A 113798-nucleotide genomic window follows, 5' to 3' on the forward strand; every position below is an offset into this window, starting at 1 on the left:
CTCCCAGCTGAGCTATGGCCCCGTATTTCTACAGGTATTCCCACACAAAATTGGTGGGTCTGGGCAGATTCGAACTGCCGACCTCACCCTTATCAGGGGTGCGCTCTAACCAACTGAGCTACAGACCCAATTTCGGGCTGCTTCGTATCGTCTTCTTCAATGAATCAAGCAATTCGTGTGGGAACTTATGGAGCAGCTGATGTCGTCGATTAAGGAGGTGATCCAGCCGCAGGTTCCCCTACGGCTACCTTGTTACGACTTCACCCCAGTCATGAATCACACCGTGGTAACCGTCCCCCCGAAGGTTAGACTAGCTACTTCTGGTGCAACCCACTCCCATGGTGTGACGGGCGGTGTGTACAAGGCCCGGGAACGTATTCACCGCGACATTCTGATTCGCGATTACTAGCGATTCCGACTTCACGCAGTCGAGTTGCAGACTGCGATCCGGACTACGATCGGTTTTATGGGATTAGCTCCACCTCGCGGCTTGGCAACCCTCTGTACCGACCATTGTAGCACGTGTGTAGCCCAGGCCGTAAGGGCCATGATGACTTGACGTCATCCCCACCTTCCTCCGGTTTGTCACCGGCAGTCTCCTTAGAGTGCCCACCATTACGTGCTGGTAACTAAGGACAAGGGTTGCGCTCGTTACGGGACTTAACCCAACATCTCACGACACGAGCTGACGACAGCCATGCAGCACCTGTCTCAATGTTCCCGAAGGCACCAATCCATCTCTGGAAAGTTCATTGGATGTCAAGGCCTGGTAAGGTTCTTCGCGTTGCTTCGAATTAAACCACATGCTCCACCGCTTGTGCGGGCCCCCGTCAATTCATTTGAGTTTTAACCTTGCGGCCGTACTCCCCAGGCGGTCAACTTAATGCGTTAGCTGCGCCACTAAGAGCTCAAGGCTCCCAACGGCTAGTTGACATCGTTTACGGCGTGGACTACCAGGGTATCTAATCCTGTTTGCTCCCCACGCTTTCGCACCTCAGTGTCAGTATCAGTCCAGGTGGTCGCCTTCGCCACTGGTGTTCCTTCCTATATCTACGCATTTCACCGCTACACAGGAAATTCCACCACCCTCTACCATACTCTAGCTCGACAGTTTTGAATGCAGTTCCCAGGTTGAGCCCGGGGATTTCACATCCAACTTAACGAACCACCTACGCGCGCTTTACGCCCAGTAATTCCGATTAACGCTTGCACCCTCTGTATTACCGCGGCTGCTGGCACAGAGTTAGCCGGTGCTTATTCTGTCGGTAACGTCAAAACAATTACGTATTAGGTAACTGCCCTTCCTCCCAACTTAAAGTGCTTTACAATCCGAAGACCTTCTTCACACACGCGGCATGGCTGGATCAGGCTTTCGCCCATTGTCCAATATTCCCCACTGCTGCCTCCCGTAGGAGTCTGGACCGTGTCTCAGTTCCAGTGTGACTGATCATCCTCTCAGACCAGTTACGGATCGTCGCCTTGGTGAGCCATTACCTCACCAACTAGCTAATCCGACCTAGGCTCATCTGATAGCGCAAGGCCCGAAGGTCCCCTGCTTTCTCCCGTAGGACGTATGCGGTATTAGCGTTCGTTTCCGAACGTTATCCCCCACTACCAGGCAGATTCCTAGGCATTACTCACCCGTCCGCCGCTCGCCACCAGGTACAAGTACCCGTGCTGCCGCTCGACTTGCATGTGTTAGGCCTGCCGCCAGCGTTCAATCTGAGCCATGATCAAACTCTTCAGTTCAAACATCTTTGGGTTTTTAAGAAACCCTAAACTTGGCTCAGCAATCGTTGGTTACATCTTTGATTTCTCGCGGAGTAACTTGTGATGCTGATAATCTTGTTGACTATCAGTCTGACTCCACAAGCACCCACACGAATTGCTTGATTCAGTTGTTAAAGAGCGGTTGGTTAAGATCTTTCGTCTCAACCGAGGCGCGCATTCTACAGCAGCCTCTGTTGCTGTCAAGCAGTAAATTTCAAATTTTCTTCATGAAATTCAACTACTTGCCGCCAACTCAGTTTCAAACTCCTCGTTAGCGGGAGGCGAATAATACAGTGTTTTATTTGGTGGTCAACCACCTGTTGTAATTATTTTTACCTAATCCATGCGGCTTAGGCGCAGTACCGACTTCTGCCTCATGAGCAGTCCAGGCTTTGCTTGCATTACCCGTCGACAAACCCGCCCTCTTTACCAGCTGCGCTATGATCGCGCCCCTCTGCGCCAGGATTCTTGAACGGGATGTCCATGTCTTTGCCACTAGCTGACGCTCATCAATCACTACCACCCGTACTCGTCGGCCCGTTATTGCGGCGCCTGGAACCTGCGCGGCTGGTGCTCTGGCTGGTCGGGTCGCGTGCGCTGGCGCTGACGCTGCGCCTGCAAGGCATCGATATCCGCCTCAATGCGGATCAATGCACGATCATTCCCGTCGGCACTCATGCCTTTATTCATCTAATCGATGTACCGCTGAACACCGCCCTGCCCTGCGACACGCTAATCGAGTACGACCTGCTGATCACCGAGGCGGATGGCGCTCCGTCGGGCATCGCCGAATGGGCACCTCACCTACTATATGGCGAAGCGCGCTGCCCGAACTTTGTGTTGCGCTCACAGATCGATCAGTTGCTGCATGGCTCCTGCCGTAAACCTCACCATCCGGCGGCCGATGGCTTGCTGTGTGTCGACCGGTTGCTCGCGTCAGAGCCGGACGCAAGCAAGCGTCCGGCTCTATTAATGATGAGCGGCGATCAGGTGTATGCGGATGATGTCGCGGGGCCAATGCTGCGTGCAATTCATGCCTTGATCGAACGCCTGGGGTTGTTCGACGAACACCTCGACGGCGCAGTGGTCAGCGACAGCGCCAAACTCTACGAACATCCGGCCAGTTACTACCATCGTGCGGATTTGTTACCAGCGCTTGAGAGCAACGAAACCCTGCGCGAGCGATTTTTCGGTGGCGTGCGTAAGCCGATTTTCACCAGCAGCAGCGCCGACAATCATTTGGTGACCTTCGCCGAAGTCATGGCCATGTACCTGCTGGTGTGGTCGCCAACGCCCTGGACGTTGATCGCGCCGCAACCACCGACACTGACGCCCGAACGACGCAAGCGTTATGCCCTGGAGCAGACGCGCATCGATGGGTTCAAGGCGGGGCTGGGTGGCGTCGCGCGAGCGATGGCGCATTTGCCATGCCTGATGATTTTCGATGACCACGATATTACCGATGACTGGAATCTTTCTGCGCAATGGGAGGAAACGGCCTACAACCATCCGTTCTCCAAGCGCATCATCGGCAACGCGCTGCTTGCTTATATGTTGTGTCAGGGTTGGGGCAACAACCCGGATGCGTTTGGCAACGTACTGGAAAAAACCCGCTTATTGAGCGTCACGGGGCAAGACCATCACCTCGACAGCGAGATCCAGGACGAATTGATCGATGAACTGCTGAGTTTTCAGCAGTGGCATTACGTGCTGCCCACCCGCCCGGCGCTGGTGGTGCTCGACACCCGCACCCGGCGCTGGCGTAGCGAGATGAATCTCAAGCAGCCGTCGGGCCTGCTGGACTGGGAAGCGCTCAGTGAGCTGCAACAGGAATTGCTCGATCATTCTTCGGCGATCATCGTCTCACCGGCGCCGATCTTCGGCGTCAAATTGATCGAAACCGTACAGCGCGTGTTCAGTTGGTGCGGTTACCCACTGCTGGTGGACGCCGAAAACTGGATGGCTCATCGCGGCGCGGCTCAGGTGATCCTGAACATTTTCCGACACTCCCGCACACCCGGTAACTACGTGGTGCTGTCCGGTGATGTGCATTATTCCTTCGTCTATGAAGTATTGATCCGACACCGCAAGGCCGGCCCGCGTATCTGGCAGATCACCAGCAGCGGCATCAAAAACGAATTCCCACCCGCCCTGCTCGAATGGTTCGACCGCCTCAACCGTTGGCTCTACTCGCCCCGCTCGCCCCTTAACTGGCTGACCAAACGCCGACGCATGCGCATTGTTCCGCACATCCCCGAACGCGCCGAAGCAGGGGAACGGTTGTGGAACTCGGCAGGAATTGGCCAAGTGTTCTTCAATGAAAAGGGCCAGCCACAGGATATTTATCAATTCAATGCGGATGGATCGCCGAAGACGCGAATGATCGCGCCAGAAATGTCCGAAACAGCCGACTGACTTCGCACGAATGACCATGAGTAATCATTACCCGGCCACCCTAAACCTCACTCGAACCCTGATCATCGGCAATTCCGGCTCGGGCAAGAGCTGGCTGGCCAAACGACTGGCCGAGCATCTGCAAGTGCCTTGTACCGATCTCGACCTGATTCACTGGGTATCCGATGAACACAGCATCGCCCGTCCCCGCAACGAAGCACTGGGAATGGCGCGGGTGGCGGCGAGTGAAGAGCGTTGGGTTATCGAGGGTGTTTACGGCTGGATGGTCAGCGAACTTGTGGAGCAGGCCACTGCGCTGATCTGGCTGTGTCTGGAGGACGAAGATTGCGTGAACAACATACGCCAGCGAGAAGCGAGGCGGGACGAGAAGGAAGAGTTGCTGATTGCGTTACTCGATTGGGCCGGCAGCTACCGTACTCGCCAAGGGTCCAGTGGATTTGCCGCCCATCAGCGTTTGTTTGACCGGTTTAGCGGGTCGAAACGCCAACTGATGAATCAGGCTGAAGTCTCGGCTTTCGTCAGTGCGGTGCAACCAACCGACTGATCGTCCCTGCCGTTTTCTGCGTGCGAATCGGACTCCTACATTGGACACGACTAGCTGGCGAGATTGTCAGAATGGGATTACATCGTTCGCAGAAACGTCTTGAAGAAGCTTCAGCGATACTTTAACCCAGCGTGGATATGTCGTCTGCGTAATGACCACTCGTAGGTGTCGCCTTGTCATCATGTACTCATTTCTGTACGTTCTTTGCATTGAGCGAGGACTACAACATGCAAACCATCAACTACACCACCGCACGTGCACATCTGGCCGAAACCATGGATCGGGTCAACGAAGACCGTGCCCCATTGCTGGTTACCCGCCAGAAAGGCGAACCTGTGGTGATGATGTCTCTGGCGGAGTACAACGCTCTCGAAGAGACAGCCTATCTGCTCCGTTCTCCAGCCAATGCCGAGCGACTGATCAAATCAATCGGCAACCTACGAGCAGGGAAAACCAAAGTCAGGCAACTCATCGAAGAATGAATATCGAGTTCACTCCTGAAGGCTGGGACGACTATTTGTGGTTTCAGCAAAACGATAAGGCCGGGCTCAAACGAATCAACCTGCTGATCAAGGCGATCCTGCGTGAGCCCTTCGAAGGATTGGGCAAACCTGAACCGCTCAAACACAATCTGAGCGGCCTCTGGTCACGCCGAATCACCTCCGAGCATCGCCTGGTTTATGCAATCGAGAATGGTGAGGTGCGCATCGTGCTTTGCAGGTATCACTACTGAGCACATTCAGGCCGCTTTCACCGCCCGCCCCACTCCTCTGACAATCATTTCCACTTCCCGCTCATCGATCGTCAGCGGTGGCAGCAGGCGAATGGTCTTGCCCCGTGTCACGTTGATCAGCAAACCGTGATCCCGTGCGGCGATCAGGGTCAGGTCGCGGATTGGTTGGGCGAGTTCGATGCCGATCATCAATCCCTGGCCACGGATCACCAGGACGTTCGGATCGTCGGCCAGTTCGACGCGCAATCTGGCAAGCAGGCGTTCGCCCTGAAGTCTGGCGTTTTCCAGCAGGCCTTGTTCCTCGATGATCTCCAGCACGGTGCAACCCACCCGACACGCCAGCGGATTGCCGCCGAACGTGCTGCCGTGGCTGCCCGGCGTGAACAAATCCGCAGCCCTGCCCCGAGCCAGGCAAGCACCGATGGGCACTCCGTTACCCAGGCCTTTGGCCAAGGTCATGACGTCCGGGATGATGCCTTCGTGCTGAAACGCAAACCACTGGCCGGTACGGCCGATGCCGGTCTGGATTTCGTCGAGCATCATTAACCAGGCGCGTCGGTCACAGAGCTCGCGCACTGCTTTGAGATAACCAGGCGGCGCCACTTGCACACCACTTTCGCCCTGAATCGGCTCCATCAGAATCGCCACAATGCGTGGGCCGTGGGCTTTCTGCGCCTTCTCCAGGGCAGCGAGGTCGCCGAATGGCACTTTAATGAAGTCCCCCGGCAACTTGTTATACCCCAGGCGCACCGCCGGGCCGTCACTGGCCGACAAGGTGCCGAGGGTCCGTCCGTGGAAAGCGTTCTCCATGACCACTACCAGCGGCTGCTCGATGCCTTTGTGCCAGCCGTAAAGCCGCGCAAGTTTCAGCGCAGTTTCGTTGGCTTCGGCACCGGAGTTATTGAAGAACGCCCGCTCCATGCCCGACAGCCGAACCAGTTTCTGCGCCAGCCGCTGTTGCCAGTCGATGCTGTACAGGTTGGATGTGTGCAATAGCAACCCGGCCTGTTCGCTGATGGCCGACACGATTCGCGGATGGGAATGGCCGACGTTGGTCACCGCCACGCCCGCCACCGCGTCCAGGTATTCACGACCGGCCTGATCCCACAGGCGCGTGCCCAGGCCTTTGCTGAAACTCAGGGCCAAAGGTTGGTAAGTGCTCATCAGGCAGGTGGCAGTCATGACATCAAGCTCCATCAATAGTCGGTGTTTTTGCAGTATGGTTAGCCACCTGAGCTGGATAAATACCGCAACACTTCAATCATTTTAAAGCTGAGCTTGATAATGGATTTATTCCAGGCAATGACCGTTTACGTAAGAGTGGTGGAAGCCGGCAGCATGACCGCCGCCGCTTTGCAGTGCGAAATGTCCACGACCATGGTCGGTAATCATCTGCGGGCTCTGGAGCAACGCCTGGGTGTGCGCTTGCTCAACCGTACGACACGGCGTCAGCGTTTGACGGAATTCGGCACGGCGTACTATCAGCGGTGTCTCGAAGTGCTGGGGCTGGTGGCTGACTCCGAACGCCTGGCCGAACAAACCCTCGACGAGCCGAGCGGCACTCTGCGCATCACCGCACCGCTGACCTTCGGCACCGAACGGCTCGCACCGGCCCTGAGCGAATTCACCCTGCGCTGCCCGCAAGTCAAACTCGATGTCGTTTTGACCAACCAGCGCCTGGACTTGCTCGACAACGGTTTCGACGTGGCGATTCGTCTGGGCACGACCGAGCTGTCCAACATGATTTCTCGCCCGCTCATCGACTACACGATGACCCTGTGCGCATCGAAGGATTATCTGGAGCGTCGAGGCACACCGCAGAAACCCGCCGACCTGCAACACCATGACTGTTTGGCCTTCGCCTACCCGGCCGGAGATGACTGGCACTCGGTAGCAAAACAATGGCGCCTGAAGGGGCCCGAAGGTGAAGTCATGGTGGCGGTCAGCGGGCCGATGTTGATCAACAGCTCGGCGGGGCTGCATCAAGCGGCGCGAACCGGCATGGGCATCGTGATGGTGCCCGATGCGCTGGTGGAGCAAGACCTTCGGGACGGAAAACTGGTGGCCTTGATGCAGGACTACCAACTGCCAAGTCGGCCGATGAACCTGGTGTATGCCCAGGACCGCTACCGTTTGCCGAAATTGCGCAGCTTCGTTGACTTTGCACTGCAGTGGTGGGGCAAGCACTAGCCGGGGCAATACGCCATGAACTAATCTCCTCGACTGACGAGTCACGTTAATATCAGGACGGCAGGGAGACCGATGATGGGTGAGGCATCGAAAATCGAGCCGTTGAAGTTCGATCTGTCAGATTTTAACGAAGACATGCTGCACACCATTCTGGAACTGGTCAGCGATGGTATCTGGGACTGGAACGCCAACACCGGGTTCGTCTATCGCAACCCCGGGTGGTACGAGATGCTCGGCTATACGCCTCATTCCCTGGACAACAATGTGTTGACCTGGGAAAACGTGATCCACCCCGACGATTATTCGCGGGTCATGGCGTTGTTTGATGACTACCTGGATCAGCGCGCTCCCGCTTATCAGGCCGAGTATCGCTGCCGCATGCGCGATGGCACTTACACCTGGATCGAGGATCGCGGCTACGTGCTGGCACGTAATGCCGACGGCTCGGTGGCGCGAATGATCGGCGCGCACCGCAGCATCGAAGACAAGAAACGCCTGATCGAAGAAATGGAGCGGCGTAATCAATCCCTGGAAGCCATCGTCAAGGAACGCACTCGGGAGTTGTCCCGGGTCAATCAGCAGTTACAGATTCAACTCGAAGAAAATCGTAAATTGGCAGAAACCGATGTGCTGACCGGCATCGCCAATCGCTATCGACTGGAGAAAACCCTGCCCAAGGAATGCGACCGCGCCCAACGCTTCCGCGAACCCCTGTCGCTGATCGCCATGGACCTCGATGACTTCAAAAATATCAACGATCACTACGGTCACGCCCTGGGAGATGCAGCGTTGGTGCAAGTGATCGAGAGTGTGAAGCACTGCGTGCGCAAAGGCGATCTGTTGGCGCGCTGGGGCGGTGACGAATTCATCCTGATTTTGCCCAATACCTTGTTGGCCGACGCCAGGTCACTCGCTGAAAGAATCCGTCATGGCCTGGCGAGCCTGCTGCCGGTCGGGGACTATCAAGTGACCATGAGTTTTGGCGTGGTGCAGCGCTTTGAAGAAGAACAACAGACCGGGTTGCTGGCCAGGGCCGATCAGGCGCTGTATCGGTCGAAAATCGCGGGCAAGAATCTGATTTCTGGGTGAGGCGACTCCGTCCTGTCAGCCGCCCTGCATGCCCGCTTTCACCAATACTGGTTTTTCCTGATACCGATTCGGAAACAGTTGCTTCAACTGCGCCACTTTCGGCAGGTCATTGATCACGATGTAGGGGTAGGTCGGATGCTCGGTCAGGAAGTCCTGATGCTCCTCTTCCGCCGGGTAGAAACCGTTGTAGCTTTCCAGCTTGGTGACAATCGGTTTATTGAACGAATGGGCAGCGTCGAGCTGGGTGATGTAAGCCTGGGCGACGCGTTGCTGTTCGGTGCTTTTCGGGAATAGCGCCGACCGATACTGAGTGCCTCGGTCCGGGCCCTGGCGGTTGAGTTCGGTGGGGTTGTGGACCACCGAGAAATAGATCTGCAGCAGGCTTCCGTAACTGACCTGAGCGGGATCGAAGGTCACTTCGACGGCCTCCGCATGGCCGGTGTCACCCTCGCTGACCCGCTCGTATTGAGCGGTATTGGCTGCGCCACCGGCATAACCGGAAACCGCATTTTTCACCCCTTTGACATGCTGGAACACGCCTTGGACGCCCCAGAAGCAACCGCCGGCAAAAACCGCCGTTTCGCTGTGCGCCTGGGTGGTTTCATCAAGCGTCGGCGCCGGGATGAGGACCGCCTCTTCGGCGCCTGCGAACGAGAATGCAGAGCACTGACCGATAACGCTGGCGGCGGCCAAACCCAGAAATGTGCGACGCCAGTTGAATGGGGTTTTCATGGGCTGTCTCCTGAATGAATGGGGGCTATCAACCAAAGGTAAACGCATACGCCGACACACCCGGATCGAGAAACTCGATGCTGAAGGTCCGGTCTTTTACGCCTGTGCTCTGGCGTACCAGTTGATACAACCGCTGCTCGGTGACGCTGCCGCGGCCATCAGGCGCGACGTCGATACCGTGGGCATCACCTGGGGGCTTGCCATCGATCAACACTTTGAAACGCACCGGTTTGCCGTCAGCACCGGGGCCCAACACCAAGTGCAAGTCGCGAGCGTGAAACCGATAGACGATACGACTGGCCGCAGCGTTTGAAACGGCCCGCTCCGGACCGACAGCCCATTGACCGTCCAGGCTCCAGTCATTGAGGGCCAGTTGTGACGGTGGCTTATAGGCAGTCGCCTTGTCCGGCACCAGGCTGGTTTCAGAGGCGAAATGCTCCATCCGCCGGTAGCCGACATAGGTTTCGGGGGATTGCACTTCATTCATGTCCGGGGCGAGTTGAACACCCTGGGCGTTGGCATTGATCAGCCCCTGCGCGACTTTCGCCGCTCCCGCCTCACGCAACAGTTGCTGAATCACTTGCTCGGACTCGGCGTACTTGCCTTCACCAAAATGGTGATAACGAATGCGTCCCTGAGCATCGGCAAAGTAATGGGCCGGCCAGTATTCGTTGTTGAAAGCACGCCAGATCTTGTAGTCATTATCGATGGCCACCGGGTAGGTGATGCCCAGGTCCTTCATGGCTTTGGTGACATTGCCCACATCCCGTTCGAAGGCAAACTCGGGCGCATGGACACCGATCACCACCAAACCCTGATCGCGATACTTCTCAGCCCAGGCCTTCACATACGGCAGGGTGCGCAGGCAGTTGATGCAGGAGTAAGTCCAGAAATCCACCAGCACGACCTTGCCCTTCAACGCCTGAGCGGTGAGTGGGGGCGAGTTGAGCCATTGCACGGCGCCGTCCAGGGATGGAAGGCTGCCCTCAATCGGCAGCGCGTTCGGCGCCTTCGCGGTCACTTTCATCGCATCTCCAGCGGCCATCATGCCGCCGGCGGGTTGATCGCCGGCCCGTGGAATCTGCGCCATCATCGCCCCGCTGTTGGCCGGAGTCTTACTGGCCAACCGGTTGACCAGCGCCTGTTCGATACCGCCGGTGGACGCCGTTGAAAACCGCGCCAGAATCCCGGTGTCCAGTCCCAGGGCTATCGCCACCACACCAACCAGCATCGCAGCGCCCAGGCCTCGACGCAGCCACTCGCCCGCGCCTATCGAGCGCTTCATTGCGGCGAAGACCTTACCGCCCAGCAGTAGTGCCGCAGCGAGAGAAGTGGCGGCACCGGCCGCGTAAGCCAGCAGCAACACCGTGGTTGCGATGCTTGCCCCTTGCAGCGCCGCGCCGGTCAGCAGCAAACCCAGAATCGGCCCGGCGCAGGGTGCCCAGAGCAGGCCCGTGGCGACGCCGATCAGGAATGAAGCGCCGGGACGCGGCCGGGCATCGGCGCCCGCGGCTTGCGACAGCCGACCGCCGGCTGCCACCAGTGGACGCGTCAGGCGTTCGGCCAACCGCGGCAGCAACAGCGTCAACCCGAACAGTGCAACGAACAGCAACGCGAGCCAGCGACCGTATTGATTGACTTGCACCACCCAACCGCCGCCCACCGCCGCCAACGAGGCGACGAGCGCGAAGGTCAGCGCCATCCCCGCCAGCAGCGGCAAGCCACTTTTCATAAATGGCTGCCCGGTGCGAGCGAAGACAAAGGGCAATACCGGCAGAATGCACGGGCTGACAATCGTCAGCACACCACCGAGATAAGCGAGGACCAGAAGCCACATAACGTCGACCTGCATGAAGTGAGTGAAAGGAAGTGCCCATGGATCACGCCTGTGGCTTGAAGGTCAGCGCCAGGCCGTTCATGCAGTAGCGCAGCCCGGTGGGCTTTGGCCCATCCTCGAAGACATGCCCCAGATGACCGCCGCAACGACGACAGTGCACCTCTTCGCGCAATACACCGAAGGAGCGGTCCTGTCGGGTGGCCACCGCGTTGTCCAGGGGAGCCCAGAAACTCGGCCAGCCAGTACGACTGTCGAACTTGGTGTCGGAAGAAAACAACGGCAGATCACAACCGGCGCAGGCAAAAACGCCTTTGCGGTGCTCGTTGTTCAGCGGGCTGCTGTAGGCCCGTTCGGTGCCCTCTTCGCGCAGTATTTCGTACTGCTCGGCGCTGAGCCGGGCATGCCATTCGCTGTCGCTGTGGGTCACCTCGAAAACCTCCTGCGCGCGGGCTTCATCGACCAGCGCAACGCTTGTGGAAAATTTTGGCAATACACCGATCACCAGGGCTGCAGCCCCCAGCCCGCCGCTCGCTACAAGAAACTGTCGCCGTGAAAACATGGCCTTCTCCAAAATTCCAGGTGCCTTGCATGGAACACAGCCTAGGCTTGAGTTGATCGCCAAATCCTCACGATGAGTTAAATAATTCGTGATAACTCAACCTCAGGAAAACCCGCACAATGTGTTCATTGCGTCACAAAGGATCGAGCTCCATGGAACAGACCAAACGCGTCCTGGTGGTCGAGGACGACCTGCACATCGCCGACCTTATCTGCCTGCATCTGCGCGATGAGCAGTTCGAGGTGGTGCACTGCGCCGACGGCGACGAGGGCATGCGTCTGTTGCAGCAAGGAAGCTGGGACGCACTGATCCTCGACCTGATGCTGCCCGGCGTCGATGGCCTGGAAATCTGCCGCCGCGCCCGGGCCATGGCCCGTTACACACCGATCATCATCACCAGTGCGCGCTCCAGCGAAGTGCATCGGATTCTGGGACTGGAGCTGGGTGCCGACGATTACCTGGCCAAACCCTTTTCCATGCTCGAGCTGGTGGCACGGGTCAAGGCACTGCTGCGACGGGTCGACGCCATGGCCCGCAATCTGAAAATGGATGCTGGCAGTCTGATCAGCGATGGCCTGTCCATCGACCCGATCACCCGTGAAGTCTCCCTCGACGGCCGGCGTCTTGACCTCACGCCACGGGAATTCGACCTGCTGTACTTCTTTGTCCGTCAGCCTGGCAAAGTCTTCTCGCGCATGGACCTGCTCAATGCGGTGTGGGGCTACAGCCACGAAGGCTATGAACACACGGTCAACACTCATATCAACCGCCTGCGGGCAAAGATCGAGGCCGATCCGGCGCAACCGGCGCGCATCCTCACGGTGTGGGGCCGTGGCTACAAATTCGCAGCAAGCGGAGAGCAGCCATGAGGCTGACCCTGACTCAACGCCTGTCCCTGGTGTTCGCCGTGCTGTTGCTGGTGTGCTGCGGTACCTCGGCGTGGATGCAGGTGCGCTCCAGTCAGATGCATGAACTGGAAGTGGTGCAAGGCTTGTCGCGGGATCTGGCGCAACACATTGCCCACGACACCGTGCTGATGGACCGCAATGGCCCGATGCCCAATGCGGTGCGCGAACTGTTCAGCCAGCTGATGCTGGTCAATCCCAGTGTCGAGGTCTATCTGCTGGACACAGGAGGCCGGATTGTCGGCAGCGCCGCGCCCGAAGGCCGGATACACAGGGAGCAGGTCGATCTGCTGCCAATCCAGCGCTTGCTCAAGGGCGAGGCATTGCCGATTCTCGGCGACGATCCGCGCAGCGTCGATGGCCGCAAGGTGTTCAGCGCCGCGCCTTTACGGGTCAACGGTCAGCCGGCCGGTTATTTGTATGTGGTGTTGCTCAGCGAAGCGCATGACCGCTTCGCCGAGCGCGGAGCCACCAGCGCCGCACTCAATACCGCGTTGTTGTCCATCGGACTGGTGGCGTTGCTGTGCCTGATTGCCGGCCTCACGGCATTCGCCCTGATCACCCGGCCATTGCGGCGCTTGACCGAGAAAGTCAGTCAGTTCGATATCAACGGCGTTCCGACCGCTTCGCCCGAACCTGAGCCGGAGCCCATGGAAAAGGCCGCCAGCCACGATGAAATAGCCGTACTCGACGCAGCCTTCCGACAGATGCAAGCGCGCCTCGGTGAACAATGGCGCTCGCTGACCCGTCAGGATCAGGAGCGTCGCGAACTGGTGGCCAACATCTCCCACGACCTGCGCACACCGCTGGCCTCGCTGCACGGTTACCTGGAAACCCTTTCGCTCAAGGACGCCACCTTGTCCCCCGCCGATCGCCGTCGCTATCTGGGAATCGCCCTGGATCAAAGCCGCAAGGTCGGCGGCCTGGCGCAATCGTTGCTGGAACTGGTGCGGCTGGAACACGGTTTCGTGCAACCGGTGCTGGAGCGTTTCTCCCTGACTGATCTGGTGCAGGACATTTTTCAGAAGTTCGAACTCAGCGCCGAAGCGCGCCAGATTGAACTCAAGGCCACCTTCGCCCCCAACGTCGCCGTGGCCTGCGCCGACCTGGGGCTGATCGAGCGGGTGCTGACCAATTTGTTCGATAACGCCCTGCGCCACACGCCCCAAGGGGGAGAAATCGAACTCAGCCTCCGCCCCCAAGGGGCTTTTATCGAAGTGACCGTCAGCGACACCGGTCCTGGCATCGCCCCCCAACTGCGTGAAGGTCTGTTCCTGCGGCCATTCAACATTGGCGGCGCACGGCGCGATGGCGGGCTGGGGCTGCGGATCGTGCACCGGATCCTGCAATTGCACGGTCGCGAGATCGAGCTGATTGATGTGCCGGGACGCGGCGCGACTTTTCGCTTCTCCTTGCCGGTGGATGAGCAAACGGCGGAGCAATGGATGACTCGTTCGATGAATATGAATTCGACGGGGAAATAGTCGATAGCCTCGGCCATGGCAGCAGCTATTATCCGGACTCTTCATTCCCGGCACGGATGCTACGTAATGCTCAATACCCTGCAAAACACCCCGCTATGGGTTTATGCGATCTTTCTGCTGCTCTGTTACTACGGCGTCAAAGCCTTATCCCCAACCCATGAAAGCAAAACGTCGTTGCTTGTCACTCCACCGCTTTTGCTCGGCTGGTCGTTGTACTCGCTGAACCTGACGCTGAACCCTCAACTATCGATTGGCTGCTGGTTGGCCGCCGTCATTCTGGGCAGCCTCACGGCACTGGTTGTATTTGCGCACAAGGGTATTGAGCTGGATGATCCGGAAACCGGGCTGATCGTGCCGGGCACGGTTAAAACACCGGTGCTCTACCTGCTGTTTTTTGCCGTGAACTATTACTTTGGCTATCAGGATGAGGTGCATCCGGAGTTCGCCGTCACGGTTGAGATGTTGCTGCTCAAGGCCACGGCGTCAGGTTTTGTCTGCGGATTGATCAGCGGGCGGGCGCTGAAACTTTATCGGGTGCTGCTGACACTCCAGGCAAAACGCCCGCAGATGTCAGTCAGCTAAAAGCGCTCTCACCAAAAATGCAGACCAGCCACCGGTTCATCCGTGACAACGCAGCGCTGGTCCAATAGATTAGGCGGCCTGAAAAAGCCCCGTGCTTTCTCGCCTCTATCCAAGTTAAAGAAGTAGTGAAATTTCAATGTCCGATTCCAATACCGCTGAATCCGTAGTCACCTTGTCGTCCAAAGCGGAATACGAAAACTCCATCAATCTTTCACAACACGTGCCTCAGGCCAAGACCATCAGCGAGATGGTTCTGGACGCTTTTCAATCCACCCGGGAAAGCGACCAGATCCGCGAACTGCGCGCCGCGATTCGCCAGGCTCACGACAGCTTCGATGACGATAAAGCCTACGAATTGATGGGCGAACTCAAGCAATTGAAAGACGCCGAAGCGGCCGATATTGCCGCCCTGGAAGACCTGAGCAGCAAATTCCCGATCAGCCGCATTCTGTCCAGCTTCAAGGACGACCCGGCGTTCCAGGAAATCGTTTATGGCCTGGCGCTGAAAGTGCTGAACCAGACTCACCAAGCCATCAGCAACCCGAGCAGCGGCAAGAGCAAAGCGGCTCGCGCCAAAAAAGAAGTCGAAGTGTTCACCATCAGCAAGGACGGCATCAGCGTCACCCTGCCCCTGCGCACCCCGCGCTCGCGCCTGAACGTTGACCGTGAAGCGCTGGAATTCCTGGGCTTCACTTTCGTCGGCGAAGGTGAAGAAGCGGAGCTGGAAAGCGAGACGTTCCTGGACAATGCCGGGGCCGAACAACCGGTCAACCGAAAAAACATCATCACCGCGCTGCAGCAGCAGACCGCGTTCGACGGTTACAGCATCGCCGCGCAGTAACGCTAAACGCTGCACACAAAAATCCCCGCCATCGAGCGGGGATTTTTATTGCCTGTACACCAATCGTGATTAAACGAAAAAGCCCCGCCATTCTCTCGAAAGGCGGGGCTTTTCTTTACAGCATCCGACGCTTAAGGCGCGTACGTCAGCAACAACTCGCCCGGCACTTTGAAGTCCAGGGACATCATCACGCTCAACGCGGTAATGGTGAAGATCGAGAACACGAACAGCTTGCGTGCCCAGACCGTGTCATCCACTGCCTTGTAGCCGGTCCAGGCCATGTACAGCCAGTACATGCCCATAGCCGCGGCGACGGCGAGGTAGCTCATGCCGGCGTAGCCGCTGAAGGTCAGCATCAAGGTCGCCACGAGGAAGGCCAGGATGTAGAGCAGGATGTGTTTCTTGGCCACTTCAATGCCGCGCTTCACTGGCAGCACCGGAATCGATGCGGCCAGGTAATCGTTGAAGCGGAAGATTGCGATGGCGTAGGAATGCGGCATCTGCCACAGGCTGAACATCACCAGCAACGTCAGTGCGGCCATGTCGAAGTTATTGCTGACTGCGACGTAACCGATCACCGGCGGCATCGCCCCCGACAGACTGCCCACCAGCGTGCCGTGAACCGACTTGCGCTTGAGGTACAGGCTGTAGAAGCCGACGTAGATGACAAAACCGATCACCGCGAACAACGCGGCCAACGGGTTGGCCACCTTGTACAACAACGCAACGCCGGCGACACCCAGGACGGTCGCATAAGCCAGGGCCAGTTTCAGGGAGATCAAGCCCTGGACCAGCACCCGGTTCTTGGTGCGTTCCATCTTCAGGTCGATGTCGCGGTCGATGCAGTTGTTGAACACGCAACCGGAAGCCACGACCAGGGACGTGCCGATCATCGCGGCCAGGAAAATGGCCAGATCGACATGCCCTTTGGAGGCCAGGAAAAATCCGCCTGCCACAGAAAGCACGTTACCGAAAATGATCCCCGGTTTGGTGATTTGGATAAAGTGCTTAAAGGACATCCGGACTTACCTCACTTCGCCATCATGTTGGTGTGGATGCTGAACATGATCCACAGCGACAGGCCAACCAGCAGGACAATCACGATCGCGGCGAAAACAAACGCAATCACGTTGTTACGCTGCGCAGCGGAACGGTCCAGGTGGAGGAAGTACACCAGGTGCACCAGCACCTGGATAACGGCGAAAGCCAGTACGATCCACAGAGTCAGTGACTTCGGCAGCGACGGGTACATCACCAGACCGAACGGGATCAGGGTCAGGATCACCGACAGGACGAAGCCAATGACGTAGGACTTGACGCTGCCGTGACCGGCGTCGTCATGAGAGTGCGCGTTAGCCATTTACATAGTCCCCATCAGATAAACAACGGTGAATACGCAGATCCACACCACGTCCAGGAAGTGCCAGAACAGGCTCAGGCAGCTCAGACGGGTCTTGTTGGTCGCCGTCAGGCCGTTTTTCTGCACCTGGTACATCATGATCGCCATCCAGATCAGACCGCTGGTCACGTGCAGACCGTGGGTGCCGACCAGGGTGAAGAACCCGGACAGGAAGCCCGAACGGTTAGGGCCGTAGCCCTCGGAGATCAACATGTGGAACTCGTTGATCTCCATGCCGATGAAGCCGGCACCGAACAGGAAGGTCAGGGCCAGCCAGCCCAGGACCTGCTTCTTGTTGCCACGGAAGAACGCCAGCATGGCGAAGCCGTAGGTGATCGAACTGAACAGCAGCAGAGCGGTTTCGCCCAGTACGTATGGCAGTTCGAAGATGTCGTGGCCCGACGGGCCACCCGCTACGTTGTTAACCAGTACCGCGTACGCTGCGAAGATCGACGCAAACAGAATGCAGTCGGTCATCAGGTAGAGCCAGAAACCGAATACGGTCATCTCGCCCGAGTCGTGGTGATGGTCATCATGCCCATGTCCATCGACATGGGTGTGTCCAGCATTGGTCACTAAGTTCGACATGGTTTAAGCCTGTTCCAACGAGGTTTCAACACGGGTGGTGGTGGCTGGGACTTTCCCGGCTGCTACCAGACGCTTGTGCTGCTCGGCTTCGATGCGCTCGATCACGTCGACCGGCACGTAGTAGCCTTGATCATCACGGGCCGCGTGGATCGCGAAGTAGATCACGGTGCCTGCCAGGCTGGCGATTGCCAACCACCAGATGTGCCAGATCATCGCGAAACCGAATACGGTCAACAGTGCGCCCATGACCACACCGGTCGCGGTGTTGTTTGGCATGTGGATCGGCTCGTACTTGGTCGGAGCCTTGTACGCGGTGCCGTTTTCCTTGGCTTCGGTGAACGGGTCGACAACGTCGGCTTTTGGCAGCACGGCGAAGTTGTAGAACGGAGGTGGCGAGGAGGTCGACCATTCCAGGGTGTGGGCATTCCATGGGTCGCCGTGCTCGCACATGTTCTGCGGCAGCTTGCGGTCACGGATACTCACGTACAGCTGGATCAGCTGGCAGGCGATACCGGCTGCGATCATCACCGCACCGAACATGGCAACGTACAGGTACGGCACCCACTCAGGGTTGGTGGTGGCGTTCAGGCGACGGGTCATACCCATGAAGCCCAGTACATAGAGCGGCATGAACGCGACGAAGAAGCCGGAGATCCAGAACCAGAATGCTGCCTTGCCCCAGCCTTCGTGCAGCTTGAAGCCGAACGCTTTCGGGAAGTAGAAGGCGAAACCTGCGATGTAACCGAATACCGCGCCGCCGATGATCACGTTGTGGAAGTGCGCGATCACGAACAGGCTGTTGTGCAGTACGAAGTCAGCACCCGGGATGGCCAGCAGTACGCCGGTCATGCCGCCGATGGCGAAGGTCACCATGAAGCCCAGGGTCCACATCACCTGGCTGGTGAAGCGCAGACGGCCCTGGTAGATGGTGAACAGCCAGTTGAACAGTTTCACACCCGTCGGGATGGAAATCAGCATCGTCGCCAGACCGAAGAAGGCGTTGACGCTGGCACCTGAACCCATGGTGAAGAAGTGGTGCAGCCAAACCATGAAGCCCAGGATCGAGATCGCGCCCGAAGCGTAGATCATCGAATGGTGGCCGAACAGCTTCTTGCCGGTGAAGGTCGAGATGACTTCGGAGAAGATACCGAACGCCGGCAGGATCAGGATGTAAACCTCAGGGTGACCCCAAGCCCAGAACAGGTTGACGTACATCATCGGATTACCACCAAGTTCATTGGTGAAAATGTGGAAATCCATGTAACGGTCAAGCGTCAGCAAAGCCAGGGTAGCGGTCAGGATCGGGAACGAAGCCACGATCAGGACGTTGGCCCAGGTGCAGGTCCAGGTGAAGATCGGCATGTCCATCAGCTTCATGCCAGGGGTACGCATTTTCAGCACGGTGGCCAGGAAGTTGACCCCCGTCAGCGTCGTACCTAGCCCGGATAGCTGCAGCGCCCAGATGTAGTAATCCATCCCCACGCCCGGGCTGTATTGCAGGCCCGACAGCGGCGGATAGGCAACCCAACCAGTCTTGGCGAATTCGCCAACGCCCAGGGACAGGTTGATCAGCACCACGCCGGAAACCAGCAGCCAGAAGCTCAGGGAGTTCAGGAACGGGAAGGCAACGTCACGCGCGCCGATCTGCAACGGCACTGCAAGGTTCATCAGGCCGGTGAAGAATGGCATCGCCATGAAAATGATCATGATCACACCGTGGGCGGTGAAGATCTGGTCATAGTGTTCAGGTGGCAGGTAGCCAGGCGAACCCTCGGTGGCCATGGCCAATTGGGTACGCATCATGATGGCGTCGGCAAAACCACGCAGCAGCATGACCATGGCGACGACGATGTACATCACGCCGATTTTCTTGTGGTCGACCGAGGTCAACCACTCGGTCCACAAATAGGTCCACTTCTTGAAGTAGGTGATTGCAGCGAACAGTGCCAGACCACCGAGCGCGATCATGGCGATGGTCACCATTACGATCGGTTCGTGGAACGGGACCGCTTCCCAACTTAATTTACCAAACATCGTTTACTCCTCTGCCCCGGCAGCTGAATGCGAACTCATGTCCATTCCTTCCATGGCGGCCACTTCGTGCTCTTTCTTCTCGTGGTGCACTGGCTTGCCCGGTTTCATGCCTTCGTACTTGTCGACGATGATCTGGAACAGGTTCGGCGTGACCGAGGAGTAAAGCTCGACTGGGTTGTTCTGGCTTTGTTTGGACAGGGCTGCGTATTCAGCTTGTTCAAGCTGTTTAGGTGCCTTTTTGACTTCGCTTACCCAGGCGTCGAAATCTTCCTGAGAAGTGGCGATAGCTTTGAATTTCATGCCGGTGAAACCCGCGCCGCTGTAGTTGGCGGAGATACCGTCCATTTCAGCGTTCTGGTTGGCGATCAGGTGCAGTTTGGTCTGCATGCCCGCCATCGCGTAGATCTGACCGCCCAGAGCAGGGATGAAGAACGAGTTCATCACGGCGTCGGAAGTGATCTTGAAGTTGATCGGGGTGTGCGCCGGGAACACGATCTTGTTGACCGTGGCGATGCCTTGTTCCGGGTAGATGAACAGCCACTTCCAGTCCAGCGCGACCACTTCAATGGTGACCGGCTTGACGTCGGATTCCAGCGGCTTGTAAGGATCCAGTGCGTGGGTCGACTTGTAGGTGACGTAACCCAGGGCAATGATGATCAGTACCGGAATAGTCCACACCGCGATTTCGATCTTGGTGGAGTGGGACCATTTTGGCGTGTAGACGGCGTCCTGGTTGGAAGCGCGGTATTTCCAGGCGAACAGGAACGTCATGACGATGACCGGCACGACGACCAACAGCATCAGCAGCGTTGCGGTGATGATCAGGTTTCGCTCATCCAGGCCGACCTGGCCCTTGGGATCGAGCAAGGTCATGTTGCAGCCTCCCAGCAACAACGTGCCGAGCAGCGGCAATAAGCCTAGTAGTCTGGGGTACCTGTTTTTACTCATCTCACGACCTCTAAAGCAGCTTGCGCAATGCAGTTGGGTTTTGATCGCCAACACTTCACCCTGCCAAGGGTTGGCATTTTTCTTGGATTGAATAAGGGCCTGCCCGTCGCGCGTCAGACGCGGCTCGACAATTGCTGGGCCTGCGGTGTGTTCTTATTCGAATTCGTGGTCAAGGGCCTTGTTACAGACCAATTCCATTTGGTGCGGATCGTCGGAAGGCACCGACAATGGGGGGTCGCATGAAGCCATCAGGCTTCTCGACGCCCTGTTCTACTCATAAGCCTGAGTCAGGATGAGCAGTGCCGGGAATTCAGTGCGGGCGATTGTAGATATGTAGCGATTCATAAACCATGTCTCATCCCGAAATAATTTTTATCCGTTCCAGCAACAATCATTCACGGTTTTTGCAAAAGTGGGCCATGGTATCGAAATTAATTCTCAACAAAAACACCAAAAAATGTAGGTGTACCGCGCGAAGTTCAGACAGCTTCCTGGGCTCTGCGCTCGCCTCAGACCCTGCTCTACCCCCTATGTGACAAGGGCTTTGGCCATTCGCCAGCCCCTGTTAAAACTGCCTGTTTCGGCTGATTGGCACTGAAAGCGGTAGTGGCTTGCAGAGCCTGTTTTGGGTACCTTGAGGTGTCCCGATTCCATGTCTTGAAATGACTTGCGACACTCGAGCTGTGACAACATGTCGCACACATGCCGCATCCATAATTGTCGCGCATCAAGGTCTTTTCATTTGAGCTTTGAACATGCAAAACGCCCTGGCCTCTGAACGAGGACCGGGGCGTTTTTTGTTTCCTGCAACGGTGTGGCGGACGGTCTCAGCGCAGGGCTTTGCGGTTACGCCAAGTGAGCAGCGGCACCAGCACCACGACCAGCACGAACGCCGTCAGCGCCCACTGTGCCAGGGACAAACCAAGGATCGGCGGGTACGGCGTGGAGCAGAAACCGTCGACCTGGAAGCCCAGCGGGAAGATCTTCGCCAGCGGCAGGCCGTCGACGATCGGTTGCAGCACATCGATGCCGCAGCTGACTTCCGGGTACAGCTGGGTATAGACGTGATGCCCGGCCACCCCGACGCCTGCGATGGCGCTGATCACCACCAACGCCTCGAACAGCGTGATGCTGCGGCGGGTGCGCATCGCTGCGCCGATAAACGCGAAGAGCGCGATCAGCAACAATGCGTAGCGCTGCAAGATGCACAGCGGGCACGGCGCCTCGCCCAGCACCACTTGCATGTACAGCGCGCCACCGATCAGCGCCAGGCAGATGATGCCCAGCAACACCAGATAGCGCCGTTCACGTCCCAACCGCATTGTTTCCTCGCTCATCGCGTTTCCCTTCTGTGTCCGTGGATCAGCTCGCCGGCGGCTGCGCTTGCAGCTGCTGCATCAGGCTGATGTTGTCTTCGATATGCCAATTGGCCGCGATGCGACCGTTGTCGATCTGATAGATATCGGTTGCCCGGAAGTCTACACGCTGACCCTGACCTTTGAGAGCCTTGAACGGGCCGGTGAAGTGCCCGCGAAAGTGCAAATGCACCACCACCCGATCACCGGCAATGATCATTTGTTCGATCTCGCAGCTCAGGTCCGGCACCGCCGTGCGAAAGAACTTCGACGCCAGCAGCGGCCCGGTCGGCCCCTGAACCCGGCCTTCGGGCGGGGTCTTGTCGACGAACTGCTCTGACAACGCAGCCTTGGCCAACCCCTCCTCCCCGGTGTTCCAGAAGCTGCCATAACGCCGGGCGGCCAATTCCATGGAATCGCGCTGCGCCTTGGGCAGGCTCTGATCGACAATCAGGCTCTTGGGCTGGAGCAAGGTCGGTTCGGCAGAGGCAAACGGACTCGCCAGCAGCGCAGCGGTCAGGCTGAAGCCGGCCAGGGTTAAACGGCGGGAGATAGTGATGTGAGTCATGGGGCGATCCTGATCATGTAAACGAACGAGCGCCTATCATCAGCATCGGGGAATAAACGATAAACCGGTTAAGAACGGATTAACCTTTAAGCGTTTTTTACGAATCGGGACCGAGGTGAAGCTTGCCCGTGAAGAAAGCGACTCGGTCCCCCGACCGAGTCGCCGCACTGCTTACTCCAACGCCGCAGCCGGCCCGAAGAACTCGTAACGGCTTTGCTTCTCCGGCACACCCAAGGCCTTGAGGTGACGCTTGATCGCCGCCATGAAGCCTTTAGGCCCCAGGAAGTAAGCATCCACATCGCGTTGCTGCGGCAACCACTCGCCGAGTTGCTCCTGGCTCAGCAGGCCAACCTTGTCCGCCGCCGGGCTGACGCCATCGTCTTCGGCGTAGCAATAGAAACGCTTGAGCTGCGGATGACGCTCGGCCAGCCCGTCGATCCAGTCGCGGAAGGCATGCACGCTGCCGTTGCGCGCACAGTGAATAAAATGCACCGGCCGCTCGGTCGCCAGCGCCGCTTCGAGCATTGCCAGCGTCGGGGTGATGCCGACACCGCCACTGATCAGCACCAATGGTTTGTCGCTGGCGGTCAGGGTGAAGTCGCCCGCTGGCGGGAACAGCATGATGCTCGCGCCGACGTGCAGTTGATCGTGCAAATGGTTGGAGGCGCGGCCACCGGTTTCGCGCTTGACGCTGATGCGGTACTGGCCCTTGTTGGCCAGCGCCGACAGCGAATAATTACGCCGGATTTCTTCGCCGTCGAGGATCAGTTTCATGCCGATGTACTGGCCGGGCTCGGCCGCGAGAATCGGCCCTTTATCCGCCGGTTCGAAGTAGAACGAAGTGATTTCCGAGCTTTCCTCGACCTTGGCCGCCACGATGAATTCCCGCGCGCCGCGCCAGCCGCCCGGTGCCTGAGCTTTCTGGTCGTAGATACTGGCTTCGGCACCGATCAGGATTTCGGCCAGTTGGTTGTAGGCCGCGCCCCAGGCGCTCATCACTTCAGGCGTGGCAATTTCGTCGCCCAGTACTTCAGAGATGGCTCGCAACAGGCAGCTGCCCACGATTGGGTAATGTTCCGGGAGGATTTGCAGGGCCACGTGCTTGTTGATGATCTTGGCCACCAGGTCGCCCAACTGATCGAGCTGGTCGATGTGCCGCGCGTACATCAATACACCGTTGGCCAAGGCGCGAGGCTGATCGCCGCTGGCCTGGTGGGCCTGGTTGAACAGCGGGCGGACTTCCGGGTATTCGGAGAGCATCATGCGGTAGAAGTGAGTGATCAATGCCTCGCCACCGCTTTCCAGCAGCGGTACGGTGGACTTGACGATGGCACGGTCTTGAACGCTAAGCATAAGAGCAACTCCTGGGCTTTATATGAATACCCTTTGCTTATCAGTTTTCATGCCAACAATTAAAACCTTATAAATCAAACAATTAAAAACAATGTAGTCATATCGACACTCATCGTTTTATAGTCATAGCGACTACACGGAGTCATTATGACTGCAAAATTACTGCTCACGACCCTGCTGCCCCTGGTCTCCGACCTGTCCCGCGAGCTGCCCGAAGGCGAGCGCTATCGGCGCCTGCTCGAAGCCATGCGCGCCCTGCTCCCTTGCGATGCCGCCGCCCTGCTGCGACTCGACGGCGAATGGCTGGTGCCGCTGGCTGTGGACGGGTTGAGCACCGACACCCTCGGCCGCCGCTTCAAGGTCAGCGAACACCCGCGCTTCGAAGCGCTGCTCAGCAGCCCCGGCCCGACCCGCTTCGCCGCCGACAGCGACTTGCCCGATCCTTATGACGGCCTGGTCGATGGCCTGCACGAGCATTTGGAAGTCCACGACTGCATGGGCTGCCCGCTGTTTATCGACGAGCGCCCGTGGGGCCTGCTGACCCTCGACGCCCTCGACCCTGAGCGCTTCGAGCCGATCGAACTGGATGCCCTGCAAGCCTTCGCCAGCCTCGCCGCCGCCACCGTAAACGCCGCCGAGCGCATCGAACGGCTGGCCAATCGCGCCGAAGACGAACATCAGCGCGCCGAGGTTTACCGCCAGGCCAGCGGCCAGCAGAACCGTGAAATGATCGGCCAGAGCAAGACTTACAAGCGCCTGATGGAAGAGATCAATCTGGTGGGCGGCAGCGATCTCACTGTGTTGATCACCGGGGAAACCGGGGTCGGTAAAGAGCTGGTGGCCCAGGCTATCCACGCCGCGTCGCCACGGGCCGACAAACCGATCATCAGCCTCAACTGCGCCGCCCTACCGGACACCCTGGTGGAGAGCGAACTGTTCGGCCATGTGCGTGGCGCCTTCACCGGCGCGATGAACGATCGTCGCGGCAAGTTCGAACTGGCCAATGGCGGCACGTTGTTCCTCGATGAAGTGGGCGAACTGTCGCTGGCGGTGCAGGCCAAATTGCTCAGGGTGCTGCAGAGCGGGCAATTGCAGCGGCTGGGGTCGGACAAGGAACATCAGGTCGACGTGCGGCTGATCGCAGCGACCAACCGCGACCTGGCCGAGGAAGTACGCAGCGGCCGCTACCGCGCCGACTTCTATCATCGCCTGAGCGTTTACCCGTTGCTGGTGCCCGCATTGCGGGATCGCGGTCGGGATGTGCTGTTGCTCAGCGGCTACTTCCTGGAACAAAACCGCTCACGCATGGGCCTCAACAGCCTGCGTCTGACCAGCGATGCCCAAGCGGCGTTGTTGGGGTATGGTTGGCCGGGGAACGTGCGGGAACTGGAGCACTTGATTGGCCGCAGCGCGTTGAAGGCGCTGGGTAATTGCACGCAACGGCCGAAGATTCTCAGCTTGAGCGCGGCGGATCTGGATTTGCCCAATAGCGGCGTAGAACAGGCAGCGGAACCCGTGGTCGCTGCGCCGGTAGCTGAGTTGATTCCAGGGGATTTGCGTGAAGCCACTGAGCACTATCAGCGCCAACTGATCAGCGCTTGCCTGGAACGGCACCACCACAACTGGGCCAGCGCGGCGCGGGAGTTGGGCCTGGATCGGGCGAACCTGGGGCGAATGGCCAAGCGGTTGGGCATGAAATAGTTTCACCAGAATGAAGTAATACCCTTGTGGCGAGGGAGCTTGCTCCCGTTCGGCCGCGAAGCGGTCGTGAATTCAGCGATGGAGTTCTATCTGGAAAAATCAGGGACCGCTTCGCGCTCCAACGGGGGCAAGCCCCCTCGCCACAGGTAAGCTCCCTCCCACAGGGGTCACCGTTTGGCTGGCAATAGGCATTTCCCCTAAAGCCAGCCCCCAACAAGTCGATAACCCGGCATCGATAGCTGTTGGCGATGCTCATAATCGCCTCACCTTTTCCACAGAAGGTTTTTATGTCTTCCAACAAAGCCCGCGCAGATTCACTTTCGCTTCTGCTGTTTACCTTGCGCAGCGGCAAGCTGATGGCGATCAACCTGCTGAAAGTCAGCGAAATCATCCCCTGCCCGCCGCTGACCAAGCTGCCGGAGTCGCATCCCCACGTCAAAGGCATCGCCACCCTGCGCGGCGCGTCGTTGTCGGTGATCGACCTGAGCCGCGCCATCGGCGAACGACCGCTGGAAGACCCGAACGGTGGCTGTCTGATCGTCACCGACGTCAGCCGCTCCAAGCAGGGCCTGCACGTTCAGGCGGTGAGCAAGATCGTCCACTGCCTGACCACCGACATCCGTCCACCCCCCTTCGGCTCTGGCGGCGTGCGCTCGTACATCACCGGCGTGACGTCGGTCGACGGTACGCTGGTGCAGGTGCTGGACATCGAAAAGGTCATCCACGGCATTGCGCCGGCGCAGATCGAAATGGCCCCGACCGAACTGAGCATGGAAGAGGCTGAAGTACTGGGCAATGCGCGAATTCTGGTGGTCGATGACAGCCAGGTCGCACTGCAACAATCGGTGCACACCCTGCGCAACCTCGGCCTGCAATGCCACACCGCCCGCAGCGCCAAGGAAGCCATCGACTGCCTGCTGGACCTGCAAGGCACCGCCCAGCAGATCAACCTGATCGTCTCGGACATCGAAATGTCGGAGATGGACGGCTATGCCTTCACCCGCACCTTGCGCGAAACCCCGGACTTCTCGCACCTCTACGTGTTGCTGCACACTTCGCTGGACAGCGCGATGAACAGCGAGAAGGCTCGACTGGCCGGGGCCAACGGGGTGCTGACCAAGTTCTCCTCGCCAGAACTGACCAAGTGCCTGATCGAGGCGGCCAGGGTCGTCGCCGAACAAGGTCACTGAGTGTGGCCGAGGACTTTTGTTTTCTGATGCGGCGCAACCTCGCCGAGGGTGTGCCGTCTTTCACTTGGCCAAACGACATTGAGTTGACCGAGTACCGTCCCGAACTCGCCGAAGCCGTTCATCACTTGATGGAACTGGGTTATCGGGAAGGCGGCGGTCGCGTGCCGGCGCTGGAAGTCTGGCAACAGCGTTTCGAAACCGATCCTGAATACGATCCTACCCTGTGCTTCATCGCTCTGGATGCCGAAGGCATCGTCGGCGTCGCCCAGTGCTGGACCAGTGCCTACATCAAGGACTTGGTGGTGCACCCGCGTGCTCGAGGCCTCGGACTTGGCCGTGCGCTGCTGCTCCATGCTTTCAAGGTGTTTGCGCAGCGCCGCGAAGGTTTTGTGGATTTGAAGGTGCGGGAAGACAACCTTCGGGCGCGGGGTTTGTATGAAAGTGCCGGGATGTATGTGGTCCGCCGGGAGCCTGTGCCTGTCTGACAGACCGCTTTCGCGAGCAAGCCATCAGGCATACTCCGACCTTGACCACTACACGCCAAGGATGCCTGATCATGAAAGCCACCACCCTGACCTTCCTCTGTCTCACCACCCTCGCCGCCCATGCCCACGCCTCCAGCCCCGATGCCTGGGCCGCCTTCGACAGAGCCGTGCTCGCCAGTTGCACCAAGGCCAGCGGCCTGAAAAAACCCCAACCCGTCGGCAACGCCGCGCAGTTCGATGACCGGGTCGGTTATACCGCGCTCCTGCTGCAAGGCCAGTACCCGCAAAAACACATGAAAGGCCAGCAAGGCACCGAGCTGTGCCTCTACAACAAGAAAAGCAAAACCGCCTACGTCACCGAATGGGACTCCATCCGTCCAACGGCAAAAGCGCAGTGACTGGCGCATAACTTGCTTTGGCACAGGCCTTTGCGGTGGCTTTCTGTCGCCGTTTCATGCCCTCACAGGTCACTGGCCGTTCAATGAATACACCGTTTTCCTGCGTCGGTTGTGGCAAATGCTGCACCGACCATCATGTTCCCCTGACACTGGCCGAAGCCCGCATGTGGGCGGCCGATGGCGGCCAGGTGATCGTGCTGGTGGAAGCCTTTCTCGCCAATGGCCTGGGCCTGCCAGCACAACAACGCGAACACGCCGAACGCCGTTCGGCGCTGGTTCGCAGTGGCACTTGCGAAGCGCATGTGGCGATCACCTTTGCCGCCTACAACGTCGGCCCCTGCCGGAATCTTGACGAAGACAACCTCTGCCGCATCTACGAACGCCGCCCGCTGGTGTGCCGCATCTATCCGATGGAAATCAACCCACACATCCCGCTCAACCCGGCAGCAAAGGATTGCCCGCCCGAGTCATGGGAAAAAGGCCCGGATCTGATTGTTGGCGGTGAACTGGTCGATCAGGAACTGGCGGGATTGATCCAGCGCTCCCGCCAGGCGGATCGCGACGAGATTCAGGCCAAGGATGCGATTTGCGCGCTATTGGGGATTCGAACGACAGCGCTGAAGGGCGATGGGTTTACCGCTTATCTGCCGGACATGACCGCGTTTGCCATGGTGATCGATCAGCTGGCGCAGCAATCGCAGGCCGGGTCGGGCGGAGAATGGCTGTTTCATGTGTCTGGCGATGATATCGCCGGGCAAGTGCTAGCGGCCGGGGCGCAGGTGGTGACTGAAGCGCCGCTGAACTATGCGTTTATTTCGCTGCGGGCGGCCTGAGCCCGAGGGTGTGTTGCATTTAATGGCCCTCATCGCGAGCAGGCTCGCGATGACGGCAGATCACGCACCGCGCAGGTAAAAACTCAGCGCTTGCCCATCGAACGACGAGTGCCGGGGGGCGCTGCGCCCGGGGTCTTGGTGTGGCCGTTCTTGGCGCCATTCTTGTACCAAGGCTGGCTGGCGCTCTTCGCGCCGGCCAGTTCCCCCGGCTTGAACGGAAACTTGAACGCCGGGATCGCCGCTTTGGTTTCGCTGTCGACGCTGTCGGGCAGGTCTGCCTGGTCGTCGCGCAAAGCGTCGGCAACCGGCGGTTGTGTCGGGGAAGTCATGAAAGCTCCGGGTGATGCTAAAGAGTCGGGCCCGGTAGGCGAGCCGCGAAAGGCGGCAGTATACCTGTGTCGGAGGCCGCAAGCTTCAAGCCGCGAGCGAGTCCGTCGGGTTTTGTGCTGACGGACCTGCCGCCTTCGCGGGCAAGCCTCGCTCCTACAGGTCATGTGTCGATCACATCGAATTCTGTAGGAGCGAGGCTGCCCGCGAAGAACGATAACGCGGTCAATCTGACTGAACGCCTGCCTACGTCTGCGGATCGACGTTATCCAGCGCCCGGTTCACCGCCAGCTCCGCCAGCATGATGCTCTGTTGAATCGCCAGCGCCATTTAGCGCTGCGGGCCGGTCAGGTCGTTGGCGAAATCGCTGGCCAGGACACTCGCCGTGGCTAACGATTCGTAGGCGTGGGCCAAGAGGCTTTCGGTATCCATATTCGGGGCGACGATGAACATGGTGCTGGGGCGGCGTTTTTTTTCGGTGTAGGGCGTTGGGGGATCGAGGTAGTAGTCGAGCGCGCGTTTTATGGCTTCGCGGTCTTTGAGTAACTCTTCGGCGCGCGAGGCTTCGGCGTTGGGGGTGGTGGTGTTGAAGGGTGGATCGGGAATTAACTTGTTGCTCATTGAAACATCCTCTAATCAATTGGAGCCATCACTCATCGTTTCTCACGCGACGGAGTGGTGGCAGCTATGTGCGGAGTGAGAAACCGGTAGAGGATCAAACCCGGCCGGACCGAAGTCCGCCCGCACACAGCCGCCATAGAGCATTGCAGGCAGCGGATAAGCTGGCGGCGATTATGGTGGTACTGGCGATGGATTAAAACCTCTTCCGGGCTCTCACACCCGATCGCTGAATTGTCAGCGACAGCCAAAGACTAGAGAGCCCGCTTCCGACGAACAACCTGAAAGATACGTGGGAAAGGTCTGCGTTCAGGCACATCGATTAAACATTCAAAAGCGGAACGCGGAGCGTCCCTGGCGGCGTTCCCACGCGGGAGCGTGGGAACGATCATTCGGGTACAGACGAAAGAAATTGGTCGGCTGTCAGGCCGCCTTCACGAACAAGCCCCCCCACCATTGAACGGTGCACACCCGCCCCTCGCCACTCAACAGGCCGAGCGTTAGCTCGCCTGCCGCTTTTGATCTTGATTCACCCGCCCCTTCGGGAGGCCTCGTTCCGGTGTTCATCTGGGGATTGGCGCGCAGCGCCGTTCGACGCAGTCGAACCCATCGCATGTAGGTCGTAGCGAAGCAGACCGTAGGGCGATGCCCCCAGATGGATACCGGAGCGAAGGAACGCCGAGCCTTAGCGAGGGGCCGTACGTTCGGGGCGAGACCTTTTGGTTACTTTTGGGGCGTTTGCCAAAAGTGACCCGCTGTAAGAGCGGAACCATAAGTGGCCGTTACCGCAGAAATGGATATGTACTCAGTCAGCAAGAACCTGGTCGGCTATAAGGCCGCCAAGATCAAAACAAGATCCCGGTCCAAACTGACAGAGCCGTCAGTTACCAGTCACGCTCCTGACCGGCGAACAGGTTTATAAAGGAAGGTATAAACCTGACAAAACCAGACCACTCAGCCCGGCGCCCCACTCGCATGCGAATTCAGAAAAAAACCGCCCTGCTCGCCGCCCTTCTGATCGCCCTGGCAGCGACGGGCGTTTGGTACGCCACCAAACCCGCCACCACCAAACTGGCCGCCCCCACCGCCATTCCCGTGCGGGTGGTCAGCGTCGTCGAAAAAGATGTGCCCCGCTACGTCAGCGGCATCGGCTCGGTGTTGTCCTTGCACAGCGTGGTCGTGCGCCCGCAAATCGACGGCATCCTCACCAAACTGCTGGTCAAGGAAGGCCAACTGGTGAACCAGGGCGACCTGCTGGCCACCCTCGATGACCGCTCGATCCGCGCCAGCCTCGACCAGGCCCGGGCGCAACTGGGCGAAAGCCAGGCGCAACTGCAAGTGGCCCAGGTCAACCTCAAGCGCTACAAATTGCTGAGGGTCGACGACGGCGTGTCCAAGCAGACCTACGACCAGCAACAAGCCCTGGTCAACCAACTCAAAGCCACCGCCCAAGGCAATCAGGCATCCATCGACGCCGCTCTGGTGCAGCTTTCCTACACACAGATTCGCTCGCCAGTCACCGGTCGCGTTGGTATTCGCACAGTCGATGAAGGCAACTTCCTGCGCATGACCGACACCCAAGGTCTGTTCACGGTGACCCAGATCGACCCGATCGCCGTGGAGTTTTCCCTGCCGCAGCAAATGCTGCCGACCCTGCAAGGCCTGATCAACGATCCACAGCAAGCACCGGTCAAGGCTTACATCGGCGCCGACACTGACGGTGAAACCGGCAACCTGCTGGGCGAAGGTCACCTGACCCTGATCGACAACCAGATCAACGCCAACACCGGCACCATCCGCGCCAAGGCCGAATTCGCCAACCCCGCACAGAAACTCTGGCCGGGCCTGCTGGTGACGGTAAAGATTCAGACAGCGCTGGATAAAAATGCGCTGGTGGTGCCGCCCACGGTCGTACAACGCGGGCTCGATCAACATTTCGTGTACAGGGTCAACGGCGACAAGGTCGAAGCCGTGCAGGTGCAAATGGTCTATCAAGGCAGCGGCCAGGACATTATCAAAGGCGTTAAACCGGGCGACGTGCTGGTCAGCGACGGCCAATCGAGGCTCAAACCCGGCTCGACGGTTCAGGTACTGAGCGAGCCACCGCAAGTGGTCCAATCGGAGCCAAAACCATGAAGGGCCACGGTTCCATTTCCGCGTGGTGCATCGATCATCCGGTGGCGACGGTCCTGCTGACCTTTGCCCTTATATTGCTCGGCGTCATCGCCTTCCCGCGACTGTCGATTGCGCCACTGCCGGAAGCGGAATTCCCGACCATTCAGGTGGCCGCGCAACTGCCCGGCGCCAACCCGGAGACCATGGCCTCATCGGTGGCCACGCCGCTTGAAGTGCAATTCAGCGCCATCCCCGGCGTGACCCAGATGACCTCGAGCAGCGCCCTGGGCTCGACCATCCTGACCCTGCAATTCACCCTCGACAAAAGCATCGACACCGCCGCCCAGGAGGTCCAGGCCGCGATCAACACCGCCGCCGGCAAACTGCCCAAAGATATGCCCAACCTGCCAACCTGGCGCAAGGTCAACCCGGCTGACAGTCCGGTGCTGATTCTCAGCATCAATTCACCGCAAATGCCCGGCACCGAACTCAGCGATCTGGTAGAAACCCTACTCGCCCGTCAGATCAGTCAGATCGACGGTGTAGGCCAAGTGAACATCACCGGTCAGCAACGTCCGGCGATTCGCGTGCAGGCCTCGGCGGACAAACTCGCCGCCATTGGCCTGACCCTGGCGGACATTCGCCTGGCGATCCAGAAAACCAGCCTCAACCAGGCCAAAGGTGCGTTGTACGGCGAGTCGAGCATCTCGACCCTGTCCACCAACGACCAGTTGTTCCACCCCGAGGATTACAGCCAACTCATCGTTTCCTACAAGAACGGTGCCCCAGTTCATCTCAAGGACGTGGCCAAAGTGGTCAACGGTTCAGAAGATGCCTACATCCAGGCCTGGGCTGACGGCCAGCCGGGGGTGAACCTGGTGATTTTCCGGCAACCGAGCGCCAACATCGTCGAGACCGTTGATCGAATTCAAGCGGCCCTGCCGACACTGAATGCCATGTTGCCGGCTTCGGTGCAGGTCAAGGTGTTGATCGACCGCACCCAGACCATCCGCGCCTCGCTGCATGAAGTGGAAGTCACCCTGCTGATCGCGATCCTGCTGGTGGTGGCGGTGATGGCGCTGTTCCTGCGGCAACTGTCGGCGACCCTGATCGTGACAGCGGTGCTCGGTGTGTCGCTGACTGCCAGTTTCGCCCTGATGTACATCATGGGCTTCAGCCTGAATAACCTGACGCTGGTGGCGATCGTGGTGTCCGTCGGGTTTGTGGTCGACGATGCGATTGTGGTGGTGGAAAACATTCACCGGCACCTGGAGGCCGGCGACGGCATGCGCGAGGCGGCGATCAAAGGCGCCGGCGAGATCGGTTTTACCGTGGTCTCGATCAGTTTCTCGCTGGTGGCGGCGTTCATCCCGCTGCTGTTCATGGGCGGCGTGGTCGGGCGGCTGTTCAAGGAGTTCGCCTTGACCGCGACCTCGACCATCCTGATTTCGGTGGTGGTGTCCCTGACCCTGGCACCGACGCTGGCCGCGCTGTTCATGCGCGCACCGGCGCATCATGCCCACAGCAAACCAGGTTTCGGCGAGCGCTTGCTGGCGCTGTACGACAAAGGCCTGCGCCGCGCCCTCGCCCATCAGACATTGATGATCGGTGTGTTCGGCCTGTCGCTGGGGCTGGCCATTGCCGGTTACATTTTCATCCCCAAAGGCTTCTTCCCGGTACAGGACACCGGATTCGTCCTCGGCACCACCGAAGCAGCTGCAGATATTTCCTACGGCGACATGGTGAAAAAACACTTGGCGATGGCCGAAATCGTCGCCGCCGACCCCGCCGTCGAGACGTTCTCGCACTCGGTCGGTGTTTCGGGCAGCAACCAGACCATCGCCAACGGCCGCTTCTGGATTTCGCTGAAAAAGCGTGGCGACCGCGATGTGTCCGCCAGCCAGTTCATCGACCGGATTCGCCCGCAATTGATGAAAGTCCCGGGCATCGTGTTGTACCTGCGCGCCGGGCAAGACATCAACCTCAGTTCCGGCCCGAGCCGCGCCCAGTACCAATATGTGCTCAAGAGCAACGACGGTGCCCTCCTGAGTACCTGGACCCAGCGCCTGACGGAAAAACTGCGCAGCAACCCGGCGTTCCGCGACATTTCCAACGACTTGCAACTGGGCGGCAGCATCACCCACATCAGCATTGACCGCAGCGCGGCGGCACGTTTTGGCCTGACCGCCAGCGATGTCGACGAAGCGCTGTACGACGCCTTCGGCCAGCGGCAGATCAATGAATTCCAGACCCAGACCAACCAGTACAACGTGATTCTGGAACTGGACACCAAACAGCGCGGCAAGGCCGAAAGCCTCAACTATTTCTACCTGCGCTCGCCGCTGAGTGGGGAAATGGTGCCGCTGTCGGCCCTGGCGAAATTCGATGCACCGACCATCGGCCCGTTGTCCATCGCTCACGACGGAATGTTCCCGGCGGCCAACCTGTCATTCAACCTGGCTTCCGGCGTGGCGTTGGGTGATGCGGTGATCATGCTCAACCAGGCCAAGGCTGACATCGGTATGCCGGCCGCCATCAGCGGTAACTTCCAGGGCGCGGCCCAGGCGTTCCAGAGTTCGCTGGCCAGCCAGCCGTGGTTGATTCTGGCGGCGTTGGTGGCGGTGTACATCATTCTCGGCGTGCTGTACGAAAGCTTCGTGCATCCACTGACGATCATTTCGACCCTGCCTTCGGCGGGGCTCGGGGCGGTGATCATGCTGTGGATCTGCGGCCAGGACTTTTCGATCATGGCGCTGATCGGGCTGGTGCTGCTGATCGGTATCGTCAAGAAGAACGGTATCCTGATGATCGACTTCGCGCTGGATGCCCAGCGCAACCGTGGCCTGCCACCGCTGGAGGCAATCCATGAGGCCTGCCTCACACGGTTCCGGCCGATCATCATGACCACGCTTGCCGCCCTGCTCGGCGCCTTGCCGTTGATGATCGGCTACGGCACCGGCGCCGAACTGCGCCAGCCATTGGGCATCGCGGTGGTCGGCGGTTTGCTGGTGAGTCAGGCGCTGACGCTGTTCACTACGCCGGTCATATACTTGTGGCTTGAGCGGATATTCCATAGACCCACACCAGCACAGCAGCCGGTGCTGGCGACCACAGACTGAGGCGGGGTCATGCGCGTTCTGATTATCGAAGACGAGGAAAAAACCGCGGATTATCTGCACCGCGGTCTGACGGAACAGGGTTACACCGTGGACGTGGCCCGCGATGGCGTCGAAGGCCTGCACCTGGCGCTGGAAAATGACTACGCGGTGATTGTCCTCGACGTCATGCTGCCGGGCCTCGACGGTTTCGGCGTGCTGCGCGCATTGCGTGCGCGCAAGCAAACCCCGGTGATCATGCTCACCGCCCGCGAGCGGGTGGAAGACCGCATCAAAGGTCTGCGCGATGGCGCCGACGATTACCTCGGCAAACCGTTTTCCTTCCTCGAACTGGTGGCGCGCCTGCAAGCGCTGACCCGTCGCAGCGGTGGCCACGAGCCGGTGCAGGTGAGCATCGCCGACCTGTGGATAGATTTGATCAGCCGCAAAGCCACCCGCGCCGGCACCCGCCTGGACCTGACCGCCAAGGAGTTCTCACTGTTGAGTGTGTTGGCGCGCAGACAGGGTGAAATCCTCTCAAAAACCGCCATCGCCGAGATGGTCTGGGACATCAATTTCGACAGCGACGCCAACGTGGTCGAAGTCGCGATCAAACGCCTGCGGGCCAAGCTCGACGGGCCGTTCGACGAGAAATTGCTGCACACCATTCGTGGCATGGGTTATGTGCTGGAGAGCCGTGGTGTCCAGTAACTCCATCGCGCTGCGCCTGAGCGGGATGTTTACGCTGGTGGCGCTGCTGGTGTTTCTGTTGATCGGCGGTGCGCTGTATCAACAGGTCGACAAGGGCTTGGGCCTGCTGCCCGAAGCCGAGCTCGATGCCCGCTACAGCGTGCTCGAATCGGCGCTCAACCGTTACGGCACGCCCGAGCATTGGGTGAAGATCAACGCCAAGCTCAAGCTGCTGAGCGAAGAAGACAAGCGCATTCGCTTTTGGGTGGTCAGCGGTAATCCCGGTTATGAATACGGCCAACCCGACGCGTCGATCCGCGCGTTCGCCCAAGGCCCATTGGGCATGCGCGACATGGAATTACCCGACCATCCGTACCCGCTGAAAGTGCTGCTAACCGAGTTGCCAGCCAAGGACCAGCGCCCACCGCTGCGCTTCATGATCGGCATCGACACCGAAACCTTTTACGAGACGCAGCACCACTTGCTGATCGCCCTGATCAGCCTGGCGATCATTGGGGTATTGCTGGCCTCGCTACTCGGTTACTGGGTGGCGCGGATCGGCCTCAAACCACTGATCAAGTTGTCGCAGGAAGCCCAGCGCCTGGCACCACCGAGGCTGTCCGGGCGCCTGCAATTATCGCCATTGCCCCCGGAGCTCGATCAGTTCGTCAGTTCGTTCAACGCCACGCTGGAACGGGTGGAACAGGCCTACTCGCGGCTGGAATCGTTCAATGCCGACGTGGCCCATGAACTGCGCTCGCCGCTGACCAACCTGATCGGCCAGACCCAGGTTGCACTGACACGCGGGCGCTCCGCCGAACACTATTTCGAAGTGCTGCAATCGAACCTCGAAGAGCTGGAGCGGCTGCGCTCAATCATCAATGACATGCTGTTCCTCGCCAGCGCCGACCAAGGCAGCAAGGCCACCCAACTGACGTCCACCTCACTGGCCGACGAAGTGGCGACGACGCTGGAATATCTGGATTTCATTCTTGAGGATGCGCAGGTTCAGGTCGAGGTCAGTGGCGATGCGCAGGTGCGAATCGAGATCGCACATCTGCGCCGGGCGTTGATCAACTTGCTGAGCAACGCGGTGCAGCACACCGCGCCTGGGCAAGTGATTCAGGTGCGGATCGAAGTCGAGGAGCACCAAGTAAGCATCGGCGTCGCCAACCCGGGGTCGCCGATTGCCAATGAGCATCTGCCGCGCCTGTTCGAACGTTTCTACCGGGTTGATGCGTCACGCAGTAACAGCGGCAACAACCATGGCCTGGGGTTGGCGATCGTCAAGGCGATTGCGCTGATGCATGGCGGGGATGTGTTTGTGCGCAGTGATCATGGGATGAATACCTTCGGCATTCATCTTCCAGTCTGATAGGACGGAATCCTGTGGCGAGGGGGCAAGCCCCTCGCCACAGGATGTCCTTCTGCAGGACTGTTACTTTTAGCGCAACAGTCCTTTATGCAATCCACTCTTTTTCCCCTCGCCCAAGCCCCTTATCGTTGCCCCATCAAACAGCACTTGCCAAGCAAGAAGGTTCAAAAGATGTCCAACAGTATGGGTATTGCCAGCGCTTTCGTTTTGTCGTCCCTGTTCCTGTCTCCGTTCGCCATGGCTGAAGAGTCGCAGACATTCGTCGCACAAAATGCCGAACGCGCCAAGGCCTACGAACAGTATCAAAACGAACTGACAGCCAAGGCCCAAGAGGCTGCGCAAACCCCTCAAGCGTCGAGCACTCAAGCCCTGCCACGGGTTGAGAAAGACAGCTGATCCATACGTATCGCTCTGTTTCCCTCGACACTTTTCATCGGCTCTTCCCTTTGAAAAGTTGTCTTCAAAGCCGCTGCTATCAGCGGCTTTTTTTCGTGGTGGTTTTAAACCCCTTCAGTTCATCTTCCCTGACAACAAACATCCGCACTTCAAAACAATGAAGTACTTAGTTGACCCAAGGAGCTTTACCGCACGTGCGTTTCCCTCTCAGATTCAGTCCGCTGTTCATTGCAATCACTGCAACGATGGCCAACAACGCGCAGGCCGACGACGAATCCAGCCGCGAAGGCTTTGTCGATGGGGCGAGCCTCAACCTCAATGCCCGCAACTACTACATGAACCGCAATCGCCTGCAAAAGGCCGATGACAACATCGAGTGGGGTCAGGGCTTTCTCGGTCGCTTCGAATCGGGATTCAGCCAGGGCACCATCGGTTTCGGCGTTGATGCCCATGCGATGCTCGGGCTCAAGCTCGACGGCGGTGGTGGCACCGACGGGTCGAGCATCCTGCCGATCAGCGATGGCAACGGCAAGGCACCGGGCTCGTTTTCCACCGCTGGCGGCACCCTGAAAATGCGTGCCTTCGATACCGAATTGAAGGCCGGCGACCTGTTCCTTGCCAACCCGGTGATCGCCGGTGGCGAAACCCGCATGCTGCCGCAGACCTTTCGCGGCGTCAGCCTGACCAACCACAGTGTCGACGGGTTGATGATCGAGGGCGGTCAGGCCAGCTTCACCAAACTCTACAACCAGAGCGGCCACACCCGCATCGGCACGTCCTATGGCAGCCTGGCCGATGGCGATGAAAGCCGGCATTTGAATTGGGCCGGTGTGGCCTGGAGCGGCCTGCCGGGCCTGACCAGCAGCCTGTATGCGGCCGAACTCAAGGACATCTGGAACCAGTACTACTACGACCTGGACTACACCTATTCGCTGAATGACTTGGTCAGCCTCAACCCGGGCCTGCACTTCTATCACACGCAAGACACCGGCGATGCACTGCTGGGCAACATCGACAACAACACCTACAGCCTGCATTTCACCGTCGACGTGGGCCATCACAGCGTCACCGCCGCCTACCAGCGGGTCAACGGCAACACGCCGTTCGATTACATCAGCCAGGGCGACAGCATTTATCTCGACAACTCCCAGCAGTATTCGGACTTCAACGGTCCGAATGAGCGCTCGTGGAAACTCAAGTACGCCTACGACTTTGCTGGCCTCGACATGCCCGGCCTGACCTCGGCGGTGTCCTACTCACGGGGTGAACTGGACCTGACCAAGGTCGATCCGGACAGCCGCGGTTACGCCTCGTGGTACAGCGCCGACGGCAGAAACGCCAGGCATCGGGAACGAGACATCGAGCTCAAGTACGTGGTCCAGGGTGGCAAGGCCAAAGACCTGGCGATGCGTCTGCAATGGGCGTCTAACCGTGGCGGCAATGGTTACGGTGCGCTGGATCAGGACACGGATGAATACCGGGTAATTGTCGACTACCCGGTGAATGTCTTCTAAGCTTCAATTAGCAAAAGGCCAGCATGTTTTGCTGGCCTTTTTTTTATCCGGGATTTATATAGGCGCGCAGGACGCAACCGGTTTCTGGGACTCTGCCCGATTCTTGTAAAAGCACTTTCATAACGCCTTATTTGCAGAAGTCAGAACCATGAGTGTGAACAGTGCGAAATCCGGTGATCCGATCCGTTCGACACGCTCGGAGCGGCTTCTGGTTCTCAGTAGTGTGTTGTTGGTGATCGCAATACTGAGCATCGTCGCGTTCCTGCTGATCCGCGAACACGCCAATGCCAAATTGTCCGCCGCTCGCGCCGCCAACAATATCGTGCAATTGATCGACGCCGACGTGCTGCGCAATGTCGAACTCTATGACGTGTCCCTGCTGGGTTTGATCGCTGCCTCCCAGCGGGAAGACCTCAAGAGCGTTTCCCCAGCCATTCGTCACCTGGCCTATTTCGACCGCGCCACTGCCGCGCCGTACAAGGGCAACATCTTGTTGCTCGACAACAAGGGCTATGTGATCGCCGACTCGGCCTCGGTGGAGCCCAGAAAGGGCAACTTTGCCGATCGCGAATACTTCCAGGCCCACATCAACAATCCGGACCCGGGCATGTTCATCAGTCGCCCTTTCAAGGCCCGGCCGCCGGAACAGGATTGGCGGATCAGTTTCAGCCGCCGGGTGAACGGCACCCAGGGTGAGTTCCTCGGCGTGGCCGAGGCCGCCATGCATTTGAGCTACTTCGATCAGTTGTTCAACAGCTTGAGCATCGGCCGCGACAGTACGGTCAGCCTGATCAGCAAGGACGGGATTCTCCTGGCCCACCAACCCCACCTGGCCGAAGAGCTGATCGGCAAGGATTTCAGCAACCGCCCCAATTTCCAGCGCATCGTCAAAGAAGGCAACGGCAGCTTCACCGGCATGTCCAGTCGATACAACGATGAGCGCTTGTACACCTTCTCCAAGGTCGGGAATTTGCCGTTGATCGTCATCGTTGCGCTGTCCAGCGATGAAGTCTTTGCGGCCTGGAAGCGCACCGCGGTGGTAGTCACTTCTGCGACCGTTGCCCTGTGCGTGAGCCTGCTGTGGCTGACCTGGTTGCTCTGCCGGGAGCTGCGTCGACGCCAAAGCGCCGAGCAGGAACTGGCACAACTGGCCGCCACCGACCCCTTGACCGGTCTGGCCAATCGCCGAAGCCTGGATCAGGCTCTGCACCATGAATGGTTTCGTGCCCAGCGTTCCGGTCAGCCGTTGTCGCTGTTGATGATCGATATCGATCACTTCAAGGCGTTCAATGATCGCCACGGCCACCGAGGGGGCGACGATGCCTTGCGCTCGGTGGCCAAGGTGATCGACACCCATGTTCGACGGCCGGCGGACCTGGTCGCCCGGTATGGTGGCGAGGAGTTTTCAGTGATCCTGGCTGAAACCGACAGCGCCGGAGCCCAACAGATTGCCGAAAAAATCCGTATGGCGGTGGAGCAATTGCCGTTGGTGGGAGGTGATGTGTCACCGATTACTGTCAGTATTGGTATCAGTACCTGGACGACAGCAACCGACATCAGTCTGGAACAGTTGCTGTTTGCAGCGGACAAGGCGCTGTATCAGGCCAAGGAAAACGGGCGGAACCGGGTGGTCGCTGTGGATTGATCGTTCCCGCTGGCATAAAAAAAGGCCACCCGAAGGTAGCCTTTAAAAAACTAGAGAGGTTTTTTGCTTACACGGCCGCAACAGGACGCATGTAAGAGATCGGTGCGGTGCTGGCGTCTTCGAACGTCACGACTTCCCAAGCATCTGTCTGCTCAATCAACTTGCGCAGCAGCTGGTTGTTCAATGCGTGTCCGGACTTGAAGCCCTTGAACTCACCAATCAGGCTATTGCCCAGCAGGTAGAGGTCACCAATCGCATCGAGGATTTTGTGCTTCACGAATTCGTCTTCATAGCGAAGGCCGTCTTCGTTCAGTACACCATCCGCGTCGACCACAATTGCGTTTTCAACGCTGCCGCCGAGTGCGAGGTTGTGCTTGCGCAGGTACTCGATATCACTCATGAAACCAAAGGTACGCGCGCGGCTGACTTCTTTTACGAACGAAGTGCTGGAAAAATCCACGCTTGCACTTTGTGTGCGGTCACGGAAAACCGGGTGATCGAAATCGATCTCGAAGCTCACTTTGAAACCTTCGAAAGGGACGAAAGTGGCGCGCTTGTCGCCGTCTTCCACTGTCACTTCCCGCAGGATCCGGATGAACTTCTTGGCGGCGTCCTGCTCTTCCAGGCCGGCCGATTGAATCAGGAATACGAAGGGTCCAGCGCTACCATCCATGATCGGGACTTCGGACGCGGAGAGCTCGACGTAGGCGTTATCGATGCCCAGGCCAGCCATGGCCGAGAGCAGGTGCTCCACCGTGTCCACTTTGACGTCACCGTTAACAAGCGTGGTCGACATAGTGGTTTCGCCAACGTTTTCCGCGCGGGCAGGAATCTGCACCACAGGGTCGAGGTCAGCACGACAAAACACAATGCCGGTGTCGACAGGCGCTGGCTTGAGGGTCAGGTAGACCTTCTCCCCGGAGTGCAGGCCGACACCTGTGGCACGGATAATATTCTTCAGGGTGCGTTGTTTAATCATGGCATGGGCCGCTTCAGCGCAAATTGCGAACTGGTATCAACAAAGGCTGGCGATGATAGCAGACCAGACCTTTGCTGAACACCAATCACCCTAATACCCCTGATACATTTCATCAATCGGCCTGACGACGCAGGAAAGCCGGGATGTCCAGGTAGTCCAGATCATCTTGCGGGTTCATCTTCGCGGCAGTCGCAGCACCGGCCTGAGCCTGGTTGCGCATGACGGTCGGACGGTCCAGGTCACGGTAGTTCACCGCAGGCTGTTCCTGACGAACAGGGGCTTGTTGTTGTGGCTGGGAAGCCATCGAGGTGTGAACGGTGTTGTCGATGACCTTCACAGGCTTCTCGATTTTAGCGCCCAGACCTGTGGCAACCACAGTCACGTGCAGCTCGTCGCGCATGTCCGGATCGATAACGGTACCGACCTTGACCATTGCGTGCTCGGATGCGAAGGCTTCGATGATGCTACCCACGTCGGAGTACTCACCCAGGGACAGGTCAGGACCGGCGGTGATGTTCACCAGGATGCCGCGTGCACCTTGCAGGTTCACGTCTTCGAGCAGCGGGTTGCGAATGGCCGCTTCGGTCGCTTCACGTGCACGGTTCGGACCGCTGGCGCAGCCAGTGCCCATCATCGCCATGCCCATTTCGCTCATCACGGTACGTACGTCGGCGAAGTCGACGTTGATCATGCCCGGACGCTTGATGATGTCGGAGATACCGCGAACGGCACCGGCCAGTACATCGTCGGCCTTGGCGAAAGCCGACAAGAGGCTTGCGTCTTTACCGAGGATGGTCAGCAGCTTCTCGTTGGGAATGGTGATCAACGAGTCGACGCTTTCAGACAGCAGACGGATACCTTCGTCGGCGAGCTGCATGCGCTTGCGGCCTTCGAACGGGAACGGACGGGTCACCACCGCAACGGTGAGGATCCCCATTTCCTTGGCCACTTCAGCAATGATTGGCGCTGCACCGGTACCGGTACCGCCGCCCATGCCGGTCGTGATGAACACCATGTTGGTGCCCTGCAGGACTTCGGCAATGCGCTCACGGTCTTCGAGAGCGGCCTGACGACCTACTTCAGGGTTGGCGCCGGCGCCCAGACCTTTGGTCACGCTGGTGCCCAGTTGCAGAATGGTGCGCGCGCTGATGCTTTTCAGCGCTTGGGCATCAGTGTTGGCGCAGATGAATTCAACGCCTTCAATGTTGCTCTTGACCATGTGATTGACAGCGTTGCCGCCGCCTCCGCCAACACCGATAACTTTAATAACCGGGCTTGCGGGGATGTTGTCTACGAGTTCGAACATTTTCCCTCTCCTTACATTCTCTAGTTTTTTCGCCTACTGCTTTTGAAGCGGTGTTGCGGTAAAGCTTTAGAAATTGCCTTGTACCCAGCTCTTGATGCGATCGAGCAGAGCGGCTTTCGGTTCGTCATTGCTGTAGCTGTCGCGGCTGCCGATGCCCGAGAACGAAATCCCGTCGGACTGCTTCTGCAGGCCGTACATCAACAGGCCAACGCCGGTGGAATAGATCGGGTTGCGGACCACGTCGTCCAGACCCTTGACGCCATGGGGCACGCCCAGGCGAACCGGCATGTGGAAGATCTCTTCGGCCAGTTCGACCGCGCCTTCCATCTTCGACGTACCGCCGGTCAGCACGATGCCGGCCGGGATCAGGTCTTCATAGCCGCTGCGACGCAGTTCGGCCTGGATCAGGGTGAACAGCTCGTCGTAACGCGGCTCGACCACTTCGGCCAGGGCCTGGCGGGACAGTTCGCGCGGTGGACGGTCGCCGACACTCGGTACCTTGATGGTTTCGCCGGCACCGGCCAGTTTGGCCAGGGCGCAGGCATAGCGAATCTTGATTTCTTCGGCGTACTGGGTCGGGGTGCGCAACGCCATCGCGATGTCGTTGGTCACCTGGTCGCCCGCAATCGGGATCACTGCGGTGTGGCGGATCGCGCCTTCGGTGAAGATCGCGATGTCGGTGGTACCGCCGCCGATGTCCACCAGGCACACGCCCAGTTCTTTCTCGTCGTCGGTCAGCACCGAATACGCCGAAGCCAGTTGCTCGAGAATGATGTCGTCGATTTCCAGGCCGCAGCGACGCACGCACTTTTCAATGTTCTGTGCGGCGTTGACGGCGCAGGTGACCACGTGAACCTTGGCTTCCAGACGCACGCCGGACATGCCCAGCGGCTCGCGCACGCCTTCCTGGTTATCGATCACATAATCCTGCGGCAGGGTGTGCAGCACGCGCTGGTCAGCCGGGATTGCCACAGCCTGGGCGGCGTCGAGGACGCGTTCAAGGTCGGCGGAGCTGACTTCGCGATCACGAATCGCCACGATACCGTGGGAGTTCAGGCTGCGGATGTGATTGCCGGCCACGCCGACGAACGCCGAGTGGATCCGGCAACCGGCCATCAGCTGCGCTTCTTCGATAGCGCGCTGGATCGACTGGACGGTGGACTCGATGTTCACCACTACGCCTTTTTTCAGGCCGCGGGACGGATGTGTACCGATCCCGACGATTTCGAGCGTGCCGTCGTCCGCGACCTCGCCGACCAGCGCCACCACCTTGGAGGTGCCGATATCGAGACCGACGATCATTTTGCCGCTTTGCACGTTTGCCATGGGTCCTGCCTCTTCTTAATTCTTTGCGACAGCGGGTTGGGCTGTCGTCGGCGCTACAGGTTCCCGCCAGCCAACGGCAAGGCCGTTGGCGTAGCGCAGATCGATGCGCGCAATGTTCGTAATCTGCTCTTTGAGCGTCTTGTCATAGATGGCAATGAAGCGGCGCATCTTTTCCACCAGGTTGCCGCGTCCCAGCAGCAGTTCGATTCCGGGACCGGCGCTGCCTGCGCCGGTGGTCAGGAACCAGCTGCCTCGTTCACGCAACTCCAGGCGTGCAATCGAGAAGCCCAATGGCCTGAGCATCTGGCTCAGCACCTGGTATTGCTGCATCACTTGTTGCTGGGCCCGCTGCGGGCCGAACAGCTGTGGCAAGTGTTCGTAGTTCGCCAGCTCGCGCGGGGTGAACGCCTGTCCCTGGTTGTTCAACAGCGACTCATCGCCCCAACGGGCCACCGGCAGTTGTTCTTCCAGGCGAATCACTACCTGATCCGGCCACACCCGACGCACTTCGGCGTGGGCAATCCATGGCATCTGTTCAAGCTCGGTGCGCATGCTCGCCAGGTCGATGGTGAAGAAGCTCGACGCCACGTACGGGGCGATCCGCTGCTGCACCGCTTGCTGGCTGATGTAACTCAAGTCGCCCTGCACGGCGATTTTGGTGATCGGCCGGTCGGCGTACGGCAGCAAACGCTGTGCGCCTTCGTAAGTACCGAACCCCAACGCCACCAGCAGCACGGGCCAGAACAGGCTTTTCAGAAAACCGAAGTTGGCTTTCGGCAGGCGCACGGACATCGGCTCTTTGGCCACCATTCGGCTGGCACCCCGCGGCACCGGCTTGCGGCCGGGTGGTGCGGAGGGCTGATGTCTCAGCTGTGCGCCTTGCATGGTCTTACCCTCGTGGCTCAATGCTTGCGGCCAGAATCGCCAGAACCAGTTGCTGGAAATCCAGGCCAGCGGCACGTGCCGCCATTGGCACCAGACTGTGATCGGTCATGCCCGGTGCGGTGTTGACTTCCAGGAACCAGAACTGCCCGTCGGCGTCCTGCATCACGTCCGCCCTGCCCCAACCGGCGATACCCAGCGCCTCACAGGCTTTGGCCGTGAGGTCCATGAGTTCCTTTTCTTTGTCGCTGTCCAGGCCGCACGGAATGCGGTACTGGGTATCGTTGGCGATGTACTTGGCGTCGTAGTCGTAGAAACTGTGCGTCGTGCCCAAGGCAATCGGTGGCAACACCTGGTCACGCAGGGTGGCGATGGTGAACTCCGGACCATGAATCCATTGCTCGACCAACACTTGCGAATCGTAGGTACTGGCCGCTTTCCACGCCTCGATCAACTCGGGCGCGGTCGTCACTTTGGCCATCCCGATACTGGAACCTTCATGGGCCGGTTTGACGATCAACGGGAAGCCCAGTTCCTTGGCCGCCGAAATACAATCGGCCTCGCAGCGCAGTACCGCGTGGCGTGGCGTCGGAATGCCGAGGCTGTGCCAGACTTGCTTGGTGCGCAGTTTGTCCATGGCCAGGGCCGAGGCCAGAATGCCGCTGCCGGTGTACGGAATCCCTGCGCATTCGAGCAGGCCCTGCATGCTGCCGTCTTCACCGCCACGACCGTGGAGGATGATGAAGGCGCGGTCGATTTTTTCGTTCAGCAAGCGTTGCAGCAGGTCATCGCCCACATCAATACCGAACGCGTCCACGCCGGCGCTTTGCAGTGCTTCGAGCACCGCGTTACCCGACTTCAGGGACACTTCACGCTCGGCACTCTTGCCGCCGAACAGCACGGCAACGCGACCGAAATCCTTCGGCGCTACAGTGGAGACGAGGTTGGCGTAAGCAGCAGTCATTTCAACTTCCCCTCTACCGGTGCGGCAACGGCCCCGGCGAACAACGGACTGTTCAACAGTTTGGGTGCGAGACCGCCGATATCACCGGCGCCCTGGCACAGCAGAATGTCGCCGGCACGCAGCAGCGGCTTGACGATCGGCGCGAGATCGATGCCGCGCTCGATGTAGATCGGGTCGAGCTGACCGCGCTGACGAATGCTGTTGCACAGTTTGCGGCTGTCGGCGCCCGGAATCGGCTCTTCGCCGGCCGGATAGACTTCCATCAGCAGCAGCACGTTGGCGTCGGCCAGCACATTGACGAAGTCGTCGTACAGGTCGCGGGTGCGGCTGTAACGGTGCGGCTGGTAGACCATCACCAGACGGCGCTCCGGCCAGCCACCGCGCACGGCTTTGATCACGGCCGCGACTTCGGTCGGGTGGTGACCGTAGTCGTCCACCAGCATCACGTTGCCGCCTTCGACCGGCAGTTCGCCGTACACCTGGAAGCGACGGCCAACACCCTGGAACCCGGACAGGCCCTGGACGATGGCTTCATCGCTGACGCCTTCGTCGGTGGCGATGCAAATGGTCGCCAGCGCGTTCAGCACGTTGTGGTTGCCCGGCATGTTCACCGAGACATCCAGCGGCTCGCGATCAGGGCGCAGCACGGTGAAGAAAGTCTGCATGCCTTGTTGGCGTACGTTGATGGCGCGTACGTCGGCGTCATCGCCGAAGCCGTAAGTGACCGTCGGACGCTTCACCAGCGGGAGGATTTCACGCACCACCGGATCGTCCAGGCACACCACCGCCAAACCGTAGAACGGCAGGTTGTGCAGGAACTCGACGAAGGTTTTCTTCAGCTTGTTGAAGTCACCGTCGTAGGTCGCCATGTGGTCGGCGTCGATGTTGGTGACCACGGCCACCAGCGGCTGCAAGTGCAGGAAGCTGGCATCGCTTTCGTCGGCTTCGGCGATCAGGTAGCGGCTGGTGCCGAGCTGGGCATTGGTGCCCGCGGCATTCAGACGGCCACCGATGACGAACGTCGGGTCCAGGCCACCGGCGGCGAACACCGAAGCGATCAGGCTGGTGGTGGTGGTTTTGCCGTGGGTACCGGCGACGGCGATGCCGTGGCGGTAGCGCATCAGCTCGGCGAGCATCTCGGCACGCGGCACCACCGGAATCCGGCGTTCCAGCGCGGTCGCGACTTCCGGGTTGGACGTGTTGACGGCGCTCGACACCACCAGCACGTCGGCGGCTGCGGCGTTCTCGGCACGGTGGCCGATGAAAATATGCGCACCAAAAGATTCCAGGCGCTCGGTCACCGGCGAAGCTTTCAGGTCGGAACCGGACACTTGATAGCCCAGGTTCAGCAACACTTCGGCGATACCGCACATACCCACGCCGCCAATTCCGACGAAGTGGATACGACGGATGCGGCGCATTTCCGGTTGTGGCATGGCTTTCTTGTTCTCAACCATGGGCCACCTCAAGGCAAGTATCGACCACGTTACGAGTGGCATCGGGTTTGGCCAGGCGGCGTGCCGCGCTGGCCATGTCGTTGAGTCGTTGCGGTTGCATCAAGACCTCTGTCAGGCGAGCGGCAAGGTCCGCTGCGCCAGTCGTTCTTTGCGGCATCAGGAAGGCAGCGCCTTCACGGGCCAAATAATCGGCGTTGCGGGTCTGGTGATCGTCGATCGCGTGGGGCAAAGGCACCAGCATCGAGGGCAGACCGGCGGCCGCCAGTTCACTGATGGTCAGCGCTCCTGCGCGGCACACCACCAGGTCGGCCCAGCCATAGGCTTGGGCCATGTCTTTGATGAAAGGCTGCACTTGCGCCTCGACGCCAGCCGCGCGATAGCGCTCTGCAGTCACTTCATCGTGGTTTTTGCCGGCCTGATGGAACACGTCCGGGCGCAGGTCGGGGGCGACTTGCGACAGGGCTTCAGGCAGCAACTTGTTCAACGGCTCTGCGCCCAGGCTTCCGCCCAGGATCAGCAAACGCGCCTTGCGACCGGCCAGGGCAGGTCGCGGTGTTTCGAGGAACAGCTCGGTGCGCACCGGGTTACCGGTGGTCCGACGGCTGTCCGACAGGGTAAAGGTGTCGGGGAACGCTTCACAGACTCGGGCGGCCAACGGCACCAGCAACCGATTGGCGGTACCGGCCACGGCGTTCTGCTCGTGAACGATGACCGGCACGCCGGCCAGTCTGGCTGCAACGCCGCCAGGACCAGTCACAAAACCACCAAAGCCGACCACACAGACTGGCCGCAGCTGACGAATGATCGCCCGCGCCTGCCAGATCGACTTGAGCAACATGACCGGCGCCTTGAGCAGGGACAATTTGCCCTTGCCGCGCAAACCGCTGGCGTGGATCCGATGCAATTCAATACCGGCCGCCGGCACCAGATCGTTTTCGATCCCGCGGGGCGTGCCGAGCCAGTGCACGGTGTAGCCGCGGGCCTGGAACTCACGCGCACAGGAAAGTGCCGGGAACACATGGCCCCCGGTGCCGCCAGCCATGATCAGTACGTTAGCGCCCATGGTTCGGCTCCTCGGCGAAGTCGCTCTCATGGAATTCCATTTCTTCGCTGCCCAAATGGGTTCGACTCTCCCACTCGATGCGCAGCAACAAGCCAAGACAGGCACAGCAGATCACCAACGAACTGCCGCCATAACTGAGGAATGGCAGGGTCAGACCTTTGGTCGGCAACAGGCCGACGTTCACGCCGATGTTGATCAGGAACTGGCCGATCCACAGGAACGACAAGCCGTAAGCAACGTAGGCGGCAAAAAACTGTTTGGCTTTCTCGGCCCACAGGCCGATGTACATGCCACGAATACACACGAAGACGAACAGCGCCACCGTGCACAAGGAACCCACGGCACCCAGCTCTTCAGCCAGCACCGAAAACACGAAGTCGGTATGGGCTTCCGGCAGGTAGAACTGTTTCTGCACGCTGTTGCCCAGGCCGACGCCCAGCCATTCGCCGCGACCGAAAGCGATCAAGGCCTGGGAGAGCTGATAGCCGGCACCGAACTGGTCGGCCCACGGATCGGCAAAGTTGGTCAGACGCGCCATTCGATACGGCTGCATTTGAATCAACAACACCACCGCCGCGACAGCCAGGACCACCATCAGGGAAAACCGGAACAGGCCGACTCCGCCGAGGAACAGCATTGCCGCCGCCGCCCCCATCATCACGACGGTGGCACCGAAGTCCGGCTCCATCAGCAACAGACCCGCCATTGGCAACAGCACGATGAACGGCTTGAAGAAGCCCATCCAGCTTTCACGCACTTCTTTCTGGCGACGCACCAAATAACCGGCGAGGTAGATCACCACGAACACCTTGGCGATCTCGGAAGGCTGAACGTTGAAGAAACTGAAGCCGATCCAGCGCATCGAACCGTTCACTTCCCGGCCGATCCCCGGGATGATCACCATCACCAGCAAGCCGAACGCACCGATCAGCATCAGCCAGCCCAGGCGTTGCCAGGTGGCAATCGGAATCATCATGGTGACGATGCAGGCACCCAGGCCCAGCACAACGTAGATCAGGTGGCGAATCATGTAGTACAGGGCGCTGCCCGACTGCACCGCCCCCACCTCGGTCGATGCCGAGGCAATCATGATCAGCCCCAGACCGAGCAGTGCCAGGCAACCGGCGAGCATCGGGAAATCGAGGTCGATACCGCGCCCGGTGATCAGCGGCGATGGATACGGCTTGATGATGTTTCTCAAGCTCATGCCAGATCCTCCACGGCGCGGACGAACTGGTGACCACGGTCTTCATAGTTCTTGAACATGTCGAAGCTGGCGCAAGCCGGCGACAGCAGCACCGCGTCGCCCTTTTCGGCGATGGCGCGGCATTGCTCGACTGCTTCGATCAGCGAGCCGACGCGAATCAGTGGCACGGCATCGCCGATGGCCTCACCGATCTTGTCGGAATCACGGCCCATCAAAATGACGGCGCGGCAGTTGGCCGCCACCGGATCACGCAAATCCTTGAATTCGGCGCCCTTGCCATCGCCACCGGCGATCAGCACAAGTTTGCCGTCGATGTCCGCCCCCAGGCCCTCGATGGCCGCCAATGCGGCGCCGACGTTGGTGGCTTTGGAATCGTTGTAGTAGCTCACGCCATCAAGGTCGCGGACCCACTGGCAGCGATGCTCGAGCCCGGCGAAATTGCGCAGGGCTGAAAGCATGGCGTCGAACGGCAGGCCGACGGCGTGGCCGAGCGCCAATGCCGCGAGGGCGTTGGACTGGTTATGCGCACCACGAACTTTCAGCTCGCGTACCGGCATCAGGTTCTGGAACTCGAAGGCCAGGTATTTCTCGCCGTTCTCTTCTCGAATGCCGAAGGCCTTGAAGTCGGGTTTGTTCAAACCGAAGGTCCAGCACGGCTGACCTTCACCCATCAGCGGACGGCTCAGGGCGTCCTGACGGTTGACCACAAACTGCCTGGCGCCCCGGAAGATCCGGTGCTTGGCCAAGTGATAGGCCGGCAGACCGCTGTAGCGGTCCATGTGGTCTTCACTGATGTTGAGCACGGTCGCCACTTCGGCGTTGAGCTGATCGGTGGTTTCGAGCTGGAAGCTCGACAGTTCCATCACGTACAGCTCGATGTCGTCGCTGAGCAAATCCAGCGCCGGCGTGCCGAGGTTGCCACCAACGGCAACACGCTTGCCGGCCGCAGCCGCCATCTCGCCGACCAGGGTGGTGACGGTACTTTTGGCGTTGGAACCGGTAATGGCGACAATCGGCGCTTTCGCGTTACGCGCGAACAGCTCGATGTCTCCGGACATTTTCACGCCACGGGCGGCGGCAGCCTGCAGGGCCGGGGTCGCCAGCGCCAGGCCGGGGCTCACGTAGAGCTCGTCGGCACGGCACAGGAATTCGACGTCCAGCTCGCCACAACGCACTTCCACGTGCGGATAGTCACGCTTGAGCGTGGCCAGTTCCGGTGGATTTTCCCGCGTATCGGCGACAGCAAACGACACGCCCCGGTTCGCCAGGAAGCGAACCAGGGACATGCCGCTCTTGCCGAGGCCGACAACGATGCGGAAGTGGTCAGAAGCGATCAGAGACACTCGTTCTACCTCAGCTTCAGGGTGGCAAGGCCGATCAACACGAGAATCACGGTGATGATCCAGAAACGGACGATCACGCGCGGCTCGGGCCAGCCCTTGAGTTCAAAGTGGTGGTGAATCGGTGCCATGCGGAACACACGGCGACCGGTCAGCTTAAAGGAGGCAACCTGAATGACGACTGACAGGGTCTCCATCACGAACACACCGCCCATGATGAACAGGACGATTTCCTGACGGACGATCACTGCGATGGTGCCCAGGGCCGCACCCAGCGCCAGCGCGCCAACGTCGCCCATGAAGACTTGTGCCGGATAGGTGTTGAACCAGAGGAAGCCCAGGCCCGCACCGATCAAGGCGCCGCAGAACACAATCAGCTCGCCCGCGCCCGGTACGTAAGGAATCAGCAGGTATTCGGCGAACTTCACGTTACCCGACAGGTAGCAGAAGATCCCCAGGCCGCCGCCGACCATCACGGTGGGCATGATCGCCAGACCGTCGAGGCCGTCGGTCAGGTTGACCGCGTTGCTCGAGCCGACAATCACGAAATAGGTCAGGACGATGAAGCCTGCGCCCAGCGGAATGCTGTAGTCCTTGAGCATCGGCAGGATCAGGGTGGTTTCCACCGGCGTCGCGGCAGTCATATAAAGGAAGATCGCCGCGCCCAGGCCGAACACCGACTGCCAGAAATACTTCCAGCGGCTCGGAAGGCCGCGGGAGTTTTTCTCGATGACTTTGCGATAGTCGTCAACCCAGCCGATGGCGCCGAATAGCAGGGTCACCAACAACACGACCCAAACGTAACGGTTGGTCAGGTCAGCCCAAAGCAAGGTGCTGACGCCGATGGAGGAAAGAATCAGCGCGCCGCCCATGGTCGGGGTGCCCGACTTCGACAGGTGCGATTGCGGGCCGTCGTTGCGAACGGATTGACCGATCTGACGGTTCTGCAGAGTGCGGATCATCCACGGGCCATAGCACAGCGACAAGACCAGCGCGGTCAGTACACCGAGAATCCCGCGCAGGGTCAGGTACTGAAAGACCGCGAAGCCTTTGTAGAACTGTTGCAGATACTCCGCTAGCAGCAGCAGCATTAATGTTTCTCCAGACTGGTCCCGCACAAAGCGGCAACGATGTTTTCCATCGCAGCGCTGCGCGAGCCCTTGATCAAAAAGGTGGTGTTTGTGTCCTGCTCGGCTTCCAGGGCCTTGATCAGTTCAGCCTGTGTGCTGAAGTGAAAGGCCTGCTCGCCGAAAGCGTTCACGGCGTGAGCCATCATTGGCCCGACGGCGTAAAGCGCGGAAACCTTGCCGCGGGCGTAATCGCCCACATCGCGGTGCCCCTGCTCTGCCCACGCGCCCAACTCGCCGATATCCCCGAGCACCAAAACGGTGCGACCGGAAAAGCCGGCGAGTATATCAACGGCGGCGCACATAGAGGTGGGGTTCGCGTTGTATGTGTCATCGATTACGCGCATGCCGTTAGGCGCCAGTTGCGCGACGGTGCGGCCCTTGACCGGTTGCACCGCGCCAAGGCCGGTGGCGATGCCGAACAGCGACACACCCAAAGCATGCGCGGCAGCGGCAGCGGCCAAGGCATTGGCGACGTTGTGGGTGCCGAGCAGATTCAGCTGAACCCGCTCCACACCTTCAGGGCTGTGCAGGTTGAACGCCGGGCAACCGCGGGCATCGCGGTCCAGATCGCTGGCATGGAAATCAGCGTTGACGTTGCTCAGGGCAAAAGTCAGCACTTTTCGACCGGCAGCACGGGTCTTCCAGATGTCGAAGGCCTTGTCGTCGAGATTCAGCACGGCGATGCCATCGGCATCCAGCCCTTCGAGAATCTCGCCCTTGGCTTCGACGATTTTTTCCGGCCCGCCGAACTCACCAACGTGGGCGGTCCCGGCGTTGTTGATGATGGCCACGTGGGGCTTGGTCATGGCGACGGTGTAGGCAATCTCGCCGATTCGCGAAGCGCCGAGTTCGATCACGGCGGCGGTGTGTTCCGGTGCCAGTTCGAGCAGGGTCAGCGGAGCACCGAGGTCATTGTTCAGGTTGCCACGGGTCGCCAGCACCGGACCGCGCGTGCGCAGGATGCTCGCCAGCATTTCCTTGACCGTGGTCTTGCCGCTGGAGCCGGTAACGGCCGCGACCGGCTGAGTGAACGCGGCACGGTTGATCGCACCCAACTGGCCGAGGGCCTGGCGGGTGTCCTTGACCAGCAGTTGCGGCAGCGAGCTGTCGGCCACTTCGCGCTCGACCAGGGCACCCACGGCGCCTTTGGCGGCGACGTCATTCAGGTAGTCATGGCCATCGAAACGCGGACCGGCCAGAGCAATAAACAGCTGGCCGGGCTTGATCGCGCGGCTGTCGATGCTGACACCATCGAAGCTGGCATCGACGGAGATCAGACGGGCATTCAGTGCGCCGGTCAGTTCGCTCAGTTTCAAGGCTTTAAGCATGGGCCACCTCCCACGCGGTCAGGGCATGATCGGCCTCGACCAGATCGGAGAAAGCGAGACGCTCACCGTTGATTTCCTGATAGTCCTCATGACCTTTACCGGCCAGGACAATCACGTCATCCGCCGAAGCGCTGGCGATCAACTGGGCAATCGCCTGGCCACGACCGGCGACGAAGGTGACTTTATCCACAGCGGTGAAACCGGCGCGGATGTCGTCGAAAATAGCGGCGGGGTCTTCGGTGCGCGGGTTGTCGTCGGTGACCAGCACACCATCGGCCAGACGCTCGACCACTTCAGCCATCAGCGGACGCTTGCCGCGATCGCGATCACCGCCGCAACCGAACAGGCACAGCAACCGGCCTTTGGCGTGAGGACGCAGGGCCATCAAGACTTTTTCCAGCGCATCCGGTGTGTGGGCGTAATCGACCACCACCAACGGCTGAGTGCCGCCGCCCAGACGCTGCATGCGACCGGCCGGGCCTTCGAGTTTCGGCAGCACGTTGAGGATTTCGTCCAGCGCGTAGTCCAGACCGAGCAAGGCACCGACCGCGGCCAACACGTTGCTCAGGTTGAAACGGCCGAGCAAGGTGCTGCGCAAATGGTGTTCGCCCTGCGGCGTAACCAGCGTGGCGCGCACGCCTTCGTCACTGAACTGCGCTTCGCGGCAATACAGGTAAGCGCGGGAGTCTTCCAGGCTGTAAGTGATCAGCCGCGACTCACCCTCATCAGCCGCCAGTTGCCGGCCAAAATCGTCGTCGAGGTTGACCACCCGGCACTTCAGATCATTCCAGGCAAACAACTTGGCCTTGGTTTCGCCATAGGCCTGCATGGTGCCGTGGTAATCCAGATGATCGCGCGACAGGTTGGTCATCACCGCCACATCGAAGGCCAGCGCGGTTACGCGGCCCTGATCCAGCCCATGGGAAGAGACTTCCATGGCCACGGCTTTGGCACCGGCCTTTTTCAGGTCGGCGAGGGTTGCTTGCAGCGCAATCGGGTTCGGCGTGGTGTGCAAGCCGCTTTCCAGCGCGCCATGGAAACCGGAGCCCAAAGTGCCAACGATACCGCAGTGTTGACCGAGCAAATCCAAGGCTTGCGCGACCAACTGGGTCACGCTGGTTTTACCGTTGGTGCCGGTCACGCCGATCAGGTTCATGTGACGGCTCGGGTCGCCGTAAAAGCGCCCGGCGATATCCGACAGCTGCGCCGCCAGGCCTTTGACCGGAATCAGCGGCACGTCGGTAATCGGCAGCACGGTCGCGCCTTCGACTTCATAAGCCACGGCGGCAGCACCGCGCTGCAAGGCGTCGGCGATGTGCGCACGACCGTCGAACTTGCCACCAGGGACCGCAAGGAACAAATCACCTGCCCGTACGTTACGGCTGTCCAGCGCCAATTCGCGGATCAATAGATCATGGCCGGCGTGGGCGAAAATCTTGTTCAGGCTCAGCGACATCAGCCGCGCCCTCCATTAGCTTTCAGCGGAACGACCGGTGCGGCGTTCGCTTGTTGAGTGGCTGGCAGGTTGTCCGGGGTGATGTTCATCAGGCGCAAGGTCCCGGACATCACTTTGCTGAACACCGGCGCCGATACCAGACCACCGAAGTAACCGGCCTTGGTCGGTTCGTCGATCACCACCACGATCGCGTAACGCGGGTCGCTCATCGGGCCGAAACCGGCGAACAGCGAGCGGTAGGAGTTCTCGGCGTAGCCTTTGGTTCCGACCGACGTCTTACGCGCAGTACCCGACTTGCCGCCCACGTGATACGCCGGCACCTGCGCACGGAATACGCCGCGCGGGGCTTCGATCACTTGTTGCAGCATGCCTTGCATGGTTTTCGCGACGGCTTCCGGCAGCACCTGAGTGGTTTGCGGCGCCTTGTCGGTTTTGATCAGGGTCAACGGCGCGAGGCGACCATTGTTAGCCAGGGCCGAGAAGGCGTGGACCAACTGGATCGCGGTCACGGAAATACCGTAGCCGTAGGACAGCGTGGCGGTTTCAGCCTTGCGCCATTCGCGGTAGTTCGGCAGGTTGCCGACGCGCTCACCCGGGAAACCCAAGCCAGTGTCCTGGCCGAGGCCAACTTTCTGTGCCAGACGGAAAATCGTTTCGCCGCCGATATCGAACGCGACCTTACTCATGCCGACGTTACTGGAATTGATCAGGATACCGGTCAGGTCGAGCACCGGACCTTCGGTCTTGGATACGTCCTTGATGGTGTATTTACCAATCTGCAAACTGCCCGGGTACACCTCGACGGTGTCGCTCGGTTTCCAGCGCCCGGTTTCGATCGCGGCGCTCATGGAGATCGCTTTCATGGTCGAACCCGGCTCGAACACGTCGATCATCGCGCGGTTGCGCATCATCGCCGGTTGCAGGTTGCGACGGTTGTTCGGGTTGTAGGTCGGCTGGTTGACCATGGCGAGAATCTCGCCGGTCTTCACGTCCATGATCACCAGGCTACCGGCCTTGGCGCCGTTCTCGATGATCGCGTTGCGCAGTTCGCGGTTGGCCAGGTATTGCAGGCGCAGGTCAATGGACAACGCCAAGGGCTTGCCGGCCTTGGCGTTTTTGGTGACCTGGACATCTTTGATCAGCCGGCCGCGCCGGTCCTTGATGACCTGTCGCTTGCCGGGCACCCCGGCCAGCCATTCGTCGTAGGCCAGCTCGACGCCTTCGCGTCCGTGATCGTCGATGTCGGTAAAGCCGACCATGTGGGCGGTGACTTCACCCGCCGGGTAGAAACGCCGGAACTCTTCGATGCCATAAACGCCCGGCACTTTCAGATCGAGCACAGCCTGGCCCTGCTCAGGGGTCAGCCCGCGCACCAGGTAGATGAATTCTTTGTTGGCCTGGGCTTCGAGACGTTCGGCCAGGGCTTTGGGATCCTGCCCCAAGGCAGCCGCCAGTGCCGGCCATTTCTCTTTGGCCAGCTGCATTTCCTTGGCGTTGGCCCACAGGGTGGTGACCGGGGTACTCACGGCCAACGGCTCGCCGTTACGGTCGGTGATCAGACCACGGTGAGCCGGGATTGGAATATGACGAACACTGCGCGCGTCGCCCTGACCTTTAAGGAAGTCACGGTCGACCACTTGCAGATCAATGATGCGCCAGGAAATCGCCACCACCATGATGCCGAGCAAGCCCAGCACCAGACGGAATCGCCACGGGAAGAGTGCGCCTTCGAGTTTCATCATGGCGCCACCATCTGCACTTCAGCAGCACCAGGAATGCGCATCTTCAGTTGCTCGGTCGCCAACACTTCAATACGGCTGTGGGCGGTCCAGGTGCTTTGTTCGAGAATCAACCGGCCCCACTCCGCCTGCGCCTTGTCGCGCACGCTCAATTCGTTGTACAGCGTATTCAACAGCTGACGGTTCCAGTGGGCGCTATAGGACACGCCGATGGCCGACACGAGCACACCGATAAACAGCAGCAGCATGAAAAAGCTTCCGCCGGGAAGTGGTTTGGCGAAAAGCTTGCTCACCGCAGTTTCTCCGCGACGCGCATGATGGCGCTACGGGAACGTGGGTTGGCTTTGAGTTCGGCCTCGGAGGCGGACTGCGCTTTGCCATGGACTTTGATTTTCGGTTCGAAGGCGACGTGACGGACCGGCAAGTTGCGCGGCAGGTTGTCGGCTTCGCCTTTCACCAGTTTACGCATGAACAGTTTGACGATGCGGTCTTCCAGCGAGTGGAAGCTGATCACCACCAGGCGACCGCCGACTTCCAGGCACTCCAGAGCGGCTTCGAGACCGGCTTCCAGATCGCCCAGCTCGTTGTTGACGTGAATACGCAGCCCCTGGAATGCACGGGTGGCCGGGTTCTTGCCCTTTTCCCATGCAGGGTTGGCGACTTTCAGCACTTCTGCCAGATCGGCAGTGCGCTCGAACGGCTTGATGTCGCGACGTTCGGCCACGGCACGCGCCATGCGGCCGGAGAAACGCTCTTCGCCGTATTCCTTGAACACCCGGGCGATTTCCTCCACCGGCGCGGTATTGACGAACTCGGCGGCGCTGATCCCGCGGGACGGGTCCATTCGCATGTCCAACGGGCCGTCGTTGAGAAAACTGAAGCCGCGCTCAGGGTCGTCGAGCTGAGGCGAAGACACGCCCAGGTCAAGCAGAACACCGCTGACCTTGCCGGCCAGACCGCGTTCGGCGACTTCCGAACCGAGCTCGGCAAAGCTGCGCTGTACAACGACAAAGCGGCCGTCTTCGGCCGCTAGCGTTTGCCCGGTGGCAATCGCTTGAGGATCTTTGTCGAACCCGAGCAACCGACCATCGGGCCCGAGCTTGCTGAGAATCAACCGGCTATGTCCGCCGCGTCCGAACGTGCCGTCCAGATAGCAGCCATCAGGACGTACGGCGAGAGCCTCGACGGCTTCGTCAAGCAGTACGGTGATGTGGTTAAAGCCGCTATCAATAGTCACAGGATCAAATCACGCAGTTCATCAGGCATGGCGCCCGGTTGTTGAATAGCAGCCAGGTCAGCGGCAGAAACCGCATTCCAGGCATCCTCGTCCCACAATTGGAACTTGTTCAGTTGGCCTACCAACATTGCGCGCTTATCCAACTTGGCATATTCGCGAAGACGCGGCGGGACCAGAAAACGACCACTGCCATCGAGCTCGAGGTCGACGGCATTACCAATCAGTAAACGTTGCAGGCGGCGGTTTTCTTCGCGAAGCGAAGGCAGTGCACGCAGTTTGGTTTCGATAATTTCCCACTCATCGAGGGGATAAACACACAAACACGGATCAACGGCATCGATGGTGACGATTAATTGACCGGAACTACGCGAAACGAGCTCGTCACGGTACCGGCTCGGCATGGCGAGACGGCCCTTTGCATCGAGACTGATAGCGTTAGCTCCGCGAAACACGTCAGCGTTTCTCCAAATATTAGCGTTTTGCGCTCAAAAAACCCACTTCATGCCACTTTCCGCCACTTGCGCACACTATAGGAATGCGCCCACCACACCGTCAAGGCGCGGATAGAAGGAAAAGCCTTACAGAACGGAGATTTAGGAGTGTAAAAGGAGGGGAAACGAGAATCTGGCGGATGAATTCGTTCAATAACTTGAATCAGCACAGAAGGCTGCGTTCAGAAGTTAAAGTAGTTTGTTAAGAGTAAGATTTTTTCGGTATTACAAAAGCGCTTCTGCTATTGATTCAGCAGGGAGGGAAACTGCCATTACGCATATCGCTGCCAATGATTGAAGCAGAGAGAAAAAAAGGTGGAGAGTCGATCTGTAAGCCGGGTTCTGTCTTGAACAGTCATTCGTCTACGATGGCCATCACTGGACATCTTTAGCAACCTACCCGGTCCCAGCGCGGGCCACGCCTTGGGACCCTATTTGGTCTTGCTCCAAGTGGGGTTTACCTAGCCACGAACTGTTGCCAGACGTGCGGTGCGCTCTTACCGCACCTTTTCACCCTTACCGGCGCCGAAGCGCTTAGGCGGTTATTTTCTGTGGCACTTTCCGTAGGCTCACGCCTCCCAGGCATTACCTGGCACTTCGCCCTATGGAGCCCGGACTTTCCTCCCCCCCCTAATTTTCATAGAGGGCAGCGACTGTCCGATCGACTCTCCGCCGCGAAGATTAACGGCAGAGCGGTCGAAGAACAAGCTCTAAAAGCCTCTGGCCGGCGCTGCGCGTCGCTTTTTTACTCGCCCTTCTGCTTATCCAGCGCAACCTGATAGAGCACATTCTTGCGCTCGCCAGTAATTTGCGCCGCCAATGCCGCCGCACGCTTGAGCGGCATTTCTTCAAGCAGCAGATTGAGAATACGCATGGCTTCGCTGCTGACAGCGTCCTCAGTCTCGGGAGCAGACCAGCCAGCGACCAGCACTACGCACTCGCCGCGCTGCTGGTTGCTGTCCGATTCGACGAACTCGCGCAGCTCGGCCAGCGGCAAGCCTTTAAGGGTTTCGAAGGTCTTGGTCAACTCGCGCGCCAGCAATGCCGGACGATCGGCGCCGAATACCAGCTCCATGTCTTGCAGGCATTCAAGGATGCGGTGTGGAGCTTCATAAAAGATCAGCGTGCGCGGCTCTTCTTTTATCAGTTCCAGGCGAGCGCGTCGGCCGACAGCCTTGGCCGGTAGAAACCCTTCGAAGATGAAACGGTCCGATGGCAACCCCGCCGCCGAGAGCGCCGCAATCAATGCACAGGCCCCCGGAACCGGCACCACATTGATCCCTGCGGCACGGGCCTGACGCACCAGGTGATAACCCGGATCGGAAATCAGCGGTGTCCCGGCATCGGAGATCAATGCCACATCGTCGCCAGCGAGCAAGCGAGTGATAAAGCGACTGCCTTCATCCCTCTCGTTGTGTTCATGGCAGGCCGCCAGCGGCGTGGGGATACCGAAGTGCTGCATCAATCGCTGGGAATGGCGAGTGTCTTCGGCAGCAATCAACGAAACCTCGCGCAGGATCTTCAGCGCACGCGCACTGATGTCGTCCAGGTTGCCGATGGGCGTCGCCACCACATAAAGCGAGCCAGCAGCGGAATTCAAAGCACCTGGAGCAGTCAAAGCGCACACCTCATGATCGGTAAAAGCCGCCATTGTAGCGCGTAGCGACATTCGCGATACCTGCAAGCAACCCTCGGTTTTCCAGCCTTTTGTGCAGTGTCGCAACATTTGCATGAGCTAAATTGATCGATTCACGCCAGTAACATCGCGCCCCGGCCAGCGCTTGGGTACAATTCCACGCTTATTTGATCGAGTATCAGGAACACTTACATGATCGCTTGCCTGCGGCTGTTCTCTGCCCTCTGCCTCGCTGCCTTGCTGGCGGCTTGCGCCAGCTCGCCCTCCTCCAGCCTTGGCGAACTTCCACGGACCCCGGATGCCAGTGTCGAGCAACTGCTCGAACAGGCCACTCAAAGTAAAACGCCGGACAAGGCAGCCTTGCTGCGCTTGAGCGCGGCAGACCTGGCTTATCGTCAGGGCAATGCCGGCCAATCCGCGCAAATTCTGCAACAAGTACCGATGGAACAACTCAAGCCTGGCCAACAGGTCTTCGCCAGCACCCTGGCGGCTGAATTGGCCATGGTGCGCAATCAGCCCAAAGCGGCGCTGACGGCCCTGAGCCATCCGAGCCTGCAACGCCTGAGCGAACTGCCAGCCGAACAACAGGTTCGCACCGGCACCGTCCATGCCCGCGCCCTTGAGGCCGACGGCCAGACCCTGGCCGCCGCACGGGAGCGCATTTTCATCGCCCCCATGCTGAGCGATCAAGCTGCGAGCAAAAACCACGAAGCGATCTGGACCCTGATCGCTTCACTGCCGACCGATCAATTGCAGCCGACCACCGACGACGACCTCGGCGGCTGGTTGAGCCTGGCCCGGGCAGTGAAAACAGCCGGCACCCTGGAACAGCAGCAAGCCGCGATCGACAACTGGCGCGCGAACAATCCAAAGCACCCGGCCGCCATCCAGCTGCCGCTGCCATTGACCAAACTCAAGGATCTGGCCAGCCAGCCCCTGAGCAAGATTGCCCTGCTGCTGCCGCAAGACGGCCCGCTGGCCTCGGTCGGCAAAGCATTGCGCGAAGGTTTCATGGCCGCACACTACCAGGCGCAACAAGCCGGGCAGAAGCCGCCAGCCATCGAGTTCTATGACAGCTCGCGCCTGACCTCCCTTGACGAGTTCTATCGCAAGGCCCAGGCCGACGGCGTGCAATTGGTGGTCGGGCCGCTGGAAAAACCGCTGGTCAAACAGCTCAGCGCTCGCCCGCAACTACCGATCACCACCCTGGCGCTGAACTACAGCGAAGGCGAACAAGGTCCGGCCCAGCTGTTCCAATTCGGCCTTGCCGCTGAAGACGAAGCCCGCGAAGTATCCCGTCGTGCGCGCGCCGATGGCCTGCATCGCGCCGCCATCATGGTGCCGAAAGGCGAATGGGGTGACCGCGTACTCAGAGCATTCAGCCAGGATTGGCAAGCCAACGGCGGCAGCATTGTCGCGACCGAGCGCGTCGACCAACCGGTGCAACTGGCCCAGCAAATTGCCGACATGTTCCAGCTGCGTCAGAGCGAAGGCCGCGCCAAGAGCCTGCAAAACACCGTTGGCTCACAGGTAGCTGCCCAGCCTTCGCGTCGTCAGGACATCGAGTTCATCTTCCTGGCCGCGACGCCGCAACAGGCTCAACAGATCAAACCGACCCTGAACTTCCAGTACGCGGGTGACGTGCCGGTTTACGCCACCTCCCACGTGTTCAGCGCCAGCGGCGACCAGAACCAGTACAACGACATGAACGGTATTCGCTTCTGCGAAACCCCATGGCTGCTGGATGCCAACGACCCGCTGCGCAAACAGGTCACCGCACAATGGCCACAAGCCGCTGGCAGCCTGGGCCGTCTATACGCGATGGGCGTTGACGCCTATCGCCTGGCACCACGCCTGGGGCAACTCAAGGCCTTGCCGGACAGCCGCATCGAAGGTCAATCGGGCAGCCTGGGCATGACTCAGAATCAACGGGTCGTGCGTCAGTTGCCATGGGCAGAGTTCGTCAACGGTCAGGTTCAACGCCTGCCGGACACCTCGCACTGATGCCCGACAGGTCACGCCAGCAAAGCGGTAAGGATGCCGAGCGCCATGCGCTCGAGCATCTTCAGCAACAAGGTCTGCGCCTGCTGGCGCAGAACTGGTTATGCAAACGCGGCGAGCTTGATCTGGTCATGCTTGATGGCGATACAGTAGTATTCGTCGAAGTCCGCTACAGAAAAAACACCCAATGGGGTGGCGCGCTCGATAGCATCGATGGGCGCAAACGGCAGAAACTGATTTTCGCCGCGCAGTATTTTCTTCAGCGCGAGTCGCGTTGGGCCGATTCCCCCTGCCGCTTCGACGTGGTTGCCATCGACAGCAGCCTCGATCAGTTGAACTGGATGCAAAATGCCTTCGACTGCTGATCGCTTGCGCCCCGAACCGGACACCTACACCCAACACTTTTGCTCTTTGCTTTGCGGGCTGCACATTCATGTGCCAAGTAGCCGCGCTAATTAAGGTCACACAGATGGACATGCAATCCCGAATTCGCCAGCTTTTTCAGGCCAGTATCGACACCAAGCAAATGGCGATGGACGTACTTGCACCGCACATCGAGCAAGCCAGCCAGGTGATGGTCAACGCCCTGCTCAACGAGGGCAAAATGCTTTCGTGCGGCAACGGTGGCTCCGCCGGCGATGCACAGCACTTTTCGTCCGAGCTGCTCAATCGCTTCGAGCGTGAACGTCCGAGCCTGCCAGCCATTGCGCTGACCACCGACAGCTCGACGATCACCTCGATTGCCAACGATTACAGCTACAACGAAATCTTCTCCAAACAGATCCGCGCCCTCGGCCAGCCGGGCGACGTATTGCTGGCGATTTCCACCAGCGGCAACTCGGCGAACATTATTCAAGCGATCCAGGCCGCACATGATCGTGAAATGATTGTCGTAGCATTGACGGGTCGCGATGGCGGCGGCATGGCATCGCTGCTATTGCCTGAAGACGTCGAGATTCGCGTACCGGCCAATGTCACTGCACGTATTCAGGAAGTCCACCTGCTGGCGATCCATTGCCTTTGCGATCTGATCGACAGCCAACTGTTCGGGAGTGAAGAATGACCCCTAATCGCCTAAGCCTTCTGGCCTTGACCCTGTGCCTCGGCATCAGCGGCTGCACATCAGTGGTTAACGCCAGCCGTGAAGCGCCGATCGAAGATGACCGCGGTACGCGCACCTTCGGCAGCAAGATCGACGACTCTCTGATCGACACCAAGGTCGGCGTGAACATCGCCAAGGCCGATCCGGCCCTGGACAACGATTCGCACATCGTCGTAACCAGCTTCAACGGTGTTGTGTTGCTCGCCGGGCAAACCCCGCGCGCCGACCTCAAGGCCAAGGCCGAACAGGTCGCCGCCTCCGTTCAGCGCGTGAAGAAGGTGCACAACGAACTGCAAGTGCTGCAGCCCTCCTCGCTGCTGGCACGCCAGAACGACACTTGGCTGACCACCAAGATCAAGACTCAGATGCTCACCGACCCCTCCATCCCGGGCTCGCGCATCAAGGTTGTGACCGAGAACGGCATCGTTTATCTGCTCGGCCTGCTGACCAAGCAGGAAGCGGCGCAGGCGACCAATCTGGTGCAAGGCGTTTCTGGCGTGCAGAAGATTGTGAAGCTGTTTGAGTACATCGACTGATACTTGCTTACGCGATGGCATCCTTGAGATCGCCTTCGCCGGCAAGCCTGGCTCCAACAGTAATAAAAAAGGCGATCCTTGCGGATCGCCTTTTTTATTACTTCACCACCTTCAAACTGGGTCGACCGCTGGGACGCGGTGGCTCGCTGTCGGGTGGCGGAACATCATCATCCGGCTCGATGTCTTCCTCGTCCTCTAGCGGCGATTCCATATCGAACACCATGCCCTGGCCGTTCTCCCGAGCGTAAATGCCCAGGATCGACGCGATAGGCACGTACAGGGTGTGCGGCACGCCACCGAAGCGCCCTTCGAAACTGACCGCCTCGTTATCCATGTGCAAATGACGCACGGCTGCCGGGGATACGTTCAGGACAATCTGCCCGTCACTGGCAAAACCCTGAGGCACCTGTACCGACGGATACTCGGAATTGACCAGCATGTGCGGGGTGCAATCGTTGTCCACAATCCACTCGTAGAGCGCGCGGACCAGATAAGGTCGACTGGAGTTCATAGCGGCTCCTTAAGCCTTAGCGCATGTCGCGTTCGACACCAGACAGACTCGCCTGGAAAGCCTCACGCGCAAACTGGCGCTCCATGTAATCAAGCAGCGGCTTGGCAGGCCGCGGCAGTTCTATACCCAAAATCGGCAATCGCCAGAGTATTGGTAGTAGGCAGCAATCCACCAGACTTTGTTCCTCACTGAGGAAAAACGGCTTGTCGGCGAATAGTGGCGACACGCCTGTCAGGCTTTCGCGCAGCTCTTTACGAGCCACCACGCGAGCTGCTTCCTTGGTCCGCGAATCCAGAATCAGATCCACCAGGCCACACCAATCACGCTGAATTCGATGAATCAGCAGGCGACTGTTGGCACGCGCCACAGGATAAACCGGCAGTAGTGGCGGATGCGGGTAACGCTCATCCAGATATTCCATCACCACGGTCGACTCCCACAACGCCAGGTCACGATCGACCAGGGTGGGCAGGCTTCCGTAAGGGTTCACTTCAATCAGTTTAGGCGGCTGACGACCAGCCTCCACGTAAATGATCTCGGCGCTGACACCCTTCTCTGCAAGTACGATGCGCACTCGGTGGGAATAGTGGTCGGCGGGGTCGGAGTAACAGGCCAACCGATTGGTCACGCCCATGGCGGTCCTCCTCGCTTGTTGAAATTATCGAAAACGGAAAAACACGCGCGCCCAGAGGGCGCCTCCCGTAACGCCTGGATCACCAGACTCGTTACACCTTCAGAGACGCCCCTGGGCGCGTGCGATTAACAGCAATGGCTTACAACGTTATCAATGGACGTCTTTCCAGTATTCACGCTTGAGCAAGTAAGCGAATACGAAGAAGAACGCCAGGTACAGCAACACATAGGTACCGATGCGCTGATGCTGCAGCTTCACCGGGTTGGCCGAGTAGGCCAGGAAGGTCACCAGATTCTTGACCTTCTCGTTGAACTGCTCTTCGGTCAGCGTGCCGGTTTTCGGCAATACGGTCAGTTGATCGCAGGCTTCATGAGTCAAAGCGGTGCCGGTCAGCGGATCGAACTGCTTCTTGCCGTCATCGACGACTTGAACCTGTTTACAGCCTACCACCTGGCGACCCTGCAAGCCGACCAGAACGTTAGGCATGCCGACGTTCGGGAACACCTTGTTGTTCACGCCCCATGGACGCGACGGGTCTTCATAGAACGAACGCAGGTAGCCATAGAGCCAATCCGTGCCACGAACGCGAGCCACCAGTGTCAGGTCGGGTGGCGCCGCACCAAACCAGGTCTTGGCGTCAGCCGGCTGCATGCCGATGCTCATGTGGTCGCCGATCTTGGCGCCAGTGAACACCAGCTTCTCGAGCATCAGCTCGTGAGGAATGCCCAGGTCATCGGCGACACGCTCGTAGCGCTGGAACTTGGCACTGTGGCAGCCCATGCAATAGTTGGCGAACGTACGTGCGCCATCCTGCATGGCAGCCTTGTCGGAAACGTCGATGTCGACTTTTTCCAGCTCTGGGCCGCCGTGTTCGGCCGCGAAGGACAGTGCTGGCAGAGCAGCAAGAATCAGTACAGCAAATAGTTTTTTCATCAGCCAGTCACCCTTTCCGGAACCGGTTTGGTCTTCTCGAGCCTGGTGTAGAACGGCATCAGAATGAAGTAGGCGAAGTACAGGAAGGTACAAACCTGCGACAGCAACGTACGTTCCGGGGTAGGCGCCATTACGCCCAGCCAGCCAAGAATCACGAAGGAGATGCAGAATACCCAGAGCCAGATCTTGCTCAGCCAGCCCTTGTAGCGCATGGACTTGACCGGGCTACGGTCAAGCCAGGGCAGGACGAACAGCAAGGCAATCGAAGCACCCATGGCAACAACACCCAGGAGCTTGTCCGGAACTGCCCGCAGAATCGCGTAGAACGGCGTGAAGTACCAGACCGGAGCGATGTGCTCAGGGGTCTTGAAGGCGTTCGCCACTTCAAAGTTCGGCTTCTCGAGGAAGTAGCCGCCCATTTCCGGGAAGAAGAACACGATCGCGCAGAAGATGAACAGGAACACCACCACGCCGACGATATCTTTCACGGTGTAGTACGGATGGAAGGCAATACCGTCCAGCGGTACGCCGTTTTCGTCTTTGTGTTTCTTGATGTCCACGCCGTCCGGGTTGTTCGAACCCACTTCGTGCAACGCCAGAATGTGCAGCACCACCAGGCCAAGGATCACGATCGGCAAGGCAACCACATGCAAGGCGAAGAAACGGTTCAGGGTAATACCGGAAATCAGGTAGTCACCACGGATCCACTGGGTCAGGTCGTTTCCGATGACCGGGATCGCACCGAACAGCGAGATGATCACCTGGGCGCCCCAGTAGGACATCTGGCCCCACGGCAGCAGGTAACCCATGAAGGCTTCAGCCATCAGCGCCAGGTAGATCAGCATGCCGAACACCCACACCAGCTCACGCGGCTTCTGGTACGAACCGTAGAGCAGGCCACGGAACATGTGCAGATAAACCACGATGAAGAACGCCGAAGCGCCAGTGGAGTGCAGCAGACGCAGGATCGAGCCGTACTCGACGTCGCGCATGATGTATTCGACGGAAGCGAATGCTTCTTCCGCCGACGGGGTATAGCTCATGGTCAGCCAGACACCGGTAACGATCTGGTTGACCAGAACGAGCAGCGCCAGGGAGCCAAAGAAATAGAAGAAGTTGAAGTTCTTCGGGGCGTAATACTTGCTGAGATGGTCTTCCCACATTTTGGTCGCGGGGAAGCGCGCATCAACCCAATCCATGAACTTGCTCATCACGCTTTCTCCGTATCGACGCCAACGACAATGATGTCATCGGTCTCATAGGAATGCGGGGGAACTGGCAGGTTCAAAGGCGCGGGTTGCGACTTGTAGACGCGGCCAGCCAAATCGTAGTGGGAACCGTGGCAAGGGCAGAAGTAGCCCCCGACCCAATCCTTGCCCAGATCGGCAGGTGCCACTTCTGGACGGAAGGTCGGCGAGCACCCCAGGTGAGTGCAGATACCGATCAGCAGCAGGACTTCTGGCTTGATCGAACGCGTCTGCGGGTCGACATAGGTCGGTTGCGTCGAGTTCTTGGAGGCGGGGTCAGACAGCTGGCCCTCAATCTTTTTCAGATTCCCCAGGATTTCCTCGGTACGGCGGACGATGAACACCGGCTGGCCGCGCCACTCAGCAATCATTTGCTGGCCTGGCTCGATTTTGCTGACATTCACTTTCACCGGTGCACCTGCGGCTTTCGCCTTGGCACTGGGAAACCATGACCCCACGAACGGGACCGCAGCCCCCACCGCTCCTGCAGCACCCACCACGGATGTGGCTGCTACCAAGAAGCGACGCCGGCCTGCATTCACGCCGTCATTGCTCATTCAGTCCTCTCCCATCAGCTTTGTGGCCTGTTAAATCAGGCGTCTACTAAGTAAAAATCTGAACTTATAAAAATTTTGCCGAATGGTAATGAAAAGCCCCAATTCTGACAAGGTAATTACCGAAGGGCTCCACTGCCAAGCCTTGTAGTATAGGGCCTCTGCGGATGTGGCAAGTTGTCACAGCGCAATTCGTTGATAAATAGCGCCCATAAAAAAACGCCCAGCTTCGCAAGGAAACTGGGCGTTCTTTTTGAACGTGAAAGCGAATTAACGCTTCGAGTACTGCGGACGCTTACGCGCTTTACGCAGACCGACTTTCTTACGTTCAACTTCACGTGCATCGCGGGTTACGAAGCCAGCTTTGCGCAGAGCAGAGCGCAGAGTTTCGTCGTAGTCCATCAGAGCGCGAGTGATACCGTGGCGGATTGCGCCAGCTTGACCACTTACACCACCGCCGATCACGGTGACGTAGATGTCGAACTTCTCGACAGTCTCAGTCAATTCCAGCGGCTGACGAACTACCATGCGGGCAGTTTCGCGGCCGAAGAAATTATCCAGCGAACGGTTGTTGATGGAGATGTTACCAGTGCCCGGACGCAGGAAAACGCGTGCGGTTGCAGTCTTGCGACGGCCAGTGCCGTAATTTTGAGTCGCCGACATAATGAACTATTCCGTTAAAACTTCAGTTCTTGGGGCTGCTGAGCAGTATGAGGGTGAGCAGCGCCCGCATAGACTTTCAGCTTACGATACATGTCGCGACCCAGCGGGTTCTTAGGCAGCATGCCTTTGACCGCGGTCTCGATCACGCGCTCAGGGGCTTTAGCGATCAGCTTTTCGAAGTTGATCGACTTGATGCCGCCCGGGAAACCGGAGTGGGAGTAGTACATTTTGTCAGTGGTTTTAGCGCCAGTAACACGTACTTGCTCAGCGTTGATTACGACGATGTAGTCGCCGGTATCAACGTGAGGAGTGTACTCAGCCTTGTGCTTGCCACGCAGACGGCTCGCGATTTCAGTGGCCAGACGACCCAGGGTCTGACCAGCAGCGTCGACGACAAACCAGTCGCGCTTTACTGTTTCCGGTTTAGCAGTAAAAGTTTTCATTCTTTATAGCCTCAGGGGCCGCCCTGTAAATTAGACGGCGGATCTTACTGAATAGTGCGTACTTTGACAAGTCAAAGGCAGCCGGATACAGACGCTTTCGGGGGCTCGGGTCGGCGCGTCCGTTCAACGGCAAGATTCTTCGGCGGCGGCGCATCACTTCCACTGCAGAAAGAGGTGCGCAATTATGCAGATTGCGAAAAATATTTCAACCTGCTTTTATGATTGTTTTGCCCAAGGAGCACCCGATGGACTATCGCCAGCTAGGCCGTACCGATCTGAACGTGAGCGCCATCTGCCTCGGCACCATGACCTGGGGCGAGCAAAACAGTGAGGCTGAAGCCTTCGCCCAGATCGAACGCGCCAAGGGCGCCGGGATCAATTTCATCGACACCGCCGAGATGTACCCGGTGCCGCCCAAGGCCGAAACCTACGCCACCACCGAACGCTACATCGGCAACTACTTCAAAAGTCGCGGCGACCGCGCCGACTGGATCCTGGCGAGCAAGATCGCCGGCCCCGGCAACACCATCGACTACATTCGCGACAAAAACCTGCGGCACAACCGCCAACACATCAGCGAAGCCGTGGACGCCAGCCTCAAGCGCTTGCAGACCGATTACATCGACCTCTATCAACTGCACTGGCCGGAACGCAGTACCAATTTCTTTGGCCAGCTCGGTTACAAACACAAGATCGAAGCCAATCTGACGCCACTGGAGGACACCCTCGAAGCGCTGGACGAACAGGTCAAGGCTGGCAAGATCCGCCATATCGGCCTGTCCAACGAAACCCCGTGGGGCACCATGCGCTTCCTTGCCCTCGCCGAAGCCCGTGGCTGGCCTCGCGCGGTATCCATCCAGAACCCCTACAACCTGCTCAATCGCAGCTTCGAAGTCGGCCTGGCGGAAATTGCCATCCGCGAACAATGTGGCTTGCTGGCCTACTCGCCACTGGCGTTCGGCTTTCTGTCGGGCAAGTACGAAGGTGGCGCGCGTCCGCCAAAAGGTCGCCTGAGCCTCTACAGCCGCTTCAGCCGCTATTTCAACCCGCAGTCGGAAGCAGCGTGCAGCCGTTACGTGGCACTAGCTCGTGAACACGGCCTGGACCCGGCGCAGATGGCACTGGCGTTCGTCACGCAGCAACCGTTCGTAACCAGCAACATCATTGGCGCCACCACGCTTGAGCAACTGGACAGCAACATTGCCAGCGTCGATTTGAAGCTGTCGGATGAAGTGCTGGCAGGCATTGAGGCGATACACCAGGATCAGCCGAATCCGGCACCGTAACTTACGTCGACGATCGTTCCCACGCTCTGCGTGGGAATGCATCCCGTGACGCTCCGCGTCACTTCCGAAGCGGACGCAGAGCGTCCATGGCGGCATTCCCACGCAGAGCATGGGGACGATCACGCTGCATTACAGCGACCGCGCAATAATCTCCTTCATGATTTCATTGGTCCCGGCATAAATCCGCTGCACCCGCGCATCCGCCCATGCCCGGGCGATCGGGTATTCCCACATGAATCCGTAACCGCCATGCAACTGCACGCATTCGTCGAGCACCTTGCATTGCAGGTCGGTGCCCCAGTACTTGGCCATCGCCGCCGTCGGCACGTCGAGCTTGCCTTGCAGATGCAGTTCCAGGCAGCGATCGACGAAAACCCGGCCGATCTGGATCTCGGTCGCCATTTCAGCGAGCTTGAAGCGGGTGTTCTGGAAGTCGGCGATGGCCTTGCCGAAAGCCTTGCGCTCACGGGTGTAATCCAGCGTCCACTGCAACGCCGCTTCGGCTGACGCCAAGCCTCCCACCGCGACCGTCAAGCGCTCCTGCGGTAATTCCTGCATCAGGTAAGCGAAGCCCATCCCCGCTTGGCCCAACAGGTTTTCCTTGGGCACCCGAACGTCCTGGAAGAACAGCTCCGAGGTGTCTTGAGCCTTCATGCCGACCTTTTCCAGGCGCTTGCCCTTGGCGAAACCCGGCGTGTTGGCCTCCACCAGAAACAGACTGGTGCCCTTCGCCCCCGCCTTCGGATCAGTCTTGGCCACGACGATCACCAGGTCAGCCAGAAAGCCGTTGGTGATGAAAGTCTTCGAACCGTTGATCACGTATTCGTCGCCCTCCAGCACCGCGGTAGTCTTCACCCCCTGCAGGTCGGAGCCAGCACCCGGCTCGGTCATGGCGATCGCAGTGACCATCTCGCCAGACACCAGCTTGGGCAGGTATTTGTGTTTCAGCGCCTCACCGCCGTAATGCAGGATATAAGGCGCAACAATGTCCGAATGAAGAGAAAATCCGATCCCGGTCAGCCCCAGACGACCGACCTCCTCGATCACCACTGCGCTATAGAGAAAGTCTGCCCCCAGCCCGCCGTATTCTTCCGGCAGATGCGAACAGAGCATCCCCGCCTCCCCCGCCTTGTTCCAGAGATTGCGGTCGATATAGCCTTGTTTCTCCCATTGCCCATGGAACGGCACGGCCTCTTTTTCGAGGAACGTTCGCACGCTGTCGCGAAAAAGTTCGTGCTCGGGGCTGAACAAGGTTCTGGGGATCATGCGTCACCTGTCGTTATTGTCAGACGGAATTGATCTTCAGAGACTAAGCCTCGCTTCCGATACAGGACACTGGACACATCCGACAAAAAATAAGACGATCCAGCCGTCTGGTGACCACTTTCCCCTATAAGAATAAAGTTGAATTATGTCTAACCAAGCCTCCAAGCCCTTGCGGCGCGTCAGCATCCTGGCTATCGACCGGGTTTTCGCTTCCACCCTCATGCAAGCCAAGGATTTCTTCCATCTGGCCAGCCTGCGCTATGGCAAACAACTGGGCCACGGCCTGACACCGGCGTTCGAAACCCGGCTGGTCAGCCCCGACGGCAAACCGGTGAACAGCTTCAGCGACGTGATCATGCCGGTGGACGGCGGCCTGGAAAATGCCGACGTCATCATCCTCCCCGCCTTCTGGGACGATTTCGACACGCTCTGCAAACGTTATCCACAGGTCCTGCCGTGGCTGCGCGAACAACACGCCCGCGGGGCAGTGCTGTGTGGCGAGGCCACGGGGGTGTTCTGGCTCGCCGAAGCCGGACTGCTCAACGGCAAGGAAGCGACCACGTACTGGCGCTTCTTCAATGCTTTCGCTGAGCGCTTCCCGCAGGTTCATCTCAACCAGGACAAACACCTGACCGACGCCGACAACCTGTATTGCGCCGGCGGCACCACCTCGGCCTGCGACCTCTACATTTACCTGATCGAGCGCTTTTGCGGTGCCAACGTGGCCCAGGCCGTGGCTCGCGACATTCTCTACGAAGTACAACGCAGCTATGCGCCGGGGCGGATCGGTTTCGGCGGGCAAAAACTGCACCAGGATGTGATCATCCTGCAGATCCAGCATTGGCTCGAAGAACACTTCGCCGATAAATTCCGCTTCGAAGACGTGGCCCGCGAACACGGCATGAGCATCCGCAACTTCATGCGACGCTTCCAGACCGCGACCGGCGATAAACCGCTGCATTACCTGCAACGCCTGCGCATCGAGACCGCCAAGGGCTTGTTGTCCGGCAGCCGCAAGAGCATCAAGACCATCAGCTATGAAGTCGGATACGACGATGCGAGCTTCTTCGCCCGGCTGTTCCGCCAGCATACGGAGTTGTCGCCGAATCAGTATCGGCAGCAGTTTCAACAAGCAGCTTAAGGGCTGGACACCAATCCAGATTGGCTCTTCAGCGCGCATAAAAAAGGGCCTGCAATGCAGGCCCTTTTTATTTTCCGAAATGTCCTACGGCTTGTGCGCCCGGGACAGGAATTCGTGAGACTGCATTTCCAGCAAGCGGCTAAGCGTGCGCTGGAACTCGAAGGTCAGGCGACCGCCGGTGTAGAGGTCTTTAAGCTCGACTTCGGCGGAGATGATCAGCTTCACGTTGCGGTCGTAGAACTCGTCGACCATGTTGATAAAACGTCGGGCGATGTCGTCGGTGGTGACGCTCATCTGCTCGACGCCGCTGAGCAACACGGCATGGAAGATCTTGCCCAGTTCGATGTAGTCGTTCTGGCTGCGCGGGCCGTCGCACAGTTCGCGGAAGTCGAACCAGGCCACGTCATCGCAAGTGCGCACGGCGCGGATTTCACGGTTCTCGATCATCAGCACGTCGTTCTCGACGGCAGCCGTGCATTCCGGCGTCAGGGCCCGGAAACTCTTGCGCAGGCTTTCCTGGGCGGCTTCATCCAGCGGGAAGTGGAACAGCTCCGCTTGCTCGAGGTGACGCAGACGGTAATCGACGCCGCTGTCGACGTTGACGATTTCGGTGTTCTGCTTGATCAGCGCAATGGCCGGCAAGAAGCGCGCACGTTGCAGGCCGTCCTTGTACAGACCGTCCGGCACGATGTTCGAGGTCGCGACCAGGGTCACGCCGTTCTTGAACAGTTCTTCCATCAGCGTGCCAAGGATCATGGCGTCGGTGATGTCGGAGACGAAGAATTCATCGAAACAGATCACTCGCGTTTCGTCGGAAAAGCGCTTGGCGATGATCGTCAGCGGGTTTTTCTCGCCGCCCAGAGTCTTCATCTCTTCGTGCACGCGCTTCATGAAGCGGTGGAAGTGAGTGCGGGTCTTTTCCTTGAACGGCAGCGCTTCGAAGAAGGTGTCGACCAGGTAAGTCTTGCCGCGACCCACGCCGCCCCAGAAATACAGGCCCTTGACCGGCGCCTGGTCCTTCTTGCCAAACAGTTTGCCGAGCAGGCCCGGTTTGTTCTGCGAGGCCGCGACCAGATCGTCGTACAGGCGCTGCAAATGACGCACTGCCGTTTCCTGCGCAGCATCGTGGAAGAATTCCGGGCGTTTCAGATCAGCTTGGTATCGTTCTAGGGGCGTCATAATTCGTTAGCAAGGCAACAAAAACGGGCCGTCACTGTAGCGACGGCCCGTGGGAATGGCAATCGGCCCTTGGTCGGACCGAACCGTTGTTTATTCCTGAACCGGTGTCAGTGCAACCCGCAATGCGCCGATGGCAGCATCGCGAGCAGCACTGTCGGTGAAGGCCGGGCTGTCGGCCACGCACTCGCCTTCCAGCCAGACGCTGAAGCTCAGGTCTTCACTGCGCACGTCCAATGACTGGCCGGATTGCAGTTGTTTGGTCACCTGACCTGCGGTTTTGCCGTCGGCGAAGTGGCGCGACAGCAGCAGTTGCTCGCCATCGGCCGCCAGTAGACGGAAGCGGAAACTGCCATCGTCTTCACGGAAGCTGACAAAACGCGCGGCTTTCGCGGCTTTCTTCTTGGTGGTGACGGCGACTTGAGTCTGGGCGACGAAAGAACGCAGGCCGACCGCTTCACGCAACTCGTTGAGGAACGGCGTGGCCACTGCACGGGCCTTTTTCGCGCCGTGTTGCAGGATGTCTTCCAGATCCGCCGGACGCTCGATCAGTTGGTGATAACGCTCGCGGGACTCGCCCAACTCGTTGTCCAGCAACTGGAACAGGCGATTCTTCGCCTCGCCCCAACCCAGGCCCTGGAGCAATTCACTGCGGAATTCGTCGGCTTGTGCCGGTGTAGCGAAAGCCTGGAACAAGGTGAACAGGTGCGAGTTGTCCGGATCTTTGGCTTCACCCGGGGCACGGGAGTCGGTCACGATCCGCGAAATCGCGTCTTTCATCTCTTTGGCGCTGCTGAACAACGGAATGGTGTTGTCGTAGCTCTTCGACATCTTGCGACCGTCGAGGCCTGGCAGCGTGGCGACGCTTTCCTCGATCAGCGCTTCGGGCATGGTGAAGAACTCCTTGCCCTGGCCGAACAAGTGGTTGAAGCGCTGGCCGATGTCACGGGCCATTTCCACGTGCTGGATCTGGTCACGACCGACCGGCACCTTGTGGGCGTTGAACATCAGGATGTCCGCGGCCATCAGCACCGGGTAGCTGTACAGGCCCATGGTGATGCCCGCATCCGGGTCTTCGCCATTCTCGACGTTCTTGTCCACCGACGCCTTGTAGGCGTGGGCACGGTTGAGCAAGCCCTTGGCGGCCACGCAGGTCAGCAGCCAGGTCAGCTCCGGGATTTCCGGGATGTCGGACTGGCGATAGAACGTCACCCGGTCCACGTCCAGGCCACCGGCCAGCCAGGTCGCGGCGATTTCCAGACGCGAGCGCTGGATGCGCAGCGGGTCATCGCATTTGATCAGGGCGTGGTAGTCGGCCAGGAAGTAGAACGAATCGGCATTGCTATCGCGGCTGGCAAGAATCGCCGGGCGGATAGCCCCCGCGTAATTGCCCAGGTGCGGCGTGCCGGTGGTGGTGATGCCGGTGAGGATACGGGTACGAGTCGTCATGGGTAATCGCTTGTCAGACTGCAATCAATTCGAAAGACGCGGCAGGATCAGATCCTTGAGATCGGTCAGCTTGCCATGAAAAAAGTGTCCGCATTCTGCCACTTTCAGCAGCTCATGGGGGCGATCGAGTGCGTCGGACCAATCGTAAACGAGTTGCGGATCGATCACTTCGTCGGTTTCCGGCTGGATCACGGTCAATGTACCTTGGTGCGGCAGTTGATCCTGATCGCCCAGACGCATGACCGCAGGCGCGACCATGAACAGATGCTTGATCTGCTCACCCTTGGCCTCCAGGCGTCCGCCTAGACTGGCTGCAACAAAACCGCCGAAGGAGAAACCGAACAGGGTCAAAGGTAATTCAGGATGTTTGGCCCGCAGCCACTCGGCCGCTGCCTGGGCATCGTCGACTTCGCCGGAGCCCATGTCGTGCGAGCCTTCACTGGCACCGACGCCACGGTAGTTGAAACGCAAGGTAATCAAACCGGCGTCCCGCGCGGTGCGCTGCAGGGTCGAGACGACTTTGTTGAGCATCGTGCCGCCCTGCACCGGGTTCGGATGGCAGATCAGCGCCAGGCCGCGAGGCTGCTCATTGTCCGGGCTCATGTTTTCCAGATACAGGGCTTCCAACTGACCCACCGGGCCATCAATCACTACAGGGGTTTCGCGCATAAGCAAGGAAGGAACTCCGTGACCTCGAATCGGGTCGACTCGTCTAGCAAATTGTCTGTGCCAATCTATTGCGAGTGAATCGCGGTATACAGCGCAGGTTCGAGCCGTTAACGTAAAGCAAAGCCGTTTATAGAGGAAGGACTCGTGGAACACTCGCTCTTAGTTTGGTTGTTGCCGACTCTTGCCCTGGTTGTGGGTGTCGCCATTGGATTCCTGATCGCTCGCCTGGTGCCGAATGCCGCTCCGAGCAGCACGCAACGTCAGCTGGATGATATTCAGGAACGTTTTGACAAGTATCAGAACGAAGTGGTCACCCACTTCAACAGCACTGCATCCCTGGTCAAGAAACTGACTCAGAGCTATCAGGAAGTGCAGGATCATCTCGCCGAGGGTGCCAACCGCCTGGCCCTGGACGAGCAGACTCGCCAACGCTTGCTGGCTGCCCTGCACGCTGACGCGGTGCAGGCTCCACGGGAACGCCTGACGCCACCGCGCGATCAGGAACCGCCTCGCGATTACGCTCCCAAAGCCCCGAACGCGCCGGGCATGCTCGATGAGCATTACGGCCTGAAGAAGTAATCAGGTTTCGCGCGACACAAAAAGCCCTCGGACGAGTGATTGTCCGAGGGCTTTTTTATTCTGAAGTTTTCATCGCCTGAACAAGCGACACAAAAAAATGCCCGATCCTTTAAGGATCGGGCATTTTCATTTCAGGAAGAGGTCAGCCTCTTATGGGTACTGCTGAACAGTGCCTGGCTGTTGCTGACCGCCGTATTGCTGGCCCGGAATCGCCTTCAGGTTGACCTCGACGCGGCGGTTCTGTGCCCGGCCATTGGCATCACCGTTGCTGGCAATCGGGTTATCCGGCCCGGCACCACGTGCCGACAGGTTGGCGCCGCTGACACCCTGTGAGGTCAGGTAAGTCGCCACGCTCTGGGCGCGACGCTGGGACAGGTCCATGTTGTGCTGGCGGCTGCCGGTGCTGTCGGTGTAGCCGACGATCTCGATCTGGTTCTGGTTGAACTCCTTGAGCGAGCCCGCCAGGTTGTTCAGCGGCTGGTAGAAGCTTGAGGCAATGTTCGCCGAATCGGTGGCGAACGTGATGTTACCCGGCATGATCAGCTTGATCTGATCGCCCTGGCGCTGCACCTCAACCCCGGTGTTGGCCATGCTGGCGCGCAGCTTTTTCTCTTGCTGGTCGGCGTAGTAACCGTAACCGGCGGCAGAAGCACCCACCACAGCGGCGCCAATCAGCGCGCCCTTGCCACGGTTATCGTGGCTGATGGCAGCACCGGCCAGCGCACCGGCCAAGGCGCCGAGGCCACCGTATTTGGCGGTTTTGCTCATGCCCGTGGAGCTGCCATCGGCCTGACCCTGGTTGTCATAAGGGTTCGGCGATGCGCAACCGGACAACAGAGCCACCGCAGTAGCGACAACAATCAAACGACGCGAGGTGAACATGGAGGAGCTCCTACTTTTTTGCATTCTGTGGTGCAACGGACTTAAGCAATGAACCTTTGCGGGCTTTGGATCACTGGCAACAACAAAAATTCCGTCAGTGCCATTCAAGCTCGCACAAAGGGGTTACCGCGCATTTCATCGCCCAGAAAGGTGTCCGGACCATGCCCGGCCACTACGGTTGCCTCTTCGTCGAGGGTATACAACCGCTGCTTGATCGATCGCACGAGTGTTGCCTGATCACCACCCCACAAATCCGTGCGCCCTACCCCACGCTTGAACAGCGTGTCACCGGCAATCAGCAGCTTAGCCTCTGAAAACCAAAAGCTCATGGAACCCGGCGTATGACCCGGCGTGTGCAACGCAACACCACAACCGCAGGCCAGCTCTTCTTCGTCGGCCAACCAGCGATCCGGCGATGGCACCGGGGTGTAAGGCACACCGAACATCTGGCACTGCATCTCCAGGTTGTCCCAGAGGAACTGATCGTCCTTATGCAGGTGCAGCGTCGCGCCGGTTTTCTCCTTCAACTGACCCGAGGCCAGGAAGTGATCGAGGTGTGCGTGGGTATGGATGATGCTGACCACCTTCAGGCCCAGGGCGTCGAGACGGGCGAGGATCAGTTCGTGATTACCTCCCGGATCGACCACGATGGCCTTTTTGGTGATCGGGTCGCCGATGATTGTGCAGTTGCACTGCAAAGGGCCGACGGGGAAGGTTTCGCGAATGAGCGTTGGAGCGATGACGGTCATGGGCAATCCTGAGCAAACACTGGAGTTCCGGCTTCACGATTCTACGTCACTCGCCGATACAGATCGCAAGGTCAGCAATTTGACGCCACCAAATAAAAAGTAGCGGCCTTTTGATATCAAACTCATAGATTCTCATGCAAAATCGTATTTTTTGTAGCGGCCGCACTCAGGAAGGGCCGCAGACCTCATCTAGGAATGTCCCATGCCACGCCCTCTCAGCTACTCGTTTACCTCGTTTACCAGTATGACCGGCAATAAGTTCGTCGACAGCTTACTCGCGGATGATCATTGGTATGGTCCGCGCTGGCACGAGCAAGGCACGCCAACAATGCTGACCTATAGCTTCGCTGGCACGGGCTCCTTATTCGCCCGAGACTACAGTCCATCGAATGAGTATGAAAACGGCTACTCATTGACTGGAGCACAACAAAGCGCTGTCACCAGTGCCTTGGGGGGGTGGAGCGCTGTGGCCAACGTGCAGTTCTCTCTCGTTCAGGAAACTGTCGTCAATGTGGGTGACTTACGCTTCGGCGGCTATTACGGGATGGACAGCAAGTATGCCGCCTGGGCCTATTTCCCTGACACGACCCCTGCGGGTGGCGACGTCTGGATCGGCCCATCGACCAATGACCCTTCTCCCGTCAAAGGCTCGTTCGATTACCTGACCTTTGTGCATGAAATCGGTCATGCGCTGGGTCTCAAGCATCCATTCGACACAACCCCCGACAACAAGCTGGTGCTGGACCCATCGCTTGATGACGTGCGGTTCACGGTCATGAGCTACAACGACTCCTATTCGTACCAACCCACCACCCCAATGCTGCTGGATATCCTCGCCATTCAAAGCCTTTATGGCGCCAACACCCAATGGCAGGCCGGGAACACCGTTTACTCGTGGGCCCCCACGCAGTCGGTGTTCGAAACCATCTGGGATGCCGGCGGGAACGACACAATCGACGCCAGCAACCAGTTGGCGGCAGTGCGCATCAACCTCAATGAAGGTCAGTTCAGCCAGATCGGCAAAGCGTTCACCGACCCGAATGGCGATGCTTTCAATGAAGGGCTGGCGATTGCTTATGGCGCGAAGATTGAAAACGCCTATGGCTCGGCTTTTGATGACTCGCTGATTGGCAACTCGCTGGGTAATTTACTCAACGGCATGGCCGGCGCGGATACCATGGATGGCGGTGCAGGTAATGACAACTATGTCGTCGACAACACCGGCGATGTGGTCATTGAGCGGAGCACGTCGATCTCGGAGATCGACACGGTCTACTCCTTCATCGATTACACCCTGGGCAGTAACCTCGAGAACCTGACACTGCTGGACGGCGCCAACCTCAACGGCACCGGCAACGCCCTGAACAACGTGATCACCGGCAATAACGGCAACAACATTCTGGACGGCGGCATCGGTGCCGACTACCTGGCTGGCGGTACCGGTAATGACACTTACATCGTCGACAACATCCGCGACGTGATTGTTGAAACCAGCACCCTGGCCAGCGAAATCGACATTGTGCGCTCTTCGGCGACCTTCACCCTGAGCGCCAACCTGGAAAACCTCACACTGACCGGTTCGGCCAACATCGATGGCATCGGCAACGCCCAAAACAACGTGATCACCGGCAACGATGGCAACAACCAGCTCGTTGGTGGCGCCGGTCTCGACACCCTGATCGGCGGCAAGGGCAACGACGACTACGGCCTCGATCAGGCCGGCGAGTTGGCCCTGGTCCAGGAAAATGCCAACGAAGGCACCGATACCCTTTACATCACCTACGCTGCCACGGCACAGACCAGCACGGTCGACCTGAACCTGAGCAACCTGCAGAACGTCGAAAACGTGCTGTTGCTCGGCCCCGGCGCTTTTACCGTACTCGGCAACGACCTGAACAACACCCTGACCGGCAACAGTGCTGACAACGTTCTCAATGGCGGCCTCGGTGCCGACCTGATGATCGGCGGCGCCGGCAACGACACCTACGTCGTCGACAACCTCGGCGACGTGATCATCGAGACCAGCGCCCTGGCCAGCGGCATCGATACGGTTTCGTCCTCTCTCGATTACACCCTGGGCAGTAACCTGGAGAACCTGACACTGTTGGGCGCAGCCAACCTCAACGGCACCGGCAACGCCCTGAACAACGTGATCATCGGTAATACCGGCAACAACATCCTGGACGGCGGCATCGGTGCCGACACCCTGGCCGGCGGTACCGGTAACGACACCTACATCGTCGACGACACCCGCGACGTGATTGTTGAAACCAGCACCCTCGTCGGCGAGATCGACACCGTGCGCTCTTCGGCGACCTTCACCCTGAGCGCCAACCTGGAAAACCTCACACTGACCGGCGCGGCCAACATCGATGGCATCGGCAACGCTTCGGACAACGTGATCACCGGCAACGATGGCAACAACCAGCTCATTGGCGGCGCCGGTCTCGACACCCTGATCGGTGGCAAGGGCAACGACGACTACGGCCTCGATCAGGCCGGCGAGCTGGCTCTGGTCCAGGAAAACATCAACGAAGGCACCGATACGCTCTACGTTCTCTACAACGCCACGGCACAGGCTAATGTCGTCGACCTGAACCTGAGCAACCTGCACAACGTCGAGAACGTGCTGTTGCTCGGCACCGGCGCTTTTACCGCGCTGGGCAACGACCTGAACAACACCCTGACCGGCAACAGTGCTGACAACGTCCTCAATGGCGGCCTCGGTGCCGACCTGATGATCGGCGGCGCCGGCAACGACACCTACGTCGTCGACAACCTCGGCGACGTAATCAGCGAGACCAGCACCCTGGCCAGCGAAATCGACACCGTGCGTTCTGCGGTGACCTTCACCCTGGGTGCCAACCTGGAAAACCTCACGCTGACCGGTTCGGCCAACATCGATGGCATCGGCAACGCCCAAAACAACGTGATCACCGGTAACGATGGCAACAACCAGCTCGTTGGCGGCGCCGGTCTCGACACCCTGATCGGTGGCAAGGGCAACGATGACTACGGCCTCGATCAGGCCGGCGAACTGGCCCTGGTCCAGGAAAATGCCAACGAAGGCACCGATACCCTTTACATCACCTACGCCGCCACTGCACAGACCAGTACGGTCGACCTGAACCTGAGCAACCTGCAGAACGTCGAGAACGTGCTGTTGCTCGGCACCAGCGCTTTTACCGCGCTGGGCAACAACCTGAACAACACCCTGACCGGCAACAGTGCTGATAACGTCCTCAATGGCGGCCTCGGTGCCGACCTGATGATCGGCGGCGCCGGCAACGACACCTACGTCGTCGACAACCTCGGTGACGTAATCATCGAGACCAGCACGCTGGCCAGCGAAATCGACACGGTTTCATCCTCCCTCGATTACACCCTGGGCAGTAACCTGGAGAACCTGACACTGTTGGGCGCAGCAAACCTCAACGGCACCGGTAACGCCCTGAACAACGTGATCATCGGCAATACCGGCAACAACATCCTGGACGGCGGCATCGGTGCCGACTACCTGGCTGGCGGTACCGGTAACGACACCTACATCGTCGACAACATCCGCGACGTGGTCGTCGAGTCCAGCACCCTGGCCAGCGAGATCGATACTGTGCGCTCTTCGGTGAGCTACACCCTGGGCGCCAACCTGGAAAACCTCACACTGACCGGTGCGGCCAACATCGATGGCATCGGCAACGCTTTGGACAACGTGATCACCGGCAACGATGGCAACAACCAACTCGTTGGCGGCGCCGGTCTCGACACTCTGATCGGCGGCAAGGGCAACGACGACTACGGCCTCGATCAGGCCGGCGAACTGGCCCTCGTCCAGGAAAATGCCAACGAAGGCACCGATACGCTCTACGTTCTCTACAACGCCACGGCACAGACTGATGTCGTCGACCTGAACCTGAGCAACCTGCAGAACGTCGAGAACGTGCTGTTGCTCGGCACCAGCGCTTTTACCGCGCTGGGCAACAACCTGAACAACACCCTGACCGGCAACAGTGCTGATAACGTCCTCAATGGCGGCCTCGGTGCCGACCTGATGATCGGCGGCGCCGGCAACGACACCTACGTCGTCGACAACCTCGGTGACGTAATCATCGAGACCAGCACGCTGGCCAGCGAAATCGACACGGTTTCATCCTCCCTCGATTACACCCTGGGCAGTAACCTGGAGAACCTGACACTGTTGGGCGCAGCAAACCTCAACGGCACCGGTAACGCCCTGAACAACGTGATCATCGGCAATACCGGCAACAACATCCTGGACGGCGGCATCGGTGCCGACTACCTGGCTGGCGGTACCGGTAACGACACCTACATCGTCGACAACATCCGCGACGTGGTCGTCGAGTCCAGCACCCTGGCCAGCGAGATCGATACTGTGCGCTCTTCGGTGAGCTACACCCTGGGCGCCAACCTGGAAAACCTCACACTGACCGGTGCGGCCAACATCGATGGCATCGGCAACGCTTTGGACAACGTGATCACCGGCAACGATGGCAACAACCAACTCGTTGGCGGCGCCGGTCTCGACACTCTGATCGGCGGCAAGGGCAACGACGACTACGGCCTCGATCAGGCCGGTGAACTGGCCCTCGTCCAGGAAAATGCCAACGAAGGCACCGATACGCTCTACGTTATCTACAACGCCACGGCACAGACTGATGTCGTCGACCTGAACCTGAGCAACCTGCACAACGTCGAGAACGTGCTGTTGCTCGGCACCGGCGCTTTTACCGCGCTGGGCAACGACCTGAACAACACCCTGACCGGCAACAGTGCTGACAACGTCCTCAATGGCGGCCTCGGTGCCGACCTGATGATCGGCGGCGCCGGCAACGACACCTACGTCGTCGACAACCTCGGCGACGTAATCAGCGAGACCAGCACCCTGGCCAGCGAAATCGACACCGTGCGTTCTGCGGTGACCTTCACCCTGGGTGCCAACCTGGAAAACCTCACGCTGACCGGTTCGGCCAACATCGATGGCATCGGCAACGCCCAAAACAACGTGATCACCGGTAACGATGGCAACAACCAGCTCGTTGGCGGCGCCGGTCTTGACACCCTGATCGGTGGCAAGGGCAACGACGACTACGGCCTCGATCAGGCCGGCGAACTGGCCCTGGTCCAGGAAAATGCCAACGAAGGCACCGATACCCTTTACATCACCTACGCCGCCACTGTCCAAGCCACGGGCCTGCCCAGCACGGTCGACCTGAACCTGAGCAACCTGCACAACGTCGAGAACGTGCTGTTGCTCGGCGCCGGCGCTTTTACCGTACTCGGCAATGATCTGAACAACACCCTGACCGGCAACAGTGCTGACAACGTCCTCGATGGCAGCCTCGGTGCCGACCTGATGATCGGCGGCGCCGGCAACGACAGCTACAGCGTCGACAACCTCGGTGATGTGGTCGTCGAGACCAGCACCCTGGCCAGCGAAATCGACACTGTCTATTCCTTGATCGATTACACCCTGGGCAATAACGTCGAGAACCTGAACCTGGTGGGCAGTACCAACCTTAATGGCACCGGCAACGCCCTGAATAACGTGATCAACGGTTACATCGGCGACAACATCCTGGACGGCGGCATCGGTGCCGACTACATGGCTGGCGGTACCGGTAACGACACCTACATCGTCGACAACATCCGCGACGTGGTAGTCGAGACCAGCACCCTGGCCAGCGAGATCGATACTGTGCGTTCTTCGGTGACCTTCACCCTGGGCGCCAACCTGGAAAACCTCGCACTGACCGGCGCGGCCAACATCGATGGCATCGGCAACGCTTTGGACAACGTGATCACCGGTAACGATGGCAATAACCAGCTCGTTGGCGGCGCGGGTCTTGATACCCTGATCGGCGGTAAGGGCAACGACGACTATGGTCTCGATCAGGCTGGCGAGCTGGCCCTGGTCCAGGAAAACGCCAATGAAGGCACCGATACGCTCTACGTTCTCTACAACGCCACGGCCCAGACCAACACCGTCGACCTGAACCTGAGCAACCTGCACAACGTAGAGAACGTGCTATTGCTCGGCACCGGAGCCTTTACCGCGCTGGGCAACGACCTGAACAACACCCTCACCGGCAATGCCAGTAATAACGTCCTGGACGGTGGCCTCGGTGCCGACATCCTCACCGGCGGCGCGGGTGCGGACAAGTTTGTGTTCAGTGCTGTGAACGAAATGGGCACAGGCGCCAATCGCGATGTCATCACCGACTTCAATAGCCTGCAAGGCGATAAAATCGATCTGACGAAGTTCGACGCCAATTTGCTGAGTGCTGGTTTCAACGGCTTCAGCTTTATCGGCGCGAATGACTTCACCGGTGCAGGACAACTGCGCTTCGTCGACCACGTGCTCTATGGCAACGTCAATGGCGACCTGGGCTCGGACTTCGAAATCCAGTTGGTGGGTGTCAATACCTTCGGTGCTAACGATTTGGTAGCCTGACGATTCGTCACGTAAGTAAATTCCAGCCTGCCATGCAGGCCGGAATGTACAAATGAAAACGCCCCGACTCGTCCGGGGCGTTTTCGTTTTTGTGGAGGACTGTTCTTGCGATGCTAAACCAACACCCCCAACTCCTTCGCCCGCGCCACCGCCTGTGTACGCCGCTCGACCCCCAGCTTGCTGTTGATATGGCTGGCATGGGTTTTAACGGTATGCAGCGAAATGAACAACTGCTCACTGATTTCCTGATTCGAACACCCCAGTGCGATCAGTCGCAGAACGGCCAACTCACGTGTACTGAGTTGTTCGGCGGCTGGCGATGACTCCACTGCCGAACGGGAAGCCATGACTGGAAGCTTTTCCAAGAGGTTCTGCGCAACGGCCGTCGGCGCACAGAGTTGAAGTTGCCCGCGCAGCCAGTCCGGGTGCTCGGCCAGCAATCGGTCAAAGGGTTGCAAGACACCACTGGAAGCCGCTTCCAGCGCCTGGGCCAACGCCTTACGGGCCTCGGGTTCGCGCCCGCTCACCAGCAACAGCATGACTTTCTGACTCAGCGCCATCACGCTGAGCATCTGCCTACCGCTGCGCTGACCGTGTTCATGCAGCGCATTTAGGCGCCCCTCCGCGAGCATGGGCTGGCCCTTCATCATGTCCAGCACCGCCTGTTGCAACTCAATGTGCAGCGGCAATTGCGGATGGAATTCCGGGGGAGCCGCCGGGTGTTCGCCATTGTAGGTCTGGCCCAATCTCGCGAGCCAGGCTTCAGCCAGATCGGTGCGGCCCTGAGCCAGCCAGAGTTCACATTTGACCTGGGTAATCATCGCCAGATAGTAAATCGGCGGGACGTCCCAGATGTGCATCAGGCGCTCGGCCTCGGCAAGTTCGGCGAAGGCCTTCGCGAATTCGCCGCTGTTGCCCTCCAGCCGGGCAATCACGCAGTGGCCGATCAATACGCTGATATCGCGACAGGCCCGGGCTTCGCCCAACCCCGCTTGCAAACGTGCCCGTGCGGCCTGGGGTTGCAAGCGCAGCGCCAGCAAAAAACCCTCGTACAAGGTCAGGCGTGCGCGCACCGCATAGAGTCGTTGAGGGGATAAACCTTGCAAGCGTTGCAACCCCTGACGGACTTCATCCAGTGAACGAAGAATCTCCCCGCGCGCTTGCAGCACGCGGGCGCGATCATAATGAGCCAGCGCCTCGAACAGCGGATTGCCGACCCGTTGCGCCAGCTCCAGGGACTCACGGTTCAACCCTCGTGCACGCCAGAGGTCGCTGTCGGCGATGGCCAGATTGGATAAAGTCGAGAGGCACATCAACCGCTGCCCATAGCGTTTGGCCGGCAGGCTTTCCAGCGCTTCGGTGCAATAGAGCATGGTCAGCTCGCGATTGCCTCGCCCCCGGGCAATGATCCCGCTCAGGGCCAGCCATTGCGCCAGCATGGATTTTTGCGCAGTAGCCGACGGCGCCGGCAGGAAGCGGCTCAGGTGACTGGCCAGCTCTTCGGCGGCGTCCAGTTGACAGGCCAGCCCCAATGCCCAGCTGTAGAGCACGATCAGCCGTGGCGTGCTGATTAACAGGCTATCGGGCAAGTCCATTTTCCAGCGCAGCAACATGCCGACGTTCTGCTCGGCCAGCAGTTGCTCTTCAGAAAGGTTTTGCACCAGATTCGCCGCGACATCCAGATGCCCGGCGCGCAACGCCTGCTCCACCGCCTCATCGAGTAGCCCTTGGGCGTTGAACCAGCGGCAGGCGCGCAGGTGCAAGCTGGCCGTCGGCACCATCGCCTGGGCGGTGGGCCGGCTGCGCAACAGATCGGAAAAAAGGTGGTGATAGCGATACCAGTGACCGTGTTCGTCCAACGGCACCAGGAACACCTGATGCGCCAGCAGGAAACGCAGGATTTCGGCGCTGTCATGGGCTTCGCGTACAGCGTCGCACAGCTCACTGCAAAAGCGCTCCTGGGGCGCGGTGTCGTACAGGAATGACTGCACCTCGGCGGGCAGGCAATCGATGACTTCTTCGAGCAGGTAGTCGCGAATCAGCCCTTCCCCGCCGTACAGCGACTGGGGCAATGCACCCTCGCTGCCCACCTCGGAGGCCGCCAATAGCCAAAAGCGCAGCCCTGCCACCCAGCCTTCGCTGCGCTGGATCAAATTCTCCAGCGCCTCGCCACGCAATGAAATGCTGTGTCGATCAAGCAGGCTCAGGGCTTCATCATGGGTCAACCGAAGATCCTGCTCATGCAACTCGAGCAGTTGCCGCGACAGCCGCAGGCGTGCCAGATGCCAGTCCGGACGCTGCCGACTGGTGACCATGACCAACAGGCCATCGGGTAAATGATTGAGGAAAAACTGCAGACAACGATCGAGCACCGGGCCCTGGGCCAGATGATAGTCATCAAGTACCAACAGCAGCGGCGTGTTGGGTGAGAGGTGCACGGCCAGTTCATCGAGCAAACCGTCCAGCCATTCTTCAAAGGCGAACGGTTGATGACGTTGGCGCATTTTCAGCAGCCCCAACGCCTGGCTGCCCAGTTGTGGAAAGTAGTCCTGAAGACCTTCGAGCAGGCGCTCAAGAAAACGGCCGGGATCACTGTCCCGCAGACTCAAGCCCAGCCACAGGCTTTGCCAGTGATCCGGCAACCCCTGACAAAACTCCACCGCCAATGAACTCTTGCCGAACCCTGCCGGCGCGCTGACCAACAACAGCCTGCCACCGAGACCTGCACTCAGGCGCTCGCACAGACGCGGCCGCAGCACATGGCCGGCGGGCAGCGGAGGCCGGAAAAAACGCCCGTCCAGTGCCGCGACGGCAACGCTTGCAGGGCCCGGAAGTGGGGACAGATCAGTCATGGCCGGCTCTTGTTTGAAATACTGATGGCGGCGTTACAGATGTCCGCAGCCTAGCGGTAAACGAAGAGCTATTGAAGGTTATTGCTACAAATGGCTACAAAAAGACTACGAGCAAAAATGTCGGTAAACCGGACAGCCACACCGGACAACGATCTTTATGAACTGCCAAAAAAACGCCCCGAACCAGTCGCAATGCTGTTCACTTAATCGCACTCCCAGTCATGCCTACCTTTGTGGCGAGCGAGCTTGCTCGCGCTGGGCTGCGTAGCGGCCCCAAAAATCTGACAACCATTGCCGATTTTTGTGAGTGCTACGCACTCAAGCGGGAGCAAGCTCCCTCGCCACAGGTTTCTCTGACTCAAGACTCTCTTAAGTGAACGGTATTGCGAACCAGTCGGGGCGTTTTTTCGAGGATGCGGCCTCGGGTTACAACGTTTTAGCGAACGCCTTCCTGACGCAACGCGGCCGGAGTGAAGTCGGCGGTGCTGGCGGTGAAGCCGAAGTTATAGGCCGACTTCTCTTCGTTCTTCATGCCCAGTGCCAGGTAGCGGCCCGATTGCAGGTCGTACAAGGTTTCGAGGGCATACCACGGCACTTGCTTGTCGTAGTAGTTCTCGGAGTGAGCCTCGGCGACGCGCCACAGTTGCCCGCGACCGTCGTAGTGGTCGACCACTGCCGCCTGCCAGGTGTCTTCGTCAATGTAGAAGTCACGTTTGGCGTAGATGTGACGCTGACCTTCCTTAAGCGTCGCGACCACATGCCAGACCCGGCGCAGTTCATAGCGAGCCAGGTCCTGGTTGATGTGACCAGCCTTGATGATGTCGGCGTACTTCAGCTGTGGCGAATCGAGCTTGTAGCTGTCGGAGGCGATGTACATCTCTTTCTTGCCTTCGAGCTTCCAGTCATAGCGATCCGGCGCACCGTTGTACATGTCCAGGTTGTCGGAGGTACGCAGGCCATCGGCAGCGGTACCCGGCCCGTCATAGGACACTTGCGGCGCACGACGCACTCGGCGCTGCCCGGCGTTGTAGACCCACGCCGAACGCGGCTCTTTAACCTGGTCGAGGGTTTCGTGCACCAGCAGCACGCCACCGGCCAGACGAGCCGGCGCGGTCACTTTCTGCTTGAAGTAGAACAGAATGTTGCCCGGGTTCTTCGGGTCGTAATCCTTCATCCTGTCGCGGAACACGAACTGGTCCTCGAAGTACACCAGGCTGAACGAGCCGTTCGCCTGCGGCGTGGCCTGGGTTATCAGACGGGTCACACTGCCGCCGCGATAACGGGTGATATGGTTCCAGATGACTTCAACGCCACTTTTCGGAATCGGGAACGGGATCGCGGTTTCGAAATTCTCCAGACCGTTACCGCCGGACACCAGGTTAGTGTTGGTAGCGTTCTTCTTGATGGAGGCAAACACCTCATCCGGCACAGTGGCGCCGCGATGGGACGGGTAGACCGGCATCTTGAAGGTTTCCGGGTAACGCTTGAACATCGCGTACTGGCCCGGCGCGAGTTTGTCCTTGTACTGGTCGACGTTCTGCGCGGTGATGGTGAACAGCGGTTTTTCACTCGCAAACGGATCAGACAGAAAACCCTTGCTGTCCACGCTACCGGCGTTTTTTGGCATCGGTTTCCAGGCCGGGATCGAGCCGTCGGCGTTGCCTGCCATCTCGGCCCCCATCGGGGTCAGGCTCTTGCCCAGCTTGTCCGCTTCGGCCGCAGGGACCGCCGCCATGACAGCGGTCGCCAGCAGCGAAAGCCCCAGAACACCAACATGGAACAGACTCTTTGTTATTTTCATAAATGTGTTCGTCCTGAAAATACTGTGCTTAGAAGTTCACGCCGAAGCTGAGCGCAACGAAGTCGCGGTCATCTACGGTGGTGTACTTGCCGTCGAAGAAGTTGGTGTACGCCAGGCTCGCGGTGTAGGTGTTCTGGTATTCGGCATCGAGCCCCAGGCTTACCGCTTTACGACCTTCCTCGAAGTTGCCGCCAGGGCCTGGCGAGTAACCGCTCACGTCGTGGGACCAGGCCACGTTCGGCTTGAGGTTCACACCGGCGAATACGTCGGGGTATTCCCAAATGGCCCGGGCGCGATAACCCCACGAAGTGGCCGTAGTGAAGCCGTCGTTGTTGCAATTGCGGCTGCGGTTGTTGGTAGCGGCACCCGCGCCGGCACCATTGATGGTGCTGGTGTTGAGGATCGCCGAGCAGGTATCGAGGCCACCGGTGGACGGCAGTTCGCCAGGCCCGTAGACCGGGTCACGGCCATAACGGACGTCAGAGGTGCTTTCCAGGCCACCGACGTGGGTCACGCCCAGTTCGCCCACCAGGGTCAGACGGCTGGCGCCCATGACCTGATCGAAGAAGTGCGTCAGGGTGGTCTGGAACTGGGTGATTTCCTTGCGGCGATAGCCGTGCAAGTCCTGACCCGGCACACCATTAAGCAGCGAAGCATTGGTCAGGGCGCCGCCCAATGGACGCACGCCGGCGAACAGAATGTCGGTGGAGTTGAGCTGCACCGGCGCGTTCGGACGATAGCTGAGCTCACCGCTCCACGCCGTGCCGGTAGGCAAGGTAGTGGAGAAGCTCAAGCCGTAGAGGCGGATGTCTTCCGGGTACTCGACGAAGTAGTTCGAGTTACCCGCGACCACCAACGGCGCCAGAGCCCGAAGCGCCCCCGGCAAGGCCGCTGCCCGTGCATAGGCCGATGCTGGAGCACCCGTGGCGCTGAAAATCGGCGCACGGCTGTGATAGTTCATGAAGTAGGCGCCGAACTCGGTATCCAGCGGCTCAAACATGTATTTGAGGGACGCGCCCCACTGACCGCTGTCCCGCGCATCGCGATCCGCGCCACGGCGCACCAGCACACCTTCTTCGTTGACGTCCACGCCCAGCCTGGTCAATGTCGGCAGAGCGGCGGCCGGAATGGTCGAACGCTTGTTCAGCACGCGCAGGTTGTTGTCGCAACCGTCGGCAATGATGTCGGGCTGGGAGAAAAAGGTGCCGCAGTTGTCGACGACGGTCTGGTCCCATTCCAGCTGATAGAAGGCTTCGGCCGACAGGGTGTCGGTGAGGCTCTGGGACACGTAGAACATGTTGACCGGGATCAGACCTTCCTTGACCTCGGCGCCGGGACGACGGAACGCGGAGACGTCGATCGGGTTGATCGAGTTGATGCCGCCGCCGATGAAAGTACTTTCACCCCAACTCACAACCTGCTTGCCCAGACGCACGGAACCCGGCTGATCGGCAATGGAGTAGTTGTGGTAGACGAAGGCGTCGAGGATCTCGCCGCCGGAGGATTTGGCGCCTTCCTTGCGGTTGCTGTCGCTGATGTCCTTGAATTCGCGGCTTTCATCCTTGAGTTCGAAGTCGTACCAGTATTTGCCTCGGACGAAGACACCGGTGTCGCCGTATTTCAATTCAAGGTCATGAATACCCTTGAAGATCTTCGAGAAAGTTTCGCCACTCTTGAAGTTGGCGTGACCGTCATCGGACGTCTGGGACAGGCCATGGCCCCCGTTATTGACGCCGATCAAGTTTTTGTTGGGACTCTGAGTAGACCAACTGGCTCCGATCGACAGGGATGAGTCGAATTGACCTTCGATTTCACCAACGTTGAAACTGACGCCGAATGCGGGCCCGGCGAGCGAAGAGGCGAGACTGACCGCCAGGGGCAGTTTCGCCCGGCGCCAGAACTGGTTTACTGATGTCATCGACGCTACTCCATGTGCATTATTGTTATGGCTTAGTACTTTTAAAAACGCTGTGGGTAACCGGAAGCCAAGCGGTCCGAAGTCACTCCAAAGTTGCATCGCCCCGTTTATTGCGTGAGCTCCGTTCTTAAAAATCCTTGAGCGGACTATAGCCAGCAGGTAGTAGTGCTTGATCCCTCTAAAGTGTGATTTGCGCTGCCGGCCACTCTGGAACAGTCCTTTCGCCAGTCCGACACATGTCGGCACGGCAAGGATGGCTGAAAATTCGGATTTCACAAGCCAAGCGCTTGCTTGGTGGCTCTGGCGTGCCCTTTTGGGCACGCCAGATGACGCTTAAAGCGTCGAGAGGAAGGTACTGTTGTTGGCCTGCCATTCGGTGATGTCGACGCGGATACGCTTCTTGTCGAGCTTGCCGACGCTGGTCTTGGGAATTTCAGTAACAACGGCGATCTGACTCGGGATAGCCCACTTGCTCAGGTGCCCCTGTTCAACGTACGGCTTGAGGTGCTCCTTGAGTTCCCTGGCCCCGATCTGATGCCCTTCGCGAACCACCAGCAGCGCAAATGGGCGCTCGCCCCACTGTGGATCGGCGATGCCCACCACTGCTACCTCGCGTACCGCAGGGTGGCGACTGATCAGGTCTTCCAGGTCCAGGGAAGAGATCCACTCGCCACCGGTCTTGATTACATCCTTGATCCGGTCACGGATGTCGATCACGCCCATGCTGTCCAGGGTTGCCACGTCGCCGGTGTGCAGCCAGCCCCCGGCCCAGAGCTCGGCGCCTTTTTGCGGCTCGTTGAAGTAACCCTCGGTGAGCCACGGCGCACGCAGCACCAGTTCGCCCTGGGTTTCGCCATCGGCTGGCAGGAAGTTGCCCTCGGTGTCGACGATTGCCGCCTCAACCAACGGCCCCGGCACACCCGCCTTGATCCGGTAGGTGGTGCGTTCGTCTTCGGTGCCGGCCATCAGCTCATCGTTGAGGTGGGCACATGATACCAATGGCCCGGTTTCCGACATGCCATAAGCGGCGGTCAATTGGATGCCCTTGGCCTTGGCGGCGTCGTACAGGGCATGGTTGAGCGCACTGCCGCCGATGACGATTTTCCAGCCACCGAAATCGACGTTTTGCGCCGCCTTGGCATTGAGGACCATTTGCAGAATGGTCGGCACGCAGTGGGAAAAGCTCACCTTCTCCTTGCGCCACAGCTCCACCAGATACTCGGGGTCGTAACGGCCCGGATAAACCTGCTTGAGCCCGAGCATGGTCGCCACATACGGCAAGCCCCAGGCATGCACATGGAACATCGGGGTGATCGGCATGTACACGTCGTTGGTGCCTAACAGCCGCACGCTGTCGATGGCGCCCATGATGGTCGCCACGCCCATGGTATGCAGCACCAGTTGCCGATGGGTGAAATACACGCCTTTGGGGTTACCGGTGGTGCCGGTGGTGTAGAACGTGGTGGCCACCGAGTTTTCGTCGAAGTCCTGGAAGTCGTACTGCGGGCTCGCCGCGGCCAGCAGTTGCTCGTACTCGCCGACAAGGTTCGGCAACTCGGCAGTTTTTTCCGGCAAGTCGGTCAGCAGCAGGGTTTTCTCCACCGTGGTCAGGTGCCCGGCAATCGCCTTGTACAAACCGACGAACTCGCTGTTGACCAGCACAAAGCGGTCCTCGGCGTGGTTCATGGTGTAGAGAATCTGTTCTGGCGACAGCCGCACGTTAATGGTGTGGATCACCGCGCCGATCATCGGGATGGCGAACATGCACTCCAGGTAGCGATGGCTGTCCCAGTCCATTACCGCCACGGTATCCCCGGCCTTCACGCCGGCTTCTGTCAACACATTGGCGAGCCGTGCGACCCGCTCGATCAGGGTCGGATAGCTGTAGCGCAACTGATCGCGATAGATGATCTCCCGAGTTTTTTCGTAACGGGCGCCGGACATCAGCAGCCGTTTAATCAACAACGGATACTGGTAAGCGCCCTCGGCTGGAGGAATAACGCGAGTCTGCAACATAAGAGTCCCTTTTTGACTGCACAGTCTTGGCTGCTAAAGCTAAGCACTCTAGAGGCCTTGAACGCCAGCCAAATCAGCCAAAGGTATGATTTGCAGAGCCGCACAAATGCTAGCTTTGCGCCAGCATTTGCGAGAGTTCGTCAGCCGTTACGCCATTTTTCCTACGGCAGCCTCGGCTGGTGTCCGGGGGAAAACCATTGCAGCCACGAAGGTCAACGCCGCAATACTCGCCAATATCAGGTAAAGGCCTACGAAACCTTGGCGCGGTTCGACGAACGAAATCAGCGGAATCGCGGTAGCACTGGCACCGAACGATAAACAGTAACGCAGCGCGAAGACTCGGGATTGCCATTGCGGCGCGACAAAGTTGGCGACCATCGCATCATTCACCGTGACCTGGCCAAACACCACGAACATGAACGCCGCACCCAGCACGATCACGGCCCAGCCGTCGACATAGGCCAACCCGAACAACAGTGGCGCCTGGCACAGCGTCAACACTATGAACGGCCATTTCAGACTGAAACGATGCAAGACCCGGCCGATGCTCAACTGCGCCACGGCGCCGAAGGCATACGCCAGGCTGACTACGACGCCAAGGATTTGCGGTGAAGTAAACAAATCGTGCAGGCGTTCCTGAAACAATTTCGGATAGGTCATGGTCGTGGCGTTGAACACCACACCGCCGGTCGCGGTGGCCAAGGCCAGTACGCCGAACACCATGACCATGGAAATCCGCTGGCCAGCCGCATCTTTGAGCGGTGTGTGCGCACGCTTGGGGATCGGTTCTTCGCGCACCTGAAATGCGAAACCGATGCCCAGCCCAATCGCCACCACGCCAGGCAAAACGAACGCCGAACGCCAGCCGAGTTGCGCCACCAGCAACCCGGTGATCAGCGCCGAAAACGCCACGCCAAGGTTGCCCCACATGCCGTTGATACCGATTTCACGGCCCCGGTTCTGCGCGTAAGCCACCAGCATCGCGGTGCCCACCGGGTGATAGATCGCGGCGAAAATACCGATCAGCGTCAGGCCGAGTACCAGCATCGGTGCGCTGTTGCTCACGCCGGTAAAGATCGCCGAAGCGCCAATGCCGAAAAAAAACACCAGCATCATTTTCCGTCGGCTCCAGCGATCCCCCAGCCAGCCGGCCGGCAGCGAACAGGCGCCAAAGGCAATAAAGCCACCGAGAGACAGGCCGATCAGCGCGGCGTAGTCCAGTGCGAAGGCCTGGGTCATGCCGAGAACGGCGGCGGGGAAAATCAGCATGAACATGTGATCGATCACATGAGCTGCGTTGATATAGCGGAGGACATTTCTGGACTGGTTCATCGCGGCACGCTTACGTTGTAGTGAGCGGCTTATGCTAAATTGGCAAAAAAGAGTAATTCTGACAACAAAGTCATTGGATCTGACATGTTAATCAGCCATTTCCTGCACGGGCCGGTCAGCGCCTATCCGCGAGATTACGTGGACGGTGCTCACCAGGAACTGCATCAACACCGCGAAGCTCAGTTGCTGTACGCCGTTTGCGGCACCATGCGAGTGGTCACTGCGCAAGGTGCCTGGGTCATACCACCAACCCGAGCCGTGTGGATTCCACCATTGGTGGCGCATGAAATTTTCATGTCGGGCGAGGTGCGCATGCGTTCGCTGTTCATTGCCCCCGAACTGTCGCCGCCAACGCTGCAACAGTGTTGCGTGCTGGCCGTCACGCCACTGCTGCGTGAGCTGATCCTGCGTGCGATGCAAGGTCCGCAACACGCGAAAAACTCATTGATTCAGCGGCTGATGCTGGAAGAAATCGCCAGCCTGGAAAACCTTCCGCTACACATTCCAATGCCCGAAGATCGACGCCTGCTGGGCATCTGCCTGGCGCTGATGCGCACACCGAATCACTCCAACACCCTGGAAGACTGGGCACAACAGGTCGGCGCCAGCTCTCGAACCTTGGCGCGGCTGTTCCAGCAGCAACTGAAGATGAATTTCAATGCCTGGCGCCAGCAACTGCGCCTGATGGAAGCCCTGCCGCGTCTGCTCGCCGGGGAAAGCGTGCAGAGCGTGGCGCGCGACCTGGGCTACGGCAGTGCTCGGGCGTTCAGCGCAATGTTTCGCCGTTTGCTCGGGGAAAACCCTCGGGAATACCTGAACGCGCTGAACAAATTGAGCGAACTCAATCCCCCGTAGATACTCAGCGCGATCAATGCATCTCGGTGAACGCGAGTTTCACGCCGATGGCGATCAGCACCGCGCCCATGGTCCGGTCGAACCAGTGGCCCATGCGGGCGAAACCGGCGCGCACGCGTTGTTGACTGAACAACATCGCCACCAGGCAAAACCAGATAGCCGTTGCCGCCGCCAGATAGATCCCGTAACCGGCCTGTACCGCCAGCGGCGTGTGCGGGTTGATCACCACGGTGAACAGCGACAGGAAAAACAGCGTGGCTTTCGGGTTCAAGCCATTGGTCACGAACCCCGCAGTGAAGGCGCCCCGCGCGGTGCGCTCACCCGCTTCCTGGTGCAGATCGTCAGCCGCAGGTTTGGCCGGTTGCGCGCGCAGGGCCTTGTAGCCGATGTACAGCAGGTACGCGGCAGCGGCCCATTTCAAGGCGTTGAACAGCACGATCGACTGAGACACGATCAGCCCGATCCCCAGCAGCGAATAACCGACGTGCAGGAAAATCGCCGAACCGACGCCCAGCGCCGTCCAGGTCCCGGCACGGCGACCGTGAGTCACGCTCTCCCGCACCACCACGGCGAAATCCGGGCCGGGGCTTGCAACAGCCAGCAGGTGAATCAGGGCAACGGTCAAGAATTCTGTCCAGTACATGGGGGCTCCCTTTGGCCAAGCGTAACTGCTTGTTTCATCTGGTAGGCTCGGCAGATTACGCCTTCAGTTCAACGCACAAAAGGTACAGTTGATGACGAACTCTCGCCACGCCGTTTTCCTCGACCATCCGTCCCTGGACCTCGGCGATCTCGACCTCAGCCCACTACGCGAGTGCTTCAGCGACTTGCAGCTGTTCGCCCAGACCACGCCTGCGCAGGTGATCGAACGCCTCAAAGGCGCCACTGTCGCCATCACCAATAAAATCCTGATTGATGCGGCGGCCATGGCGGCCAGCCCCGAGTTGAAGTTGATCCTGATCACCGCCACCGGCACCAACAATGTCGACCTTGCTGCAGCCCGCGCCCACGGAATCACTGTTTGCAATTGCCAGGGTTACGGCACGCCGTCGGTGGCTCAGCACACGATCATGTTGTTACTGAACCTGGCGACGCGCCTGGGCGACTATCAAAAAGCCGTCGCCGAAGGTCGCTGGCAACAGGCGAAACAGTTCTGCCTGCTGGATTACCCGATCGTCGAACTCGAAGGCAAAACCCTCGGCTTGCTCGGCCACGGTGAACTGGGCGGTGCCGTCGCGCGGCTGGCCGAAGCGTTCGGCATGCGCGTCTTGTTGGGGCAGATTCCGGGCCGCCCTGCCCGCCCGGACCGCTTGCCGCTGGACGAGCTGCTGCCGCAAATCGACGCCCTGACCCTGCATTGCCCGCTCAACGAACACACCCGACACTTCATCGGTGCCCGTGAACTGGCCTCGATGAAGCCCGGTGCTTTCGTGGTCAACACCGCGCGCGGCGGCTTGATCGACGAACACGCATTGGCCGACGCCCTGCGCAACGGCCACTTGGGCGGCGCGGCCACCGACGTGTTGAGTGTCGAACCACCGACTGCGGGCAATCCGCTGCTGGCCCAGGACATTCCACGGCTGATCGTCACCCCGCACAACGCCTGGGGCAGCCGCGAGGCGCGGCAGCGAATCGTTGGCCAGTTGACGGAAAACGCTCAGGCTTATTTCAGCGGTAAAGCGCTGCGGGTCGTCAGTTGATAAACTGCGGCACTTTTTTTCAAGGAGCAGAGTATGGATCCGCGCAGTGAAGTACTGCTTCGTCAGGCCGAGTTGTTCCAGGGTTCGGTGCTGCTGGCCGGTTTGCCCGCCGACGACTTGCTGGGTCGCTTGCCCGATGCCCACGGCTGGTGCTGGCACGCCGGCGATCAAGCAGCACTGGACGCCCGTTTCGCCGGGCGCAGCCATTTTGGCGTGAATGCGCCGGAGCGCGAATTCGACAGCGCCGTGGTGTTTCTGCCCAAGTCCAAGGACCTGACCGACTATATCCTCAACGCCCTCGCCTCTCGTCTGGCCGGTCGTGAGTTGTATCTGGTCGGCGAAAAACGCAGCGGCATCGAAGGCGCGGCCAAGCAGTTGAACCCCTTCGGCAAACCACGCAAGCTCGACAGCGCACGGCATTGCCAGCTCTGGCAGGTCACCGTGGCCAATGCGCCAGAAGCCAAATCGCTGGAAAGCCTGGCCCAGGCCTATGAACTGCCATTGGCCGAAGGGCCGTTGAAAGTCATCAGCCTGCCGGGCGTGTTCAGCCACGGTCGACTGGATCGCGGCAGCGCCCTGCTGCTGGAACATCTGGACAAACTGCCCAGCGGCCACCTGCTGGACTTCGGTTGCGGTGCAGGCGTGCTGGGGGCCGCGGTCAAGCGGCGTTATCCGCACAACCAGGTCACCTTGCTCGATGTCGACGCATTTGCCGCCGCCAGCAGTCGCCTGACCCTGGCCGCCAACGGTCTGGAAGCGGAAGTGCTGACCGGTGACGGCATCGACGCAGCGCCCATGGGCTTGAGCGCGATTCTGAGTAATCCACCGTTCCATGTCGGCGTACACACCGACTACTTCGCCACAGAGAACTTGCTGCGAAAAGCAGCTAAACATCTGAAAAATGGCGGCGAACTGCGGTTGGTTGCCAACAGTTTCCTGAAGTATCAGCCGCTGATCGAAGAGCACTTGGGCGCGTGTGCGATCAAGGCTGAAGGACAGGGTTTTAGAATCTACCGGGCCAAGCGCGGCTGAAAACGCTTTTGTAAAAGAAGGCTTGCCCAATCGGATTTGCCTAGGCAGAATCCGCTCCGTCCTAGGGGAGTAGTCTCCCACGAGCGCCATGCTCGTCCGGCATACGTCAACATACTTGGTCCTCAGACCATGGCGTATGCGACCCACGCGTCCGCATCAGACGGATCGCAGGGTTTGACAAGACCTATGACACGAACACCTTACCCGGGGCGGGAAGGCTGTACGTGTCATAGCCGTGTCGACCCGCCCCTTAGGAAAACCCTGATGATGCTGGACTCTCTACTCGTTCCCACCGCAATCGTTGCCTTGGCCGAAATCGGCGACAAGACGCAACTGCTCGCACTCATTCTCGCCGCTCGCTTTCGCAAACCCTGGCCGATCATCGCCGGCATCGTCGCCGCGACCCTGGCCAACCACGCGGCGGCCGGTGCGGTAGGCGCCTGGTTCGGCAGTTTCTTCTCGAATGCGACGCTTCACTGGATCCTCGCCGCCAGCTTCGCCGCCACGGCGCTGTGGACACTGGTGCCGGACAAGATGGACGAAGACGAAGCCAGCACCGCCCGCAAGTTCGGACCGTTCCTGACCACGCTGATTGCGTTCTTCCTCGCGGAGATGGGCGACAAGACCCAGGTCGCGACCGTGATGCTCGCCGCGCAATACCCGGATCTGTGGCTGGTGATCCTCGGCACCACCGCCGGGATGTTGATTGCGAACGTGCCGGTGGTACTGGCGGGTAATTTTGCAGCGGAAAAACTGCCTCTGACTTTGATCCGTCGCCTGGCGGCGTCGGCGTTCTTCATCCTGGCGATTGTCGCGGTGTACAAGGCGATGCAGAGCAGTGGCTGGGTTTGACCCTGGATCTGGTGAGTAACAGATTGTGGCGAGGGGGCGTTCCGACAAGCCTCCTCGCCACAAGCCTCAGCACTTGATGATCAGGATTTCCTGGCTTTCTCGTACAACGGCATGACTTTCGGAATCGCCGCCTGCAACGACGCAATCCGACTGGCCGACGCCGGGTGAGTGCTCAAGAACTCTGGCGGCGCGCCTTCCGAGGCTTTGCTCATTTTGTTCCACAGGGTGATCGCAGAGTTCGGGTTGTAACCAGCGCGGGCGGCCAGTTCGAGGCCGATCAAGTCGGCTTCGTTTTCGTTCTCGCGACTGTTGGGCAAGGTCATGCCGTATTTGGCCACGGTGTCCGCCAGGGCCAGGCTGTCCTGCCCCAGACCGAGCAACGCACCGGCGCCCTGCTTGGCCATTTCGAGACCATAAGCCCTGGACATCGCTTCACGACTGTGCTCGCGCAAGGCGTGAGCGATTTCATGGCCAATGATGGCGGCGATTTCGTCGTCAGTGAGTTGCAGGGTGTCGATCAGCCCGCTGTAGAAAATGATCTTGCCACCAGGCCCGCAGGAGGCATTCAGCTCATCGCTCTTGATCAGGTTCACTTCCCATTGCCACTGGGCCGAATCCGGACGAAACACCGGTGCCTGGGCAATCAGGCGATTGGAGATGGCCTGGACGCGCTTCGCATTGTTACTGGATTTATCCAGCACGCCTTTGGTGCTCGCCTCCCCGATGGTCTGTTGATAAGACTGGGCGTACATCTGGTTGACTTCGGAGGTCGACAACATACTGAACATGTATTGCGTGCGCTCAACGCCCACGGCGCCACCGCTGGTGGTGTTGACCGACTGACAACCGGCAAGCAGCAGACTTGCACTCAGTGCACACAAAACCAATGTCTTACTCATCAAGAAGCTCCCTGGAAACATGCCGCGTATCCTAGGTGGGGATTTGTATCGGCGCCAGATACAACGGACGTGTAGCACGTACATTTCAGACAAAGCCCGGATTACCGTAGGAAAAAATTCACACAACAGCGTCCACCGCGGCTGATCACGGCCAGCAATGATTCATTTACGACATCCAGCACTCTAAAACAGCCAATTCGTTACACCTGGCTCATGCCCCACCGCCCCAGTGCCGATACAGCTCTGCAGACGTCCTCTTGCGTGCGGAGCACCCATGAAATTCAAGTCGATCCAGTTTTCCGTTGCCGCCCTGGCCGGCGCCATTGTGCTCAGCGTTGTCGCAGCCCTGGTGCTGTACGCGCTGTTTTCCGGCGCCCGGACCCAAGACATGGTCCAGCAACGGACTCAGGCGCAGTTTGAGCAAGTCATCGAACAGCGCCTGACGTCGCTGGCACAAACCCAGGTCAGCCAGATCCAGCGCGAACTCGAAGCACCGCTGCTGATTGCCGGCGGTCTGGTGCGGGTCAACGCATTGATCGGCACACCGGGCGCCGACGGCCAGCCGCAATTGAGCCTTAGCCGCGAGCAACTGATCAGCCTGATCAAGGAAAACGTCGCCCGGAACCCGAAAATTCTCGGCACCTACATTGGGTGGGAAAAAAACGCCCTCGACCACAACGATGCGGCCTACGTCGACACCAAAGTAGTCGGCATCGACGCCAGTAACGGGCGCTTCCTGCCATGGTGGTTCCGTAACGAAGACGGCAGCCTGGGCCTGGACAAACTGGTCGACGTCGACGACCAGAAAACCTTGTCCACCGGTGTGCGCGCCAGCGAGTACTACCTGTGCTCCAAGGAAACCAAAAAATCCTGCGTGATCGATCCGGCGCCCTACAAGGTTGGCGACAAGATCGTCATGCTCGCCTCCTTCATTGAACCGATCATGCTCAACGGCGCGTTCCAGGGCATCGTCGGCGCCGACCTGTCGGTGAACTTCATCCAGGAAATGCTCCTGGGGGCGAATCAGAAACTGTACAGCGGCGCCGGAGAAATGGCCCTGATCGGCGGTAACGGCCGGATCGTCGCCTACACCAAAGACCCGAGCAAATTCGGCGAAAAGGTCAGCGACATCCTCGACAGCAAGCAGATTGCCAACATGGCCAATCTCAAGCGTGGCGAAGTGACTTACACCGTCGACAAGGCCCAGGGCCGGATCGAGTTGTACCTGCCCTTCGGCATCGGCCAGACCGACGCCCGCTGGACCTTGATGCTGCAACTGCCGCTGAACGCGGTGATGGCCGACCTGCAAAAACTTCAGAGTGATCTGGACGCACAGCGCAAGTCCGACACCTTTGGCATGGCCATGGTCGGCCTGCTGATCGCCGGCATTGGTTTGTTGGTGATCTGGCTGGTGGGCCACGGCATTGCCCGGCCGCTGAAGCAGATGGTGACCATGCTCGATGACATCGCCCAGGGCGAAGGCGACCTGACCCGCCGCCTGACCAGCGACCGCAGCGACGAACTGGGCTCGATCGCGAAGGGCTTCAACACCTTCCTGGCCAAGTTGCAGGCGATGATCACTCAAGTGGTGACTTCGGTGCAGAGCGTCAGCGACTCGTCGGAACACACCGCCGACATCGCCATTCGCACCAACATCGGTGTGCACAAACAAATGGCCGAGATCGATCAGGTTGCCACCGCCGTACACGAAATGACCGCCACCGCCCAGGACGTGGCGCGCAATGCCACCCAGGCCGCGCAAGCTGCCAGCCATGCAGATCAGGCGGCGGCGCAAGGCATGCAAATCGTCCGGGATACGTCGAATTCGATTGGTGTGTTGGCCATCGAAATCGGCAAAGCCGTCAGCGTGGTGCAGACCCTGGCCAAGGACAGCGAAAACATCAATGCGATCCTGACGGCCATTCGCGGCATCGCCGAGCAGACCAACCTGCTGGCCTTGAATGCGGCCATCGAAGCGGCGCGAGCCGGTGAGCAGGGCCGGGGTTTTGCGGTGGTGGCCGATGAAGTACGCAACCTGGCGCAGAAAACCCAGAAGGCCACGGAAGAAATCCAGACCATGATCCAGCAACTGCAACAAGGCACCCGCGATGTGGTGCGGGTCATGGAAGACAGTCAGAACCGCACCGACGAAAGCGTGCAGCACGCGGCGAAAGCGGCCGAAGCGCTGGAAACCATTACCCAAGCGGTGTCGGTGATCAACGACATGAACACCCAGATCGCCAGCGCCGCCGAGGAACAGAGCGCGGTGGCCGACGACATCAACCGCAACGTGATCAACATCGGGCAAGTAGCCAATGAAGTGGCTGGTGGCGCGGATGAATCGAGCGCAGCGAGTGCGGATTTGACCAAGTTGGCGGAACAGCAGCGCCGGTTGATCAATCAGTTCAAGGTGTAGGGTTCAATGACGCGGAGCGTCCATGGCTGCATTCCCACGCGGAACGTGGGAACGATCATTACGCGCTCAGCCCGGGGTCAAACACTCCGGCCCATTGAGCTTCGGATCATTCACCATGTTCGCCAGCACCCGCTCGCGTAGCGCCGCGGGTTCGCTGGCCAGCAGCGCCTGCAAGGCATGTAGCGGGGTTTCAGGATTGAGCCAGGCTTCCTGCCCCGCCGCATCGAGAATCAACGGCCGACGCTGACTCGAAGCAGGTTGGGTGATTACCGCCGTACTCAGCCATACCTGCTCCTGCACTGGATACGCTTCCCAGATCGCCGCGAAGTACAGCGTCGAGCCCTCCCCCGGCGTCAGCCAGTATGGACGTTTGCGCGTAGTGCCGCGCCACTCGTAAAAACCATTGGCCGGCAGCAGACAACGGCGCAGGCGCAAGGCTTCGCGAAACATCGGCTGTTCGGCAACGGTTTCGGCACGGGCATGGGCCGGCGTGCGGGACAGGTCGGTCAGCCACGGTGGCGTCAGGCCCCAGCGGGCGCGGGCCAACTCACGCTGCCCGTCTGCACCGGCACGCAGCATCAACACCGAATCGTTGGGAGAAATATTCCACTGGGCCTGCTGATCGGCGGGAAATCCGGGCAGGGCTGCGAAGGCGGGGTTCCAGCGAAACAGGGCATAACGTCCACACATGGGGCAATACGACTCTTGATCAAACGAACGTCAGCCTAACAGACCAGCGTGCCGGGAAAGCTGTCCGGTTCATCGCCGGACAGCGGCAGCGCGGCATTGTACGCGGCGATCAGTTCCCGCGCGTATTGCGCCTGGTCGTTATCGACCGATACACCCAGCAGGCCGAATATCGGCAATTCCCCGGTACCGCCGATCAAATCCCGGCCCACCAGATGCGCCTCGATGCCTTCACTGGCCAGCATGCTTAGCAGCAATTCGCCTTCCATCAGGTTTTCCGGCTCGTAGATACGCTGCATGGGTGAACCCCTTCATTCGTTTTCGCTGTAGACGTCGAGGTGCCACTCCTCGCCGTGAACCTGCAAGACAAAGGTAATGGGACGACAACACACCGGACAATCCTCGATATAGGTCTGATCACCGCCAGACAAATCCAGAACAGCCTCGACTTCTTCACCGCAATACGGACATTCATACTGCGCAGTTTCCAGCATCGCGGTCTCCCAGGTGACTTGTGCGTATAATCGCCGGTCTATTTGCAGGGCTATTTTCGTCTGACTACCTTTCAGACCGTGCCCCGTTGGTTTTCGATCAATACCTTTACTTACCCTAGCCGTTTCTAACAAGAGAGCATGATGGGCGAATTCGATGCCATCCGACCTTACGACGACAGCGAAGTCCCAGCGGTGCTGGCACGGCTGCTCGGCGACAAGGCGTTTCTAGATATCCTCACCCACTTCCGCTTCCCGCGCTTTGCCGGTGCCTTCGGCTGGATGCTCAAACCTCTTATAGCGCATCGGCTGCGCCGTGAGTTCGCCGACGTCACGTCGGTGGCCACGTTGCAGGACAAAGTCGAGTTTTACGTCGACCACACCATCGAGCGCGCCACGGACGGGGTGACCTACACCGGCGTGGAGCAATTCAAATCCGGCAGCGCCTACCTGTTCATCGCCAACCACCGCGACATCGTGATGGACCCGGCCTTCGTCAACTACGCCGTGTACCACGCCGGCCTGCCGACCCCGCGCATCGCCATTGGCGACAACCTGCTGCAAAAACCGTTTGTCAGTGACCTGATGCGCCTGAACAAAAGCTTCATCGTGCACCGTTCGATTACCGGTCGTCGCGAGAAAATGGCGGCGTATCAATTGCTGTCGGCCTACATCAACCACTCGATCCGCAACGATTGCGCCTCGATCTGGATCGCTCAGGCTGAAGGCCGGGCCAAGGACGGCGACGACCGCACCGAGTCGGCGATCCTCAAGATGTTCCACATGAGCCGCAAGGACGAGCCGTTCGGCGAAGTCATCCGTTCGCTGAACCTCACCCCGGTGTCGATCAGCTACGAATACGACCCCTGCGACCAGGCCAAGGCCCGCGAGCTGTACATCCGCGCCACCACCGGCACCTACACCAAGGCGCCGGGCGAGGATGACGTGAGCATCGCCAAGGGCATCACCGGTTACAAAGGCCGGGTCCACGTGAACTTCGCCGCGCCGATCACCGAACTGTTCGAAGACACCAAGCAATTGGCGATCGAAATGGACAAGCAGATTCTGGGCGGTTACCGGTTATTCCCGGTGCATTACCTGGCGTATGCACAGTGGAAAGACGCCGACCCGCAATTGCAGGTGCCGAAAGCGGCCGAGCTGTTTGCGGAAGATGAACTGGCCAAGGCTCAGGAAGAATGGCAGCGTCGACTGGAAGCTTGCCCCGAGGATCATCGTCCGTTCCTGGTGCTGCAATATGCGATGCCGGTGCGTAATCAGTATCGGGTCAAGGCCGGGTTACCGTTGTAGGGTAATGACTGGATACGACAACGGCGCCTTCGGGCGCCGTTTTTGTTTGTCTTGGTGCAGTAGGTCAGTCAGACACTGTAACTGTGTCAGAACTTCAGACCCGAGTACTGACCCACGACACCAGCAACGCCATCCCAAGGCAGGCAAAACCGAAGCGGTAGAAAAACCGGTTCATGCGCAAGGTCGCCCAATCGAGGGTTGGCTCTTCGCTGGGCCTGCTCTGGCGCTGGGCTTCGATACTGGCCATCGCGCGCTGTTCACGACGACGGGTGGCGTGCAGCAACCAGCCGCCCGGGCAGGCGAACAGCAAGGCCAGCAGGTTGATCAGTTTGGCGGGATGAGCGGTAAAGAGCGAAATCAATTGCAGCGACATCACAAACCTCAGGCAAACCGGTGTAACAGACGCCGGGACCGACGACCACGGCGCGGATTCTACCGAAAGCGCTCCGGCCTGCCCCCCCTTTCCGACAAATAACGAAACCATTTAGCCGATTATTGTCCTGTGTCACGGCGCCGTCATCTGAATCCGCCAGTCTGTCGCCCTTCGAAACCGACACGGACCGCGTCATGCTCCACGCCGAAAACCAGGATCGTCTTTACCTCATTGCCCAAAGCGACGAACAACAAACCTTAGTCGGCAGCCTCGCCTTCAATGTACAGGACCGGCATTGGCTGGTGTATTGCGCGTTGGGCGGGCATCAACATGCGGATTTGCCGGAGACGGATTTGCTGACCGGAGTGAGTGTTCTGGACTTCTATTCGCAAGCGGCTTGATTTCCCTTGCTGGAGCGGCAGGCACAAAAAAACCCGGCGCCATCGCTGGCACCGGGTTCTTTAAACAAACTGCAAACCGTTACTCGCCAAGCACCTGACCAATCGTCGGGTCCTTGAACAAGCGGGTCAACGCATCACTCAGCACATCACTGACCAGCTTGGTATTGGTTTCCTGATTCGGCGCCATGCCAAAACGCTGATCCAGCGACGCGCCGTAGCGACCGCTGTAACGACGGTTGGCATTCTGCACATCGGAACGGAACGTCGCGCCAATTGTAGCTTCAGTCACATACAAACCTTCTTTGGGCGACTGATACTTCAGCTCGGCCAGGGTCACCGTCAATTGCGGCGCATTCAGCGCATTGGCCGTCGGCGTGAAGCCCAGCAACCGCACGGCCGCCTCAGCTTGAGCCTGCAGCTTCGGCAGAATCTGCGCGCCCTGCACCGTGATCGCACTGGTCTCCGGGTACAAACCGCCACGGGTCCCAAGGGTTGGCGATGGACGACCGTCCACCACACGCACCACCACCGGCTGACCATGGCCGACCGGCGCCAGCTGAGCCGTCAGCTTGGGTTCCGGGCTCAGTTGTTGCGGGCTGTGGGCGCAGCCGACGAGGGTCAAACTGGTCACAGTGATCAAACCGAACAACAGGCGTTGCAACATGCTCTTCTCTCCAGAATCAGGCAACTAACGATGCCCGCAGTATAGCGGTGCGCCACTGCGGCGAACTAGCTTCGCGCAACGATTACTGAAATCTCTGACAAACCCGGCGCAGCGCGGTTCCTGTCACACCTTTGTCACCGCCCGCTGGCAACCTTTATGGCAGTCACCCCCAAAAGGTACGTTGCCATGCGTTTTCTTGTCTCCCTGTTCGCGCCACGCCCGCTGCACCGCAGTTTCGCCCTGCTCGATCACAATGGCCACTGCCAGGCCTTCAAGCAGTGCAGCCTCCAGCCCATGGGCGATGGTTGGATCGAAATCGAAGAAATTCGCCTCAACTGGCTGCACCAGCCTCTGCCCGCCAGTGCCCGTGTCAGCCAGCACCAGCCACGTGCACGCGCGCAGCAACTGCTGACCACCTGACCCGACGCCTAATAAAAGTCATTAAACACGACCATTTCCCTGCGTTTCTTAGATACAATCTCCCCCCGATTATAAGGACGTCTCCTGATCGGGCCTCGCAGCATCGTTCAATGCCTCGGTATTGACACCCCGCACCGCCCACAGAGAGCCGCCCACACAGATCGAGTGAAGCTGGCGCGCTTGCTGTTTCTCAAGCAAAAACCCCACTTTTCGCGAATCTGCAGAGCTGTCATTACGCTCGGTCACTGAGCTGTTTGCCCGTTTTTGCTGCCCATGCACCCCATGGCGGCAATCCATCCGGGCACGGTGCCAGGCTGGGACAGCCCTTTTTTGAGGTTCACGTCTTCAAAAGAGCGTGAAAAAAACGGGTTTTCACAACTTCACAAGAGTGTGGCGAGCAAATGAATAGTTTTGCGTCTGAAAATGCACCATTAGCGTCTACAACAGCCCAACGACACAGGACCGAGTACTCCTCGAACACCGGAGCCTGAAGCCTGTCCGCTACGGATTTGGTTGCACAAACGGATGTCTCGACCATAAGTCGAATTGCCAGCCGCGTGCCGAAATGAGTTCATGTGACTCTTGAAGCCAGGCCGCATGCATCCGTCGAAGTTGCGAAAAATTGCGAAGATTCGGACATGGCGATCCTGGCCATGGGTACCTGGGGCATCACTGACACGCCCCGGAACGCCTGGCAGCTATGCCGACAATTTGGTGCTGCAGATTTTGGAGACGCGTTAAATGGCGCATAACGAAGCAGTCGACGTAGTACTGGTTGGGGCCGGCATCATGAGTGCCACCCTCGCTGTACTGCTTAAAGAGCTCGACCCCGCGATCAAGCTGGAAGTCGTCGAGCTGATGGATTCCGGTGCCGCGGAGAGTTCCAATCCGTGGAACAACGCCGGTACCGGTCACGCCGGGCTGTGTGAGCTGAACTACACGCCGCAGGCCGCTGACGGCACCGTCGACATCAAGAAAGCCGTGCACATCAACACCCAGTTCGAGGTGTCGAAGCAGTTCTGGTCCTACCTGACCAAGAAAGGCACCTTCGGTTCGTGCAAATCGTTCATCAGCCCGGTGCCGCACCTGAGCTTCGTGCAGGGTGAGAATGGCGTGTCCTTCCTCAAGGAACGCTTCAAGACCCTGAGCAAGCACCATGCCTTCTCGGACATGGAATACACCGAAGACAAAGCCAAGATGGCCGAGTGGATGCCGCTGATGATGCCGGGCCGTCCGGCTGACGAAGTCCTCGCCGCCACCCGCGTGATGAACGGCACCGACGTCAACTTCGGCGCCCTGACCAACCAACTGCTCAAGCACCTGACCAGCGCGCCCGATGCCCAGGTCAAGTACTGCAAGCGCGTCACCGGCCTGAAGCGTAACAACGGCGGCTGGACCGTCAGCATCAAGGACGTCAACAGCGGCAATACCCGCGAAGTCGACGCCAAATTCGTCTTCCTTGGCGCCGGCGGCGCGGCACTGCCGCTGCTGCAAGCGTCGGGCATCGAAGAAAGCAAAGGCTTCGGCGGCTTCCCGATCAGCGGCCAGTGGCTGCGTTGCGACAACCCGGAAGTGGTTAAGCACCACCAGGCCAAGGTCTACAGCCAGGCCGCGGTCGGTTCGCCACCAATGTCCGTGCCGCACCTGGACACCCGTGTGGTCGATGGCAAAAAGTCCCTGCTGTTCGGACCTTATGCCGGCTTCACCACCAAGTTCCTCAAGCACGGTTCGTTCATGGACCTGCCGATGTCGGTTCGCGCCGGCAACATCGGTCCAATGCTGGCCGTGGCCAAAAACAACATGGACCTGACCAAGTATCTGGTCAGCGAAGTGATGCAATCGATGGAGCAGCGCCTGGAATCCCTGCGTCGCTTCTACCCTGAAGCGAAAGCCGAAGACTGGCGCCTGGAAGTGGCCGGCCAACGGGTGCAGATCATCAAGAAAGACCCTAAGAAAGGCGGCGTTCTGCAGTTCGGTACCGAACTGGTCGCGGCCAAGGACGGTTCCCTTGCCGCTCTGCTCGGCGCCTCGCCAGGCGCCTCGGTGACCGTGTCGATCATGCTGGAATTGATCGAGAAATGCTTCCCGAACAAGGCCAAGGGCGAGTGGGCTGCCAAACTGGCGGAAATCTTCCCGGCTCGGGAGAAAGTCCTGGAAACCGACGCTGCGCTGTATCGCAAGATCAATGCGCAGAACAACGTCGCACTGGAACTGGTTGAAGCAAGCAGCGAAACCCAAAGCTACGCTTGATTCAGCCGCATAAAAAACGCCCCGTCCTCATTGAGGGCGGGGCGTTTTTTATGTGCGGTGAAACAATCTTTGTGGCGAGGGAGCTTGCCCCCGCTTGACCGGGCTGGCGCACCAGTGCGCAGCGCTCACAAAATCTCCGCCATTCGCAGCATTTTGGGGCCGCTTCGCAGCCCAACGGGAGCAAGCTCCCTCGCCACAAAATTCCAGTGTGCCTGACGTTAACCGCGAGCCTTGTCGATCAACTCGATGTACTCGGCCGCGTTACGTTGATCCTGAATCAGGGCCACGAAGTCATTGCCGTGCTCATCCTTGCCGTCCAGATCGTAGCCGGCTTCGACAAAGAACGTCAGAAAACGCTCGAAGTCATCGATGCGCAGACCGCGGTACGCCTTGATCAGTTTGTGCAGCGACGGTGAAGTGGCGTCGACCGGCTCGAAATCGAGGAACAGTTTGATCTGCGCATCGCCGATCTCGTCACCAATCACTTGCTTCTTATCTTTACGCATTGCCGACTCCAGCTCGCAGACATTTCACAGGGCGGGCAGTTTACCCCTGCCTTGATGCCGGGCTCAACGCGGACGAACGCTGCCGGTGTGCAGATCGGCCCAGATATGGCCGTTGGCGTAACTCAGAAACTGGCAATACACCGTGTCGTTGCGCAGCAAGTCGATCACCACCCGGTACTGGGCCAACGGGTAATAGAGCGTTAGCGTTTTGCTTTTGTTGTCGTAGATCGGCTTTTTCAGGCTTTTGCTTTCGCCATCGAAGTTGACCAGCACCTGGCTGATGGTCGCACCCTTGTTCAAGGGTTTGCCCTTGAGGCGGATCAGCAAGGGTGAGGTGACCGGGATCGGTTGTTGGTTGGACTGACGTTGGCTGCCGAGGACCACCGAATACTCGGTGACCTGCAACAGTTGTTGCTGCTCGGGTTCCGCTTCACGCAGAGTCAAGTCGTCCGGGGGCAAAAACTGCACATGCATCGGTGCCGGAGCGGCGACCAGGGGTAGGCTGAAGACCAACATCAGGGCGGCGCAGCTGCGGATCAAAAGACTCATGACAGGCTCCTGGGACGAGGCCGAGCACTCTAGCATGATGATCAATCGGGCGAATAACCGATCCAGATCAATACTCTTGAAGACAAGGCTGGGCATACTGAAAGAGCTTTCAGCCCTATTTCGACGGCGTGCCGTCTACTGTGGAGTCCCTATGCCATTCTCCATCCCCCCGTTATTCGCCGCCTGGCGTCAAACTCTGCGTGCAGGTTATAGCCTCAGACGCTTGCGTGGCGACATCAGTGCCGGGGTGACGGTAGGGATTATCGCCATTCCCCTGGCCATGGCCCTGGCGATTGCGGTGGGAGTAGCGCCCCAACAAGGTTTATATACGGTGCTGATCGCAGCCCCCCTGATCGCCCTGACGGGAGGCTCGCGCTTCAATGTCAGCGGGCCGACAGCCGCGTTCGTGGTGATACTGCTGCCGATCACCCAACAATATGGCCTGGGTGGCCTGCTGCTTTGCACCATGCTTGCCGGGGCCATCCTGATTGCCTTGGGGCTGATTCGGGCCGGGCGGCTGATTCAGTACATTCCTTATCCGGTGACCCTGGGCTTTACCGCCGGGATCGGCATAGTCATCGCCACACTCCAACTAAAGGATTTGCTGGGCCTGAGTACCACCGGGCATGCCGAACATTACATCGAGCAATTAGGTGCGCTGCTCCAGGCATTGCCCAGCGCCCGCCTGGGGGACGGAATCATCGGTGTCATGTGCCTGGCGGTTCTGATCGTCTGGCCGCGGTTTGTGCCGAGGGTTCCGGGGCATCTGGTGGCGCTGGCCGTCGGCGCAATGTTGGGGCTGGCGCTGGAAAGCGGCGGGTTACCGATTGCGACGCTGGGCGAGCGCTTCAGCTATATCGTCGATGGCGTCAGCCACCCCGGCATTCCGCCGTTTCTGCCGAGCTTCGACTGGCCGTGGAATCTGCCAGGACCCAATGGTCAGCCGCTGCATCTGTCTTACGACCTGATCCGCCAATTAATGGCACCAGCGTTCGCCATTGCCATGCTCGGCGCCATCGAATCGTTGTTGTGTGCGGTGGTGGCCGATGGCATGACGGGCAGCAAACATGACCCCAACGCCGAACTCCTGGGTCAAGGCATTGGTAACCTGGTCGCACCGTTGTTCGGCGGCATTACCGCCACCGCGGCGATCGCCCGCAGCGCCACCAACGTGCGCAGCGGGGCGTTTTCGCCATTGGCGGCAATTATCCACAGCGCGGTGGTGCTGCTGGCGATACTCGTCCTCGCCCCGCTGTTCAGCTACTTGCCGATGGCCGCGCTGGCGGCGCTGCTCGTGATGGTGGCGTGGAACATGAGCGAGGCCCGGCATGTCGTGCACACCTTGCGCATTGCACCACGCAGCGATGTATTGGTCTTGCTGACCTGCCTGAGCCTGACAGTGCTGTTCGACATGGTGCTGGCCGTTGCCGTTGGGCTGTTGCTGGCCGCCGGGTTGTTCGTCAAGCGCATGAGCGACCTCACGGACACCGCCGAACTGCCTCGAGAGTTCCATCAAGCCTTACAGGATTTGCCGGAGCATGTTCGTTGCTATGCGATACGCGGACCGTTGTTTTTCGGTGCAGCGGAAAAGGCCCTGGGCGTGCTGCGCAAATTCAGCCCGGAGGTCAAAGTGGTGATTGTCGAGATGAGTGCCGTGTCCATGCTGGACATGACGGCGTTGGCAGCCTTCGACAATATCCTCAGGGATTATCGCACCGACGGCATCGGCCTGATTCTGGTCGGGACGGCTGCGCGCGTGCGCCTGAAACTCAGGCGCGCGGGCATCCATCGGGAACAGCGTCAATTGGCTTACGTGAACAACCTGGAACAGGCTCGACGCAAAAGCGAACGCTGGCTCGTCGGGCAGGACTGAGCGCGCGGTTCAAGCGAACTGCGCACGCATTCGGATGGGAGATCTGCCTTCAAGCATCAACGTGTCTGGCGGCTAAAACCACCCCCAGACAGTCAACCTGCTTACAGGCCTTTAACGGCAAAAATTCCGTTCGCGTTACGCCAGTAGCCTTTGTAGTCCATGCCATAACCGAAGATGTAACGGTCAATGCACGGCAGGCCGACGAAATCGGCTTTCAGGTCCGGGCGAGCCTTGCGGTCGTGGTCCTTGTCGATCAGCACGGCGGTGTGCACTTTGCGGGCGCCGGCGTGTTTGCAGAAGTCGATGATCGCGCCCAGGGTGTGACCTTCATCGAGGATGTCGTCGATGATCAGCACGTCACGGTCGATGAACGAAACTTCCGGCTTGGCTTTCCAGAACAGCTCGCCGCCGCTGGTTTCGTTGCGATAGCGGGTAGCGTGCAGGTAGGACGCTTCCAGCGGGAATTGCAGATGGGTGAGCAGCTTGCCGGCGAAAATCAGGCCGCCGTTCATCACACAGAACACCACCGGATTGCTTTCAGCCAGTTGTTCGTTGATATGTGCACCGACGCGGGCGATGGCCGCCTCGACTTCAGCTTCGGTGTACAGGCAGTCAGCCTCTCGCATGATTTGACGGATATGCTCGAGATCAGCGGACATGGCGCTCTCCAAGGGGTTTGAGGGGGAGGGACGGATTCGGAAAAGCGGGCAAAGGTACGCATCCCGCACGGCCAGATCAAGCGTTTGTGGACTAACGTACTGTATGTCTATAGGACAACACCCTCGGATAGATTAATCTAGGCCGGTTTTTTTGCCCGCCGCCGGAGCCTTTCCCCATGCCCATCCGTGAGATCCGCCATCCGCTGATCCGTCATAAACTTGGCCTTATGCGCCGCGCCGACATCAGCACGAAGAATTTCCGTGAGCTCGCTCAAGAAGTCGGCGCCCTGCTGACCTATGAAGCCACCAAAGACCTGCCGCTGGAAAGCTACGACATCGAAGGCTGGTGCGGCACGGTGTCGGTGGAGAAAATCGCCGGCAAGAAAATTACCGTGGTGCCGATCCTGCGTGCCGGTATCGGCATGCTCGAAGGCGTGCTGAGCCTGATCCCGGGCGCCAAAGTCAGCGCCGTGGGCGTGGCCCGTAACGAGGAAACCCTCGAAGCCCACACCTACCTGGAAAAACTGGTACCGGAAATCGACGAACGCCTGGCGATGATCATCGACCCGATGCTGGCCACTGGCGGCTCGATGGTCGCCACCATCGATTTGCTGAAGAAGGCCGGCTGCAAGGACATTCGCGCGATGGTCCTGGTGGCCGCTCCCGAAGGTATCGCCGCTGTGGAGAAGGCTCACCCGGACGTGACCATCTACACCGCTTCCATTGACCAGAAACTGAACGAACACGGTTACATCATCCCAGGCTTGGGCGATGCCGGTGACAAGATCTTCGGCACCAAGCAGAAGGACGCGTGACCATGCAGCAAGAGTTCAACGATCCGCTCTGGCGCACGGTTCTGTCCGGCGCGCAGATGCTGTTCGTGGCCTTCGGCGCCCTGGTGTTGATGCCGCTGATTACCGGCCTCGACCCTAACGTGGCGCTGTTCACCGCAGGTTTAGGGACGATCCTGTTCCAGATCGTCACCGGGCGTCAGGTGCCGGTATTCCTGGCGTCGAGCTTCGCCTTCATCACCCCGATCATTCTCGCCAAGGGCCAGTTCGGCCTGGCGGCGACCATGGGCGGTGTGATGGCGGCCGGGTTCGTCTACACCTTCCTCGGCCTTGCGGTGAAGATCAAAGGCACCGGGTTTATCGACCGTTTGCTGCCTCCGGTGGTGATTGGCCCGGTGATCATCTCCATCGGCCTGGCCATGGCGCCGATTGCCGCCAACATGGCGATGGGCAAGGCGGGCGACGGCACTGAGCTGATTCATTACCAGACGGCGATGATGATTTCGATGCCAGCGCTGCTGACCACCCTGATCGTCGCAGTGTTCGGCAGAGGTATTTTCCGCCTGGTGCCGATTATCTCCGGTGTGCTGGTGGGGTTTGCCATGGCGTTTTATTTCGGCGTGGTCGATACCGCGAAGATTGCCGTGGCACCGTGGTTCGCGATTCCACATTTCACCGCGCCGGAATTCAACTGGCAGGCGATTCTGTTCATCGTTCCGGTGGCCCTGGCCCCGGCCATCGAGCACATCGGTGGCGTGATTGCCGTGGGTAGCGTGACCGGTCGCGACTACCTGAAAAAGCCCGGCCTGCACCGCACCCTGCTCGGTGACGGCATCGCCACCACCGCGGCCGGTCTGTTCGGCGGCCCACCCAATACCACTTACGCCGAAGTGACTGGCGCGGTGATGCTGACCAAGAACTACAACCCGAAAATCATGACCTGGGCGGCGATCTTCGCAATCAGCCTGGCGTTCATCGGCAAATTCGGCGCGCTGCTGCAAAGCATCCCGGTGC

The 113798-nt window shown here is 59.4% G+C and carries 100 protein-coding genes, 2 tRNA genes, 1 rRNA gene, 1 other RNA gene, 1 pseudogene and 1 riboswitch (2 of these 106 running past the window's edge); of the genes and pseudogenes, 42 read left to right on the top strand and 63 right to left on the bottom strand.

The window, feature by feature from the left end:
* The 3 genes from ACEN8R_RS19210 to ACEN8R_RS19220 all read right to left on the bottom strand — a co-directional run.
* Positions 1 to 22, bottom strand: a tRNA-Ala gene (locus ACEN8R_RS19210) (it extends 54 nt beyond the left edge of the window).
* A gap of 29 nt (positions 23 to 51) precedes the next feature.
* Positions 52 to 128: transfer RNA gene (locus ACEN8R_RS19215), tRNA-Ile, on the bottom strand.
* An 82-nt stretch (positions 129 to 210) separates the two neighbouring features.
* Positions 211 to 1749, bottom strand: a 16S ribosomal RNA gene (locus ACEN8R_RS19220).
* A gap of 498 nt (positions 1750 to 2247) precedes the next feature.
* Between ACEN8R_RS19220 and ACEN8R_RS19225 the strand changes: the two genes are divergently transcribed.
* From ACEN8R_RS19225 to ACEN8R_RS19240, 4 genes are all read left to right on the top strand, one after another.
* Positions 2248 to 4185 (top strand): alkaline phosphatase D family protein, encoded by a 1938-nt coding sequence (locus ACEN8R_RS19225; protein WP_026286731.1) that lies wholly within the window; start codon positions 2248 to 2250, stop codon positions 4183 to 4185.
* A gap of 16 nt (positions 4186 to 4201) precedes the next feature.
* Positions 4202 to 4729 carry a P-loop NTPase family protein gene (locus tag ACEN8R_RS19230; protein ID WP_018930170.1) on the top strand — a complete coding sequence of 176 codons (528 nt, stop codon included), beginning with the start codon at positions 4202 to 4204 and terminating at the stop codon, positions 4727 to 4729.
* A 227-nt stretch (positions 4730 to 4956) separates the two neighbouring features.
* On the top strand, positions 4957 to 5211 hold the full coding sequence (locus ACEN8R_RS19235) for a type II toxin-antitoxin system prevent-host-death family antitoxin (RefSeq protein WP_007940444.1): 255 nt from the start codon (positions 4957 to 4959) through the stop codon (positions 5209 to 5211).
* Positions 5208 to 5462 (top strand): Txe/YoeB family addiction module toxin, encoded by a 255-nt coding sequence (locus ACEN8R_RS19240; RefSeq protein WP_007940443.1) that lies wholly within the window; start codon positions 5208 to 5210, stop codon positions 5460 to 5462. Before ACEN8R_RS19235 ends, ACEN8R_RS19240 begins: the two co-directional genes overlap by 4 nt.
* A 6-nt stretch (positions 5463 to 5468) precedes the next feature.
* Here the strand turns inward: ACEN8R_RS19240 and ACEN8R_RS19245 are convergent, their stop codons facing one another.
* Positions 5469 to 6644, bottom strand: coding sequence for an aspartate aminotransferase family protein (locus tag ACEN8R_RS19245; protein ID WP_018930169.1), 1176 nt, complete (start codon positions 6642 to 6644; stop codon positions 5469 to 5471).
* A 102-nt stretch (positions 6645 to 6746) separates the two neighbouring features.
* Between ACEN8R_RS19245 and ACEN8R_RS19250 the strand changes: the two genes are divergently transcribed.
* Together ACEN8R_RS19250 and ACEN8R_RS19255 are read left to right on the top strand one after the other, a co-directional pair.
* Positions 6747 to 7652, top strand: a complete 906-nt coding sequence (locus tag ACEN8R_RS19250; RefSeq protein ID WP_026286730.1) for a LysR family transcriptional regulator — start codon at positions 6747 to 6749, stop codon at positions 7650 to 7652.
* Positions 7653 to 7727: 75 nt separating this feature from the next.
* On the top strand, positions 7728 to 8741 hold the full coding sequence (locus ACEN8R_RS19255) for a sensor domain-containing diguanylate cyclase (RefSeq protein ID WP_018930167.1): 1014 nt from the start codon (positions 7728 to 7730) through the stop codon (positions 8739 to 8741).
* 15 nt (positions 8742 to 8756) lie between these two features.
* On the opposite strand, the gene msrA is transcribed toward ACEN8R_RS19255, so the two are convergent.
* Genes msrA through msrB form a run of 3 tightly spaced genes read right to left on the bottom strand, consistent with a single transcriptional unit; the run spans position 8757 to position 11869 of the window.
* The gene (msrA, locus tag ACEN8R_RS19260) at positions 8757 to 9473 is read right to left on the bottom strand and encodes a peptide-methionine (S)-S-oxide reductase MsrA (protein ID WP_018930166.1); all 717 of its coding nucleotides are present in this window, start codon (positions 9471 to 9473) and stop codon (positions 8757 to 8759) included.
* A gap of 28 nt (positions 9474 to 9501) precedes the next feature.
* A complete protein-coding gene (locus tag ACEN8R_RS19265) occupies positions 9502 to 11310 on the bottom strand; it encodes a cytochrome c biogenesis protein DipZ (RefSeq protein WP_018930165.1) in 1809 nt (602 codons plus the stop codon).
* Between the two features lie 43 nt (positions 11311 to 11353).
* Positions 11354 to 11869: a peptide-methionine (R)-S-oxide reductase MsrB gene (gene msrB / locus ACEN8R_RS19270; RefSeq protein ID WP_018930164.1), complete on the bottom strand. Its 516-nt coding sequence runs from the start codon at positions 11867 to 11869 to the stop codon at positions 11354 to 11356.
* A gap of 152 nt (positions 11870 to 12021) precedes the next feature.
* On the opposite strand from msrB, the gene ACEN8R_RS19275 reads away from it, so the two are divergent.
* The 4 genes from ACEN8R_RS19275 (at position 12022) to ACEN8R_RS19290 (ending at position 15681) form a co-directional block, all read left to right on the top strand.
* Positions 12022 to 12738, top strand: a complete 717-nt coding sequence (locus tag ACEN8R_RS19275) for a response regulator transcription factor (protein ID WP_018930163.1) — start codon at positions 12022 to 12024, stop codon at positions 12736 to 12738.
* Positions 12735 to 14258 (top strand): sensor histidine kinase, encoded by a 1524-nt coding sequence (locus ACEN8R_RS19280; RefSeq protein WP_018930162.1) that lies wholly within the window; start codon positions 12735 to 12737, stop codon positions 14256 to 14258. The genes ACEN8R_RS19275 and ACEN8R_RS19280 overlap by 4 nt, the downstream gene beginning before the upstream one ends.
* 66 nt (positions 14259 to 14324) lie before the next feature.
* A complete protein-coding gene (locus ACEN8R_RS19285; protein WP_018930161.1) occupies positions 14325 to 14840 on the top strand; it encodes a hypothetical protein in 516 nt (171 codons plus the stop codon).
* Between the two features lie 136 nt (positions 14841 to 14976).
* Positions 14977 to 15681 (top strand): hypothetical protein, encoded by a 705-nt coding sequence (locus ACEN8R_RS19290; protein ID WP_018930160.1) that lies wholly within the window; start codon positions 14977 to 14979, stop codon positions 15679 to 15681.
* Positions 15682 to 15812: 131 nt separating this feature from the next.
* Here ACEN8R_RS19290 and cyoE read toward each other — a convergent pair whose 3' ends face one another.
* The 8 genes from cyoE to hmpA all read right to left on the bottom strand — a co-directional run bounded on the left by cyoE (position 15813) and on the right by hmpA (position 23926).
* On the bottom strand, positions 15813 to 16700 hold the full coding sequence (gene cyoE / locus ACEN8R_RS19295; protein ID WP_018930159.1) for a heme o synthase: 888 nt from the start codon (positions 16698 to 16700) through the stop codon (positions 15813 to 15815).
* A gap of 11 nt (positions 16701 to 16711) precedes the next feature.
* On the bottom strand, positions 16712 to 17041 hold the full coding sequence (cyoD, locus tag ACEN8R_RS19300; RefSeq protein ID WP_007941629.1) for a cytochrome o ubiquinol oxidase subunit IV: 330 nt from the start codon (positions 17039 to 17041) through the stop codon (positions 16712 to 16714).
* Positions 17042 to 17668: a cytochrome o ubiquinol oxidase subunit III gene (locus ACEN8R_RS19305; protein WP_026286729.1), complete on the bottom strand. Its 627-nt coding sequence runs from the start codon at positions 17666 to 17668 to the stop codon at positions 17042 to 17044.
* Between the two features lie 3 nt (positions 17669 to 17671).
* Positions 17672 to 19702: a cytochrome o ubiquinol oxidase subunit I gene (gene cyoB / locus ACEN8R_RS19310; protein ID WP_018930157.1), complete on the bottom strand. Its 2031-nt coding sequence runs from the start codon at positions 19700 to 19702 to the stop codon at positions 17672 to 17674.
* A 3-nt stretch (positions 19703 to 19705) separates the two neighbouring features.
* On the bottom strand, positions 19706 to 20650 hold the full coding sequence (cyoA, locus tag ACEN8R_RS19315; protein WP_026286728.1) for a ubiquinol oxidase subunit II: 945 nt from the start codon (positions 20648 to 20650) through the stop codon (positions 19706 to 19708).
* Positions 20651 to 21477: 827 nt separating this feature from the next.
* The gene (locus ACEN8R_RS19320; protein WP_019582334.1) at positions 21478 to 21987 is read right to left on the bottom strand and encodes a disulfide bond formation protein B; all 510 of its coding nucleotides are present in this window, start codon (positions 21985 to 21987) and stop codon (positions 21478 to 21480) included.
* Positions 21988 to 22012: 25 nt separating this feature from the next.
* Entirely contained in the window at positions 22013 to 22573 is a 561-nt protein-coding gene (locus tag ACEN8R_RS19325; RefSeq protein WP_064616215.1) for an ester cyclase, read from the bottom strand.
* Between the two features lie 171 nt (positions 22574 to 22744).
* Positions 22745 to 23926: an NO-inducible flavohemoprotein gene (gene hmpA / locus ACEN8R_RS19330; protein ID WP_018930152.1), complete on the bottom strand. Its 1182-nt coding sequence runs from the start codon at positions 23924 to 23926 to the stop codon at positions 22745 to 22747.
* Between the two features lie 147 nt (positions 23927 to 24073).
* Here hmpA and norR point away from each other — a divergent pair, with 147 nt between their 5' ends.
* From norR to ACEN8R_RS19355, 5 genes are all read left to right on the top strand, one after another.
* Positions 24074 to 25627 carry a nitric oxide reductase transcriptional regulator NorR gene (norR, locus tag ACEN8R_RS19335; RefSeq protein ID WP_111455308.1) on the top strand — a complete coding sequence of 518 codons (1554 nt, stop codon included), beginning with the start codon at positions 24074 to 24076 and terminating at the stop codon, positions 25625 to 25627.
* 287 nt (positions 25628 to 25914) lie between these two features.
* Positions 25915 to 26817, top strand: a complete 903-nt coding sequence (locus ACEN8R_RS19340) for a chemotaxis protein CheV (RefSeq protein ID WP_018930150.1) — start codon at positions 25915 to 25917, stop codon at positions 26815 to 26817.
* A gap of 26 nt (positions 26818 to 26843) precedes the next feature.
* Positions 26844 to 27302, top strand: a complete 459-nt coding sequence (locus ACEN8R_RS19345) for a GNAT family N-acetyltransferase (RefSeq protein WP_495624262.1) — start codon at positions 26844 to 26846, stop codon at positions 27300 to 27302.
* A gap of 71 nt (positions 27303 to 27373) precedes the next feature.
* Complete coding sequence (locus tag ACEN8R_RS19350) at positions 27374 to 27700, top strand: hypothetical protein (protein WP_018930148.1); 327 nt, start codon at positions 27374 to 27376, stop codon at positions 27698 to 27700.
* 83 nt (positions 27701 to 27783) lie between these two features.
* The gene (locus tag ACEN8R_RS19355) at positions 27784 to 28533 is read left to right on the top strand and encodes a YkgJ family cysteine cluster protein (RefSeq protein ID WP_495624263.1); all 750 of its coding nucleotides are present in this window, start codon (positions 27784 to 27786) and stop codon (positions 28531 to 28533) included.
* An 83-nt stretch (positions 28534 to 28616) separates the two neighbouring features.
* Here the strand turns inward: ACEN8R_RS19355 and ACEN8R_RS19360 are convergent, their stop codons facing one another.
* Positions 28617 to 28862, bottom strand: a complete 246-nt coding sequence (locus ACEN8R_RS19360; protein ID WP_495624264.1) for a hypothetical protein — start codon at positions 28860 to 28862, stop codon at positions 28617 to 28619.
* 244 nt (positions 28863 to 29106) lie between these two features.
* Positions 29107 to 29481, bottom strand: a pseudogene (locus tag ACEN8R_RS19365) (DUF6124 family protein).
* 972 nt (positions 29482 to 30453) lie between these two features.
* Here ACEN8R_RS19365 and ACEN8R_RS19370 point away from each other — a divergent pair.
* The 7 genes from ACEN8R_RS19370 to ACEN8R_RS19400 all read left to right on the top strand — a co-directional run bounded on the left by ACEN8R_RS19370 (position 30454) and on the right by ACEN8R_RS19400 (position 40308).
* Complete coding sequence (locus tag ACEN8R_RS19370) at positions 30454 to 31614, top strand: efflux RND transporter periplasmic adaptor subunit (protein WP_495624265.1); 1161 nt, start codon at positions 30454 to 30456, stop codon at positions 31612 to 31614.
* Positions 31611 to 34712, top strand: a complete 3102-nt coding sequence (locus ACEN8R_RS19375) for a multidrug efflux RND transporter permease subunit (RefSeq protein WP_018930142.1) — start codon at positions 31611 to 31613, stop codon at positions 34710 to 34712. The genes ACEN8R_RS19370 and ACEN8R_RS19375 overlap by 4 nt, the downstream gene beginning before the upstream one ends.
* A gap of 9 nt (positions 34713 to 34721) precedes the next feature.
* Positions 34722 to 35399 (top strand): heavy metal response regulator transcription factor, encoded by a 678-nt coding sequence (locus ACEN8R_RS19380; RefSeq protein ID WP_018930141.1) that lies wholly within the window; start codon positions 34722 to 34724, stop codon positions 35397 to 35399.
* Positions 35389 to 36753, top strand: a complete 1365-nt coding sequence (locus ACEN8R_RS19385; protein WP_018930140.1) for a heavy metal sensor histidine kinase — start codon at positions 35389 to 35391, stop codon at positions 36751 to 36753. The genes ACEN8R_RS19380 and ACEN8R_RS19385 overlap by 11 nt, the downstream gene beginning before the upstream one ends.
* Before the next feature lie 171 nt (positions 36754 to 36924).
* Complete coding sequence (locus tag ACEN8R_RS19390) at positions 36925 to 37149, top strand: hypothetical protein (protein WP_019020950.1); 225 nt, start codon at positions 36925 to 36927, stop codon at positions 37147 to 37149.
* A 194-nt stretch (positions 37150 to 37343) separates the two neighbouring features.
* Positions 37344 to 38663 carry an OprD family porin gene (locus ACEN8R_RS19395; protein ID WP_018930138.1) on the top strand — a complete coding sequence of 440 codons (1320 nt, stop codon included), beginning with the start codon at positions 37344 to 37346 and terminating at the stop codon, positions 38661 to 38663.
* A 148-nt stretch (positions 38664 to 38811) separates the two neighbouring features.
* On the top strand, positions 38812 to 40308 hold the full coding sequence (locus tag ACEN8R_RS19400; RefSeq protein ID WP_018930137.1) for a sensor domain-containing diguanylate cyclase: 1497 nt from the start codon (positions 38812 to 38814) through the stop codon (positions 40306 to 40308).
* A 67-nt stretch (positions 40309 to 40375) separates the two neighbouring features.
* On the opposite strand, the gene lpxC is transcribed toward ACEN8R_RS19400, so the two are convergent.
* The 18 genes from lpxC to rsmI all read right to left on the bottom strand — a co-directional run bounded on the left by lpxC (position 40376) and on the right by rsmI (position 59864).
* Entirely contained in the window at positions 40376 to 41287 is a 912-nt protein-coding gene (gene lpxC, locus ACEN8R_RS19405) for a UDP-3-O-acyl-N-acetylglucosamine deacetylase (protein ID WP_007939852.1), read from the bottom strand.
* A gap of 112 nt (positions 41288 to 41399) precedes the next feature.
* Positions 41400 to 42593 carry a cell division protein FtsZ gene (gene ftsZ / locus ACEN8R_RS19410; RefSeq protein WP_007939850.1) on the bottom strand — a complete coding sequence of 398 codons (1194 nt, stop codon included), beginning with the start codon at positions 42591 to 42593 and terminating at the stop codon, positions 41400 to 41402.
* A gap of 66 nt (positions 42594 to 42659) precedes the next feature.
* Positions 42660 to 43919 carry a cell division protein FtsA gene (gene ftsA / locus ACEN8R_RS19415; RefSeq protein ID WP_007939849.1) on the bottom strand — a complete coding sequence of 420 codons (1260 nt, stop codon included), beginning with the start codon at positions 43917 to 43919 and terminating at the stop codon, positions 42660 to 42662.
* A gap of 15 nt (positions 43920 to 43934) precedes the next feature.
* Positions 43935 to 44804: a cell division protein FtsQ/DivIB gene (locus ACEN8R_RS19420; protein WP_007939848.1), complete on the bottom strand. Its 870-nt coding sequence runs from the start codon at positions 44802 to 44804 to the stop codon at positions 43935 to 43937.
* A gap of 4 nt (positions 44805 to 44808) precedes the next feature.
* Entirely contained in the window at positions 44809 to 45765 is a 957-nt protein-coding gene (locus ACEN8R_RS19425) for a D-alanine--D-alanine ligase (RefSeq protein ID WP_018930136.1), read from the bottom strand.
* Positions 45762 to 47222: a UDP-N-acetylmuramate--L-alanine ligase gene (gene murC / locus ACEN8R_RS19430; RefSeq protein ID WP_018930135.1), complete on the bottom strand. Its 1461-nt coding sequence runs from the start codon at positions 47220 to 47222 to the stop codon at positions 45762 to 45764. Before murC ends, ACEN8R_RS19425 begins: the two co-directional genes overlap by 4 nt.
* Positions 47215 to 48285, bottom strand: coding sequence for an undecaprenyldiphospho-muramoylpentapeptide beta-N-acetylglucosaminyltransferase (murG, locus tag ACEN8R_RS19435; RefSeq protein WP_018930134.1), 1071 nt, complete (start codon positions 48283 to 48285; stop codon positions 47215 to 47217). Before murG ends, murC begins: the two co-directional genes overlap by 8 nt.
* Positions 48275 to 49492, bottom strand: coding sequence for a putative lipid II flippase FtsW (gene ftsW / locus ACEN8R_RS19440; RefSeq protein WP_018930133.1), 1218 nt, complete (start codon positions 49490 to 49492; stop codon positions 48275 to 48277). The genes murG and ftsW overlap by 11 nt, the downstream gene beginning before the upstream one ends.
* Positions 49489 to 50835, bottom strand: a complete 1347-nt coding sequence (gene murD, locus ACEN8R_RS19445) for a UDP-N-acetylmuramoyl-L-alanine--D-glutamate ligase (RefSeq protein ID WP_018930132.1) — start codon at positions 50833 to 50835, stop codon at positions 49489 to 49491. The genes ftsW and murD overlap by 4 nt, the downstream gene beginning before the upstream one ends.
* 5 nt (positions 50836 to 50840) lie before the next feature.
* The gene (mraY, locus tag ACEN8R_RS19450) at positions 50841 to 51923 is read right to left on the bottom strand and encodes a phospho-N-acetylmuramoyl-pentapeptide-transferase (protein ID WP_008016698.1); all 1083 of its coding nucleotides are present in this window, start codon (positions 51921 to 51923) and stop codon (positions 50841 to 50843) included.
* Positions 51923 to 53290, bottom strand: coding sequence for a UDP-N-acetylmuramoyl-tripeptide--D-alanyl-D-alanine ligase (locus ACEN8R_RS19455; protein ID WP_018930131.1), 1368 nt, complete (start codon positions 53288 to 53290; stop codon positions 51923 to 51925). Before ACEN8R_RS19455 ends, mraY begins: the two co-directional genes overlap by 1 nt.
* A complete protein-coding gene (locus ACEN8R_RS19460; RefSeq protein ID WP_018930130.1) occupies positions 53283 to 54746 on the bottom strand; it encodes a UDP-N-acetylmuramoyl-L-alanyl-D-glutamate--2,6-diaminopimelate ligase in 1464 nt (487 codons plus the stop codon). The genes ACEN8R_RS19455 and ACEN8R_RS19460 overlap by 8 nt, the downstream gene beginning before the upstream one ends.
* Entirely contained in the window at positions 54746 to 56485 is a 1740-nt protein-coding gene (locus tag ACEN8R_RS19465; protein ID WP_018930129.1) for a peptidoglycan D,D-transpeptidase FtsI family protein, read from the bottom strand. The genes ACEN8R_RS19460 and ACEN8R_RS19465 overlap by 1 nt, the downstream gene beginning before the upstream one ends.
* Positions 56485 to 56778 (bottom strand): cell division protein FtsL, encoded by a 294-nt coding sequence (gene ftsL, locus ACEN8R_RS19470; RefSeq protein WP_018930128.1) that lies wholly within the window; start codon positions 56776 to 56778, stop codon positions 56485 to 56487. The genes ACEN8R_RS19465 and ftsL overlap by 1 nt, the downstream gene beginning before the upstream one ends.
* On the bottom strand, positions 56775 to 57722 hold the full coding sequence (rsmH, locus tag ACEN8R_RS19475; RefSeq protein ID WP_018930127.1) for a 16S rRNA (cytosine(1402)-N(4))-methyltransferase RsmH: 948 nt from the start codon (positions 57720 to 57722) through the stop codon (positions 56775 to 56777). The genes ftsL and rsmH overlap by 4 nt, the downstream gene beginning before the upstream one ends.
* Positions 57719 to 58174 carry a division/cell wall cluster transcriptional repressor MraZ gene (gene mraZ / locus ACEN8R_RS19480; protein ID WP_003205355.1) on the bottom strand — a complete coding sequence of 152 codons (456 nt, stop codon included), beginning with the start codon at positions 58172 to 58174 and terminating at the stop codon, positions 57719 to 57721. The genes rsmH and mraZ overlap by 4 nt, the downstream gene beginning before the upstream one ends.
* Before the next feature lie 354 nt (positions 58175 to 58528).
* An RNA gene (gene rnpB / locus ACEN8R_RS19485) (RNase P RNA component class A) lies at positions 58529 to 58882 on the bottom strand.
* A gap of 76 nt (positions 58883 to 58958) precedes the next feature.
* Positions 58959 to 59864: a 16S rRNA (cytidine(1402)-2'-O)-methyltransferase gene (gene rsmI, locus ACEN8R_RS19490; protein ID WP_018930125.1), complete on the bottom strand. Its 906-nt coding sequence runs from the start codon at positions 59862 to 59864 to the stop codon at positions 58959 to 58961.
* A gap of 177 nt (positions 59865 to 60041) precedes the next feature.
* Between rsmI and ACEN8R_RS19495 the strand changes: the two genes are divergently transcribed.
* The 4 genes from ACEN8R_RS19495 (at position 60042) to ACEN8R_RS19510 (ending at position 63488) form a co-directional block, all read left to right on the top strand.
* Positions 60042 to 61853, top strand: a complete 1812-nt coding sequence (locus tag ACEN8R_RS19495; RefSeq protein WP_018930124.1) for a penicillin-binding protein activator — start codon at positions 60042 to 60044, stop codon at positions 61851 to 61853.
* Positions 61853 to 62215: a YraN family protein gene (locus ACEN8R_RS19500; RefSeq protein WP_018930123.1), complete on the top strand. Its 363-nt coding sequence runs from the start codon at positions 61853 to 61855 to the stop codon at positions 62213 to 62215. Before ACEN8R_RS19495 ends, ACEN8R_RS19500 begins: the two co-directional genes overlap by 1 nt.
* A 104-nt stretch (positions 62216 to 62319) precedes the next feature.
* Positions 62320 to 62913, top strand: coding sequence for a phosphoheptose isomerase (locus ACEN8R_RS19505; protein ID WP_008025961.1), 594 nt, complete (start codon positions 62320 to 62322; stop codon positions 62911 to 62913).
* A complete protein-coding gene (locus tag ACEN8R_RS19510; RefSeq protein ID WP_018930122.1) occupies positions 62910 to 63488 on the top strand; it encodes a BON domain-containing protein in 579 nt (192 codons plus the stop codon). The genes ACEN8R_RS19505 and ACEN8R_RS19510 overlap by 4 nt, the downstream gene beginning before the upstream one ends.
* Before the next feature lie 97 nt (positions 63489 to 63585).
* Here the strand turns inward: ACEN8R_RS19510 and ACEN8R_RS19515 are convergent, their stop codons facing one another.
* The 7 genes from ACEN8R_RS19515 to rplM all read right to left on the bottom strand — a co-directional run bounded on the left by ACEN8R_RS19515 (position 63586) and on the right by rplM (position 68473).
* Positions 63586 to 63999, bottom strand: coding sequence for a ClpXP protease specificity-enhancing factor (locus ACEN8R_RS19515; RefSeq protein WP_018930121.1), 414 nt, complete (start codon positions 63997 to 63999; stop codon positions 63586 to 63588).
* A gap of 16 nt (positions 64000 to 64015) precedes the next feature.
* Positions 64016 to 64633 (bottom strand): glutathione S-transferase N-terminal domain-containing protein, encoded by a 618-nt coding sequence (locus ACEN8R_RS19520; RefSeq protein WP_007939828.1) that lies wholly within the window; start codon positions 64631 to 64633, stop codon positions 64016 to 64018.
* Between the two features lie 150 nt (positions 64634 to 64783).
* Positions 64784 to 65566, bottom strand: a complete 783-nt coding sequence (locus ACEN8R_RS19525) for a cytochrome c1 (RefSeq protein ID WP_018930120.1) — start codon at positions 65564 to 65566, stop codon at positions 64784 to 64786.
* Complete coding sequence (locus tag ACEN8R_RS19530) at positions 65566 to 66777, bottom strand: cytochrome b (RefSeq protein WP_018930119.1); 1212 nt, start codon at positions 66775 to 66777, stop codon at positions 65566 to 65568. The genes ACEN8R_RS19525 and ACEN8R_RS19530 overlap by 1 nt, the downstream gene beginning before the upstream one ends.
* The gene (gene petA, locus ACEN8R_RS19535) at positions 66777 to 67370 is read right to left on the bottom strand and encodes a ubiquinol-cytochrome c reductase iron-sulfur subunit (RefSeq protein ID WP_007939825.1); all 594 of its coding nucleotides are present in this window, start codon (positions 67368 to 67370) and stop codon (positions 66777 to 66779) included. Before petA ends, ACEN8R_RS19530 begins: the two co-directional genes overlap by 1 nt.
* 267 nt (positions 67371 to 67637) lie before the next feature.
* Complete coding sequence (gene rpsI, locus ACEN8R_RS19540) at positions 67638 to 68030, bottom strand: 30S ribosomal protein S9 (protein WP_003228056.1); 393 nt, start codon at positions 68028 to 68030, stop codon at positions 67638 to 67640.
* Positions 68031 to 68044: 14 nt separating this feature from the next.
* Positions 68045 to 68473 carry a 50S ribosomal protein L13 gene (gene rplM, locus ACEN8R_RS19545; RefSeq protein ID WP_007939824.1) on the bottom strand — a complete coding sequence of 143 codons (429 nt, stop codon included), beginning with the start codon at positions 68471 to 68473 and terminating at the stop codon, positions 68045 to 68047.
* Between the two features lie 245 nt (positions 68474 to 68718).
* Between rplM and ACEN8R_RS19550 the strand changes: the two genes are divergently transcribed.
* A complete protein-coding gene (locus ACEN8R_RS19550; protein ID WP_495020088.1) occupies positions 68719 to 69759 on the top strand; it encodes an NADP(H)-dependent aldo-keto reductase in 1041 nt (346 codons plus the stop codon).
* 129 nt (positions 69760 to 69888) lie between these two features.
* Here ACEN8R_RS19550 and ACEN8R_RS19555 read toward each other — a convergent pair whose 3' ends face one another.
* Positions 69889 to 71025 (bottom strand): acyl-CoA dehydrogenase family protein, encoded by a 1137-nt coding sequence (locus tag ACEN8R_RS19555; protein ID WP_495624266.1) that lies wholly within the window; start codon positions 71023 to 71025, stop codon positions 69889 to 69891.
* Positions 71026 to 71269: 244 nt separating this feature from the next.
* Here ACEN8R_RS19555 and ACEN8R_RS19560 point away from each other — a divergent pair, with 244 nt between their 5' ends.
* The gene (locus ACEN8R_RS19560; protein WP_172901249.1) at positions 71270 to 72166 is read left to right on the top strand and encodes a GlxA family transcriptional regulator; all 897 of its coding nucleotides are present in this window, start codon (positions 71270 to 71272) and stop codon (positions 72164 to 72166) included.
* 84 nt (positions 72167 to 72250) lie between these two features.
* On the opposite strand, the gene zapE is transcribed toward ACEN8R_RS19560, so the two are convergent.
* From zapE to ACEN8R_RS19575, 3 genes are all read right to left on the bottom strand, one after another.
* Entirely contained in the window at positions 72251 to 73345 is a 1095-nt protein-coding gene (gene zapE, locus ACEN8R_RS19565) for a cell division protein ZapE (RefSeq protein WP_019582361.1), read from the bottom strand.
* Between the two features lie 90 nt (positions 73346 to 73435).
* A complete protein-coding gene (locus ACEN8R_RS19570) occupies positions 73436 to 74791 on the bottom strand; it encodes a tryptophan--tRNA ligase (RefSeq protein WP_495624267.1) in 1356 nt (451 codons plus the stop codon).
* 24 nt (positions 74792 to 74815) lie between these two features.
* Positions 74816 to 75460 carry an alpha/beta hydrolase gene (locus ACEN8R_RS19575; protein WP_086946161.1) on the bottom strand — a complete coding sequence of 215 codons (645 nt, stop codon included), beginning with the start codon at positions 75458 to 75460 and terminating at the stop codon, positions 74816 to 74818.
* Between the two features lie 144 nt (positions 75461 to 75604).
* Between ACEN8R_RS19575 and ACEN8R_RS19580 the strand changes: the two genes are divergently transcribed.
* Entirely contained in the window at positions 75605 to 76039 is a 435-nt protein-coding gene (locus ACEN8R_RS19580; RefSeq protein WP_018930114.1) for a Z-ring associated ZapG family protein, read from the top strand.
* A 150-nt stretch (positions 76040 to 76189) separates the two neighbouring features.
* On the opposite strand, the gene ACEN8R_RS19585 is transcribed toward ACEN8R_RS19580, so the two are convergent.
* Entirely contained in the window at positions 76190 to 76921 is a 732-nt protein-coding gene (locus ACEN8R_RS19585; protein ID WP_018930113.1) for a YiaD family glycine zipper/OmpA-like lipoprotein, read from the bottom strand.
* A gap of 104 nt (positions 76922 to 77025) precedes the next feature.
* A complete protein-coding gene (locus ACEN8R_RS19590; RefSeq protein WP_018930112.1) occupies positions 77026 to 77670 on the bottom strand; it encodes an MBL fold metallo-hydrolase in 645 nt (214 codons plus the stop codon).
* 202 nt (positions 77671 to 77872) lie between these two features.
* On the opposite strand from ACEN8R_RS19590, the gene ACEN8R_RS19595 reads away from it, so the two are divergent.
* Positions 77873 to 84139, top strand: coding sequence for a M10 family metallopeptidase C-terminal domain-containing protein (locus tag ACEN8R_RS19595; protein WP_258613133.1), 6267 nt, complete (start codon positions 77873 to 77875; stop codon positions 84137 to 84139).
* A gap of 113 nt (positions 84140 to 84252) precedes the next feature.
* Here the strand turns inward: ACEN8R_RS19595 and ACEN8R_RS19600 are convergent, their stop codons facing one another.
* The 5 genes from ACEN8R_RS19600 to ACEN8R_RS19620 all read right to left on the bottom strand — a co-directional run bounded on the left by ACEN8R_RS19600 (position 84253) and on the right by ACEN8R_RS19620 (position 94058).
* Positions 84253 to 86991: a winged helix-turn-helix domain-containing protein gene (locus ACEN8R_RS19600; RefSeq protein WP_495624268.1), complete on the bottom strand. Its 2739-nt coding sequence runs from the start codon at positions 86989 to 86991 to the stop codon at positions 84253 to 84255.
* Positions 86992 to 87427: 436 nt separating this feature from the next.
* On the bottom strand, positions 87428 to 88792 hold the full coding sequence (locus tag ACEN8R_RS19605; protein ID WP_018929604.1) for a DUF1329 domain-containing protein: 1365 nt from the start codon (positions 88790 to 88792) through the stop codon (positions 87428 to 87430).
* A 28-nt stretch (positions 88793 to 88820) separates the two neighbouring features.
* Positions 88821 to 90710: a DUF1302 domain-containing protein gene (locus ACEN8R_RS19610; RefSeq protein ID WP_018929603.1), complete on the bottom strand. Its 1890-nt coding sequence runs from the start codon at positions 90708 to 90710 to the stop codon at positions 88821 to 88823.
* A 333-nt stretch (positions 90711 to 91043) separates the two neighbouring features.
* Positions 91044 to 92726, bottom strand: a complete 1683-nt coding sequence (locus ACEN8R_RS19615) for a fatty acid--CoA ligase (protein ID WP_018929602.1) — start codon at positions 92724 to 92726, stop codon at positions 91044 to 91046.
* A 147-nt stretch (positions 92727 to 92873) separates the two neighbouring features.
* Positions 92874 to 94058, bottom strand: a complete 1185-nt coding sequence (locus ACEN8R_RS19620) for an MFS transporter (RefSeq protein WP_018929601.1) — start codon at positions 94056 to 94058, stop codon at positions 92874 to 92876.
* An 84-nt stretch (positions 94059 to 94142) separates the two neighbouring features.
* On the opposite strand from ACEN8R_RS19620, the gene ACEN8R_RS19625 reads away from it, so the two are divergent.
* A complete protein-coding gene (locus tag ACEN8R_RS19625; RefSeq protein ID WP_018929600.1) occupies positions 94143 to 94913 on the top strand; it encodes an AraC family transcriptional regulator in 771 nt (256 codons plus the stop codon).
* A gap of 13 nt (positions 94914 to 94926) precedes the next feature.
* On the opposite strand, the gene ACEN8R_RS19630 is transcribed toward ACEN8R_RS19625, so the two are convergent.
* Entirely contained in the window at positions 94927 to 95556 is a 630-nt protein-coding gene (locus tag ACEN8R_RS19630; protein ID WP_018929599.1) for a LysE family translocator, read from the bottom strand.
* Between the two features lie 91 nt (positions 95557 to 95647).
* Between ACEN8R_RS19630 and ACEN8R_RS19635 the strand changes: the two genes are divergently transcribed.
* From ACEN8R_RS19635 to ACEN8R_RS19645, 3 genes are all read left to right on the top strand, one after another.
* Complete coding sequence (locus ACEN8R_RS19635) at positions 95648 to 96613, top strand: 2-hydroxyacid dehydrogenase (RefSeq protein WP_018929598.1); 966 nt, start codon at positions 95648 to 95650, stop codon at positions 96611 to 96613.
* A 33-nt stretch (positions 96614 to 96646) separates the two neighbouring features.
* A complete protein-coding gene (locus ACEN8R_RS19640) occupies positions 96647 to 97645 on the top strand; it encodes a methyltransferase (RefSeq protein WP_018929597.1) in 999 nt (332 codons plus the stop codon).
* 51 nt (positions 97646 to 97696) lie between these two features.
* Positions 97697 to 97821, top strand: a riboswitch (yybP-ykoY riboswitch).
* A 91-nt stretch (positions 97822 to 97912) separates the two neighbouring features.
* Positions 97913 to 98497, top strand: a complete 585-nt coding sequence (locus ACEN8R_RS19645; protein WP_026286682.1) for a TMEM165/GDT1 family protein — start codon at positions 97913 to 97915, stop codon at positions 98495 to 98497.
* 80 nt (positions 98498 to 98577) lie between these two features.
* Here the strand turns inward: ACEN8R_RS19645 and ACEN8R_RS19650 are convergent, their stop codons facing one another.
* Positions 98578 to 99396, bottom strand: coding sequence for a M48 family metallopeptidase (locus ACEN8R_RS19650; RefSeq protein ID WP_018929596.1), 819 nt, complete (start codon positions 99394 to 99396; stop codon positions 98578 to 98580).
* A 274-nt stretch (positions 99397 to 99670) separates the two neighbouring features.
* Here ACEN8R_RS19650 and ACEN8R_RS19655 point away from each other — a divergent pair, with 274 nt between their 5' ends.
* Positions 99671 to 101812, top strand: a complete 2142-nt coding sequence (locus ACEN8R_RS19655; protein ID WP_018929595.1) for a methyl-accepting chemotaxis protein — start codon at positions 99671 to 99673, stop codon at positions 101810 to 101812.
* 66 nt (positions 101813 to 101878) lie between these two features.
* Here ACEN8R_RS19655 and ACEN8R_RS19660 read toward each other — a convergent pair whose 3' ends face one another.
* From ACEN8R_RS19660 to ACEN8R_RS19670, 3 genes are read right to left on the bottom strand one after another with little or no spacing between them, the layout of a single operon-like run.
* Complete coding sequence (locus tag ACEN8R_RS19660) at positions 101879 to 102502, bottom strand: SOS response-associated peptidase (RefSeq protein ID WP_007939796.1); 624 nt, start codon at positions 102500 to 102502, stop codon at positions 101879 to 101881.
* 35 nt (positions 102503 to 102537) lie between these two features.
* Positions 102538 to 102798 (bottom strand): putative signal transducing protein, encoded by a 261-nt coding sequence (locus ACEN8R_RS19665; protein WP_007939795.1) that lies wholly within the window; start codon positions 102796 to 102798, stop codon positions 102538 to 102540.
* Positions 102799 to 102810: 12 nt separating this feature from the next.
* The gene (locus ACEN8R_RS19670) at positions 102811 to 102993 is read right to left on the bottom strand and encodes a CPXCG motif-containing cysteine-rich protein (RefSeq protein ID WP_018929594.1); all 183 of its coding nucleotides are present in this window, start codon (positions 102991 to 102993) and stop codon (positions 102811 to 102813) included.
* A 138-nt stretch (positions 102994 to 103131) separates the two neighbouring features.
* On the opposite strand from ACEN8R_RS19670, the gene ACEN8R_RS19675 reads away from it, so the two are divergent.
* Entirely contained in the window at positions 103132 to 104298 is a 1167-nt protein-coding gene (locus tag ACEN8R_RS19675) for a 1-acyl-sn-glycerol-3-phosphate acyltransferase (protein ID WP_032834219.1), read from the top strand.
* A gap of 94 nt (positions 104299 to 104392) precedes the next feature.
* On the opposite strand, the gene ACEN8R_RS19680 is transcribed toward ACEN8R_RS19675, so the two are convergent.
* Positions 104393 to 104671 (bottom strand): hypothetical protein, encoded by a 279-nt coding sequence (locus ACEN8R_RS19680; protein WP_007939791.1) that lies wholly within the window; start codon positions 104669 to 104671, stop codon positions 104393 to 104395.
* 194 nt (positions 104672 to 104865) lie between these two features.
* On the opposite strand from ACEN8R_RS19680, the gene ACEN8R_RS19685 reads away from it, so the two are divergent.
* Positions 104866 to 105072 (top strand): hypothetical protein, encoded by a 207-nt coding sequence (locus ACEN8R_RS19685; RefSeq protein WP_018929592.1) that lies wholly within the window; start codon positions 104866 to 104868, stop codon positions 105070 to 105072.
* A gap of 79 nt (positions 105073 to 105151) precedes the next feature.
* Here the strand turns inward: ACEN8R_RS19685 and ACEN8R_RS19690 are convergent, their stop codons facing one another.
* The gene (locus tag ACEN8R_RS19690) at positions 105152 to 105736 is read right to left on the bottom strand and encodes a YajG family lipoprotein (RefSeq protein ID WP_018929591.1); all 585 of its coding nucleotides are present in this window, start codon (positions 105734 to 105736) and stop codon (positions 105152 to 105154) included.
* 186 nt (positions 105737 to 105922) lie between these two features.
* Here ACEN8R_RS19690 and ACEN8R_RS19695 point away from each other — a divergent pair, with 186 nt between their 5' ends.
* The gene (locus tag ACEN8R_RS19695) at positions 105923 to 106156 is read left to right on the top strand and encodes a hypothetical protein (protein ID WP_018929590.1); all 234 of its coding nucleotides are present in this window, start codon (positions 105923 to 105925) and stop codon (positions 106154 to 106156) included.
* Positions 106157 to 106897: 741 nt separating this feature from the next.
* On the top strand, positions 106898 to 108406 hold the full coding sequence (mqo, locus tag ACEN8R_RS19700) for a malate dehydrogenase (quinone) (RefSeq protein ID WP_018929589.1): 1509 nt from the start codon (positions 106898 to 106900) through the stop codon (positions 108404 to 108406).
* Positions 108407 to 108624: 218 nt separating this feature from the next.
* On the opposite strand, the gene ACEN8R_RS19705 is transcribed toward mqo, so the two are convergent.
* Together ACEN8R_RS19705 and ACEN8R_RS19710 are read right to left on the bottom strand one after the other, a co-directional pair.
* Complete coding sequence (locus ACEN8R_RS19705; RefSeq protein ID WP_018929588.1) at positions 108625 to 108912, bottom strand: PA4642 family protein; 288 nt, start codon at positions 108910 to 108912, stop codon at positions 108625 to 108627.
* Positions 108913 to 108975: 63 nt separating this feature from the next.
* Positions 108976 to 109461 (bottom strand): hypothetical protein, encoded by a 486-nt coding sequence (locus ACEN8R_RS19710; RefSeq protein WP_018929587.1) that lies wholly within the window; start codon positions 109459 to 109461, stop codon positions 108976 to 108978.
* Between the two features lie 151 nt (positions 109462 to 109612).
* On the opposite strand from ACEN8R_RS19710, the gene dauA reads away from it, so the two are divergent.
* The gene (dauA, locus tag ACEN8R_RS19715) at positions 109613 to 111334 is read left to right on the top strand and encodes a C4-dicarboxylic acid transporter DauA (protein ID WP_018929586.1); all 1722 of its coding nucleotides are present in this window, start codon (positions 109613 to 109615) and stop codon (positions 111332 to 111334) included.
* A gap of 101 nt (positions 111335 to 111435) precedes the next feature.
* On the opposite strand, the gene ACEN8R_RS19720 is transcribed toward dauA, so the two are convergent.
* Entirely contained in the window at positions 111436 to 111993 is a 558-nt protein-coding gene (locus ACEN8R_RS19720; RefSeq protein WP_007939779.1) for a hypoxanthine-guanine phosphoribosyltransferase, read from the bottom strand.
* A 176-nt stretch (positions 111994 to 112169) separates the two neighbouring features.
* Between ACEN8R_RS19720 and upp the strand changes: the two genes are divergently transcribed.
* Together upp and ACEN8R_RS19730 are read left to right on the top strand one after the other, a co-directional pair.
* A complete protein-coding gene (upp, locus tag ACEN8R_RS19725) occupies positions 112170 to 112808 on the top strand; it encodes a uracil phosphoribosyltransferase (protein WP_007939777.1) in 639 nt (212 codons plus the stop codon).
* Positions 112809 to 112810: 2 nt separating this feature from the next.
* Positions 112811 to 113798 carry the 5' portion of a uracil-xanthine permease family protein gene (locus tag ACEN8R_RS19730; protein WP_018929585.1) on the top strand. The gene runs 287 nt beyond the window's last position, so the window shows 988 of its 1275 coding nt (coding positions 1-988); the start codon lies at positions 112811 to 112813; its stop codon lies off the right edge, out of view.

Source organism: Pseudomonas sp. Pseusp15 (assembly GCF_059492165.1).

Excerpts from the sequence above, each read along its gene's own strand:
- ACEN8R_RS19610 (WP_018929603.1), bottom strand. The coding sequence starts at position 90,710 with ATGACATCAGTAAACCAGTTCTGGCGCCGGGCGAAACTGCCCCTGGCG.
- rplM (WP_007939824.1), bottom strand. The coding sequence starts at position 68,473 with ATGAAAACTTTTACTGCTAAACCGGAAACAGTAAAGCGCGACTGGTTT.
- ACEN8R_RS19585 (WP_018930113.1), bottom strand. The coding sequence starts at position 76,921 with ATGTTCACCTCGCGTCGTTTGATTGTTGTCGCTACTGCGGTGGCTCTG.
- ACEN8R_RS19655 (WP_018929595.1), top strand. The coding sequence starts at position 99,671 with ATGAAATTCAAGTCGATCCAGTTTTCCGTTGCCGCCCTGGCCGGCGCC.
- ACEN8R_RS19525 (WP_018930120.1), bottom strand. The coding sequence starts at position 65,566 with ATGAAAAAACTATTTGCTGTACTGATTCTTGCTGCTCTGCCAGCACTG.
- petA (WP_007939825.1), bottom strand. The coding sequence starts at position 67,370 with ATGAGCAATGACGGCGTGAATGCAGGCCGGCGTCGCTTCTTGGTAGCA.
- murG (WP_018930134.1), bottom strand. The coding sequence starts at position 48,285 with ATGGGCGCTAACGTACTGATCATGGCTGGCGGCACCGGGGGCCATGTG.
- ACEN8R_RS19275 (WP_018930163.1), top strand. The coding sequence starts at position 12,022 with ATGGAACAGACCAAACGCGTCCTGGTGGTCGAGGACGACCTGCACATC.
- ACEN8R_RS19575 (WP_086946161.1), bottom strand. The coding sequence starts at position 75,460 with ATGCGCGAAACCCCTGTAGTGATTGATGGCCCGGTGGGTCAGTTGGAA.
- ACEN8R_RS19590 (WP_018930112.1), bottom strand. The coding sequence starts at position 77,670 with ATGACCGTCATCGCTCCAACGCTCATTCGCGAAACCTTCCCCGTCGGC.
- ftsA (WP_007939849.1), bottom strand. The coding sequence starts at position 43,919 with ATGGCAAACGTGCAAAGCGGCAAAATGATCGTCGGTCTCGATATCGGC.
- ACEN8R_RS19515 (WP_018930121.1), bottom strand. The coding sequence starts at position 63,999 with ATGAACTCCAGTCGACCTTATCTGGTCCGCGCGCTCTACGAGTGGATT.
- ACEN8R_RS19615 (WP_018929602.1), bottom strand. The coding sequence starts at position 92,726 with ATGTTGCAGACTCGCGTTATTCCTCCAGCCGAGGGCGCTTACCAGTAT.
- ACEN8R_RS19325 (WP_064616215.1), bottom strand. The coding sequence starts at position 22,573 with ATGACTCACATCACTATCTCCCGCCGTTTAACCCTGGCCGGCTTCAGC.
- ACEN8R_RS19505 (WP_008025961.1), top strand. The coding sequence starts at position 62,320 with ATGGACATGCAATCCCGAATTCGCCAGCTTTTTCAGGCCAGTATCGAC.
- rsmI (WP_018930125.1), bottom strand. The coding sequence starts at position 59,864 with ATGGCGGCTTTTACCGATCATGAGGTGTGCGCTTTGACTGCTCCAGGT.
- ACEN8R_RS19650 (WP_018929596.1), bottom strand. The coding sequence starts at position 99,396 with ATGAGTAAGACATTGGTTTTGTGTGCACTGAGTGCAAGTCTGCTGCTT.
- ACEN8R_RS19460 (WP_018930130.1), bottom strand. The coding sequence starts at position 54,746 with ATGTCGCTGAGCCTGAACAAGATTTTCGCCCACGCCGGCCATGATCTA.
- ACEN8R_RS19390 (WP_019020950.1), top strand. The coding sequence starts at position 36,925 with ATGTCCAACAGTATGGGTATTGCCAGCGCTTTCGTTTTGTCGTCCCTG.
- ACEN8R_RS19640 (WP_018929597.1), top strand. The coding sequence starts at position 96,647 with ATGGATCCGCGCAGTGAAGTACTGCTTCGTCAGGCCGAGTTGTTCCAG.
- upp (WP_007939777.1), top strand. The coding sequence starts at position 112,170 with ATGCCCATCCGTGAGATCCGCCATCCGCTGATCCGTCATAAACTTGGC.
- ACEN8R_RS19360 (WP_495624264.1), bottom strand. The coding sequence starts at position 28,862 with ATGACTTCCCCGACACAACCGCCGGTTGCCGACGCTTTGCGCGACGAC.
- ACEN8R_RS19510 (WP_018930122.1), top strand. The coding sequence starts at position 62,910 with ATGACCCCTAATCGCCTAAGCCTTCTGGCCTTGACCCTGTGCCTCGGC.
- ACEN8R_RS19695 (WP_018929590.1), top strand. The coding sequence starts at position 105,923 with ATGCGTTTTCTTGTCTCCCTGTTCGCGCCACGCCCGCTGCACCGCAGT.
- rpsI (WP_003228056.1), bottom strand. The coding sequence starts at position 68,030 with ATGTCGGCGACTCAAAATTACGGCACTGGCCGTCGCAAGACTGCAACC.
- ACEN8R_RS19370 (WP_495624265.1), top strand. The coding sequence starts at position 30,454 with ATGCGAATTCAGAAAAAAACCGCCCTGCTCGCCGCCCTTCTGATCGCC.
- ACEN8R_RS19705 (WP_018929588.1), bottom strand. The coding sequence starts at position 108,912 with ATGCGTAAAGATAAGAAGCAAGTGATTGGTGACGAGATCGGCGATGCG.
- ACEN8R_RS19530 (WP_018930119.1), bottom strand. The coding sequence starts at position 66,777 with ATGAGCAAGTTCATGGATTGGGTTGATGCGCGCTTCCCCGCGACCAAA.
- ACEN8R_RS19680 (WP_007939791.1), bottom strand. The coding sequence starts at position 104,671 with ATGTCGCTGCAATTGATTTCGCTCTTTACCGCTCATCCCGCCAAACTG.
- ACEN8R_RS19400 (WP_018930137.1), top strand. The coding sequence starts at position 38,812 with ATGAGTGTGAACAGTGCGAAATCCGGTGATCCGATCCGTTCGACACGC.
- msrA (WP_018930166.1), bottom strand. The coding sequence starts at position 9,473 with ATGAAAACCCCATTCAACTGGCGTCGCACATTTCTGGGTTTGGCCGCC.
- ACEN8R_RS19455 (WP_018930131.1), bottom strand. The coding sequence starts at position 53,290 with ATGCTTAAAGCCTTGAAACTGAGCGAACTGACCGGCGCACTGAATGCC.
- dauA (WP_018929586.1), top strand. The coding sequence starts at position 109,613 with ATGCCATTCTCCATCCCCCCGTTATTCGCCGCCTGGCGTCAAACTCTG.
- ACEN8R_RS19495 (WP_018930124.1), top strand. The coding sequence starts at position 60,042 with ATGATCGCTTGCCTGCGGCTGTTCTCTGCCCTCTGCCTCGCTGCCTTG.
- ACEN8R_RS19550 (WP_495020088.1), top strand. The coding sequence starts at position 68,719 with ATGGACTATCGCCAGCTAGGCCGTACCGATCTGAACGTGAGCGCCATC.
- ftsW (WP_018930133.1), bottom strand. The coding sequence starts at position 49,492 with ATGAGCTTGAGAAACATCATCAAGCCGTATCCATCGCCGCTGATCACC.
- ACEN8R_RS19380 (WP_018930141.1), top strand. The coding sequence starts at position 34,722 with ATGCGCGTTCTGATTATCGAAGACGAGGAAAAAACCGCGGATTATCTG.
- ACEN8R_RS19720 (WP_007939779.1), bottom strand. The coding sequence starts at position 111,993 with ATGTCCGCTGATCTCGAGCATATCCGTCAAATCATGCGAGAGGCTGAC.
- ACEN8R_RS19600 (WP_495624268.1), bottom strand. The coding sequence starts at position 86,991 with ATGACTGATCTGTCCCCACTTCCGGGCCCTGCAAGCGTTGCCGTCGCG.
- cyoB (WP_018930157.1), bottom strand. The coding sequence starts at position 19,702 with ATGTTTGGTAAATTAAGTTGGGAAGCGGTCCCGTTCCACGAACCGATC.
- ACEN8R_RS19645 (WP_026286682.1), top strand. The coding sequence starts at position 97,913 with ATGCTGGACTCTCTACTCGTTCCCACCGCAATCGTTGCCTTGGCCGAA.
- hmpA (WP_018930152.1), bottom strand. The coding sequence starts at position 23,926 with ATGCTTAGCGTTCAAGACCGTGCCATCGTCAAGTCCACCGTACCGCTG.
- ACEN8R_RS19280 (WP_018930162.1), top strand. The coding sequence starts at position 12,735 with ATGAGGCTGACCCTGACTCAACGCCTGTCCCTGGTGTTCGCCGTGCTG.
- ACEN8R_RS19605 (WP_018929604.1), bottom strand. The coding sequence starts at position 88,792 with ATGAAAATAACAAAGAGTCTGTTCCATGTTGGTGTTCTGGGGCTTTCG.
- mqo (WP_018929589.1), top strand. The coding sequence starts at position 106,898 with ATGGCGCATAACGAAGCAGTCGACGTAGTACTGGTTGGGGCCGGCATC.
- ACEN8R_RS19255 (WP_018930167.1), top strand. The coding sequence starts at position 7,728 with ATGGGTGAGGCATCGAAAATCGAGCCGTTGAAGTTCGATCTGTCAGAT.
- murC (WP_018930135.1), bottom strand. The coding sequence starts at position 47,222 with ATGGTTGAGAACAAGAAAGCCATGCCACAACCGGAAATGCGCCGCATC.
- lpxC (WP_007939852.1), bottom strand. The coding sequence starts at position 41,287 with ATGATTAAACAACGCACCCTGAAGAATATTATCCGTGCCACAGGTGTC.
- ACEN8R_RS19420 (WP_007939848.1), bottom strand. The coding sequence starts at position 44,804 with ATGCAAGGCGCACAGCTGAGACATCAGCCCTCCGCACCACCCGGCCGC.
- mraY (WP_008016698.1), bottom strand. The coding sequence starts at position 51,923 with ATGCTGCTGCTGCTAGCGGAGTATCTGCAACAGTTCTACAAAGGCTTC.
- ACEN8R_RS19345 (WP_495624262.1), top strand. The coding sequence starts at position 26,844 with ATGCGGCGCAACCTCGCCGAGGGTGTGCCGTCTTTCACTTGGCCAAAC.
- ACEN8R_RS19265 (WP_018930165.1), bottom strand. The coding sequence starts at position 11,310 with ATGTGGCTTCTGGTCCTCGCTTATCTCGGTGGTGTGCTGACGATTGTC.
- ACEN8R_RS19230 (WP_018930170.1), top strand. The coding sequence starts at position 4,202 with ATGAGTAATCATTACCCGGCCACCCTAAACCTCACTCGAACCCTGATC.
- ACEN8R_RS19635 (WP_018929598.1), top strand. The coding sequence starts at position 95,648 with ATGACGAACTCTCGCCACGCCGTTTTCCTCGACCATCCGTCCCTGGAC.
- ACEN8R_RS19625 (WP_018929600.1), top strand. The coding sequence starts at position 94,143 with ATGTTAATCAGCCATTTCCTGCACGGGCCGGTCAGCGCCTATCCGCGA.
- ACEN8R_RS19620 (WP_018929601.1), bottom strand. The coding sequence starts at position 94,058 with ATGAACCAGTCCAGAAATGTCCTCCGCTATATCAACGCAGCTCATGTG.
- ACEN8R_RS19305 (WP_026286729.1), bottom strand. The coding sequence starts at position 17,668 with ATGTCGAACTTAGTGACCAATGCTGGACACACCCATGTCGATGGACAT.
- ACEN8R_RS19375 (WP_018930142.1), top strand. The coding sequence starts at position 31,611 with ATGAAGGGCCACGGTTCCATTTCCGCGTGGTGCATCGATCATCCGGTG.
- msrB (WP_018930164.1), bottom strand. The coding sequence starts at position 11,869 with ATGTTTTCACGGCGACAGTTTCTTGTAGCGAGCGGCGGGCTGGGGGCT.
- ACEN8R_RS19350 (WP_018930148.1), top strand. The coding sequence starts at position 27,374 with ATGAAAGCCACCACCCTGACCTTCCTCTGTCTCACCACCCTCGCCGCC.
- ACEN8R_RS19710 (WP_018929587.1), bottom strand. The coding sequence starts at position 109,461 with ATGAGTCTTTTGATCCGCAGCTGCGCCGCCCTGATGTTGGTCTTCAGC.
- ACEN8R_RS19465 (WP_018930129.1), bottom strand. The coding sequence starts at position 56,485 with ATGAAACTCGAAGGCGCACTCTTCCCGTGGCGATTCCGTCTGGTGCTG.
- ACEN8R_RS19630 (WP_018929599.1), bottom strand. The coding sequence starts at position 95,556 with ATGTACTGGACAGAATTCTTGACCGTTGCCCTGATTCACCTGCTGGCT.
- ACEN8R_RS19670 (WP_018929594.1), bottom strand. The coding sequence starts at position 102,993 with ATGCTGGAAACTGCGCAGTATGAATGTCCGTATTGCGGTGAAGAAGTC.
- zapE (WP_019582361.1), bottom strand. The coding sequence starts at position 73,345 with ATGACGCCCCTAGAACGATACCAAGCTGATCTGAAACGCCCGGAATTC.
- ACEN8R_RS19660 (WP_007939796.1), bottom strand. The coding sequence starts at position 102,502 with ATGTGTGGACGTTATGCCCTGTTTCGCTGGAACCCCGCCTTCGCAGCC.
- ACEN8R_RS19690 (WP_018929591.1), bottom strand. The coding sequence starts at position 105,736 with ATGTTGCAACGCCTGTTGTTCGGTTTGATCACTGTGACCAGTTTGACC.
- cyoD (WP_007941629.1), bottom strand. The coding sequence starts at position 17,041 with ATGGCTAACGCGCACTCTCATGACGACGCCGGTCACGGCAGCGTCAAG.
- ACEN8R_RS19340 (WP_018930150.1), top strand. The coding sequence starts at position 25,915 with ATGTCTTCCAACAAAGCCCGCGCAGATTCACTTTCGCTTCTGCTGTTT.
- norR (WP_111455308.1), top strand. The coding sequence starts at position 24,074 with ATGACTGCAAAATTACTGCTCACGACCCTGCTGCCCCTGGTCTCCGAC.
- ACEN8R_RS19225 (WP_026286731.1), top strand. The coding sequence starts at position 2,248 with ATGTCCATGTCTTTGCCACTAGCTGACGCTCATCAATCACTACCACCC.
- ftsZ (WP_007939850.1), bottom strand. The coding sequence starts at position 42,593 with ATGTTCGAACTCGTAGACAACATCCCCGCAAGCCCGGTTATTAAAGTT.
- cyoE (WP_018930159.1), bottom strand. The coding sequence starts at position 16,700 with ATGTCCTTTAAGCACTTTATCCAAATCACCAAACCGGGGATCATTTTC.
- ACEN8R_RS19320 (WP_019582334.1), bottom strand. The coding sequence starts at position 21,987 with ATGAGCGAGGAAACAATGCGGTTGGGACGTGAACGGCGCTATCTGGTG.
- ACEN8R_RS19245 (WP_018930169.1), bottom strand. The coding sequence starts at position 6,644 with ATGACTGCCACCTGCCTGATGAGCACTTACCAACCTTTGGCCCTGAGT.
- ACEN8R_RS19250 (WP_026286730.1), top strand. The coding sequence starts at position 6,747 with ATGGATTTATTCCAGGCAATGACCGTTTACGTAAGAGTGGTGGAAGCC.
- ACEN8R_RS19570 (WP_495624267.1), bottom strand. The coding sequence starts at position 74,791 with ATGACGACTCGTACCCGTATCCTCACCGGCATCACCACCACCGGCACG.
- ACEN8R_RS19595 (WP_258613133.1), top strand. The coding sequence starts at position 77,873 with ATGCCACGCCCTCTCAGCTACTCGTTTACCTCGTTTACCAGTATGACC.
- ACEN8R_RS19290 (WP_018930160.1), top strand. The coding sequence starts at position 14,977 with ATGTCCGATTCCAATACCGCTGAATCCGTAGTCACCTTGTCGTCCAAA.
- ACEN8R_RS19555 (WP_495624266.1), bottom strand. The coding sequence starts at position 71,025 with ATGATCCCCAGAACCTTGTTCAGCCCCGAGCACGAACTTTTTCGCGAC.
- ACEN8R_RS19500 (WP_018930123.1), top strand. The coding sequence starts at position 61,853 with ATGCCCGACAGGTCACGCCAGCAAAGCGGTAAGGATGCCGAGCGCCAT.
- ACEN8R_RS19240 (WP_007940443.1), top strand. The coding sequence starts at position 5,208 with ATGAATATCGAGTTCACTCCTGAAGGCTGGGACGACTATTTGTGGTTT.
- ACEN8R_RS19235 (WP_007940444.1), top strand. The coding sequence starts at position 4,957 with ATGCAAACCATCAACTACACCACCGCACGTGCACATCTGGCCGAAACC.
- cyoA (WP_026286728.1), bottom strand. The coding sequence starts at position 20,650 with ATGAGTAAAAACAGGTACCCCAGACTACTAGGCTTATTGCCGCTGCTC.
- ACEN8R_RS19675 (WP_032834219.1), top strand. The coding sequence starts at position 103,132 with ATGATGGGCGAATTCGATGCCATCCGACCTTACGACGACAGCGAAGTC.
- ACEN8R_RS19665 (WP_007939795.1), bottom strand. The coding sequence starts at position 102,798 with ATGCAGCGTATCTACGAGCCGGAAAACCTGATGGAAGGCGAATTGCTG.
- ACEN8R_RS19285 (WP_018930161.1), top strand. The coding sequence starts at position 14,325 with ATGCTCAATACCCTGCAAAACACCCCGCTATGGGTTTATGCGATCTTT.
- ACEN8R_RS19685 (WP_018929592.1), top strand. The coding sequence starts at position 104,866 with ATGCTCCACGCCGAAAACCAGGATCGTCTTTACCTCATTGCCCAAAGC.
- ACEN8R_RS19355 (WP_495624263.1), top strand. The coding sequence starts at position 27,784 with ATGAATACACCGTTTTCCTGCGTCGGTTGTGGCAAATGCTGCACCGAC.
- ACEN8R_RS19425 (WP_018930136.1), bottom strand. The coding sequence starts at position 45,765 with ATGACTGCTGCTTACGCCAACCTCGTCTCCACTGTAGCGCCGAAGGAT.
- ACEN8R_RS19520 (WP_007939828.1), bottom strand. The coding sequence starts at position 64,633 with ATGGGCGTGACCAATCGGTTGGCCTGTTACTCCGACCCCGCCGACCAC.